A 115,343-nucleotide genomic window follows, 5' to 3' on the forward strand; every position below is an offset into this window, starting at 1 on the left:
ATACATATTAGATCGTTTTTTTTCTTTTTTTGACTCGATAAGGATTTGTTAAGAATATCAATCCTAGTTCATGATGATCACCTTCATACAATGCACTTCGAACAAAGCGGATTTCACCTGCATCGTCCAATAATTCCAATTTAAATGAAGCGCCACTTTCTTGAAGTGCCTGGTAGAATCCTTCCACACTGTTTATTCTTTGACCGTTTACTTTTACCACTGTTTCACCTACTACTATTTCCAGGCGGTCAGCCGGAGTACCTGGTATTATTCCCAGTACTTTTAATCCTTTATCCATCTGATGAAAGAAAGCATTTGATTGTCGATCGTTCATACGATGTTTATAATTAATATACTCTCTGCCTAATATAGCTATGATAACAGCTGCAAGGGACAATCCTTGGATAAAAATACTGCCAACAGCTATTAAAATAACGATTGCCCCCAAAAGAATCGTTGATTTCGCTAGTCTGCCTGCAGCCTGTCCAGGAAGGCTACCTCTAACTATATGGTCAAAACAAATCAAAAAGGGGATAAGTATTAGACTATAGGTCTCTCCTCCAAGAGAAAAGTATGGCCAAAATGCTGCCATCGGAGTAATTAAACCAGTTGGAACCAACGTGAAGAATGGTATTAAACTCATTTTCTTTAAATGGTGCTGTCCAACCCATACTCCACGAGATCCAAGAACAAGCTCAGGATAGGTTTCATTACGTCTGACCCTGCTTAGTATAATACCTTCCACAATCAGTAATATTCCCATAATTACTACCAAACCTGTAAAATTAGTTTGCGAAAAGAGGTCTGCATCTACATAATTTTGATTCTTTAACACAGAAGGTAAGAATAATAATAATATGTAAGTAATTCCTACAGTGTAACTAGCGGATAGCATAGTAAATTTTAATGTACTTAAACTTAAAATGATCATAACAATACTTAAAAGAAGTAAAGTTTCATAAGAAAACACAATTCCTGTTCCCAACGTAAAAAGAGAAATGCATATTCCGCTGATAATGGCTAATATCCACGTATTTTTCCATTCTGAAAAAACATCGAATACTTTACTTCCAAAATTCATTCTTTCTTTTTTAATCCTTCTATTTCCGACTATTAATATTAATAAAATAGACCAGTATAGAAGTGGATTAAGAAAAAGCTTTCCAATTCCTTTTGCGAGTTCAATTAACCATACTTCTAACAAAGTAATCACCTTCCAGAAAAGCTACTTTTCTCTATACTTATATTCGATATTTGTCGAATCTATTCCTGCTTAAGAGGTCAAAAATTATCTAACTTGGTAAAAAAACCGCGAGTTGTACTCGCGGGTTAATTATTTATATAATTCTTCTAAAGCCTTTTCCAGCTGTTTGTCATCTTCACCACTACGGATCTTTTCAACAATTTGAGTCTCCATTAAACCCGCAGTTTGTTCATCCACTTCACCTGTTATCTCCATGTCATTGGTTTTCTGGAAATCTTTTACAGCCTCTTCAGTTTCTTTATCGAAGTATCCGTCCTCTCGTCCCAGATCATAACCTAAGCCAATTAGCATCAATTGAACGTTCTTAATATTATCATCTGACTGATCGTAAACCAGCGGTTCTTCAATTTGTACTGGATTTGAGTAATAATAATCAGCCTGTGCAATCTCTATAGTCGGTTCTACACCTACTTCATTTACCCATTCTCCGTTTGGAGAAAGCCATTTGTAAAATGTTAATTTAATGGTACTTCCATCTCCTAACGGTACAGCTTGCTGTACTGTACCTTTTCCATAGCTGGTCTGACCGACTATGTCATAGTCCATTTCCTTCATAGCTACAGCAAGTATTTCTGAAGCAGAGGCACTTCCTTCGTCAATTAACACACTTATGGGATATTCCTTTGTTTCATCCAATTGTGAATAATATGGTGTTTTTTCGCCATTTTGGTCCTCTATTTGAATATAGGGTGTGTCGCTGGGAAGAAATAATTTCAACATATCTTCAACAACATTCAGCAGACCACCGGGATTTCCTCGAACATCAATTACAAGTCCTTCAATTCCCTCTTCTTCAAGCATCTCCAACTGCTCTTCAAACTCTTCGCCGGTGTGCTCTGAAAAATTCGTTACTTCCAGGATACCTGTTTTCTTTCCATCAATTGTCTCTACTTTATTATATACCGTTTCAACCGGGATTGTATCACGAATAATCGAAACATCAAATGGTTCTGATACACCTGGGCGTTGAATTTGCAATATAACCTCAGACCCTTTTTCCCCTCTAATTTTAGCAACGGCTTCGTTAAGGTCCAACCCTTCCAAATTCTCTTCGTCTACACGTAATACTTGGTCATTTGGTCTTAATCCTGCTTTTTCAGCAGGTGAATCTTTTATCGGTGAAACTATAGTTACTGTACCATTTACCATACTTACTTCCGCACCAATACCTTCAAATGAAGACTCAATCTGCTCATTGAATTGCTCCATCATCTCGATATCCATATATGTACTGTAAGGGTCTCCGAGAGTTGCCAGCATACCTTGAATGGCACCCTCAATTAATTGCTGATCTTCCACGTCTTCTAAATAGTGCTGCTGGATTAAATTAAAAGCCTGTGCAACCTTTTTCATATTCTCAGGTGGAACTACCTCTGTTTCTTCATCCCCTGTTTCTACTGATTCCTCACTGTTTATCCACTGCTCATCATTAGATTCGTTAGGCTGTGCCATCTGTACACCCACATAAGCACCAGTAAACCCTAATATAAGAGCCGCAAGCAGCAGAAATGTGATTTGCAATTTATTTAAATTCATCTTTTCACCCCAACAATTATGATTCATCATTCCTATGTAATATACAAAAGCATACCATTATCTCATTATAAAGACTATGGTTTTATCTTTTTATTTATGTGGATATTTTATTATAGTGAAAAAAGACATCACTCCAAATGGGTGATGCCTTTTTCATTTAGTCTGAAGGCAACTAGCTATTTATCGTAAGTAATTAAGAGGGTTTACAGAGCTGCTGGATCCCTTCCATGGCCCATTATGGACTTCAAAGTGTAAATGCGGCCCTGTAGAAGCCCCTGTATTCCCTGTTGCACCAATTGTTTGTCCTTGACTAACAGCCTGTCCAGGAGATACAGACATCCTGCTTAGATGTGCATAAAGTGTAGTATACGTTTTGCCATTGATATTATGGGAAATTAAGATCGTATTTCCATATCCACCCATCCATCCTGCGCTGACAACTACTCCTGTTCCTGCGGCTTTAAGTGTTGTGCCGACTCCAGCAGCAATGTCGATACCGGCATGAAGTTTCTGTCCTCCATGAATTGGATGTATTCTGTTTCCATAGCTGGATGACATACCACCCGCAGCCGGCCAAATAAATATTCCACTTCCACCTGTGCTTGGACTTGGGCTAGAGCTTGTACTCTGTGCTGTTTTTTGCTTTTCTGCTTTCTTTCGCTCTGCTTCTTTTCTGGCTTCTTCTTCACGTGCCAATTGCTCTAATTGACCTTTTTCAGATTGTGCCAGTTGCTTAGCTTTTTCAATAGCAGAAGTTTGTGCTGCCAGAATTGCTTGTTCTTCCTCTAACGAGACTTTATATTCCTCTAAATGATTGTGCTCTTCTTCTAATTCTGCCATTAGTGTTTCCTTCTGAGCCAGTTGTTTATCCAGATCACCTTTCAATGCCACTAATTCTTCCTTTTGTCCTTCTAATGCTACCTTTTTATCTTCTACTTCATCTTTTTTCGTTTCCACTTCTAACTTACTTTCTTCTAATGCAAGTTTATCTGCAGTATGTGCTTCCATAATATTTTTATCTTGATCCATAATTGTATTCACTGCTGAAGACCTGCTTATAAAATCACCAAAGTTTTGGGAGCCTAGTATTACTTCTATATACTTCATATTTCCGCCGCTTTTTTGAATTGCCCTCAAGCGCTCTTTCAACATTTCTTCACGTTTTTCAATACGTTCATGTAATACAATGATTTCTTCTCTTAACTCTTCTATTCTATTATTTAAATCTTCAATTTCCTGATTGGTTGTCGTAATTTCTTCTTCTTTTGCATTAATCTTGCTTTTTGTATCGTTTAACTTTTCATCAATAGTATTAATTTCTTGTTCTACTGTGCTTTGTTCATTAAGATTTTCATTAATCTTACCTTCAGTGTTCTTTTTATCACCATCTATATTACCTTGTTGCTTTTTGAGATCACCTTGCTCTTTTTCCAATTCATTAATTTTCTTATTTAACCCATCTATTGATTCTGCAGATATGCTTTTACTACTTGTCAAACTGGAAGTTAAAACCAGAATGGCCATTATCACGACTAAAGATACTTTCCTCAACTTTTTCGTTCCCCTTTCAATCTGTAAAAAATATTATCTACGTCTTTATCTATTTTCAAAATCAGACTACACTGCATAGTTCTCACAGCCTATATCTCGGACAATCTGGAATACTCGAATAGTGACTATACTTTAAGGAATTTGCGGACGCTCATCACACTTCCCCATATACCTATAAAGGCTCCGATTGAGAAAATAATAAGAGAGAGTTGCCATGCGAACGGATGAAATGGCAGCAGTTCAACAAAGCTGTACGTAATTCTATCGCCAACATTATTATATAAGTAGTAGTATCCTGCGAGAATAACTGTAATTGGAATAATAGATCCTAAAATTCCAAGCAGCATCCCTTCAATGAAGAATGGTCCTCTGATAAAGCCGTTAGTTGCCCCTACTAATTTCATGATGCCTATTTCTCTGCTGCGAGCCATGATAGTAATTTTAATTGTGTTAGAAATAAGAAATATTGCCGTGAAAACTAGTCCGATAATTAATGCGAGTCCAATATTTCTTGCATATTTATTAAATTCGAATAGTCGCTCGACGACACCCTGTCCATAATTGACTTCCTGAACCCCATTAATAGTTTCAATTTCACTAGAAACTTCCATCGTGTCTTCCGGGTTCTCTGTTCTGACGATAAAAACATGGTTTAGTGGATTATCCTGCTCAAATAACTGCCATGACTGACCTTCTTCACCCATACTATCAATCAACTTGCTTAGTTCATCATCTTTAGAGGAAAACACCACGGATTCCACACCATTAATTTGCTCTATTTCACTACCTAAAGAGGTAATCTCGTCTTCATTTAGTGTAATGTCAAGCAATGTATTAATTTCTACATCATCTTCAATATTTGTTGCCATTTGATTTAAATTGAGCATTAATGTCAGAAAAGCACCAACTAAAATCAATGTGGTCGTCACTGCACCTACCGAAGCTACCGTCATCCATCCGTTACGGAAGATATTTTTAAACCCTTCTCGAAAATGGCGTAGTATCGTTCTAAATCTCATAGCCGTATTCACCTCGGTGCTCATCTCTTACAATTAAACCATCTTCGACTGCAATAACTCGTTTCTTGATAGTATTGACAATTTCTTTACCATGAGTTGCCATAATAATTGTTGTACCTCTTGCATTGATCTCTTCGAATGTTTTCATAATGCCCCACGATGTATCTGGATCTAAGTTTCCTGTGGGCTCGTCAGCAATTACTATTTTCGGATGATTAACAATTGCACGAGCTATCGAAACACGTTGCTGCTCACCACCTGATAGTTCATCAGGAATAAAGCGGGCCTTGTTTTTTAGTCCAACGAGCTCCAGTACATCCATTACTCTTTTTCGAATATTGCGTGGTGATTCTTCAATAACTTCTAAGGCAAATGCAATATTTTCATAGACTGATAGTTTTGGCAATAACTTAAAATCCTGAAAAATAACTCCAATTTCTCTTCTAAGAAAAGGCACTTTTTTTTCTTTAATCGTGCTCATATCAATTTCATTGACAATAATTGTTCCAGCAGTAGGTTTTACTTCTCTATACATCAGTTTAATAAATGTAGACTTACCTGCTCCGCTGGGCCCAACAATGTAAACAAATTCACCCTGTTTTATATCTACATTAACCCCGTTTAGAGCGGTTACTCCATTGGGATATGTTTTATGTATATCTTTCATTAATATCATATATAAATCACCTTTATAGTTTGAGTTATCATACTTTTTGTTCTGTTTTCTATGTGTTACGAGGCTTATTTCTAATCAATCAACTGCCTATTGCTGTTTTTAAAAAGACTAAACTGAAAACCAGCCACACTTTCATTGCCTAATTAATCTGTGTTAAGCAATTCTTATACATTATAACATCTTTCGGCATCAATTTTAGACATAAAATTATTACATTTGTATTTCAAAGGACCTATATTTTGAAATATAAAGTCTGTTTTAGGGGAGAAGAGCTTATTTTTGCCATAAAATGAAAGTTATGATGGCGTATCCTGTTCTATCAGAAGTTTTAGTCATCAGGGACTTAAATTCTGGGGAAAACATGAATAGGACTGAATGATTTTCTATTAAATGAGAGATTTAGGCAACAAAAAAAAGTTTGATTTACTGATATCAATAAATCAAACTTTTAAGCATACATCTCTTTTACTATTCCTTTTCAGCTAACCAATTTGCCAGTAAGTCCACATCGTCTCCACTAGCCATACCAGCTGGCATGCTTCCTTGTCCATTTTCAATAATAGCAGCAATATCATCAGCAGAATGATCAGAACCTACATTTTGCAGCCCTGGACCTGATGCTCCGGATAAATCTGCACCATGACAAGATGCACAATTGCTTTGGTAAACTTCTTCTGCAGCAGCAACATCTACCGTGCCACCTTCAGTTGATTCTTCTGTTCCTGTGTCCCCATTGTCTGCTGGCTCTTCTGAAGCGTCGTCAGCTCCACCGCCACATGCACCAAGTACTAGCGCAGTTCCAATGAGAAGTGCAAATAACCATTTCTTCATAGATTAAATCCCCCTAACAAATATTGTAGTGTAAAGGCTATCATTGGCTATTATACCCTTTTCTACAAGATTTAAAACCCTTTCAAGATTTGTGTATTGTTTGAATTCAGTTAAAAACCCTTACACATCAAGAGTTTTGGTAATTTGTGTCAAGTTTATGAAAGTATGTTTGCTCTTGATTAACCTCTAGTAATTGATTTGAGATCTTAGGTATGCGTCGATAAATGGATCGATATCTCCATCCATAACACCTTGCGTATTACCAATTTCCACGTGTGTACGGTGATCCTTCACCATGGAGTAAGGATGAAATACATACGATCGAATTTGACTTCCCCAACCAATCTCCTTTTGTTCTCCCCTAATATCGTCAAGCTCCATTTGTTGTCGCTCAATCTCCAATTGATACAATTTAGATTTGAGCATCTTCATAGCTGCTTCCCTATTTTTTATTTGCGATCGTTCATTTTGACATGTAACAATAACATTAGTGGGAATATGTGTAATACGTACAGCTGAGTCGGTTGTATTAACATGCTGTCCGCCTGCCCCACTGGCGCGATACGTATCTATTTTTACATCTTCTGACTTCACTTCAATATCTACGTCACCGTCTATTTCCGGCATAATATCACAAGAGGCGAAAGAAGTATGACGACGGCCGGATGAATCAAAAGGAGAAATACGTACCAATCTGTGAACACCTTTTTCTGCTTTTAATTTTCCGTATGCATTATGGCCCTTAATCAGTAATGTCACACTTTTAACACCAGCTTCATCACCTGGCAGATAATTAAGTGTTTCGACCTTAAAGTCATTACTATCAGCCCATCGCTGATACATACGTAGTAGCATGCTTGCCCAGTCCTGTGACTCTGTGCCTCCGGCTCCCGGATGGAGTTCTAAAATAGCATTATTTGCATCGTAAGGTTCACTTAACAGCATTTTAAGCTCAAAGTCATTAACCTCTTTTCTAATTGAACTAATCTCTTCGTTGAGATCATCAAATAGCTCTTGATCGTTTTCTTCTTTTACGAGCTCATAGGAAACCTCTATATTATCCAATCGTTCTTCCAGCTCTTCAAAGTTGTCCACGTACTCTTTCAATACATTTACCTCTGAAATTGTTTTTTGTGCACTATCCTGATTATCCCAAAATTCGGGTGAGGACATAATCATTTCTAATTCTTTTATTCTCTGTCTCTTCGTATCCAGGTCAAAGAGACCCCCTAAAGTCAATAATACGTGAAGCCATTTTGTCTAATTCATTTCTGATTTCTGCTAATTCCATCTAAATCACCTCTGATTAATTTTTTATTCTTTTTACAATGAAAACACTCCCTTTACTGGGGAGTGTGCTCCATTATTATTTCCCGTGGCAATTTTTATATTTTTTACCGCTGCCGCATGGGCATGGATCATTTCGCCCAACATCCTGTGTTTTAATATACGGTTTACGGCTCTTCTTTTTCTGATCCTGTCCACCAGCAACTGCTTGTGTGTTCTTCACAACTTCCTGCCGTTGTAAGTTATCTCGTATTTGTGCTTTCATTATATACTTCGTAACCTCTTCTTCAATGTTTTCAATCATTACTTCAAACATTGCAAAACCTTCCATTTGGTACTCACGCAATGGATCATTCTGTCCGTATGCTCGTAAATGTATACCTTGACGCAGCTGGTCCATTTGATCAATGTGATCCATCCATTTTGTATCTACCGTACGTAATAAAATAACCTTTTCGAACTCACGCATTTGATCGGGTGATAACTCGGATTCTTTTTCGTCGTAGCGAGAACGTACTTTCTGCATTATTACTTCTGTAATTTCTTCAGGCTCTTTTCCTTTAATCGTATCGATGCTAATATCGTCTTTTTCTAATAAATTCCCATGTACGTATTCCATGATCGTTTTATAATCCCAATTATCTTCGTCATCATCCTGTGTATGGGTGACAATCACACGATTCAGCGTAGATAAAATCATTTTTTCTATGATTTCCCGGAGGTTTTCGTTTGCTTCAATAACATCAAAACGCTGTTTATAGATAATTTCCCGTTGCTCACGAAGCACATCATCATAGGATAATACTTGTTTACGTGCATCAAAGTTGTTGCCTTCCACTCGTTTTTGAGCAGACTCTACAGCACGGGATACCATCTTGCTTTCAATTGGCTGGTCGTCATCCATACCTAGACGCTCCATCATAGATCTAAGGTTATCAGAACCGAAGCGTCGCATCAGTTCATCCTCCATAGACAGATAAAATTGTGACATACCAGGATCTCCCTGACGACCTGAACGGCCTCGGAGCTGATTATCTATACGACGAGCTTCGTGACGCTCCGTGCCAATCACAGCTAATCCTCCTAATTCCTTCACACCTTCACCTAGTTTAATATCTGTTCCTCGTCCTGCCATGTTGGTTGCGATCGTCACGGCACCTTTTTGGCCTGCGTTCTCGATAATTTCTGCTTCCCTGAAGTGGTTTTTAGCATTCAGTACATTATGTTTTACGCCAGCTTTCTTCAATAACTGAGAAATCAATTCTGATGACTCTACAGCTACTGTCCCTACGAGCACAGGCTGACCTGCTTTATACCTCTCTTTAATTCCCTCAACAACGGCATTAAATTTACCTTCCATCGATTTGTATATCTGATCTGCTCGATCATCACGGACGATTTGCCTGTTTGTTGGGATGGCTACAACATCCATGTTATATATATTTCTGAATTCCTCTTCCTCTGTTTTTGCTGTACCAGTCATACCTGACAATTTATTGTACATACGGAAGAAGTTCTGAAAAGTAATGGAAGCAAGCGTCATGCTTTCATTTTGAATCTGCAGTCCTTCTTTTGCTTCAATTGCCTGATGCAGTCCATCGCTATATCGACGGCCTTTCATTAAGCGCCCAGTAAATTGGTCAACAATAACTACTTCTTCATCCTGTACTACGTAATCTGTATCTCGATGCATAGAAGCATGTGCTTTTAAAGCCTGATTAATATGATGAGTTAACGAAACATTACTCAAATCATACAGGTTTTCAATAGAAAAATAACGCTCCGCTTTATTAATGCCTTCTTCTGTAAGTTGTACACCCTTTGTCTTTTCGTCATACGTATAGTCTTTTTCATGAGTTAGTCCACCTACAAAACCATTGGCTTGTTGATACAAAGCCGCAGATTTTTGAGCAGAACCTGAAATAATTAACGGTGTTCTAGCTTCATCAATTAATATGGAGTCAACTTCATCAATGATGGCAAAGTTTAACGGGCGTTGCACCATTTGCTCTTTATACAAAACCATGTTATCCCGCAGATAATCAAAGCCGAACTCATTATTCGTACCATAAGTAATATCACTATAGTAGGCTTCTCTTTTTTCTTCTTTCGACAAACCATTTCCGTTCAGACCAACTGTTAAGCCAAGGAATCCATATAGTTCTCCCATTTCTCTGGCATCACGGTCAGCTAAGTATTCGTTCACTGTAATGATGTGCACACCTTTTCCAGATATAGCATTCAAATAAGCTGGCATTGTGGAAGCCAGCGTTTTACCTTCCCCTGTCTTCATTTCAGAAATGTTGCCTTCATGAAGAGATATAGCTCCAATTAACTGTGTCTTAAAGGGACGCATATTTAGTACTCGTTTTGAAGCTTCTCGAACTACAGCATATGCTTCCACCAGGATACTATCCAAGCTTTCCCCATTTGAATAGCGCCCCTTAAATTCTTCTGTTTTTTGTTGAAGTTCCTCATCTGACAACTTCTCTATTTCTGGCTCTAATGCTTCTATCTGATCTACTCTATTTTGTATCCGATTAAGTTGTTTTTGATTTCCATCACCAAATATTTTTCTTAATATTCCAGCCATCTTGAACGCTCCTCAATATATAATTCTATATCATTTTTTTAATATAAATACTTACTTTAATCCACTATTAATAATAACACTAGATAATCAAGTATGACAACTGCTTCGAACAAAAGATCCGCTTCATGCTATGTAGTTATGCCAAGCAAAAAGAGCAGTCCGGGGATGAACTACTCTTTGTTTTGAGGAATTTGAGGATACTGTGCGAAAAGTAACAGGACTCTTCATGCGAAGAATGTATTATGTAAGGGAATACTTCTTGTTCTCTTTCTTGTCTGTAGTTAAATCAGTAATTCTTCGGTTTGTAGCAGCTATTATTTCAACCAGTTGCGTGATTGTCTCTTCATGTTGCTGAACTTTACTTACCAATTTATTAAATGTCAACTGCTCCTTCTCATTCACCATCCCACCTCCTAGTTCTATTGACTTAGTTATATCACATACATAGTTCAAAAGGCTAATTACCGTTTTTCAATTTTGGGTTGTTGTTCGACAGTTATTTTATGTAAAACCTTAAATTCCGACAAGATTTTTGAAACAATCAGACAATTTCCATCAATCTTAATGTCTAAAATTAAAATTTGGTGTTTTTCTCTACAAAATTCGACACACCTCTTCCAATATCGTTTAACGTCTTACACAGCAAGGGGTTAACCCTGAATAAAAACCAAAAAGACGACCCCGATTTGGGATCGTCCTGTCATTTTATTCAATTTTAGTTCTTACAGGTTAGGTTCAATTAATCCATATTTTCCGTCATTACGACGATACACCACATTTGTCTCACTTGTTACGGCGTTGGTGAACACATAAAATGCATGCCCTAACATATCCATTTGTAATACTGCTTCTTCTGAGTCCATTGGTTTTAAATTAAAACGCTTTGTTCTAACAATTTCAATCTCTTCTGAATCTTCTTGCAGAGCAATGTTATTTGCTTCTCTTTCCAACTCTGCAAAAATATGTTTTGGAGAACCTTCTTGTCGGAACTTGCGATTTACTTTTGTTTTGTATTTTCGGATTTGTCTCTCCAGTTTGTCGACGACTAAGTCGATGGCAGCGTATAAATCAACATGCTGTACCTCTCCACGTAACAATAAATTTGTCATTGGAATAGTTACTTCAATTCTCTGCTCATCATTATAGACACTTAAATTAACATGTACATCAGATGCTGGTGGGGTATCAAAATATCTTTCTAGTTTACTAATCTTCTTCTCCACATACTCCCGTATTGCTCCAGTCACCTCAAGATTTTCACCACGAATGTTAAATTTCATTTAAAGTGTCCTCCTTTCATCCTTATGTATTTATTATACTACGTTTCCCTCACGAATTCCTGCTTAAACCACTTAATATTAAAATATTTGAGTAAAACAAAGATAGATTCCTTTCATAGACACGTTATTATAGATTTTTAAAAAATTCTCTTTTCATAATTTTTAATGTTTATAATCCCGCAGTTGATATAAACTGCGACGTAGCCGCTGGGTTGCTTTCGCTGCTGACCGTTGCTTTCCGCGGGCACGGCTTCAGCCTCGGGCTAACAGGATGTTAGTCATGAAGGCGTTGCGACAGGACGTCGCGTTTTTAGCCTTCCATCCCACAAACCCACTCTGCGGGGTCTTCAGACACGTGCTATTCCCGCAGGAGTCAACGGTCCTCCGCTCCAAACAATCAACGTAATTGTGAAGTCAGCGGCAAAGAAAACACTGCAAAGTGAACGAAGTGAAGCTGAGCAGATGTTGCACTTATACCCGGAGTGGTGAAAGCGAAGTGTATTTCCGTAGCGGAGTTACGTCAATAACAACTTACGTCGTCCTATATAGATTATGTTTCATAAAACAACATTTCTTTTCGGTGGGGTCAACCAAAGGTGCAGTTCCAACTATTTTCGGTGTGACGAGTAAGGGGGTCTCATCGTTTAGAAAACAAAAAGCTCCTGCAAATTCAGGAGCTTTCCAATTATTTTTTACTATCCATAAACATGCCATCCAAAGATTGAATTTTCTCATACGGATTCGAATAGGTTCGATTTGATTTCTTCTGTTTTTTCATTTGCTTCATTTCTGATTTTAATTCATTAAATAATAACTGCATTTTATCTTGTATTTCTTCATTGATTAATACTAATTCCCTACCAGTCTGCTTTTCTTCCATCGTATATGGTGCTGCTAGTTCCTGCAGATGACTTCCTCTTTGCTCAACTAGCAGATTAACTTTTTCTATGATAGATTCACGGTTTTTTGATGTGGTTTCCTGTTCCAATACTTCTTTTAACTCTATAGTGATACGATGAAGGTCTCTTAATCTGTTCATTATACACGTTCGCCTTGCGCGAATTGTTTTTTCCTTGTTTTTAAAATCACTTGTTTCCAAGTATCTCTAAAGTCTGTAGCAAATCCTAATACTTCTTCAAGAATAGCAACGTCGTTTTTTACATTACCTTCTTTGAGTTGATAATGCATATAGTCATATAATGGAAGTAGTTGTCCGGAAATCTCAACTTCCTGGTCTAACGTTAACATTAATTCCTGTATAATGTTTTGTGCTTTTTGAATATTGGTATTTTTTGCTTCGTGATTACTTTCGTTCATATCTTTGATCGCTTGTTTAATAAATTTAATACAGCCATTATATAACATTAGCGTCAGCTCTCCACCTGAAGCAGTATTAACGGAGTTATTTTGGTATGTTTGATATTGCTTATTAAGTGACAATTTATTCACTCCTTAAAAAGTTGTTCTCTATTACATGCTGCCGAACTGGGACATCAATTGAGAGGATTGCTGATTCATACGGGAAATTGCTTTTTCCATAGCGGTAAATTGACTCCAATAACGGTTTTCTACTTGTACCAAACGATCTTCAAATGAAGATATACGACTATTAATATCCTTCATACGCTTACCTAGCGTATAGTTTTCGAGGGTGTCTGTTCCATTACCAGCACGACTCTTAATTTGCTTCATCGTCGATTCAATAGAATCTTCTACCCGATTAACAAGACCACGCTCTGCTCCAGTTCCACTATTGGAGAATAGCTTTTGAACATCCGCCGGGTTCTCCTGAAGAGCAGTTCTTAATTTACCTTCATCAACGATCAGTTTGCCGCCGTCCATGTAATTAGGGGACGTTTTAATTCCAAGTTGGGTTAAAGAAGTGAATTCTCCCCCTGTTTCTACAGAGGAGTACCAGCTTTGTCGCATGGAAAATAATCCATTTGAAATCGACGATTCTCCACGGAGGATACCACTCATCGCTCGTTCTTCCCAAAGTTCGATTTCATCCTCGGACATTCCTTTTTTTTGTTCCTCTGTTAAAGGTGGGTAATCCCGAAACCTTTCCTCACGTTGGGAACCATTCAGAGTTTCAACTACTTCATTGTATTTATCTATGAATTTCATGATAGAGTCAAAAGATTCATCTATGTTGTTTACGACGGTTAATGAAGCACTTCCGACATCCTTAAATTGAAAACTCACTCCATTCAGCTGATAGGAATTTGATTTCGATGTTAATGATAAATGATCGTTGTATGTGAAGCTCGCATTCTCTCCACCTTTTTCTCCGGCCATATCGAGTTTTAGATCGGTTGAGAAAAAGACGTTATCTGCCCCAAATTCAATCTCGTTCCCGGCTTCATTGTAATTACCTGTTCTTGTTGTTTCCATAATCACTTTATCCGATTGTGAATCATAAAAAGCACGAACATTATTATCGGCATCCGTAATTCTTTTTAATACTTGATTTAGAGTATCTTCTGCTTTTACCTCAAAGGTGTGCTCAATAGCCTCACCTTTTTCATTATAGGTTGAAAAATGGAAAGTACCGGCTCTTTCTGCACCCAACGCTTCAGTCGCAACCAATTCTATTTTGTCTGCACTCATATTCATAGCAGAAGATGCTAACTTGTCTACTTTAATATTATAAGTGCCATTAGCAGTATTTGTTGAAGCAGTCGCCGTAACAGCACCTTCATTAGAGGAACTAACCGACTTCGAGTTATAGGTTCTGCTCATTTTCATATCGAGCATCATGTTATCCAATTCAAGCAAAGACTTATTAATATCCCGAAAGGCATCGCGCTGCCAGGTTAATTTTGTTTGATCTTGTTTCATTCGGTCTAACGGCATGCGCTCTGCTTCCATCAGTTTTTTAACAAGCTGCTCAGTATCCATTCCTGTTGCCAGACCACCAATTCGCATTATATGTCACTCCTTCTAAATTTTCTTATCGATGATTATTCCCATTAATTCTGCCATATCGGCATACATGTCCAACATTTTCTTCGGAGGTATTTCTTTAATTATTTCATCAGTTAACGGATTAACTACTGTCACATAATATTCATTCAGTTTATCGTGAAATTGAAATTTCAGATTTGTTCGTAATGGCTCAATAAACTCATTTAATTTAGATACAACAGTTTCCACTTGATCTTTGTTGATTACCTTACCTTTATGTAACGCGATCTCCTTTTCAATACTGCTTTGTACAGTGGATCTTTCCGTTGCTGTTGTTGTGATTTGCTTGTTGTTTTCACCATTAAGCAGAGGCTGTGATCCATTCATCACCTTTTCTAATCGCATACCATATGCAACTCCCCGACTACTTTATTTATTATTTATATCGACCTCTATTCAATTAATATAAAGGTTTTTATAAAATAATACTTACTTGTAGTTATCTTCGTTTTTATTATTTAATAATTGAAGAATATCTAAGGGAATATTTGCGGCTTCGTTATTTTGCTCCTGAATATCTATATATATTTCTTTACGGTATATATCTATTGATTTAGGTGCATCAATTCCAAGTTTAATCTGGTCGCCTTCAATACCCAATACTTTTATTTCTATGTCTTCACCTATTTGAATTGCTTCATTCAGTTTTCTCGTTAAAACGAGCATACTTATTCCCCTTTCACTTTCAAGGAACTATTATCAGGAGCGATGGAAGCTTTCGTTGGATAGTCATCTGCATTTATAATAAATTGCTTTCCTTGTTTGGTTGTCGAGTTTAGGATGACGGGTGCTTTTAAATTCAATGTACTTTTGTTAAACGGATTTCTTAACGTTACAATTGTTAAAACCACAACATCCTCTTCATTTTTAATTTGCAGAGCCTCTAGTAAACTGGAATCAAGATCAAATGCATAATCACGATAAATATGATAAGGATTTGTAACAATAAAAGCTGTATTTACTGAATTTGTAGACTGTAATACTTGGAATATCCGGGTCTCTGGCAAGTCCAGTAAAACAAATTCTGTTTCTTCTATAAAACCTGGAAGACCTGCAGGAAATTGAATGGCTTTCGACTTATCTATCTCTACTTCCCCTAAATACTTTGTTTGCAAGTGCATCGTTCTACCTCATCCTTCCTAACTGTAAAGATTAATAAAATCAATATCTAAATTATGATGCTGCTTCATGCTTATTTCTAGCTGGGACCGTTCGTAAGTATGTTCAGGTTTGTTTACTGTCGATTCAATAATTGGCTTATTTGTTTGTACTTCTATTTTTACTTCTGAAGGCTGATAAGAAGTTTTTACAGCAAACTGTGATGGAATAAATTTAATACCTAACGCTTTCATAGGTGTATGACCATTTGTAACAGCTTGATTTACAAGGGGATTTCCTTCGTTCTCGATTCTCATCATTTCTGTTCCCTGCTGTGCTCTCCGACCCATTCCTTCTTGTGCAGCACTCCGTCCTTCTTGAGCAAACCGGTCATTTCGTTTAAAGATATGCATTAGATTCATATCTTCCCATGCCTGTGTTTGATCTATTTGTAATTTTGAAGAACTAGTAGTTATGGAAAGCTCAGCTTTTGGCTGCTGGATGGTCATATCAGCTTTAGGCTGACGAATTTCCTGTTTCCCTGCCGATTGCTGGATTTGGATTTCTGCCCGTTGTGATTCCAGCCGAATTTGTGGTAAACGCATAAACAAACACCTTCTCTTTCTAATGTAATAAAACCCTGAATCCTTAAAACATGGCTCAGGGTTCTTAATACACTATTAACGTAGAAAATCTATTAGTGAGGGCTGAATTATTCTTGAGCCGGCTGATAACGCAGCACGGTGCAAACTTTCCTGTGTGATTAATTCTGTAATTGCCTTGGCGTAATCAATGTCTTCGTTATCAGACATCATTTTTGTAGCAATAACCTCTTGCTCACCTAAACGATTCACAACAAGGTCCAGTCGATTCATTCGAGCTCCCAGGTCAGCTCTAGCATTAACGATACCATTTATATTTTCGTCAAAGTCGCCAATACTGCCTTGGATGCCTTCTTGATTATCTTGACCTAGATGTTCAATGAAATCATCAATTTTATCAAATAGATCACTGTTAAAAACGGTACTTGCATCAACATTTGCCTGTAATTTAGTTCCATTGGATACTTCGATAACTACTGAATCAGAATTAATATTAATAATACCATCCTCATCGATCGGTGGATTACTCGTATTTGTTCCATTGAATATATATTTTCCATTAACATTTGTATTAGCAATGTCTTTCAAGTGTTCCTTCAGCTGTTCTACTTCTTTCATTATGTTCTTTCTTTCTTCCTCGCCATACGTATCATTACTTGCCTGTACTGCCAACTCACGAAGCTTCTGCATCGTCTGTGTTGCCTTATCAAGTGATGCATCTGAATTATCCATCCAATTATGAACTTCACCTGTGTTGCGTTTGTACTGTTCAATTTCAATTACCTGACTGCGGTAATTCATACCTTTCATGGCTACTACCGGATCATCGGAAGGACGGTTTATTTTTTTCCCAGTATTCAACTGATCCATAACCATAGCCATTTTCGAATTACTGTTTGTTAAATTTCTCAACATATTATTCGATAACATTCCTTGCGTAACTCGCATGTTAATGACCTACCTTCCTACTAACCCCATATTATTAATAATTCGATCAAGCATTTCATCCATAGTCGTCATACTTCTGGCTGCTGCATTGTATGCATGCTGAAATTTGATCATATTGGACATCTCTTCATCCAACGATACAGAACTTACAGACATACGCTGGTCCTCCACTTGTCCACGGAGTACTGCTGTATTGTTTGACATACGGTTAGCTTGTTGTGCATCTACACCTAAGGTACCAATAAGGGATTCCAGATATCCCTTTACTGACTTACCACCCAGACCATCCAGACCTTTATTAAAAATTTCGGCTAATTCTGATGCTTTCCCACCATTACCTGCATTGTCGTCATTACTTGCTCTAATATCCTCTGGATCGCTTAAGATTACATTAATCGCTCCAGCTGCTCCATTTTCCTCGGTAATCTCATTAAAAAATTGGGGATCACCATGGACATCGTTAAACTCTTTTGCAAATTCGAATGCCATCGTATTTAAATTCTTAATCATGTCCGGGTACATGCCTGCAGGCTGATCGCCTTCTGTTCCAATAGAACCAAATGATTCAATCAAGCCTTTTAAAGAACCATTTGCATCCAGTATGGATGCATCTGGATCTTCTCCTATCGTAATTGATGAAACACCTTCATTCTCACCTTCACCTGAATATCCAATAGTTATATGATTATATTCTCCATTTTCCCCATCAACTAATTTACCCAAGACATTCCCGTTACTATCCACCACTTCTATTGTTTTTAGGCCATCAGCAGTTTTTGGTGAGCTTTCCCCACTACTATCCCTGGTTACTTTTATATCAACGATATTTGATAGCTCATCAATTAACCGGTCACGCTCATCGTATAGATCATTGGCCTGATAACCATGCGGCTCTATTTGTTTTATCTGTTCATTAATGCCATGGATTTGTTCTATTAAAGAATTCGCGTCTTTAACAGTTGTATCGATTTCTGACTTCAGGTCTCTACGGATATTGTTCAACGATTTAGATAGATAATTAAATGTATCTGCTACTGCATGTCCTCTTTGCAATACAACTGATTTTGCCCCGGAATTCTCAGGGTTGACAGAAAGATCCTGCAGCGATTGCCAAAACTGATCCATTGTTTTAGATAAGCCGCTTTCAGATGGCTCATTCATTACATTCTCCAAGCGACTCAGCGTTTTCGCTTTTGTTTCCCAATAGCCTGATTTACTATTTTCACCGCGAAATTGTATGTCTAAAAACTGATTTCGAATTCGCTCTATCGAGCCGGCCTTGACTCCAGTCCCAATTTGACCAGGCATTTCAGGCCGATTTCGTGAACCAGTCGGGTATGGATTCATCGTTTCAAAATTCACCCGCTGTCTAGTATATCCCTCTGTATTGGCATTTGATATATTATGTCCGGTTGTATATAAACCTGATTGTTGTGCCGAAAGGGCTTGCCTTGCCATTTCTAAACCATGAAATGTGCTCATGTCTTAACTCCTTTATAAACTGGAATAATTGCGGCTATGCTTTTGAGTCAAATACAGATCTTTTTACCTCAGTTGATTCATCACTCTTACTTCCGTAATTCATGCTATGAATCGAAGGGTTCAACATATCAATTGAAAGCTGCACAAACTGCATTGATTGATTGATTAGCGCTTGGTTCAGTTGTTCCTGCTGTTTTAGCTCTGTTATTACTTCAGTTAGCTTAGTTGTTGTTTTTTCCAGTTCTGTTTTATCACTTTCATCCCGTAAGAATTCCAGCATTTTAGTTACTGTAGTATCATCAGCTGGCAGTTGATTGATTGCAAACCAATTTATCACTTCTTTATTTCGCTTCTCTTCGGCTTGTTCAGTTAATCGGATTAACTTCCGCTCTTTTACAAGTAATGATTGTAATTTCTCAATAGAACCTTCTTTCATGATTTCAGTTTTTTCCTGTGAAAATTCTAAAAGATTTGTATGAAGGTTCACTAATTTTTCAAGTGACTGAATTATTGACTGTGCGGACAAAGTGAGTCCTCCTTTTATACTTGGCCGTTGATGTACAAAGGCGTAACCATTAATTTATTATTTCTTCCAGAATTCAATCATCTTTTCTGCTGTTTTTTCAGGGTTTACTTTATAATTACCCGAATCTACAGCATTCTTGATTTCCTGTATATATTCCGCCCGCTTAGCCGATGGATTATCTTTCCCTTGCAAGTGCTTAGCCTGACTGGAAATTTCTATTTGATCTGTTTTATTAACTTCCTTTTTATGGTCCACTTGCTTCTGAACTTGATTTTTGTATGGGTTAAAATTTGTTTGATTCGGACCGTGTATTTTCATCGTCATCTCACCTCTTTTTGGAATATCTACATCTTTCTTCATCTGTAGCCGCGAGTAAAACGTTATTATAATAACGTTTTACCTTATTTGTTCACTTGTTATTTATATCGGCACTTTACTTGAGAAAGTAAAGAGTTAATTTAATGTAATTCTAATCAAACGTATAATAAATACGGGATTCCTTTTCGTTCTTCTTCTTAATTTCGTCTACCCGCTCTTCGTTTTTTTCATGGAGCTCCATTTCATTTTTCAGTTCTTGTGCACAGCTGCTGCATAACATTCCTGTCACTATATTCTTATCGCATCTCTCGCATGGGTAGGCAAGTTTAGGAAATTGCGAAGTAAGCAGTCTTTTGTCTTTTATGAATTTACTAATTAGTTTTTCTGAAACACCAGTACCCTCAGCAACTTCTATCATAGTAGCTTCTCTATTTTTTTGTTCATGTAAAAAGCGGTAGACCAGATCAAATGCTTTTTCCTCTTCTTTATAACAGCTCTGACATATCTCTCGCAATCCCTTAACAAAAACAGTATCACACCGAGCGCAATTTGCTAATTCAGCCATGGTGCTTCCCCTCATTTCTATAATAATAGCACAACAAAATCTAACCTCGAACTAAAGTATACGTATAAACTTCGGGGCTGCCCTGATCTTTTAAAAGTGTTGCAGCGTGACGTAATGTTGTGCCTGTTGTATATATATCATCGACTAAAATGGTTGTTTTGTTAATACTTTCATTCAATATAAATGGATTCTTTGTATGAATTCGTTCATTTCGTGTTTTTTTAGATTGCTTTTCTCCATGAATGCGTCTCAATATGTCTTTATTTTCTAAAGGCAAAAAATCTGCTAATACCCGGGCCTGATTAAAGCCGCGTTCCAATATTCTTTCTTCACTTAGTGGAATAGGCACTATTACAGCTTCTTTCTTTAAAAACGAGAAGGTTTCTTTAAATGATTGAATGAATTGGTTTTTAAACACGTGACATAGATGGTAGTCCCCACGATATTTCCATTTTGCCATCATATCCTGCATAAATGTATTATAAACAAAAACAGAATGATTGAATATAATTGTGTCTCTCGAGGTATTTTCGTTCCACCAAATACAATCCGAGCATACCGGGGCATCTGAGTGACGACTACAATGTTCACACCGCTTTCCTTTAATCATTTCCAGTTCAGCCTCGCATTGTTTACATAAGCTCTTTGGCTTAGGCGGCATAACCAGGTTGGCCCAACTGATTTCTACAATTATTGGGTCATTACACCATAAGCAGTGCATTCAATTAATCCCTCCTCTTTTGTTCATCGATACGATAGATCCTACAGCTTGTACCATCGCTTCTGTTTTCCCATCATGAAAAAATATCACCTCGCCTGTTGGGTCATCCGTACTTCTCCCAGCTCTTCCAGAAATCTGAACTAGTGCTGCTTCATCAAATACCACATGACCTGCATTGAAAATAGAAACATCAACGGATGGAAAGGTTACTCCCCTTTCTAAAATAGTTGTCGTTATTAAAACAAAAATCTCCTTTTTCCTAAATAGTTGTACTTTTTCCTCTCGATCTGGATCAGAGGCATGGACAGCAATCAAACTATTTGTTGATTCAAGTATTCCTTCTTTTAGTAAGAGGTTTGCTAGATTTTCTTTCATTTTCTCTGCCAATTGAATGGTAGGCACAAAAATTAATAGTTGGCGTGTTGGGTTCTTTCTATTTTTCACCCATTTCACAAAGGAAGATGGAGGCATATATTTCTGTAGATCCTTTTTTAGTGAAAAGACCATCTTCATTTTTGGAACGGGTAAAGGATGACCGTGAAATCGAACCGGGACAAATATATGTGGGAGTTTTTTTCGAGCAATTTGTATTTGGTGATTTTTCCGAGGGGTTGCTGTTAAATAAATGGTAGTACTCGGTGATGCCTTTGCTCGATTAGCAGCAAACGGTAAAGAGGCATCTGCATGAAAAGGAAATGCATCAATTTCATCAATAATTAATACATCAAAGGCCGCTTTATAGCGTAGCAGTTGGTGTGTTGTAGCTAGAATAAGTTGAGCTGTACCATCCTTTTCTTCACTTCCACCATACAATCCTTGCACATCCACTTCTGCAAACGCTTGTTGAATTCGCGGTAAGAGTTCCCGTACAACATCTGCCCTTGGTGTAGCCAGACATATACGTTTTCCAAGTCGAAGTGCTTCTGTTACTCCTGGAAAAAGCATCTCCGTTTTCCCAGCGCCGCAAACTGCCCAAACAAGAAGCTCGCTCTCTTGATTTCGAACAGCTGCTTGGATACGGTCAGCAGCCTGCTGCTGAACAGTTGTTAGTTCACCATGCCAGGAACATGGGTTGTCGTGTACCGTCCAATCAGGTTTTTTCCCAGCCCAATAGTAAAGAGGTTCACATTCCATAATCCGGCCCATAGAGATACATTTTCGGCAGTAGACATGTGTATTTCTGCAAGTTTGGCAAGGTATAGGTGCAAATAGGGAACGCTGACTATTTCCACAGCGTTGGCATTGATAGGATACGCTTTTTCTTATGATAGATTGGATAGGGCTGAAGCAACCGGTAGAAAGGAGATTCTGAAATGTGGATTCATCAAGAGGTATTTCATTTCTCAATAGCAATTTCCCGGAGAATCGGGGGGACCATTCGTTTAACAGTGGAACTGGTGGGGGTTGATTATTCATTATCATTTATTCACTCACTTTCACCAATCAAAATAAATACAGGAAGAACTACCGGTTAACTGGGTGTCCGATAGTTCCAATTCCAAATTAACTCAGCTACTTGGTATACCATGAAACACCAACAGCCCCTTCACCCAGGTGGGTACCAATAACAGGACCGAAATAGCTTATCACTGCATCCATGGCAGGGTATTTTTTCAGAAATTCATCCCGCAACATGACGGCAGCCTGCTCATCATTCCCATGTATGAAAACAACTTTGAGGTTCTCTCCCTTGCTTGCATCTTCCTCAAGCATACCAATAATACGATTAATTGCTTTTTTTCTAGTACGTATCTTTTCAAAAGGTACAATAACCTTATTTGAAAAGTGAAGGACCGGTTTCACCTGTAATAAACTTCCTACAAGGGCTTGTGCACCATTAAGGCGTCCACCTCTTTGGAGATTAGTTAAGTCATCTACCATGAAATACGCTCGTAAGCTTTGTTTCATTTCATCCAGACGCTTGATGATTTCCTCGGGTGTTTTATTTTCCTTTGCCATCTTTGCTGCTTCTAAAGCGTAAAAACCCTGGGGCATGGCACTGATTTCAGAATCATATGCATACACTTCTAATCCTTCAACCATTTCTCCAGCACTTACAACTGCTTGATAAGTACCACTGATTCCACTCGACAGATGAACCGAAATAACAGCATCATAGTTCTCGGCAAGCTCTTCCAGCTTGGTTGTGACCTGACCGATTGATGGTTGTGATGTCTTAGGTAAATTTTTTGACTCTTTGACCTTTTGATAAAACGCTTCTGTCGTAATGTCCACTTCTTCTTCATATGTTTCATCATCAAACACGACACTAAGCGGCACCATATGAATACCATGTTCAATTCTTATTTCAGCAGGGATATAAGCCGTGCTATCTGTCATTACAACAACTTTCATGTAAACTTCTCCTCTACTACTCAGATAACTACTGTGCTTTTATGTAAATTCGTTATTATTGTAGGTATACACAGTTATATTCTACATGATTCTTTTCCAGATTGCATTAATAATTTAATCGCAGTAATACAAAATACCCTGACACTCAAAGTGCAGGGTATTAACAACTCATATTAGTTAATAGGGATGGAAGAACATTTTATAAAACTTCTACCCAGCCTTTTTTAATTGCTGAGACAACTGCTTGCGTGCGGTCATTTACATTCATCTTCTGTAGGATATTACTAACATGGTTTTTTACTGTTTTTTCACTAATATATAATGTTTCTGCAACGGCGCGGTTGCTCTTCCCATCGGCTAACAGTTGTAAAACCTGACACTCCCGTTTAGTTAGAAGATGAAGGGGTTTACGGTATTCTATACCACTATCTGCTATCCCAGAAATATTTTCTTTCGCCAGGCGACGATATTCCTGCACCAGATTATGGGTTACTCTTGGGTGTAGGTATGACCCTCCATCACTCACTACTTTAATAGCTTCTATGAGTGAATCAGAATCCATTTCCTTTAACAGATACCCTTGTGCCCCTGTCTTCAGGGCATGGGTTACATAACTCTCATCATCATGGATTGATAGAATAATAACACTAGTATTCGGAAAATACCTAACAAGGTCAGCAGTTGCCTGGACGCCATTCATGGTTGGCATATTAATATCCATTAAAACGACATCGGGTTTATTCTCTTTTACAAGTTTTGCAGCTACCGCTCCATCATCCCCTTCAGCGACGACATCAAATGCTGGTTCGAACTCCAGAATTCGTTTAACCCCTTCACGAAATAACTTATGATCATCAATTAATACAATCTTGATTTGTTTTTCCTTATTCATTTTTTGTTCCTCCTGCATATAATTCTATTATTTTCCCTATTACAATGATAGATGACCGTTTCTTTTTTTATCGGTTACTTTTGCATGAAGTTCAATTTATGTAAGGACATGTGGAACCTTTATAAATATTGAGGTCCCCTTACCTACTGTTGACTCGATGCTCAGCTTACCATCAAGCATCTCAACCCGTTCACGCATTCCAATTAAGCCAAACGACTTATCTCTCTTTGTTGTTGTATCAAAGCCTTTTCCATTATCTTTAATCAACATGGTCAAATTACTTTTACAGATCTCAAGCTTAACTTGGATTAAAGATGCGTCTGCATGCTTAATCGCGTTTTGTAATGATTCCTGAACTAACCGGAAAAAGGCAACTTCATATTTCTGATTTAATCGAACCTCTTCTCCGATTGATGAGAATTCAATTGCAGTATTATTGTAGTCTGCAATCGTTGCAACATATTTTTTCAGTGTTGGTATTAAACCTAAGTCATCTAATGCCATTGGTCTTAAATCATATATTATTCGACGTACTTCATATAAGGAAGAGCGAATCATCTTACGCACATTTCTAATCTCAAGCAATGCTTGTTCTACATTATTTTGGCGGAAGGTTCTGTCCACAAGTTCAGAGCGCAAAAGGATATTTGCAAGCATTTGAGCTGGACCATCGTGAATTTCCCTTGATATTTTTCTGCGTTCTTCTTCCTGTGCTTCAATGATTTTTAAACCAAATTCCTGTTTTTCTTTTGCTTCTTCAATCATTTCGTTCACCTGTCGAAAGTCATCGTGTAAGTAATTGAGGACTACAGAGATTTTCCCGGCTAAACCTTCAGCGCGATCAATCGTTTGACTCAGCGTAACCAACCTTCTTTCTAAGTCATCCCGCTTTTCACGCAATCCTTTTTCCTCTTGACGCAACATAGCCAGATTTGTTTGCATTGCATGGGTATTCTCATATACTTCCCGAATCTCTGTTTCAGTATAGCGATCAAAGAATTTACTTACTTCTGCTAGTCGTTGTCTGGAAAACCTGACTTTTTGTTCTAGCTGGTCGCCATCTTCAATATGCTGAATGACTTTTTCTTTTGTCTCTTTGAGATCTCGTACAAGGTGTTCATGTTCCTTCCGAGCCTCTTCGCTGATGTTAAATATTTCGTCTTTACTGTTTTCAACTACCTCAACCATTTCTTTAATCACATGATCAAGTGCAGTTTCAGTTATCTTTTGGGCCATAGTTTCCCACCAACCTATGATATAATTATACGTATAAACTGTTAAATTTCACAGGGTCTTTTTAATTAGTTACAGGAAATTTTATCCTGAAATCTATTATCGAGGTTGAAAAAGCTATTCTATCAAGGATCCCCTATATACTATAATGTTCTTTTGGGAGGTTAATTGCAAGATGTTAGCAACTTATTTTACCGTAAAAAAGGAAGGTTCAGATCAAATCATCATACAAAAGTCACGGTTTATCGGTTACATACGGCGTGTTGAAAGTGAAGAAGCTGCCCAGCATTTTATTCAGGAAATTAAAAAAAGACATCATGACGCGAACCATAATTGCTCCGCATATATTATTGGTGAAAATGATCAAATACAAAAAGCAAACGACGATGGAGAACCAAGTGGTACTGCCGGCGTACCAATGCTGGAAGTCTTAAAGAAACAAGGATTAAAAGATACCGCGGTCGTTGTTACGCGTTATTTCGGTGGGATTAAACTTGGGGCTGGTGGTTTAATACGGGCATACGGCAGTACAACATCACAAGCCATCCAAACAACCGGCATTGTAAAAAGACAACTTATGCAGGGTTTCTCTATTACGATTGACTATACACTGCTCGGTAAACTGGAGAATGTCCTGCGTAATTCCGAATATATATTGGATTCTATTAATTATTTGGATAATGTGGAATTAATAGTTTTTGTTAAAACGGGAGATGAAAATGCTTTTAAGGATTGGATAGTAGACCTGACCAGTGATCAGGCTGAAATAACGGAGAAAGATACTGCTTATATAGAGATTGATGTCAATAATACGTCTGAGGCGTAACAAAAAAACCATCATGCCAGGCATGATGGTTTTTTATTGCTGTGCCAGTAGTAAAGGGCATTCGCTCCCTTTACACCTTTGACAGTGCGGCTTCATCAGCCAGTATGGTTACACGATTGTGTTCCTGTAAAATAGAGGCAGGGAAGTCTTCGGAAACCTTTCCCTGTAGTAATCTGGCGACCGCTTCTGATTTGCTCTCACCAGATACGAGTAAAAGAATTTCTTTACTTTCCATGATGGTATCGATTCCCATTGTAATAGCTTTTGTTGGTACCTCATCAATAGAATTAAAAAAGCGTGCATTAGCTTGTCTTGTCGTTTCATCCAAATTTACAACATGTGTTCTACTGGTAAAAGCTGTTCCTGGTTCATTGAAACCGATATGGCCATTCACACCAAGTCCTAATAGCTGAACATCAACATGCTTTGCATCTCGGATCAGTTTTTCATAATCCTGACATTCTATTTCCAGATCTGTTGTAACTCCACCTGGTAAATGAGCATGTTCTTTTGAAATATCAATGTGTTTAAATAGCTTTTCATTCATGTAATACGCATAGCTGTTTGGATCGTCCTTTTCCAAGCCAACATATTCATCCAGGTTGAATGTTACTACATCTTTAAACGATAGTTCATTACGCTTATACTTTTCAATTAAGCATTGATATAATCCCTCTGGAGTAGACCCAGTGGCCAAACCAATGACTGGCTGTTCCCGTTCTTGTATCTTGTCCTTTAAAAGCTGACAAGCCTTCTCACTCATTTGTTGATAATCTTTCACCTTAATAATTTCCATCTGTTTACTCCCTTTCAAAAGCCATTACACCACGGCAAATTGTATATTGAATAGTTAATTGATCATTTACTAATAGAAGATCGGCATCTTTTGCTACCGATATACTTCCTTTTGTCGAGAAAATCCCCAGCTGCTTCGCTGGATTAATAGAGGCCATTTCAATAATATCCTCTATAGACACTCCTTTTAGCTGAAGCATTTGCTGTGCTGCTTCATGCATTTTTAATATACTCCCGGCTAAAGTACCATCTTCCAGTACTACCCTGTCTTCCGTTACAGTGACCGGCTGTCCACCTAGTTCATAATCCCCGGATTTCAGACATTTCGCGCGCATGGCGTCAGTAATTAATAATAAACGTTCCTTTCCCATGTTCGTATAAATTAACTGCAGCATTTCAGGTGTAACATGAATTCCGTCCGCAATCAGTTCAGCGCGAAGTTCCTGTAAGTGAAAGGCAGCTCCAACTACCCCTATGTCCCTATGGTGGATCCCTGTCATGGCATTACATATATGGGTTACTTGCCGAACACCGTGTGCCACTGCTTTTTTCATACCGGCAAAATCCGTATTCGTGTGGCCTGCCGAAACATTTACACCATTTTTATACAGATGTCTAATAAACACCCCTTCCGGATCATGCTCTGGGGCCATTGTTATTGTTTTTATTTTATTATTAGACACTTTCTGCCATTCTTCAAACTGCTCAATAGATGGTTCCATTATGTAGCTCACTGGCTGCGCTCCAGCCTTGCTCTTTTCTATAAAAGGCCCCTCCAGATGTACACCAAGCACTTCAGCATAACCAGCCTTGTTTTCATACGCTGCTACGTTCTCCAACGCATGATTAATTGCCTCCGTTGATTGTGTAATCGTAGTCGCCAGAAAGCTCGTAGTTCCCTCTTCAGGCAGGACAGAAGCCATGGTATCTAATGCAGCTTCAGTTGAATCCATTACATCAGCACCATTCGCACCATGGATATGACCATCAATGAAGCCTGGAATTAAATTCAGCGATTTACCATTAATCACGTGAACATTCTGTGGTAAATTGGATGTTTCTTTCGTATGAATCTCTGCTATTTTACCATCCATTAATAAAACAGACCCATTTTCAATAACATTTTCTTCCGTAAAAATAGTTACGTTTTTTATATAAATTGGGATAACCTTTTGCAAAAGCACTCAATCCTTTCAACAAAAACTGGCTCCAATCAAAAGTAGCATAGAGTATAGAACTTGTCTATTTAGAAAGAGGCTGGGATATAGCTAAATGGGAAGAATGAGAATCGGAACTTAGCGTAGGCAAAATACGCAGACTCCTGTGGGAACAGCACGAGCTGAAGATCCACTGTGTGAAGTGCTCTTCTTCACACAGTTAGCTGAAGTCGTGCCCACTAAAAAGCGAAGTATTTTGCCGAAGCGGTACATTTGCTCAGGCGTTAATGTTCGGATTTTCCTGCATAATTCCTCTTTTGCCCCAACCTCCCACTGTTTTACTTTATTACAATAATATTTGTTGCTCCAGCATCAACATTTCCTAAGTGAGTTAATAGAAGTCTTTTATCTTCCTCTAAATTCGTAAATACAACCGGTGAAATTGCTGAAGAAGCATTTTCTTTGATATAAGCTAAGTCCACCTCTGCAATAACATCTCCTTTATTTACGGTATCTCCTTCTTTAACATGGATATCAAACCCTTGTCCATTAAGCTTTACTGTTTCCAAACCAATATGAATCAGTATTTCATGTCCAGTCAAAGAACGGATCCCTATCGCGTGTTTAGTAGGGAATACATTCAAGATCTCTCCATCTACTGGTGAAATAAATGTTCCGTTTGCAGGTTCAACTGCAAAGCCATCCCCCATCATTTTTTGTGAAAATACTTGGTCTGGTACCTCTGTAATAGACAAAAGTCTTCCTTGTACAGGCATCAGGAAATTATCAGAAGTTAAACCAGCTGCCCGCTCCTCTTGACTAGTCTCAGACGTATCCTGTACTGGTTTTTGTATATTGTTGTTATCCATACGCTTTTTTATGGCAGTAGCCAAAAATTCCACTGTCGTTCCAACAATAACCTGCAGATTCCTTTTGTTAACTTTCATTACCCCATGTGCTCCTTGACGCTTTAGAGATTTTTCATCAATTTTATCCATATCATTTATTTGCAGGCGCAAACGCGTAGCACAATAGTCAAGGGATTTAATATTCTCCGGCCCTCCAAGCGCGTTTAAATAATGATATGCTTTCCCATCATAATCTTTCGCACCTTTACCACTAGTAGGTGTACCGGTTTGATCCGTTTCCTCTACAAAATCTTCATCCTCATCTTCACGACCAGGAGTTTTCAAGTTTAGTTTTCGAATGAGAAAAGTGAAGACTACAAAATAGATTAAAGCAAACACTAATCCTTGCAGTAATAGTAATAGTGGTCGTTGAGCAATTCCATAATTAAGAAAGAAATCAATAGCACCCGCCGAAAATCCAAATCCGTGGCGTATGTCAAGCCAATATGCCGTCACCATAGATAACCCAGTCAGTAAAGCATGTACACCATACAATATAGGCGATAAGAACATGAACGAATACTCGATCGGTTCTGTAATACCTGTCAAAAATGCCGTAAATGCAATACTTGCCAAAAATCCTCCAACTGCTGCTTTACGGTGTTTCTTAGCTGTCACATACATTGCCAGACAGGCTGCCGGCAACCCAAACATCATGATAGGGAAGTAACCTGCCATGAAAAAACCTGCTGATGGATCACCTTTAAGGAATCGGTTAATTTCTCCTCTCCACGTATTACCTGCAGCATCAACAAAGGTACCGAAGTCAAACCAGATTAATGTATTTATAACGTGATGCAATCCAATTGGAATTAGAAGCCGGTTAAAGAATCCATATGCCCCCACACCAACAGCACCGCCTGTAATAAACCAATCCCCTAACGCATTAATCCCATTCTGTACAGGACCCCAGAAAAGTCCAATAATTCCAGCTGCCACTACCATTGTGACAGATGTAACAATTGGCACAAAACGTTTTCCACCAAAAAACGCTAAAAACTCAGGGAGTTGAATATCATGGAATCTGTTATATAAGTGCCCTGCGGCTAAACCAGCTATTATTCCCGCAAATACACCCATGTCCAGGTTTTCATTAATCGCTCGATAGCCACCCTCGAGCACAAGATAACCAACAGCACCAGCTAATGCTGCTGCCCCATTTCCATCTCTTGAAAACCCAATTGCAATACCAATTGCAAAAATAAGACCCAGATTATCTAAAATACCACTACCTGCTGCTGAAACAAATGGGAGATCAAAAACATCATCCGCTCCAAGACGTAAAAGTAATGCAGCCGCTGGCAGCATCGCTATTGGCAGCATTAAGGACTTTCCAAGCCGTTGTAAATAGCCTAACAAATCGTCCACTCCTTTCTTCTTTATCAAAACACTTACTTTATATTTCCCCAAAAACACAAAAAACCACACTTCTTGCTTAAGAAATGCGGTTTTCTCTTCTATTGTCTTATGATTGGGATTGTGTTGTTTTATTGACAATTACACTGCCGTGAGTTAACTCGTTGATCAACGTTTTAATTAATTCTTCGGAGGATTGAATCTTATGACTTTCTGTTTCATCAATAATTTTCTTCAGCATATACTTATATTTTTCTTGCTCACCCATCAATTCCCCGTCCTTTTAAAGTGTTATTTACAATAAGCCTATAGATAAATAGTACTATATCATATTACTTTATAAAGTGTTGTCGAAGTTTGTCGTTTTAAGAATTTTTAATAGCAAATCATCTCTTCATCTACATTATACGTAGCAACTATAAATTTCCTGTCGTTTTTAGAGCAGATTTTTTTCTGAAATATCGAATAACCAAAATAAGAATAACAGCAATCAAAGCACCAAAACTATCCAAAATCACATCTCCAGCATATGGTGTTCGATTCGGTGTGAAGCCTTGGTGAACTTCATCTAAAATAGCATATGCGACTGTTAGTAAAAAGGAAATTATAACAGCAGTTGTGACCTTAATTTCTGTTGATTTCATAAAAGCTACATAAAATAAAGATGTCAACAGGAAAAATACGGCAACATGAGCACCCTTTCGCATGAAAAATTCAATAAATCCATCAACTCCGTGTGTGTTTATACTTACAACAGAATTGTGATAAGTAAACGAAATCCAACCTAAAAAAGGTTCAAGAAAAGACAGATCAACTGTGTTCGATAATAAAGGCTTTATATCCTGATTTTCATAGGGCTGATGAGAGGAGTAGAAGATCACTCCCATCCACCCCAAAGGCAACAGCCAATATAAGTATTTACGCATGAATAAATTCCTCAACTTTCTGCGTGCCTTTCCACACATCAATTCCTTCCAATTAACCGAAGAAGAACAGTTTTGACACCTACCTATAAACGAACAGAAGTTTAATTTTGTTGCAAGTATTCTGCGGTCAAACGATAAAATAAAAAACCGCAAGCATGCTGCTCCACGGTTAGTAGAAAACTATTTGTCTTGCTTAATACGCCATTTATTAAATTCCAGGTATTCTTTAAATTGTTCCTTGGACACTCCTGAATCCATAGCTTCCTGGACAATTTTAAGCCATTCGTTATCAAGATCTTCCACTTCGTTCAATCTTTCTTCTCTTATCAGTTCATTTACAGAGACATTGAGCACTTTACTGATCTTTTCAATAAATTGGATCGATGGGTTTGTTTGGAGGTTTCGCTCGATTGAGCTTAAATACGATTTAGCTACTCCTGCTCTTTCAGCTAGTTCCGAAATAGAAATCTTTTTATCTTTACGTAATTTTTTTATTTTTTCACCGATCAAGCCCTCACCTTCTTTCAATGGAAATTATACCACAAAGTAGATAAGGAGTTCTATATATAGCACATAAATATTAAACCATTAAGCTGATTGTCCCGCTTCCAAGAGATATAACCGGATTTCTTCAACAGTTAATCCCAAATGCTTCGCTTCTTTTAGCAGGTTAATCCATTCGTAATCGAGTGCGGTTTGCTCAACTGTATTCTCCATTGTCCGTCCCCCATATTATCTCCAGACAATCCAGCCATCTTGGCATAATGCTTTAGACCTGTGATTTTGCGCCCTCATTTTTCAAAGAGTTTGCCTTTTACTGAGAAAATTTTTATTTTATAAGACTATCATACTACAAGTAAGTAGTACTTAGTGTAGATACTTTTGTCAAAATACAACTAGTTTTGTTAGTTTTATAGGCGCTTCTAATAAATTAAACGTCGATTTAAAATAGGTATTTAGAATCAAGTTATTTTAGGTGAATTACCCAGCCCCAACCACGATATTAAATAAGCCGTTTCTTTGACTATTATGGTAACTTTTTTAATTGTTCAAATTTTAAACAATTGTATTCTTCTTAGTAAAGGACAAAAAATCTACCCATCACACCAGAGAAATCAACCGTTTTATAAGCCCTGAGATAAAAACAGCTTTAACTATAATTGAAAGTTCTGTATACTTTAGTAAAAGGTACATTAGAAAACTTGGCATTCGCCAAGCCTTTGGGCGATGCCTTAGTTGCACTTATGCAGAAAGAAATATGGTTATACTTTCTTTACTGCTAAAATAAGGAGTTATTCCTATGAAAAAATTATCAGTACTATTGATAGTTGCTGGTTTTATCTTTCTCGGCTTTGGTGGCTACCAGTGGTTCAAAACGGAAAGTGCCCAAAATAAAAGTCTTGCTGAAGCACATGCGCTGTTAGATCAAGGTACTAAACATAGTGACAACGCAGGTAATGCTGCGAAACCAGAAGATTTTTCCCCTTCAACTGGTGACACAGCGGGCATTTTATTTATTCCAAAGCTTGAGGCTCAGCTTCCAATAATAGAAGGGACCCATGAAGACGAACTCGAAAAAGGAGTAGGTCATTATAAAGGAACTGCCTATCCACAGCAAAATGACCAAATCGTCTTGTCGGGACATCGGGACACCGTATTCCGGCAGATGGGTGAACTGGAAATTGGAGATATCTTAACAATTCAACTACCTTACGGGAATTTTTCCTATGAGATCGTTGCTACTGATATTGTAGACGCAGAAGATCGAACAATCATAGTACCGACCGCCCCGGATGAGGTGCTGACACTTACAACATGCTACCCCTTTTCATTTATTGGGAGCGCCCCGGATCGTTATATTATCACCGCCCTACCTGTAGACAATAATAAATAAGTACTAAACTAAAAATTTAATAGACTAAATTCCCTATGTTAGATATAATTTATGCAAGATTTGATAATTTTTTGCGAACTTCGCTATTTTGATAAAGCGGTTAGTTAGCACAGAGGAGAATATGTGTGAGTTCAAGAATAGAAAAAAGATATAATAAGAAGAGACGTAAATGGCCCTTTTGGGTCGGTGGAATACTAGTAGCATTTATTTTAATTGGCGGCGGCTTCCTTCTGTATGTGTGGGATAAAGTTGGAGATACAGTTGAGACAATGCATAATCCGTTGGCAAGAGACAATGATCCAAATCGTGAGAAAGAACTCCAATCCATTTTCAAAGATAATAATTCCGTTAATGTTCTCTTATTGGGTGTTGATGAACGTGAAGGTGACAAAGGGCGTTCGGATACAATGGTTCTTATGTCATTAAATCCCAAAACAGAATCCATGGCAATGCTCAGCATCCCAAGAGATACGTATGTAAATATTCCTGGTCGCGGAATGGATAAAATTAACCATGCCTACGCATTTGGTGATGTAGATTTGTCTGTACAAACAGTTGAAGAAGCTTTCGACCTGCCGGTTCATTATTATGCCAGCGTTAATATGGATGGCTTTAAACTTGGCATTGATGCTTTAGGCGGTGTCACGATCACGAACGATCAGAATTTCTCACAGGGGGGTACCTCTTTCACTGAAGGACAGATTACACTAAACGGAGAACAGGCATTAGATTATATTCGTATGCGGAAGAATGATCCGCGTGGCGACTTAGGGCGTAATGAACGACAGCGTAAAGTAATTACTGCAGCCGCTAAAGAAGCTGCCAGTTTCTCAAGTATTACAAAGATTGGTAATATTTTAGATATACTGGGTGGCAACGTAAAAACCGATTTAGATATGAATAAGTTACAATCCTTATTCAGCGGCTATCGAAACACGCAAAAAAATGTGGAGACAATAGAAATAGCAGGAAGCGGACAAACCATAGGTGGCATTTGGTATTATGTAGTACCAGAGTCAGAATTCAATCGAATTAACACCGAAATTAACAGCCATATGGATGCGAAGCAATAAATAATAAGCAACTAAAATGCTTGACGAAAAGTCACCTGAATGAAATCCGTCAGGGTGACTTTTCCTTATATATACACATTTCTATATTTCAAAAGTGGTATAATAGCATAAAGGCTTTACGACTTTAGGGGGGATCATATGAAGAAATTCACACTACTATTTTCTATATTCTTTATTGCTTTTCTCGTTGCTTGCTCTGAGGATGAAGTGACACCTAATGAGCGCTTTGATACCTACATAAAGCAATGGAATGATTACGAGTTTGAAAAAATGCACGCGATGTTCAGTACCGAAGCTAAAGAGACTTATCCAGCAGAAGAATCTGTGGATCGCTATGCTAAGATTTATGAGGACCTTACCATATCCGACTTGGAGGTTTCATTTAAACCACTGAAAGAAGAACAATTGGAAAGTGCGATGAAAGAAGGAACAGCTATTTTCCCCTTCTCTGTACAAATGGAAAGTATTGCTGGCCCAATAAATTTTGAATATGAAGCTACTTTAGTTAAACAAGGCGAAGAAGATGATGAAAACTGGTTTGTTCAATGGGATCCAGGATTTATTTTCCCACAAATAAAAGACGGCGGTGAAATCAATTTACGAACAGAACCACCAATACGAGGCGAAATTCAAGATAGAAACCAGATGCCTTTAGCTATGAATGCTACAGTATATGAAGTAGGAATCGTACCAGAAAAACTTGGAGACAATCCAGAGGCTAGTAAAGATAAAATTGCGGGACTTATCGGAATGTCCAAAGAAAACATAGATTCAGCTTTAAATGCAGGCTGGGTTGAACCCCATTTATTCGTCCGATTAAAGACCATTCATAATGAGGATCTGCAATCTCAATTAATTCAAGTTGACGGAGTAATGATAGATGAAGTTACAGGTCGCGTCTATCCTTCAGGCGAGGCCGCTGCACATCTGGTTGGAAATATAGGCCAAATCACTGCTGAAGAAATTGAAGAATCCGAACCTGGAATATATGGTCCGAACGATATGATAGGAAAACGTGGATTAGAAAAATGGTATGAAGAGCGGCTGAAAGGCGAAAAAGGAACTAGGATTATTGTTTCCAAAGATGGTGAAGAAGACGTTATTCTGGCAGAAAAAGAAGTGAAAAATGGCGAGAATGTAACATTAACCATTGATATAATTGTTCAGGAGCGAGTATATGAATCATTCGGGGAGGATGCTGGTACAGCAGCAGCAATTGATCCTAAATCCGGAGAAACGCTTGCACTAGTAAGCAGTCCAGCATTTGATCCAAATGAAATATTACATGGTACAACCCAAAACTTATGGGAAGAACTTCAAAACGATGAAAATGAACCGATGCTCAACCGTTTTTCAGCTACATTTGCTCCTGGTTCTGTATTAAAACCTGTAACAGCGGCTATCGGTCTCCAAAATGGTACCATCGATGCCGATGAAGGTATAGAGATACAGGGAAAGACCTGGAGTAATGGTGAAGGCTGGGGAGACTACGAAGTACGCCGCGTATCGGAATCCAGTGGACCTGTAGACCTGTCTAACGCATTGATTCGTTCCGATAATATATACTTTGCAATGAAGGCTGTTGAAATGGGTAATGAGGCCTTTGTCAGTGGGTTGGAAAATTTTGGATTCGGAGAAGATATGCCATTTGAATATCCTATTAGTACATCTACTGTTTCATCAAGTGGTACTATCGATGATGAAGTTTCTCTAGCAAATGCAAGTTACGGTCAAGGCGAATTAGAAATAAGTGCTTTACACCTGGCATTAACCTATACCGCTTTCTTAAATGACGGAAATATGATACAACCAACGTTACTTACAAGTGAGGAAACTGGCCAGATATGGAAAGAAGAATTAATTTCTGCTGACCAAGCACATACAATACTAGACGATTTGCGAAGCGTGGTCACAGAAGGTACTGCCAGTATAGCTAATATCGATGACCTTTCCATTTCAGGAAAAACTGGAACAGCAGAGTTAAAGCTGACTAGTGATGATGATTCTGGTAAAGAAAACGGCTGGTTCGTCGGATATCCTACTGACGATCAAGATATTCTGGTTGCCATGATGGTAGAAGACACTAAAGATCGGGGCGGCAGCAGCTATACTGTAGAGAAAGTTATAGAAATATTAAAGAATTTTAAATAACCTTCGACGAAGGTACTATTGAAAAATCTACTCAAGACGTATTTGAGTAGATTTTTTTATAATAATTTTAACAAAGTATAAAAAGCCGCTTCATCTCTGTTATCCAATGCTCTATCAATCATTCTTTTAATATTCAGGTGTTCCAGTTCATCTACAATACATTTAATTTCCGGTGCAGTATACTCCATTGTATTTTGATAGTAATAATCTTTGGCTATCAAGTACAGCTGATTCAGAAAATCAGACATCGATATTAACTCAGTCATTGTTATATATATAATTTCATCGTCTTTTTGAAATGCGAATTTAGCATTTAGGTTTTCTATCTTTTTGGATGTGCGGTTAAGCTTAATGACCTTGTCCTCAATAGGTAAAAACTGATACTCATCACCTTCAATTAATATAGTAAAGTACGGAGGGGAGACACTTAAGTAAATATAATCAATATCAACTTTAATACGATAGGCTTTTAGCGTTTTAACTGTTAACACATCGATATCCTCCTCTATCTCTCTTGTTCTATTAAAAGAACGATTTAGTTTATTATAAGTTATAAAGAGTAAATTCTCAATTGTTTTTTCTTTAAAAAGAACAGAAGGAGAAACAAAAGCATTCCTGACCTAGTAATCCGGAATGCTCCTTTACTTTATAAAAATTCCGTCAGCAAATAAAAAGTTTCTTTATCTTTATCATCTAATGCTTTATCTATTAATCTTCTGAGGTTTTGATTTTCCAGTTGATCAATCAGGACAGAAAGCTCATTATTTTTATCATCCTTACTGAGAACTACATCGAATTGATAATAGGATTCAACAATAGAGTTTAATTGATATAAAAAGTCGGGAATGGATATTAGTTCAGCCATTGTTACGTAAATTACATCCTTTCCTTTTTGAAAGGCAAACTTAGCATCGATGTTTACTACTTTTTGAGATTTTCGGTTTATACGAATCTCTTTCGCTTCAACTGGTATAAACTGATATACTTTATTATTAATTAATACTGAGAAATATTGATACGCAAGAACAATACGCACGTGGTTTTCTTCGGCTTTAATATAATACGGTTTCAGCATTTTTACTGTTACCATCCTATCCACCTCCCTAATCATTCTCTAAATTTTCAGTTAATTAATTTTACACGACTTTCACATAAATTACAAGTGCTTTTTAATAAGAAAACAAATTTTTACTGTTCAGACAGGAAACTTTTAATTATAAAATCTACTATATCCGCTGTCTCTTCCTTATTAATTGTGTAAGTTAATTCTATTGTTTCTAAATGCTCACCTGCTGTTTTAAGGTTCTCCAAACCCTTTCTCATGTAAGATTTATAGTTATTATTCAACTCACTGATTTCTTTATTATATTTTTCATCAGTACCTGGTGTAACAGTTTCTTCGTATAAATCAATTATTATATCCTCTGCTCTTTCAGGGTAAAATTCATGAGGATCAGTACTGTCAAATATACAGAAATCCAGCTCAGGAACTAATACCATATCAATGCTATTCGGATCGAAACTGCAATAGTACAAATCCACGTCAAAGCCAAGATATTCACAAGCATCCTTTATTTTTTTCATAAATGTTGATTTTCCAGTCCCTGCACGACCTTTAATGAAATAAGCCTTGGAGGTACTTTTAATCAACTGTGGTACAACATTAACAATACCTCTAGCTGTGTTTGTACCAAACATCCTATGCCGTACATGGCTTTTCCTGTCTTTCTTTTGTACACTATGAAGTAATTCTTCTATAAATTCAGCGGTAATCCGGTCTGCTTTTTGAAAATCCATTTCTTTAATATAAATCGATTCCAAATTGTCATGAATCTTTAACCCGGACTTAAAGTTATTGTATGCAGCTTCTGTAAACTCAACAACATCTTCTCTCACTTTATTTCTATTTTTGTTATCAGGTGATCTTTCTTTAATAAAAAGACTTAAATCAAGTTCAAGTGCTCCATAAAGTTCAGGCAAATCGATTTCGTCTGTAATTATAGCTATTGATTTACTTCGAATGATTACACCATCTAAATACTTATCATCCAATGCACTAAGGAGTATTTCTATCGTATAATCAGATTCACAGGTTTTTATAATTTCTTTTAAAATAGTTGTCTTGATAGTATGTGATGGATGATTTAATACAATTATTTGATGAATTCCTTCTAAATTGGTCGGCAGTAAATTTATAAATCCCTCTGCAGTATTTCCCGTTACATAATAATACTTTTTACTAGGCAAGGAGCCACATCCTTTGTAAGTTTAGTCTTCATTAATTTATGTATAATGCAACATTGAGGTGAATTATACCTCTAAAACTCACGTGATATAGGAAATGTCCCTTTACTGAAACATGCCTTAATACAGAAAATTCTATGGAGGGAGCAAATGACTGATAAACTCCCATATAAACATTATTTTACGCATTTGCTAAGACAATAAAAACGTCAAATCTTCTATACAAAAAGATTTGACGTTTTTATTATAACTAAGCTCCAGTTAACTCTGCTCTTTCATTCTCTGTAAACACCCTTGACCTTGTTAAAAACCGTTTTCCTTCTGGGCCTTCCAGTGAAAACATGCCACCGCGCCCATCTACCGCATCAATAATAAGCTGCGTGTGTTTCCAATATTCATATTGATCCTTTGCTATAAAAAAAGGGGTATCTCCAATTTCACCAAGTAATACATCCGATTCACCCGTGCGAAATTCATCCCGGGGATAACACATTGGTGAACTTCCATCACAGCATCCGCCTGATTGATGGAACATTAATTCTCCATGGGTTTCTTTTAATGTTTCAAGAAGGATCAAGGCCTCATCTGTAGCAATTACACGTTCAACCATTTTCAACACCCTTTCCAAACGTTTCAAACCACATTATTCGAAGAAAGGAACGGAAAATATTGCATCAAGCTCCTTTCTCCAAAATGTATCAGTTTAGAATAATCCAGCTGCCCCCTCACTATAGCTGATCAGCAGATTTTTAGTTTGCTGATAGTGATCAAGCATCATTAAATGATTTTCTCTGCCAATACCTGATTTTTTATAGCCGCCGAATGCCGCATGAGCAGGATACTGGTGGTAACAATTAGTCCATACACGACCTGCCTGAATTCCACGGCCAAAACGGTAGGCGGTATTAATATTACGTGTCCAAATACCTGCTCCCAGCCCATATAGCGTGTCATTTGCAATTTCCATTGCTTCTTTATTATCCTTAAATGTCGTTACGGAAAGTACTGGTCCAAATATCTCTTCCTGGAAAATGCGCATCTTATTATTACCCTTAAAAATTGTGGGTTCTACATAATAGCCGCTTTCCAGATCATCCTCCAGCCTATTAACGTTTCCACCGACAAGTACTTCTGCGCCTTCTTGTTTACCTATATCCAAATAAGACTTAATCTTCTCCAATTGTTCCTGTGAGGCCTGCGCACCCATCATTGTTTCCGTATCAAGCGGATGTCCTATTTTGATTTGGTAGACACGTTCAATTGCCCGCTCCATAAATTTATCATAAATGGATTCATGGACAAGGGCACGTGATGGACAAGTGCAGACCTCTCCTTGATTTAATGCAAACATGACAAGACCCTCAATCGCTTTATCCAAAAACCCATCATCTGCATCCATTACATCTTCAAAAAATATATTGGGAGATTTACCTCCAAGCTCCAGTGTAACTGGTATAATATTTTCAGAAGCGTACTGCATAATCAAACGCCCTGTAGTAGTTTCACCAGTGAACGCCACTTTAGAAATGCCGCTGTTAGAAGCGAGCGGTTTTCCTGCTTCTACTCCGAACCCATTTATAACATTGAGTACACCTGGTGGTAATAAATCCTGAATTATTTCAATTAATACATGAATAGAAGCCGGTGTCTGCTCTGCTGGTTTTAAAACAACACAATTTCCAGCAGCCAAGGCAGGTGCTAATTTCCATGTAGCCATAAGTATTGGGAAATTCCAAGGAATTATTTGACCAACTACTCCCAGTGGTTCATGGAAGTGATAAGCCACCGTATCATTATCAATCTGGCTTATTCCACCTTCTTGTGCACGTATCGCACCCGCAAAATAACGATAATGATCTGCTGCTAGCGGTAAATCTGCAGCCAAAGTTTCCCTCACAGCTTTGCCATTATCCCATGTTTCTGCTACTGCGAGCATTTCTAAATTTTCTTCTATTCTATCAGCAATTTTGTTTAATATTTTTGCTCGTTCTGTTACGGATGTTTTTCCCCACGCATCCTTTGCATCATTTGCAGCTTGGACTGCTGCTTCTACATCTTCCTTAGTCGATCTGGCAATCTCACAGAACACTTTTCCAGTAACAGGACTTACATTCTCAAAATACTTTCCGTTCGCAGGTGGCCGGTACTCTCCACCAATAAAATTGTCGTATCTTTCTTTGAATGTTACAAGTGAACCTTCCGTATTTGGGTTTGCATATCTCATGAAATTCCTCCTTTTTATTGTAAACGCTTACAATTATACCAGGAAAAAGCTTCTCCTTATATTAAAAGTATAACAATATATTCAGATTCATTCCAATAATACAATTATTTATGTTGAAATTAAATAATCGTTCAAACACGTTTCCTCACTTCCACTTATCTTTCAACTAAAGAAAAAACCCTGTTTAAATTAAACAGGGCAACAAGAGTTGAAGCGATTATTTTAAAGCAAAAGACGCTGGATATCCAACGCCATAGTAAAAATATATTTTTTATCAATAATTTCAAACCAGATTACTGCTTCAACTCTATTTTGGAGATACAGTTAAGAATTATTTTACTTCTGGAAGTACACGCACTTCCTGATTCATCGAAGATTTACATAGTGGACATTCAGGCACCTCTGCAAAACTGTAGGATTCTCTCATCCAACCTTGGCAGTCATCACTAGTACATGACCACACATTTGTTTCCACCTCTGGAACTGGCTCTTTTGGGCCGCGAGAAAATGACATAATAGCATCCCCTTTCATCATACTCTTCTCATTATACTCCTTTCCAGTCAACAAAGAAAGGGCATTAACTAATCATTTCTTGCTATCGCAGTATTTACTACTTGTTCAAAAACCTGCATTGCTTTCGTATGAAACTCCTGATTGTTTTTTATAATTGAAAATTTACGCTGCACAGGTGTGTCTTTTACAAGCAGTTTACTTATTGTGTTCAATTTTAATTCCTTTTTTATCGTCAAATCTGACAACAGACTAATTCCAAGTCCCGCTTCAACAGCTTCTTTAATAATCTGTGTACTACCGAATGTCAGTACACGAAGTGGCTGAATAGAATGCTTTTGGAAAAAGTCTTCCACCATTTTTCGAGTACCGGAACCTTCTTCCCGTATAATCCAGGTTTGCTTCTCCAGCTCCTTTGGTAAAACGATCGATTGCTTTATCAAGGATTGCCCTTCGCCAGCAATTATATACATATCATCTGTAGCAAAATGTTGTGTTAAAATACTTCGGTGGTTAAAGTCCCCTTCTACCAACCCAATATCTATTTGGTGATTTAATAACTTCTGTGCAATTTCTGTGGTATTGCCGATTGTCACATCGGGGACTATTTTTAAATAGCGCTTACGCAGCACACCCAGTAGGCCAGGGAGAAAATACTCCCCAATTGTATAGCTCGCCCCAATCTTTAATTCTCCACTTGGATCATTCTTTAAATCAGAAACCAAAATTTGCATACGCTCATAATTTCTAAGGATTTCCTTCGCATATTGATAGACAATCTGACCAGCTTTATTCACTTGAACAGATTTATTATTCCTTTCCAGCAATTTTACTTCAAATTCCCTTTCCAATGCAGCGATATATTGACTCACTGCAGGCTGTGACATATGCAATGCTTCCGCCGCCCGCGAAAAATTTTTATAGTCTGCTACGGTTACAAAAACAACTAAATGCTGATCCATCATGCACCTCCTTTTCAATTATAAGTATAACTTATCATAAACATAATAATAATTTATTTTTCTTATAATAAAAAGACCTTTATACTTGTTACGTTACCAAACATTGGATTATGAGAAAGAGAGGATTTATTCACTATGCCAGCTAGTAAAAATATAGAATGGAAAAAAGTGATACTAGGAATTGGTTTTACTTTTTTATTTGCAATAGTAGGCTATCTGCTAGCTTATATACCTGGAATTAATCGTGTTGGACCTCTTGCAGCTGCTATTATTCTTGCAATTATCTATAGACAAATTTTCGGTTACCCTGAATTTTTGCGAACAGGAATTCAATTTTCATCTAAACATTTGTTGCGGTTAGCAATTATTTTATATGGCTTGAAGCTAAATATAAGCATTATCTTCGAAGATGGCCTTGGCCTCTTAGCAAAAGGTGCTGCAGCAATCCTATTTTCTGTTCTGCTAACTGTCTATCTGGCAAAAAAATTCAAAGCTAATCAGCAGCTTGCCCTTCTACTTGGAGTTGGTACTGGGGTGTGCGGAGCAGCTGCAATTGCTGCTGTATCTCCAATTATAAAGGCGAAGGAGGAAGATACCGCCATTGGAGTTGGTATTATTGCCTTAGTTGGTACGGTCTTTTCTATTATTCATGCTATTTTACAACCATTTTTGCCACTAACGGATCTACAGTATGGAGTGTGGTCTGGGCTGAGTTTACATGAGCTTGCACATGTAGCCTTAGCTGCCGAACCAGCAGGAGAGGATGCCTTGGCTATTGCTTTATTAGCGAAACTGGGACGAGTATTCCTGTTGGTGCCTCTGTGCTTTGTACTGATCTTTTGGATGAAATACCGGAAATCGACTGATGAGAATGGTCAGGCAAAAGTTACCTTCCCATGGTTCTTACTCGGATTTATCGGAATGAGTATAATTGGCAGCTATGTATTGGGCAGTATAATCCCATTCTCTGAAGCTGCAATGGGTGCTACAGGCTATATTACGACCTTTATTCTTACTTCTGCAATGGTTGGTCTAGGATTGAATGTTAGTCTGAAGGATGTAAAAAATAAAGCATTGGCTCCGCTCCTAGCCATGGTAATCACTTCCATATTACTTTCTGTTCTCATGTACTGGATTGTAATAATGTAGTGGGAATCGGGCTCTACCTGGATCCAAACAAAAACGAAGGATCAACTCGACTTTAAAAGGCTGTTCCTTCGTTTTTAAAATTAAAATACAAACTGTTCAATTGCTTTGGCAACACCATCATTATTATTCGTATCGGTAATATGGTCAGCTACATTTTTAATTGCTTCCTGAGCGTTCCCCATCGCAACACCAACGCCTGCTTCCTGGATCATTTTAATATCATTCAAGCTATCACCGACAGCCATTACTTCATTCATGGTGATGCCAATTTCCTGACAGACTTTCTTTAGTGCACTTGCTTTACTTACCCCTTCCGGATTGGCCTCAATATTTGTCGGTAATGAATTGGTAAGCTCCAGCCCTTTTATATAAGAAAGCTCTTCCACCATCTTATCAAGCTTTGCTTGGTCAAGAGAATCACAGCCGAATTTCAGCCATTTATGCTCATAAAAGTTATTCGGACGCTCACCGCGATATACCCCGTCTGTAGATATCATCCACATGTTAACGCCTATGCCTTCTCCTATGTTCCACATCTTTTCAACTTTCTCTGCACCAAGTAAATGCTGCTCTAATAGTTCTTTTTCTACAGTCCACACTTCACCGCCATTGGCAGTAACTAGATAGGAAGTGAGCTTTAACAGCTCCGCATACGGATAACAGGAATCAAGCCAGCGCCCCGTACTAAGCACCACATGTACATCGTTTTCGAGCGCCTTTGCAATTACCTCCTGTGTATGATTAGACACCTCATGATCATCATTCAATAATGTTCCATCCATATCTAAGGCTATCAACTTAATTTCATGCATTTTATCAATCATTAAACCGCACCTCCACTTAGTCATTATCAAGTTTGTTGCTCTATTTTCAGCTTGTTATTATACACCCTAGTTGTTGCCTTCCTTTAATCCATTTTATCAGAGGCTGACCAAGAACGATAAGGAAACCATTGATCGCTCAGAATGTGCAGTACTGCTCCAGTGGGATAGCAATATCCTGTGTATGTAAAGCGATCGTTGATTGTAACTCACTATAGGCCAGCTAGGTATTAAGAATCGACTGCATAACTAGTTATTTTGAACAAGTAGTATACGTGTGATTTGTAAGCTGGGTACCATCCATTTCCTTTAGTTTATAGAGATTCAATCACAATTTTAATCGATTTAAGTAAATCATCCTGTGACCAGCTGGGCATACTTTTTTCAATTGCAAGTTCATGAGAGGCTGGTATATGAATGAATCCTGCCTGGCGATCCAAGTTGTTTTCTTTAAAATAATGCAAAGCATGGTACATCACGTTATTACATAGATATGCACCAGCTGTATTCGATATTTTGGCCGGGAATTTGAATTCTTGTAAGTTTTTAACGATTTCACTGATTGGCAGTGTGGAAAAATAACCATCCGGTCCGTCAGCAAATATTCTTTCTCCATAAGGTTTATAGCCACGATTATCTAGTGGACCGTCATTACAATTAATAGCAATTCGTTCTGGGGTTAGTAAGCTTCTACCAGCAGCTAAGCCAAGAGATATTACTGCATCAGGATCGTATTTTTTTATTAATTCGATAAGCTCCGGTCCAGACTTACTGAAATCTACAGATAAAATTTCACCCGTAATAGTATAATTATTTATTGTTTCACCATGTAGCGAATTTGCTATTTCGGTCGTTGGGTTAATTGGGTAATCTAAAAAAGTTTCAAAACCAGTTACTAATATTTTTTTCAATACAAGCACCTCATTATCAAATGTAATTTCTAAAGACGGCTAATTTATATAAAACTGTTCCATTTCAATAGCACATTTTGTGCTTCTTCTATTGAAATGGGGCAAAACCTGATCTTACCATTTGGTACAAGATGGGTAACTTTAGGTATATCACTGGAAATCACAGTACCATTATGCAGATAAGCTGCTGACGTCTGACGGTCTGCCATTGAGATTATTGTAAATTCCACAATCAATCCTTCTGAAAAACCTATTATTAGAATGATAGCACATTTTCAGTTGCTACATCTATAATCCTATCCCCGAGGTACTCTTGGAGAATATTAAATACCCTTTATGAAAACGTATTCTATTTACTTGCTGAATTTTCCATAGATTATTATAATTAATTTTAATCTAAGAATTGGAGGAGATACTATATGATTTCAGCAACGTGGAACTGGCTGTGGGATAAGCATGACCAGGTCAAGGATTTATTCACATTTTTTGTGAGGCCAAATTCTTCAAAGATGGTAACAGATCAAGAAACCAGTCGGTCACAAACAAGCAATGGGGATGATAATGGCGGCAACAATAGAAGCTATAAGCCTGCCCAGCTTACTGGACTGATTTTAGGTCCTTTCTTATTTTTGCTGACACTTCTATTTTTCTCACCTGAAGGGTTATCCAATGAGGGTCTGGCAATTCTGGCAAGTACGATTTGGATTGCCGTTTGGTGGATGACCGAAGCAATTCCAATTCCAGCAACTTCTTTATTACCGATTATTCTTTTTCCTTTAACTGGCGGTTTGGAAATCGGTTCTACCACCTCAGCATATGGAAGCGATACTATTTTTTTATTTATGGGGGGATTCATGATTGCATTAGCTATGGAAAGGTGGAATTTGCATAAGCGGATTGCATTGACTATTATATCTGTTATTGGTACGAATACAGATCGAATTATCCTCGGCTTTATGGTTGCAACAGGGTTTTTATCCATGTGGATATCCAATACAGCAACCGCTATGATGATGGTTCCAATTGGATTAGCAATTATTTATCAAATATCGGACGCACTAAAAGATGATCCAAGCATAGATACATCAAAAGAAAACTTTGGCTTTGGTAAAGCACTGATGTTGAGTATTGCATATTCCGCTTCTATTGGGGGCATTGCAACACTAATTGGTACACCACCTAATACATTGCTAGCTGGCGCGATTAAAGAAACATATGGTATTGAACTGTCCTTTGCAAACTGGATGTTATTCGGAGTCCCACTTGCCTGGATTTTTATTTTCATTGCGTGGTTTTATCTTGTACGGATTGCTTATCCACAAAAGCTGAAGCAATTACCAGGTGGACAGGCTGTTATAAGAGAAGAAAAGAAAAAGCTGGGTGTTGCTTCTTTTGAAGAAAAAGCAGTTTTTATTGTATTCATACTGGCAGCTTTTGCATGGATTACTCGTACATTTGTGTTAAATGAGATAAATGAAAACATTAATGATGCGATTATCGCAATGACGGCTGCACTTATTTTATTCATTATTCCAACAAAAAATCGCAAGGGACATTTATTAAACTGGGAGACAGCTGTTAAATTACCTTGGGGTATTCTACTCCTCTTTGGTGGTGGTCTTGCGATTGCTGCAGGATTCACTTCCTCTGGTCTTTCTGAATGGGTTGGCGGTCAATTAACAGCATTACAAGGTGTAAACATTTTTATTGTACTCCTGGTTGTAGCTACATTGGTCATTTTCTTAACGGAAATCACGTCAAATACAGCTACCGCCTCGATGATGTTCCCTATAATGGCATCTCTTTCAGTAGCCTTAGGTGTTCATCCATATAGTGTGATGGTGATTGCCGCTGTTGCTGCTTCCTCTGCGTTTATGCTGCCTGTGGCGACACCTCCGAATGCTGTTGTGTTTGGATCTGGCTACTTGCGGATACCAGATATGGCCAAAGCAGGTTTTACACTAAATATCATTGCAATTCTCTTAGTCTCTCTGGCTGTTTACTTTTTACTTCCACTGGTCTGGGGAATAAATTTATCGGACGTTCCTGCTTTTACTGAATAGATTGATAGAAAAGGGAAAACAAGCGCTCCAGCTAGTTTTCCCTTTTTATAATTGCTGTTTTTTGACACATAATCTATAAAAGACGAAGTAACTGCAATGTTGATTTTCGCTCCGGGCAGTCGCTTTCACCACTCCGGGTACAAGTGCAACATCTGCTCAGCTTCATTTCATTCGCTTTGCAGTGTTTTCTTTGCCACAGCACGGCTTCAGCCTCGGGCTAACAGGATGTTAGTCATGAAGGCGTTGCGACAGGACGTCGCGTTTTTAGCCTTCCATCCCCACAAACCACCGCTGTGGGGTCTTCAGACACGTGCTGTTCTGAGCAGGAGTCGACTGCCCTCCGCTCCAATCAACAATCACAAAAAGCGAGAATTTATGAATTAAAGTAATAGATAAATATATAACAGAGCACAACACTAGCGGAGGAAAAACACGAAGACTCCTCGAAAATGTAAAACGCATTTTCTTGGTGCGATGTATCGCTGCCGCAGCTTTCCTTGTCCTGCGGGAGGAAAGGCATAGGTGAGCCTCCTTGTGCTGTCGCACTGCTGAGTCTCACCAGCCGCCCGCGGAAAGCGAAGTGTGTTTTCCGCAGTGGAATGAGAAAGCCACACTCAATAACAGCAGAATTCAAATTTTCATTACGTCGTCTTTTATATAAACTATGATAATTAATAGCAGCAATCACTTACAAAAAGAGCCTTAATAATTATGATTTTTTTCTGCTGAAATCCTTAAAAGGAAAGTTTACTATAATTATAAGTATTCCTACGATTAAAAGAACATAATGAATGAAAGACGTATTGTCCTCAAAAATAAAATAGGCTCCAATTGCTGTTAAAATCCAGCCTAGCGCCTCGGTAAACATCCGTTTTACCCTACTTTTCATACCATCACCAACTTCTGTCTTTTTTTCTCCCAGAGTACCGAAAAGCTATTTTCACAACAAGTATATAAGCGATTGGTATTATCCCAATTAAACCAATAAGCCCGATCCAACCTGCATATTCCCATAATGGCCCCAGGGAAGAACTTCCAAGTGCAACTCCGATATAATAGGCAACGAGATATAAACTCGCCGCACTGCCTTTATGATGAGTAGCCTGTACACTCACGGAAGTTGCAGTCAGAGAATGCGCTGTAAAAAAACCTAAGCAGGTGACACATAACCCAATTATTACTAAAATCAGTGATGAGCTTAGCGTCATAAAAATACCAGCTGTTAAAACAAGAATGCCAGCCAGCCGTATTTTCCTCATTCCGTAGACCCCTGCAAGCCAGCCTGCTACCGGAGCCCCAACTACCCCTAATCCATAAGCAAAAAATGTGTAGGATATGGTATGGAGTGATAAGAAAAAGGGTTTTTCCTGTAAATAAAATGGCAAATATGTCCACAATCCACTGAATGAAAATTGTAAAACAATTCCAAGACCGAACACGATGCGTAATGCAGGATTTTTTAAATGAAAGATAAAGCCTTCCATATCCTTTAAAAATGGAAGATTATCAGCTTGAAAAAAGCGTGATTTCGGGAGCATGACAGATACTGCAATTAAAATCAGTACCCCTACAATTGCCAGGGTATAAAACGCTATTTGCCAGGAGTAATGATCCGTTATATAACCAGTAATAACTCGTCCTGCCATTCCACCAAGAGCATTACTTGATATATAAAGTGCTGTTGCAACTCCAATACTTCTGCGGTCTATCTCTTCACTTATATATGCCAGAGATGCTGCCGGCAGCCCCGCAAGCGCAAAACCTTGAATGAAACGCAGTACGATTAGAATAAAAAATGAATCCATTAACGGAATTAATAGAAACGGGATAATAGAACCAATTAATGACAGTTTAATAAACAGCGTACGACCCATACGATCAGATAGAAAGCCAAGTATAATTAAACCTGCAATCAGCCCTACAATAGTCAGCGACAATGCTAGACTCGACTCAGAAGCAGAAACACCAAATTCAGTAACAAATACTGGCAGTAACGGTTGTACCGAATACATGCAAGCGAAAATAAAAAAAGATGCCAATGCTAAACTTATTGTAATCTTCCAGAAATAGAAATCCCGTATACCATATGTTTGAGATTGATGTTGCATAAAGTCACTCCATCACTACTTGCTAACTAAAGTATAAGTAATTTTCAATGCAATAACAATTAATCGAGCACATACCTGTCTCTTCCAGCGCTCATACCAAACAGCGTAACCAAAATTGCAACGCCCATCATTGTTAAAAGCGGTACTGTCCAGATATGCGTCAAATCGTATAAATAACCAATAAATATAGGGCCGGTGGCAGCTAAAATATAACCAAGCGACTGTGCCATTCCAGACAGTTCACCTGCTTGTCTTGCATTTCTTGCTCGCAGTCCTAAGAAGGTCAACGCGAGAGCGAATGTTCCACTTAACGTAATCCCTATTAATATCGTACTAAAAACCATTACAGTAAAGGATTTACCTAAAAGTAATCCTGCATAACCGCTTATAGAAAGAAAACCCAACACGAGTACTAATGCCCGTTGAGATTTATACTTTCCAGCAATCATAGGGACAAGAAAACTGGCCGGCAATCCAATAAACTGCATAAAGGACAGCATCCAACCGGCCGTAGCCATACTAACACCATAATCATGCAAAATCTCCGGCAACCATGAGATTGTTACATAAAATAGAAAGGATTGTAACCCCATAAATGCTGCAACCTGCCAAGCAAGCCGGGAGCTCCACATGCGATTATCATTCGGTGCTATATATTTCACTTCTGTACCGCGATCTGCCTTTTCTCTTTTAACAAGATAAATCCAAATACCAATACCTATTACTGCTGGAAAAGCCCATATAAGCAATGCGACCTGCCACCCCAGCCCAGCTTCGTTGGCCACAGGGATACTCAACCCGGAAGCAGTCGCTGCAAATATTCCCATTGCAGTGGAATAGACACTTGTCATAAGGGCTACTTTGGCTGGAAACTTCTCTTTTATAACGCCAGGTAATAGTACATTACAAATAGCAATTCCCAGACCAATGAACAACGTCCCTGCAAAGAGCAGAACCATTAATGAAATGGAACGGACAGTAATACCAATAAATAGAAGAATTAATCCAATAAGCATAATTCGTTCATTTGTAAACCTGTTTCCAAGCTTCGGAACAAGCGGTGACATAATTGCAAATGCTACTAATGGAAGGCTGGTTAAAATGCCAACACTCCAATTGGATAGCCCTATATCATCACGAATGATACCAATAAGCGGGCCTACAGAAGTAATAGCAGGCCTTAAATTAAACGCAACAAAAATTATACCTGCAATTAATAAAAAACGGTATATTTTATTTGATTGTTCACTCGTACTCCCTATACCCACAATTGATACCACCTTCCCTGAAATCCTAATTCTAAATATAGCATAGTCCTTATCGTATAGGAAAAATTTTAACAGCAAGTGGGGTGGCAAGGCTTTCCGTGAAATTCTTGAAATCTCCTCTTCCTTTACATCAAATAATTGTTAGCCTACCGACAATAGAAAAGGGTAATAAATTCCTCACATAATTAGATTGCTTGGAAAAGTGATAGCTTCGAAACAACACAGGCAACAAAAGAAAAAGCTGTAACATAAAACATAACTACAAAAAAGGGAAGAAAAAACGCTCTTCAACGCCAAATTCTCTCCCCTTTTTTATCATTAATTATTATAGTTGGAATGCTATTTTTTATACGAGTACTCAGTTCAGTGATGAACAGCATCAGGAAGTGATAAAGTGTCCGTGTCTATTGTGGAGCAAAGCCCCTCCAAGGAGCAACTGAATCAATGAGCTTCTGATTTAAAGAACTATACAACAGCAATGCAAAAAAATGTCTGTAATTTAAAGTGGAGAACAAATCGGAGAAATTACATTAATATTACTATTTTGAGGGACTCCTTATTGAACAGAACGTCCCTCACTCTAATTTCACTGTGAGTTATTGCCCAGGAAATATGCACCGTTAATTCAGTTATTAAGAGACCTCTTTCTTGTTCACTATATCTTTCACTTCAACTGGTTCCTGATCTGAATCAGTTAGTACTTTTTCATTAAGCCAATTAAGCTGGTTCACTGTCATTTTCGACTGAGTGGTGCCTGTTAGTTGGGGTTTTTCCAGTACATCTTCTCCATTAAATAAATGAAATAAACTCATAGCATAGCTTCCTTGTGATTTATAGTAAGACAACCCATATTTCATTTCCTCTTCAATGACAGTTAATAGCAAAGAATTTATAACCACAAGCTTCCCCTGCTCTATATTAGTATAATTTAGTTTTTTCAACACCAGCAGCCCCTCTATATTTTTATTTTGTTTACTTTTAATATTCAATCTTCTTTATTTGTAAAAATTCTCCTTTCTTTACCTAAATTCAGTAAAATTATTGCGACTATACTACTATTATCTCATATTCGTCAAGTTCTGCAGCCTTTAACTGTTTGTCGAAATATGATTTAGGATTACTAATTAACATCATATATTATGTCGAACGATATGTAATTATGTCGTAATGTAACGGATAAAATATCATTATTTACATTTAAATACATAAATACAATTAAATACCCAATTTATGTACATTCTGTGAATCTTTTGTAATTATAGTTATAATTAACTACTTTCTCCGATTTATTATATGCAGGGACGATAAAATATCCCTATAAAATAAATCAATGTGTGGTATACTGTGGATAGAAATATGTATATAGTAAACAGACCACAGCTACTACTGTGGTCCGAAGATAAGCGGTTCCCCTAGTGGACGGCTTCCGTTACAGTAGACCTCTTCCACATTAATTAAGGGTTAATAGGGAGGTCTATTTTTTATTGGTCATTCTAATGACAAGTGTTAGAAGCGCAATCAGAAAGCTTCCAAACGAAAACATAATCACAAACACTTCAAAAATGCTCAGTGGCATCACCCCTTTTTTTCAGCAGAGTTAGCCGGCCAGTCCCTACAGGAACATTATCTAACGGTAGTATATCATATTTTTAACTCAAATAAACATAAAAACAGAACGTTTGTTTGCATTTATGGTTATAGTACAAACTTATGCTGAACCTTTTGTAGGATTTTTCCTATAAAAGGTCATCAAGCACCCACTGCAATACTTTAGTAATTTGGCTCAAGCGAGCGGTATTTCTGATACGGATTGAATTTCCTTTCTCCTTCTACTATAACTGAATAACAGGCTGTCAGGATAAATCCCGACAGCCTGTTTAATTACAAAGTAGTTTTTACATCTCTATGGTTAGTTACCTGTTTGCATAGTTGAATTCATTTCTTTTTCACCTGCATCGTGATTAAAGAATTTTTGAATGACCCAAATCATTGCAATTAATAATAGTCCTACAATGCTGCTTGTTAAGTGAGGTATTATTAGCATCAGTCCAGCTCCTAATAATATTATGCGCTCCCATAGATAAGATTTTCTAACTAAGAATCCTATCATCGAGCTACTTACAGCACTCATACCCACTATCGCTGTTGATAAAGCGATAATAAGTTTTACTGGCGTTACATCCACTAAAACAAGTATAGGATTATAGATGAATATATATGGTATTATAAACGCTGCAATTGCCAGTTTGACCGCATTTACACCCGTTTTAAACGGATTTGCCCTGGCTATTCCAGCTCCAGCATAGGCTGCTAAACAAACTGGCGGGGTAATGTCAGCAACAATTCCAAAATAAAAAACAAACATATGTGCAGCGATTGGTGCAACACCAAACTCATTAATCAGTGCAGGTGCAGCTACTGTTGCAGTAACCACATAGTTCGCCGTTGTTGGCAGCCCCATTCCAAGAATGATACAGGCGATCATTGTAAAGAATAGTGCCAGGAACAAATGACCACTGGATAGCGCAATTATTCCTGAAGCAAACTTAGCCCCGAGCCCTGTAATACTTACAACACCAGCGATAATACCAGCTGTAGCAACCGCCGCAATAACTGGCAAAGCCACTCGTGCACCTTGTTCCAGTACATTTATAATCTCCCTGAAGTTCATCCTGGTTTCTTTACGAACGAAACTAACAAGAAACGCCGCCGCAATACCCATTAATGCTGCCCGTTGAGGAGTGAAGCCTACCATAATTGTTCCTACAATTACAAATAACGGGAGCAGCATGTAGCCGTATCGTGTCATTAATTTTTTGAAACTGGGAAGATCAGCTTTTGGTAACCCAAATATTCCAAGCTTCTTTGCTTCAAAATGCGTCCCAATAAATATCCCCGTAAAGTATAGGGAGGCTGGAACAATAGCAGCCAGCATAACCGTAGCATACGAGACACCGAGGTATTCCATCATGATAAATGCTGCTGCCCCCATAAGAGGTGGCATAATCTGGCCACCAGTAGAAGCGGATGCTTCTGTAGCAGCAGCAAATTCAGGTTTAAATCCCGCCTTTTTCATCATTGGAATGGTGAATGACCCAGACGCAACTGTATTACCAACCGAGCTTCCTGACACCATGCCCTGCAAGGCACTAGCAGAAACAGCTGCCTTTGCTGTCCCACCAGTAAATCGGCCAGTTAGAGAGAATGCTAAATCATTGAAGAACTTACCAATCTTTGTATGTACAAGAATAACACCAAAAAACAAGAAAAGAAAAATGAATTTCGCCGATATCTGGATTGGCGTTCCAAATACCCCGCTTTCCCTGTACCATAGGTTAGTAGCAATACGATCAATACTGAACCCTGGATGTGATAATATTTGTGTTGGAATGTGATTCCCAAAAATAGCATATAAAATTGTAACACTTGCTACGATAATAATTGGTACCCCGACTGTACGTCGGGTTGCTTCGAGGAGCAATAAGATTCCAAGTACAGAAACGATAATATCAAATGTTCCATATCCAGAAACCCGGCTTTGTAGAATCGAATCAAAAAATATTATTTTATGGTAAGTTACATACATGGCAGTGAATGCTAAAACAACATCATACCATGGTACGCTTTTTTGTTTCTTTTGCAATCCCTTTTTGGCGGGGAAAAGAAGAAATATAATTCCTAGAGCTGTTCCTAAATGAACCGCGCCTTGTTGTTGTGATGGTAATGTACTAAAATAACCTGTGTAAATATGAAACAACGTTAAAGAAACACCAAGAAACGTAACGATCCAAGCCCATTTCCCAATTTTAACTCGATAATTGCTCTCTTTATCATACTTCTCAAGAATTTCCTTCGTCTCCTGATCAATCTTCTCATTTTCTATCATCTAACCACATCCCTCTAGATATAGGTAGAAAGAAAGAGATCTCAGTTTAATGAAGATCTCTCCCCTTTTTTTCATTTAAATTATTTAACATCATCCAAGCTTTCTATGCCAGTGTTTTCACGTGTGACAATTTGAATGACTTCTGGATAAATATGTCCGATAAACGCTGCATTTGGAACTTCATTACCATCAAACTCTCCAGCTCCGTTTATCGCATCTAATGCTGGTACGTGGACCGACATACCAAGATCCATGTTACCATCTCGAATGCTTGCCAGATTTTCAATTGAGGCTCCTGTTTCTGTATTTGTTACATTAATTCCATCAATATTGCTGTTCCACAGGTTTGCCATCTCGCCTCCAAGTGGGTAATATGTACCACCCTGGCTTCCTGTTCCTAAAATAAACTCACTCTTACTTTCAGTAACGTTAAGTTCTGCTACTGGATTATCCACTGTTAAACCTTGTTCTTCATAATAACGCTTTGCACCAGGATGAATTGGTAAACCTTCTGCACCCAGCAGTGCATTTTCCAATGTCATATGCGCAGACTGGGCATGCGTATTTTCTTCCGCATTCTCCACCATGCTCTTAGCAAGCTCATAACCAAGCTCGTCATCAATTGTATCTGTACTTCCCATTAAAATTGCGTATGCGGTAACTGTTTCTATATCTGATTCCAGAAAATCGTACGTATCCTGTGGAATAGTATAACGTTGATAACCACTATTTTCTTCGATATAATCAATCGCATCATCGGATAGTTCCAGCATCTTTACATCACCAGCTGAGGCCTGTAAACTCTCGATACTACCTGCCGGTAAGCCTAGAATGCCGATGGAAATATCAATATTACCATCCTGTACGCCATCTGCTGCGTCACCAAAGCCCTCCTGATAAGCACTATAATCATCATCGCCAATGCCGTGAGCAGCCAAAATCAGTTTTGAAACAGAATTCGTTTCACTTGCAGGTGGTCCAATAGCGATGCTTTTCCCTCCGCCACCACAAGCCGACAGCAACAATACCATACTCAACATCAACATCATCAATCCGACTAGTTTCTTTTTTTTCATTTCTCTACCCCTTTTTTAAATATATTTTTTCGCTTCCTCTTTTGTGAGCGCTTTCACAAAATGCGTATAAGAATTATATGTATTGTAGTCATTGCAGAATGGGAAGCTTAGTCTAATTATACTAATTTTCCGAGAATTTTCAATAGTTATTTTACTACTCCCGTTTATTTTATAATTGATAATTTAGTTATATAGACCAAAAAACGGATACCTGCAGAGTTTCCGCCGTATCCGTTCATATCAAACTTTTATTCAACATCATTATTTTTACCAGAAGGATTCCCATAAAAATAATTACTTGCATTAACGGGTTTCCACTGATCATTTGGTGTATAAAAACGTAGCAGATCTCCAAATAAGACTTCATCTGAAAGCTCCAGCTCATGAAAAACTTCTTCTTTCTGCTGCAGCATTTCTTCGGTTGGTTCCGTGATCTCCATTCCTGTGTCATTATCATAGAATACGTCGTTAACTAAGCTATAACTTTCTGTGATAAAGTTTCCGTTTCTAAATGGTACCACATCTTTATGATCCTCTGAGAACATGTCGGTACCGAACTGAATATAATCCTGTGCATTAATACCTAAGATATGCAGTAATGTCGGCATTACATCAACCATACCACTGTACTCGTGATTCGTACCTTGCCCTTCGACTCCAGGTATACGGATGAAAAATGGCACACGTTGCATTTCCGCATTTTTAAATGGGGTAATTTCTTCACCCATAATTTCACCCATTGCACGATTATGATTATCTGAAATACCATAATGGTCTCCGTAGATCATAATGATTGAGTCTTCATACAAGCCTGATTCCTTCAGATCATGAAAAAACTGTTCTAATGACTCATCTAGATAGCGTGCAGTCTGGAAATAACGGTCAACCGATCCGTCACCAGTTTCTGCGGGTGCAATGGTCGCGTCCTCTTCACTTATTAAATAGGGATGATGATGGGTTAATGTCATCATATGCGCATAAAATGGCTGTTCCATTTTTTCTAAATAAGGCATCGATTCCTCAAAAAACGGCTTGTCCTTCAGACCATAGTTAATCACATTTTCTTCACTCATATCATAGTAATCCGCATGATAGAACTCATCGATACCCAGATGTTTATAAACCTCATCACGATTCCAGAATGATTTGCCATCCCCATGGAACACAGCACTCGTATAATCCTGCTGTTGCGCCATAATGGCAGGCAGTGACTGGAACACATTATTCCCTTTCGTTACAAAAGCAGCCCCTTGCGGAAGCCCGTAGAGCGATGTATCCATAATCAGTTCAGCATCCGCTGTCTTCCCTTGCTCCGTCTGATGGAAAAAGTTATCAAAATACGTAAAATCCTCACTCTCATCACCAACCAATGAATTTAGAAATGGTGTAACTTCTTCTCCATGCAGTTCGTAATCAATCAGGAACGACTGAAAGGATTCCAGATGTATTTTAATTACATTTTTACCTTCTCCTTTTCCGAATAAATCCGGATTAGGCTCTGCATATTTATATTTAGTATAATTCTCTACCACTGTTATATCATCACTGTCAGCCAGCACTCTTCTTGTTGATGTTTTTGCACTCTGAATTGCATCATGAATCATAAAGTTATAGGTACCCAGATATTTAACCACATAGTTACGATCAAAGGTACGTTCCAGCAACTGTGGGCGATCTGTTTCTGCAAGCCCCAGATTAATACAAAACGCAATAACCCCTGCAGTCAGTACTGCTATAGGTTTACGAAGCTGCATCCGCTCTATTGACCAATTCATTTTGTATTTAATAAATAATACAATTAATAGAATTAAATCAAGGGCATATAACATGTCATGCGTTTTCGTTAAATCTGCAATACTACCACCAATGCTACCAAAGTTACTCGTTTGCATCAGGGTGGGGAGTGTAATAAAGTCACTATTAAATCGGTAAAATACAACGTTAGCATACAAGATAAAGGTCAGTACTGCACTATTGATAATTATCCATATGCCCGCTCTTTTCCCTTTAGCGAACAATGCCAGTCCAATTAGAATCAGGCCAGAACTAAGAGGGTTAAAGAATAATAGAAATTCTTGTATTCCATTACTAACACCTAGGTTAAATTCTACTTTATAAATACTATACGTTTTTATCCAAAACAGAATTACTGCCAGCGCGAAGAATCCCATCTTCGTAGATAAAATTTTCTTCACTTTTCTCACCTCATGTTTTATATCTTGTTGTCCAATTTTAACAATAATGTTTCATTATACTCCAGTAATTATAGATTGGTCAATTTATTTTACAAACAGCAGTTTTAAAAGTAAATAATTTTACCTTTTTTCTATTTTGTCAGCCTGTCTCAAAAAAGAAACGCTACAGTTAGCAACGGGGGTTCCTTTCCTATCACATATGGATATGCACCATAAAATGCAGCTGAATTTGTATAGCTAATTGAACTATATTTTAGGGCTATTGTAATTAAAAGCAAAAAATCCCAATTCAGCAAACTGAGATTTTTCTTATGTTTACGTTCCATTGCTTGTTAAACTGAAGTACCCTATGGTTTAAGATAAATTCATTAATTTTAACCTTTCAGTTTTTCAGGTAAAACTTTAAAGTTATTGGTTTCTAATTATCTAAAATCCCCCCATCTGGGAAGATTAAATCTCTAACTCTCCTGTTAAATGATTTAATTGCCCTGTCTTAGTTATTCGAAATTTGCCAAGTAGTGATTAAGCGGCTTCGGTTTTCCCAAAAAAAATCCCTGGCCAAAAGGTACACCTAATCCCTTCGCAGTTAATAGATCCGCCTCACTCTCAAACCCTTCGACAATAAAAATGGTGTCCTTACCTAACAGCTGTAGTATCATCGTAATAATACTTTGTTTCTTTGGTGATTTGGTCAGGTCCTTAGCAAAAATACGATCTAATTTGGCAATATTCGGTTCTAACTGTACAATCGATTGTACAGTTGATTCTCCTTTACCAATATCATCAAGGGCAACTAAAAAACCTAATCTTTTTATCGCAGAAATACCTGTCTTAAGCGCTTGCATATCTGTCCCTTTTTCGGATTCATTTATTTCGAATACAATCGATTCAGGTCTTAGACTCATTACGTTTGCCAGTCTCTGCATTCTTTCATAAAAATCTGGATTTATTAATGTAGAAGGGAAAACATTGATGAAAATATACAGTCCGCTTAATAGAGATGAATTTTTATTAAAATTCTCACAGGCACTAAGAATAGATCTCATATCTAATTCAAATAACTGATTCTTTTCTTTTGCATAATTAAACAAGATCTCCGGATTCTGTATTTCTTGTGAACGAAGGAGAACTTCATACCCATAAATATTATTTTTTGACAAATCAAAAATGGGCTGTATTACATGATGAAAATCGAGTTCATGAATATATATATCTTGTTCTGTTCCCATTTTCCACCTCCAGCCTATGTGTGTATTTCAGCATGTGGTTGTTAAACCTGTAGTAGTTAAAGCTTAAACTCACGTACTAATCCATTTAACTCTTCTGCCAGTTCAGCAAGCTGTTCTGAACTTCCTGCAACTTCTTCCATTGAGCTGCTTGTCAGCTTCACCTACGATTTCGTGTCCTAATTTTGTAAGAATATCTTTTAACTACATTCTCATAAATGCTGCATCATCTGTGATAAGTATTTTTGCCATGCCAGGTTATCCTCCTGTGTTCTATTCTTTTACTACTTCCTTAACTTCAATTGCTTCATTGAAGTTTAATACTTGTTCTAAATCCAGCAAAATCAATAGTCCATCCTCTAACTTGGCCACTCCCTTTAGAAAAGCATCTTCAATGGATTTCAGCATTTTTGGTGGCTCCTCAATTACAGATGGGTCAATATCTTTTACTTCTGTTGCGGAATCAACGATTAGCCCAACCTGTACACCATCTATAGCTACAATTAAAATCCGGTTATCATCGCTTGGTTCCGTTTCAGCAATTTGCAGACGTCCCTTCAGATCGATCACTGGTGTCGTTTCACCATGAAGGTTAATAACACCTTTTATAAAATCAGATGTCCTTGGTACCTTGGTGATCTTCTGTATCCGTTCAATGGAACGTACTTGTGCTACTTCGACGCCATATGCTTGATCTTTTAACTGAAAAACAATAACTTTTATTAGCTCGTTCACAGAAAATCCCCCTTGGGTTATTTAATTAATGCATTTGGATCGATAATTAAGGAAACAGTTCCATCACCTAAAATAGTAGCACCTGAAATTGCAAACACATCCTGCAGGTAATTTCCCAGTGACTTTAATACAACTTCTTTCTGACCAATAAAGGAATCTACGATAAGCCCTGTCAGCTTTTCACCTTTTTTAACAATAACAATCGCATGATAATCTTCTTCTCTCGTTTCACGGCCGGGAACACTAAACACTTCCTCTAAGGAGACAAGCGGCACGATACTTCCCCTGAAATCCATTACCTTTTGACCATGTGCGTACATAATTTTTTCTTCTTCCAGTAAAACTGTTTCTATAATAGAAGAAAGTGGAACAGCATATATTTCTTTTCGAACATTTACAAGCAATGTCGATAAAATGGAAAGGGTTAAAGGCAATTGTATGGAGAACTTACTCCCCTTCCCTTTCACAGATTCAATCGTTATTTGGCCACCCAGTGATTCAATCTTATTTTTCACCACATCAAGTCCTACTCCCCGACCGGAAATATCAGATAGTACTTCTGCGGTACTAAAGCCGGAGGATAAAATAAGCTGAAATGCTTCTTCATCTGTTAGGTGTTTTGCATCCGCAGAATTCAGGAGCCCATTTTCCATTGCTTTTGCTTCCACCTTATCGCGGTTTATTCCTGCTCCATCGTCTTCTATCTCAATAAACACATGATTACCACTATGATAGGCTCTTAGCGTCAGCTTTCCCTCTTCAGGTTTCCCAGATTGAGTGCGTTCTGCTGGCAGTTCTATTCCATGATCTAAGGAGTTTCGGATTAAATGAACGAGTGGGTCCCCTATTTCATCAATAACAGTTCGGTCCAACTCTGTTTCTGCACCAATGATCTCAAGCTTTATTTTTTTATCCAGGTCTTTAGCCAAACCTCTTACCATTCTTGGGAAACGGTTAAACACCTGTTCTACAGGAACCATTCTCATCGTTAAAATTAAACTTTGCATGTCTTCGGAAACTCTGGACATGTGTTCGACGGTTTCCACCAACTCCTGATTATCTGTTCGTTTTGCAATGTCTTCCAATCTGCTTCGGTCAATAACTACTTCTTCAAACAGGTTCATTAAGTCATCAATTCGCTCCAGGTTTACCCGGATCGTTTTGGAGGAACCCTGTTTTCCTTGAACGCCATTAGACTCTATTGAAGTTTCCTCTTTAGAGACCGCTGCCTCCTCAACCGCTTGTGGTTCACGCTTTGTTTGGTCATTCATTACTGAAGTCAGACTGGCTGCGTCTACCTTTTTAACTTCAGATATATTTGTAATTAGTGCTTCTAGTGTTTGGGCTGATTCTTTTGAAAGAACAACAAACGAGAAGGCTCCTTCGAAAATGCCTTCTTCCAGTTCTTCCACCTCAGGGAATGTTTTTATAATTTCCCCTTTACTTTCAAGGGCTTCGACGACCATATAGGCACGGGCAGCTTTCAAGATGCAATCCTCTGTTAATTCTACTGTCAGGTGATAAGAATGAAACCCTTGTTCTTCAGCCTGGGAGATAACAGTCAATTGGTACTCATCCAACGCTATAGGAGCAACACCCTTTTTTTCTGTTGGTGTCACCACAGTTTCACTTGTAGAGACAGATCCCTTTTCGATCTGTTCCAATCGATGAATTAATTCTGATACATCCTTCTTTCCATCCTTGCCTTCACTGATTTCATTCACCATTTCTTCCATATATTCAATCGCTAAAAATACAATATCGATTAACTCGGTTGAAACTGCCAATTCATTATTACGTATTTTGTCCAGGACATTTTCCATTTGATGTGTCAGAGAAGCGATATCTTCAAATCCCATCGTTGCGGCCATCCCTTTAAGTGTATGTGCCGATCGGAATATTTCATTTACAATTGCTAGTTCACCCGGCTGTTTCTCCAGTTTAAGAAGATGATCGTTTACAGCCTGTAAATGCTCCCTGCTTTCATCCAAAAACACGTCAATATATTGATTCATTTCCATTCAATTCTTCCTCTCCGACCTAAATCAATCCTATACTTTCAAACACACATTCGTATGTATTGCCTGCCCATACCCTAACAACATAGTGCACCCCCTATAATGGCAGGGGAGGCCTCACCAACTCTTTATTTTCTCGGGCTTAATCATCCTTCTCGCCATCTACATTAATTTCGTAATTAGGCAGGATGAGCACTTCCACTCTTCTGTTCTTTGCTCGATTTTCTTCCGTTGTGTTCGGTACAATAGGGTGATTTTCTCCATATCCTTTTGCACTGAAACGGTCTGCAACCAGTTTTTCATTTTCTAAAATCAGATGCATAAAGTTCACTGCCCGAATGACACTCAACTCCCAGTTGGAAGCAAAATCTGCATTACTCATTGGCCGGTCATCCGCGTGTCCGCTGATCACAATTTGATGTGGCGGGTCAGTATACAGGAAATTAGAAACTTCCTTAGCGATTTTCTGTCCCTCGCTTTTTACTTCGGCACTACCAGAATCAAATGTTATATCATTAACAATTGTTATTAATAGCCCTTCATCCAATAATTCTGTTCCTAATACATCCGTCAATTCATTCGTTGCAATATAGTTATTTATTCTGTCCCGCAGCTCCTGAAGGTGGAGTAATTCCCGTGCTTCATTCTCTTCTTTTTCTTTTTCTACTTCCGTTTCTTCATCTTTTTCTTCCTCTTCTTCTGTATCCTGATTGGTACTTTCCGGAATTTCAATAGGATCGCTGCTTTCATCTAATATACTTGATCCTGAACCAAATTCACTTTGAAAAATAAGGGATAGCTCCTTATACTTCTGTGCGTCCAAATCACTCATTGCGAATAACACAATAAACAAAGCCAGTAACAGAGTTAGTAAGTCTGCATAAGGAATCAACCAGGACTCATCAATGTGACTATCATCCTGCTTTCTTTTACGACGCATCCCGATCCTCCTTCATCTCGTTTAACTCTTTTGTCGTCAGGTAAGAGCCTAATTTATCCCGAACGACCATCGCAGAGTCACCAGTTGTAATGGACAGAACCCCTTCAATCATAATTTCTTTAATTTGTATTTCTTTCTTTGATTTCTGCCTCAACTTGTTAGCGAACGGATGCCATAACATATACCCAGAGAAGATACCTAATAACGTAGCAATAAACGCAGCCGATATCGCAGACCCTAAGATTGCCATGTCCTCCATATTTCCGAGTGCGGCGATCAGCCCAATAACAGCTCCCAGAACACCCAGTGTTGGTGCATAGGTTCCTGCTTGGGTAAATACGGCTGCACCTTCCTGATGACGTCTATCCATTGCGTCCACTTTTTCCAGCATGACCTCTCGTATGAACTCAGGTGTTTGCCCATCAATCGTCAGCTGTAATCCTGATTCTAAGAACGGGTCCTCAATCTCATTCATCTGTTTTTCCAATGAAAGAATCCCCTCTTTACGTGTCTGCTCTGCCAGCTGTGTAAAAAGATCAATCAAATCCTTAATTGCTGTATACTTTTTTTCTGTAAAAATAATTTTGAATAGCGCTGGTATTTTCTTAATTGTACTAATAGGAAATGCGATTAAAACGGAAGCAATCGTTCCCAGGAAAATAATTAATATCGCACCGGGATTAACTATTGCGACCATTTCCACACCCTTCAAAGTCATTCCGACCCCTATAGCAACCAAGCCTAATATAATACCAATATACGATGTCTTGTCCATCTTGCAACCCCCATAATTAAATGATTAATCCTACTAAAAAAGACTATTTCAACTTAGAAACAGCCAAAAAGATTCTTATATAAAAATCTACAGTGGTAACCAAGGCGATCCTAGTCAGACGACCGTAGACCCTTCGTTTTGCGTCCCACCCTTTCAGATGGTTTGCCTTTTTCTATTTGGATTAAGTTAAAAAGAAATAGATATAAACTACTACTCTATTTATCGGTTATTTTTTAGATTTATGAAGGACTAATTCAAAAAAATTTAATCGAAACTTTGGCTAAAATGTGTAAATTTTATTCCAATACTTAATTTTGTATTATTTATTCTATGTTTTTAAAAATACAGTCAAAGAGGAGCGTAATTTATAACACAGAAACTGAAGTCCATTCACTGTTACAATCCTATGTACTCTTTCTGTAACCGGTAATAAACGATAATTTAACAATAGGATTAATAATACGGAAAGATTCAAATTTAACAATACAGCAACTAAAAATAAACGGTCACCACAACGTGATCGTTTTTGGTTAACTAAAAATAGGATAAATGAACTATTCGACACTTCACTTTTTTACAACTCTGACGATAATATAAATAGAGTGATAGTTTGTAATTTTAAGTAAATGATTTAAGTCAACTATATAAGGAAAGAAGGGTATTAATGAAAAGTAAAATGTCTACTTCCACCAACAAATCACAAGCTCCACGGCGGTCAAGCAAACTGCAAAATCAAATTCTCATTCCTTTTCTGACATTGATCATCATTGCGGGTGCCATTATTGCTATTACCAATTACACCATCAGTAAGAGCACACTTATCAATGAAAAGGCAAATAGCATCGAGATGCAGATGGAGAGTTTAAATAATACATTCGATACTTTTTTTACGAATAAAGCAAATGTACTAAATCGTTTCTCACAAAGTGACATTATTTTAGATTTTGATAGAGATGAAGACTATAACGAACTGATGGACTACTTCGGTGCTACAGTCAATGCAGATGAGGACATTATCAATGTTTATACAGTTGACAGTACAGACGGGCATACAACCATCTACCCTGATGCAGATTTAGGCGATTTTGACGGGACTACCAGGGGTTGGTACACAGAAGCGATAGAAGCTGACGGCGGAGTAGTCTGGACAGAACCATATGTAGATATTGCAACAGGAAACATGGTAATTACAGCAACACAGGCTATTTACTCTGCGAATGGCACGCTAATTGGAGCGAATGGTGCCGATATTCTCGTTGATACATTATTGGACATTACGAATAAAATGAGTTCGAGTGAAACAGGCTATACGATGATTATCAGTCCAGACGGGAATTATGTTTCCCATCCTGATGAAGAGCTGCTCGGTGAAAGTGCAGTAGAGGAAGTTTTTTATGAAAAGGTTCAGTCAAGTGGAGAAAACGGTGTAATTGAATACACAGAGTCTGACGAGAAGAAAATACTTGGCTACGCTACAAATGGGATTACCGGTTGGGTACTGGCTGAGACTGTATATGAAAGCGAGTTTCAAAGTATTGCTACACAAACCCTCTTGCCCATCTTAGTAACACTTGGAATAATTATCGTTCTGGCTGTTATTATTGCGTTTTTTATCACAAGAAGAATTACTAAGCCAATTAAAGTACTGCAGGACACGATGCAGGAAGTTGAGAACGGCAATCTATTAGCGATGGCCAATATCAACTCGACAAACGAGATTGGACAGCTGTCCAGCAGCTTTGACAAAATGCTCCAGCAAATCCAGCAGATGATGGTAAAAATAAAAGGCGTTTCGTTCCATGTTTCAGAAGCATCCCAGACACTAGTTGCCAGTGCAGAAGAGAATACTGCATCATCCAATGAAGTAGCAACTACCATGGAGCAAATAGCTAGTGGTGCAGGCGATCAATCCGAATTGATGGAGAAAAATGCTGTAGCAGTCGAACATTTATCAACCTATATTAGGCAGGTAGAAGACTATAATACGAGAATTTTTGAAGAATCAAAGGTAATGAATGAGTTTTCGGAAAAAGGGACAGAGACAGTAATAGGTCTTCGAAAACAGTCCGAGGACACTGGCGAAATGACAAGTCGAGTTGTAGAAGCTATCCAATCCCTGGACGATAAATCAACAAACATAAATGAAATCGTAACGAAAATTGCCGATATTGCGAGCCAAACCAATCTGCTGGCATTAAATGCAGCCATCGAAGCGGCACGAGCCGGAGAAAATGGACGAGGTTTCGCCGTAGTAGCTGATGAGGTCAGAAAGCTTGCTGAGCAATCGGAAAATGCGTTGGGTGACATCTCTGTGTTAATAGAAGAAATGCAGAAAGATACAAAGCAATCCGTAACATTGATTGGCCAAACCAATGATGTCATGCAAACACAATCAAAATCAGTCAACGAAACGGAAGCGGCATTTGCAAGTATTCAAACCGCCATCCAAACAAATAATCAATTAATCAATGAAGTTATGGATGTAATGAAAACCATGGTAAACCAAGAGCAAATCATCTCAACAAATATACAGAATATAGCAGCAGTCAGTGAAGAAACAGCAGCTGGAACTGAAGAAGTAGCTGCATCGATTGAACAGCAGACAGCTTCAATGGAGCAGCTGAATCATCTGGCTGGAGAATTGGAGAGTTACTCAAGAGAAATGCAGGAAGAGGTTGGGAAGTTTAGGATAGAGGAATAGGTGTAAGAAGGGGATGGCCTTTATTGGGGCTGTTTCTTTTTTGTTTAGAGCTTATATTTGAAGTGAATTGTTTTAGACTGTAGTTTGCTTATGAGGTGAAATTTCAATAGTGGTCTTACTGCCAGTTTACGGCCATAAGAATGTACATGTACTACTTCTGTCATGTTTCTTACCAGCGAATGCCACAAGATTTACCACTTGCTGCCACCGCATTTACCAATGGGGCAGCGTTAAGGATTTTGAAAGATAAAAAAGCCTAATTACTCAGTATCTATAGTGAGAAATTAGGCTTTTGATGCTCAACAAAAGCCCTATTGTGGAAGATCATTCTTCTATTGAACAGTATTGTACTGTGCAGTAAATTACTATTTCAGTTATTCTTCTTAAGCATAAGTACTCGTTAATTTAATTGCAGCATTTAATGTTTCTTAAATGATAGGAGGTTAACTAGTTAACTTTATTTATTTTCCTGTCTTAGTTCCTTCATTGTAGCTAATACAACTTCCAAATCAACATCAAGAATATGGTAAGGATAATCAACCTTAATTTCTCCTTTTTTAATGCGGATTTGAAATTAGGAGTTGTACCAAATTGAACAAAAACAGTACAGGTCCGATATATGTTATCAGGATCCGATTATGCCAAAAAAGAGCGGGTTGGTTTCCCATATTCCATTTAACACAGTTAATTTTGAATAGTATTAAAATGCAAAACTATCGTTTCCTCTTCTTTTGAAAATATACCTTACTCTTTGGCATATTTCGGTATGGTTCTGCTCTACCAGGTTGACCTTCTTTTATGGCACAATTGAAGCAGATATGAGTTCTTTTATCAAACTCACTAACATAACGCAATAGCTCTTCTGAATTGACCAACTTCTTACATTTTGGGCACTTTTCCAATGAACATCACTCCTCCTTTAACTCAATGTTTCCTTGATCATCAAAAAAGATATTATATAAATTCAATACTTTCACCCTGTAGAAAATAGTAGCCACTCATTTATTGAAGAAGAAAAAACTCTGCAATTTCAAAGAAAGTACCTTAACTATTCGAACTATAGTTAAATTACCCTAGACCAAATAACTCTGAAACACTTATCTTTTTTAAGTCATTTAAAGTAACAGAACGTCCTGCATGACGTGGATCTCCATGCTCGGTAAAAGTGCTAATAGCATTCTTAATATCAAAAACATATAATTCTTCTTTGTGTAAAATAGAAAGTAAATCAACAATACGAAGGACTTCTTTGTAATAAAACAGGCTGGGAATGGTCTTTACTTCTGGTTTCCCCCAACCTAATACTATTAGTCTCTTATCCTTCATGGTTACTGCCAGCTTAGCTTCATTTAACTTTTGAACTCTATCTAAGACATTTGCTTCGTGTAAAGCCCTAATTTGTGTTTTAGCCGAGATGGTATTACTGGCATAAACAGATAAGACATTACAAATGGTAATTTCTTTAATACGGTGTCCATCTATCTGATAGTCATAAAAAAAATCAATTAGTTTATTAACAGTGCCATCTGATATATCTAAGTTGGCTTTAGAAGGATTCATTAATACAATCCCTACAGACAAACCGTCTATTCGGTTCAAGAATGGAACAGTTAAAGAATATCGGACATCTATATATCCTATAAAGGTTTCCTCATCAATTGCAATTATAGGTTGATCAACTTTTGTTAAGTCATACACTTTTGCCACTTTCCCCACTCCTGCTTCGTTAGTTTAAAAGAATATCTTTAAATTGAAATCATACCAGTTTTATTTACCAGAATTATGTAAATATCCACTTGAAATAAACAGGTAACTAACAAAGCATGAAAAACATACAAAATCTGAGAACCAAGTAATGATTTTCAATCCAAAATTCACTATTGCATAGTTTTTAGTCTACTGTGTAATAAGAGAGTTGTTCGGTTGAAGAAGCATGGGATCACGCTTCCTTCGTTTAGCAAAACGAAAGAAGCAAGAGGTCCGTCCCCTTTCTTTCTCGAACGCAATTTTATGGATTTAGTGTTAAGATCTCATTTGTGGAAATAGCAAGATCACCCCAATCGTCTCTTATTTTATTTTTATAAGCTTGATATACATCATAGATAAACTTTTGATCTTCAGAAAAATTTTTTACATTCTTCAGTATGTCATCAACTTCCTCTTCAGTCGTTAAAAAGTTTAGGCTTTCTGCTTTAATGTAATAAGTTATTTTAGTACCAACAGAAATTCCAGTAATATCATAAAGCAATTTAAATATATTATTATCATCTATATTCTTTCGGATAAAATCTTTAACCTTTCCTTTCTCATCAATAACATGATATAAGCCCCAAATATTTCGATGGCTATAATATTTTTCGTCAAATATATTTATTGAATCATCTATTATTTCATTTGCCATAGATTGATGTATTTCTTCCATCATTTCCATTCTTCCTTCGATATTTTTTCCTTCTCTATCATGGTTAAACCAGTATAATATACCTCCGACATTCGATATTATGTTATATTTCTTTCTAATAATGATTAAAAATTCTTCATAACTCTTATCATCAATCCTTTGTAATAACTCCCAAAGGATTATTTCCCCTCTACTTTGAGTACTTAATGAAAAGAAGCCAGGAGAATCATCAAATTTATCAATATTATTAAATAATATTAAAGCTAAATCAAATGCCGAATTACTATCGAGACTATCCGTGTACAATTGCAGTCTCTCAAGTAACTCTTTTTGATAAGAAAAGTGCATAGGCTCAATGAGTGAATTAAATGCTTTTAATTTTTCTGAAAATTCATAACTCTCATAAAGTGTACTTATTATTTTTTCAACCATCTCTCCAATAGCAACAAATTCATTAGAACTGTACGTAAAATATAAATCGAAATATTTCCCACTACAAACTCTTCTATTTTTTCCAATATCTTTATACTGATGATCATCATTAACAATAATTCCGTCATATTCTAGAGATTGATTATCACAATATTTCTTTACGTAAGGAAAAATTTCTTTTAAAATTTCCTTATATTGCTCATTAACTTCCCCTTCAAATAATTTATCAAAAAACTCTTTCCCTTTACTATTAATCTCTTTATTATTAAATATTGTTGAATAAGTACCTTTGTCAAAGCGTTTATCATGGGAAATAAAGAAGATTCTATTTTGATTTATTTTTTCATATAAAGCAGGGTTATTTAGATGAATATACTCAATTGCCATTAAGTCACGTTTATCAAGATATTTCAAGTAAGTAATTGGTCTATTTAATATAGAGTTAATGAACCTTTTAAAATCCCTCATATCTGTTGTTTGATTACAAATGCTATTTACAACACTTTTGTAATTATTAATTTCTTCATTATTAGCTCCATATCCGCTAAGCAAATTTATAAAACTTTTCGCTAATACGTTATTAAAAATTTCCCTATCCAATTTAGGGACTCTTATTTGCATTTGAATAACCTTTTTAAGGTAACTAAAGTCAATATCGTGATTTTTTTCAAATACTTCTTTAACCCTCTCACTATCGAAAGAGAGAACATATATTACTCTCTCAAAATTAAAAACTGTGGCTACAAGTTTAAATAATAATAAAATATTCTTACTTTCAGCTCTGTCTATATTATCAATAAAAAAGACAAATTTTTTTCCTGAATGATTTAAATAATCATTTATTTTATTCTTTATTACTTCATTTGAATCTTTTTGTTTAAAAAAACTTTTAATTATATTCGCTTTTCCATTACCAAAAATATTGGTTGAAAATGTTTGTGCCATCTGGTTTGTTGAAATTAAGCTATAATTTAATCCAGACTTTCTTATAATTTCATCAAACAACCCTAATAGAAGACTTTCTTGATTGGAAAAAGCCCATGGGTCAAAATCAATTAATACTATCTCTTCATCGTATTGATTTAAGAGTTTCTTGGTATTATTTATAATAGTAGTTTTTCCGCTTCCCCATTCCCCTTCTAGGCTAATGACAAATCCTTCATTTGGGTTAGATTGCTTAATGGTGTTATACAATAAACTAATGACACTATGTCTTTCAAATAAATCATAATCCACATCTTTTTCATTAACAACAATCGTTTCACCATCTTTGATCTTAAAATCTCCATTATAAATATTTTTCAAATCTATAAAGTTTGATTCATATTCAGTAGCTTTTTTATAGGAAAGATTCATTTTATTTATTCTAAAGATTAGAATAACTGACATTGTTACTAATAAGATAATTAAAATTAGTAATTTATAGGAATTATAAATTGGGAATATAGTAAATAGGCATAAATATAAGGATGCTGAAATAAATACTGTAATAGCAAATACATCTAATAAATTTATAGTTTCTATTTTAATAACCTCATAAATATTAAACTCAAGAACAGTTAAAATTAGGAAGATTATAATTGCGCTAGTGACAATTAAAACTATCATCACATCATATGATAGCAAAAGCTTTGAAAATAAATTTAATACATCAATTAAAAGGAAAACAGATGTTACTATTACAGAGAGTTTTAGAATCTGGGCAGTTGAATAATATCTAATGACTTGGGCTAAATAAAATTTTAATGATTTCAATACTATTCACTCCTATCTGTTGAAAGTACTTCTTTAAATCCATTAAATCCTTCAAAGAAATGGATGAATTAAATAGTTAGCCATATTCACTAATTCAAGTTTGTTTGTCATATTAAAATAAAATATTATAATATCTACCAGACTTAGTTTTCGCTACTAACCAATGACTAATTAAAACCTAATCTAACCCTTTCAAAGCCTTTTCTTCATCAGAAGAATACCAAACAATCACCCATGAACCATCTTTTGAACATGGGTTAAAATCAAGTGTATTAATATCAGTATGTTTAACTAATGGAGTGATACCTTGTTTGATTCCATTAAGAATTAATTCTTGCATCTCATTTGAAAGTTCGCCTTGTCCAAACGTCACAAATTTACCTATATTATCTTTTTTCTTTAAATGTGGGATTTTTAGTAGTGTTAATACCATAATAACACCATCCACCAGCCCTATAACTTACTAATTCACTTTTCATTTATCTTCCTCCTCACCAACTTCATACTTCGACATAATAATCCAAAAACCCTCCAAAACCAATAAAAAGATATCCAAAAGTTCTTTCGGATACCTCTTTCTTAAATCATACAACCTTTTTTTGTTCGGATTATTCCACAATAGCTGATTGTGGAATATCATTTTCTATTGAATAGTAGCGTTGTATTGACTATTAAATCCACTCTGTAAATCGTATTTGTTTTGTTCGTTAATTAAATTTCTCCACTTCCACCATAATTGCGGAATGATCTGTAACACATTTACTTCTTAGGGTATCATCAATAACTATATCTATTAATTCGCTATATAGTGATGGTGTCATTATGGCATAATCAATTCGTCTTCCAGTATTAGCAGTCGGCCTATCCATTGAATTATTCTTTTCTACCCAAGCATCTACTGCCCCAAGTGATAGAAGTTTTATAAATTTCTCTTTTTGCGTTGTGCCCAAGTCATAAACATTCATATCGCCTATTATTAGTAATTTATCTTCTTTTTTACTTTTATAGCGTTCAATCATATTATCCCAAAAATTTTTGTCTCCTAACGGAATATGGACACCAATAAATATTCTATCACCAACTTTAACTTCAACATTTCTCATTTTTCCAGAAAAATTATAAGGCAAAATTTCATAATCAACCCTTATGAACATTACTGTGATGCTTTTATTTCCTTTTTTGAAGTCATCCTCACAATAGGTATTTGGATATACAATTTTATAACGAAACTTCTTCAGTTCTTTGATAAAATTCTTACCTGCAACCGAATTAATATCAAATTCTTGAAAAAAAATAATATCAATGTTTTTATTTTTCACATACTCCATTAATTTTGATATATTCTTATCTGAATCTATCTCGTTTCTCCATATATTAACTGCATTATTCCATGCATTCCAATCAATTTTCTCAAAACTATTATTATAATCATTTGGTAACGGTTTAGGAGTTAACCCACCAAAGTTATTAATGTTTAAACTAAGAATTTTCATTTTTTATATCCTCTCTTGTATTTAGTGGGTTTATACTTGTAATTATTGATTTAACATCCTTACAAATTCCTATTTATCTATGATATCAAAAATACCTTTATTTCGTATTAAGAGTCTACTACGTAATTGATAAGACTTACTCCACAATCGCCCGTATATAGGGGTATGCCCACGCCTGAGCACAGGCCTGGTTTTAGTCAGCTTACCTTATCAGTAGCTTTACCGATGTTGAGTTATCGCAAGGGCGCTAGGCAATGGGCATTGGAGCCGGACGAGGCTGTTTAAGCGTAAGAATTAATTGCCGCCAAAAATTCTATACTCCTATTTCTCAAAAACGGGACAGAAGAGCCATACCTCTATCTCTGTCCCCTGGACTCATTCTACTAATCTACAGCGATTGATAAACGCTTTACTTTCAATGATGGTGATCCTATATTTCCAACTGCGCTCATTGGTGCAAATTCAAGGTCTGATCCTACTTGCTCAATGTCGTGTAATATTTCAAAAAAGTTCCCTGCAATTGTCATTTGGTTGGTTGGTCCAACAATCTTTCCCGCTTTTACATAATATCCATTTGCTGCTAATGAAAAATCGCCAGAAATTACATTTGCTCCGGAGTGCAGTCCTGCTAAGTTTGTAATAATGATGCCTTCTTCCAGATCCTCATATAAATCTTCATATGCCTCTTCCCCTGGTTGGATAAAGAGATTCGACGGACTAATTCCGATTGTATCTTTATAGGAAGGTTTATGACCATGACCTGTTGAGGCGACACCATCCTTTTTAGCTGTTTTTAAATTATGAAAGTAGGATTCCAGCTTCCCATTCTCTACTACTGTTAGCTGTTTAGTTGCTACACCTTCTGAATCAAACGTTCCACTATGAATACTATTGGATAAAAACGGATCATCTGTAAGCGTAACGTGAGATGATGCGATATCTTCATTGAGTTTCCCTTTTAATAACGATTGATCCTTTTGAACTGCTTCAGCAGAAAGTGAAGGGACAAATGTTGCTAGAAGAGACGCTGCCGCACTATTTTTGAAAATAATTGAGTACTTTTTGTTTGGATACGTTTTTCCACCTAGATAACTTAATGCTTTTTCAACAGCTTCTGCTGCGATTTTATTTGGATCAAGAGATTTAAAGTCCTGCGTTCTCGTTACATGAAAGTCAGATTTAAGCTCCTCTTCCTCTTTCACCACAACTGAAAAAATGACGACAAGTATATTGTTTCGATCACTTAAAGACAGTCCTTTACTATTAAATAACGCTTTTTCCACTGTTGCATCTTGCAGTGTTGCATAATCAGTCTGAACAACCCTGGAATCATAAGCGTATATTTTCTTCTCGACTTCTTTCATAAATGCGATCTTATCTACTGTTGTTACTTCAGAAAGGGATGAAGAATAAAAGTCCATTTCCCGATAGGATGTGTCTCCAGCATATATTTCCTCTGGTTCATCCTCTATTAATGCTGCATTTTCTTTTACACTATCAAGTAAAAAACGTACAGAATCTTCGTCTAGCTTTTCCGTATAGGCATAGCCCATTTTTCCGTCATAAAGGCCTCGAAGTGATACCCCATTGACAGTTGATGATTCAAATCCGTCTATCTCACCTTTAAAAATGTCACAGGAAAAGCTCTCCTGTTTTTCATAATAAAGCTCCAAATCTGTAAAACCTAATTTTTCTCCTTCTGCAAAAAGCTGGTTGCGAAATGTTGTTAGTTCCATTTAGTTCTCCTCCCTTCCACCGACAGTAATTTCACTAACACGAAGCATTGGCTGACCAACGTTAACAGGAATACTACCACTAGAAGCGCCACACATTCCTGCACCATGTCCAAGGTTATCTCCAACCATATCAATTTTCTGGATCGTTTTAGCACCATTTCCTATTAAAGTTGCACCACGTAACGGTTTATCAATCTTCCCGTCTTTTACTAAATAAGCTTCATTAATGGCAAAGTTATAATCTCCGGTAGCTGGACTTACAGATCCGCCACCCATATATTTTGCATATATTCCGAATTCTGTGTTTGCAATAATTTCCTCTGATGTGGATTTTCCTGGAGCTATATAGGTGTTGGTCATTCGTGAGGTCGGAGCGAACTTGTAGGATTCTCTTCTCCCAGAACCAGTCGATTCCTCTTCCATTCTTCTGCCATTAAACTTATCAATCAAGTAACCTTTTAAAATACCATTTTCAATTAAAATATTTTCGCGCGCCTTTTCTCCTTCATCATCGATGTTAATGGATCCCCATTCATTTGTTAGTGTGCCATCATCAATATATGTAACGAGATCAGAAGCTACTTTCTCACCTTTTTTATTAGCAAATACAGAATTACCTTTAGCAACGGCTGCTGCTTCTAAGCCATGACCACAAGCTTCATGGAATATCACCCCACCAAACTCATTATCAATAATGACCGGGAACTTACCGCTGGGAGCAGGGTCTGCATGGAGCATAGTAACGGCAACACGAGCTGCTTCCTTCGCATAATGATTCAGGTCCAATCCTTCGATAAATTCAAATCCCTGAAGTGCACCTGGTCCATAGAACCCAGTTTGCATATCACTTCCATTGGATGCAATGGCTGCTATAGCTAATCGACTTCTCACTCTTTTATCCTCTACATAGGTACCTTCCGAATTAGCAATTAATACATGCTGCTCTTCATCCAATAAATTTATCATTGCCTGTGAAATGGCTGGATCATAATTCCTAACTATTTCATTTGTTTTGCGGAGCACATTTAATTTCCGTATTTTCTCCACACTATTAGGCAATTGCAGAATGGGATGTGCTGTTTCTACTATCTTTTTATCCATTGGTAAAATGATGTTACGCTCACCTTGTTCCCCTTGAATTGCTTGAGCTGCTGTTTTGGCTGCTTTTAAAAGACCTTCTTTCGAAAAATCATTTGTATAAGCATAAACACTTTGCAACCCTTTAAAAATACGAATACCTACACCAAAATCCCTGCCTGATATATTCTTTTCCAAACGATTACTTTGAAATGTCATATGGTTTGTAAATCGGTCATCCACGAACACTTCAGAAAAATCCCCACCTGTTGTCAGTGCAGCAGATAATACATCTTCAATGAGTGACTTATTTAGCATATTACGCCTCCTGTTTTCTATTAATTTAAAAAACACAATATATGTATTATAACGGAAAATGGATTAAATTGGAATGTTGAATTGTGCGAAAGGGATTAGGGGGGGGGAGACAGAGGGACAGGTTAAGACCAGTGAAAAAGCACCCCTGTTAGCAACTTAAGAAAGATGTCACAATCACAGTGGTGTAGTGAAAACGTAAAGCAAGATGAATAAAATGTATTGTATTTTCATGATAATACAGTGTTCATATACTTGAAAACTATTACAGAAATAAGGTATACTTACATTAAGAAATCGGTATAATAAAAATGACCGAGTGTATCAGCACCCGGTCATGACAACTACAAACCGCAAGAAGAGCGGTGACCAACTTTTGCAAAACAAAAGAAGTAACAGCCTTTATCCATTGGTCTGGGAAGGGCGGTTACTTCTTGTTTTTATTGGTGACAACTAAAGCAATTATCGCTATAATCGCTGCTAACGATGTTGCGAGGAAAATGCCAAAGTTAATTGGTGTGCCAACTAGTTCCACATATGTCACCATTAATACCACCTCCCTTCTAAAGGGAAATGGCCAACCGCCCATCCTACTTATGTAGCTGCTGATTTAATTTTACCATTATTTATTGGCTAATTCTATAAGAATAATTCTTGAATTTCTAATTAACCAGATAGGCTTCTAACTCTTTTTCCAGCCCCACTTTCCATCTAATCAATCCTGGTATCAGGGTATGCTGTAACACCTCTTGCACCTTACTATAGTTCTTTACTTCGTATGAACGTACAACCAGTTCTACAGCACTTTTAACTATTATTGTTAATTGTTCAATACTAGTCGATAAAATTTCTTCAGGTAATCCATTTAACGTACTTTCAATAGCCGAAAGAGCCTGAACGACATCTCCAAATAAAAGAAATGTCTCCTCATACTTCCCTTCATTTAGTAACAACTGCGTATGCTTCAGACCTTCAGGTGTTGTATCTAGTAATTCTGTTAATTGTTTCATAACATCTATGTATTTCTCCATTTTGATTCCTCGCTTGTATACTATTTTGGTTTCTTCTGCGCCGTGTCTTTCGATCAGAGTATGAACTATATTTTAACCCTTTGTCTCGAAATTGTCATACGACAAATACAGGAATTTCCAAACACTACTCAACTTCATTGCACTTTAGCGCACTACCGTGGTGGGGGTCTTACACCAAATTCTAGGGCTTGATAATAATATCGTCATTTGCTATCTTATTGATTATTTCATCTGTGTTTTTCAAATCCATCGGTTTGACACCAACAAATTTATAGTCTATTAACGTTTTATAGAATGTAATTTTTCTATCTGCACGTTCTGTATAGTTAGGAAAGCGACTACTTCCATATAAACCAAAATACTCCACAATCACCTTTTTTCCATTTAGCTGAATGACCCAATCAGGAATATATGCTTCGTTAATTGGTTTATTTACAAATCGTTTTCCTTCTCGCAAGATTACAGCTTGTGTTAAGTTGCGCACAAGAAAGTTATGTAGCCATAATTCCTCTTTAGAATCACATGCCTGACCATCATCTCCAATAAGCAAATTAAAATCACTTGCTTTCAATTTATGTTCTGGAAATGCTTCTATGATCCATAAATGACTTTTGCTTTCATAGTGTCTGTCTAGCACGCTAACAAACCTGGGGAAGTGTTGACAAAAATAAGCTCTACTAAGAGTAGGCAATGACTGCTTTTCAATATTATTCTTTTTGCAAAATAAGCGAAGAGCTTTAATTCGGTTTTCTTTATGGTACCAATATCGATTGGGCACTCTCTTAAACTCTGTAATATCAAATTCATTTGGGAAGCACGTCTGAATAATATTGATTGGAGATCCAGCGTATTTATCAAGTAAACCACTTAAACCATTTTCTATCAGTAATTGTTTTGTAATATGTCGGGGTATTTGAGTATAGGGGATAGCATTTTTTTTAATCAGCTTTAATATCGTATTCCGAGCAATATGTATATCATGCCAATATCCCTGAGTTTTGGGAAAGTCTTCTTGATTAAAATCATGTGGAAATAAAGTCATAATAAATTTTGATGGTGAATTATTACATTTGCTCATCGCCCCACTAAAACGATACTTAAGAAGCATTTCTTGATTAACCTTTTCAGGAACTTCATAAAAAGATATTTTTTCCTTTTGAAGCATCTCCAAGAAATGGGTTCTTAGCATTATTAAGTCCTTGGACCACCTCTGAGGGACCTTCTTAAATTGAAATGGTTTGTAGCGGTTAGGGTAGATGCTATTCATTAGCTGATACGGAGAGTCATTATGGCGTTTCAACGGATTGGAAAATCCCCATTCTACCAGTTTATCATAGGAGACGACATTCGGAATTTCATTCAAAGATAATTTATTTTGCTTTAGAATAACTTCCAGGCGTTTTTTAATGTTTTCCTTGGAAGCCCAATAATCCTCCGAGACTCTGGGGAAGTCGAATTCATCATAAGTCCCAGGATAAACAAAATTAAGTAACTTCTTAATGGACTTAAAACGATTTAATACGCCCCAAAGCTTTTGTTCTTTTATAAATAAGCGGTTGATACGTGGTATTTCCTCTCTACTCAATCCCATTTTCATTTCCAAAACATATCGACTGATAATAATCACGTTCTTGTCATTTTGCCATGTTCCTTTAGGTAGACCTTTCCTTGCACCAGTAAATAAATCATCATAAACCGCAATAATTGGTTCGTTTAGTAATCTTCTATGGCTCATAGACCTATAATTATTCAAAAATAGCACCCCTATCTATTATAACACAAAACAAAACGTATGTTCCATTTTTATATACTGGGGCGATTGATTAAATAAATTCAATGCTTTTTTTACTAGTGGCTAGATTAGCAATTAAAGTTTTCCCTGAATTTCAGAAAATATATTTCTTCATCCTTTTTACACTTTTTAAGAGAATTGAAAAATATAGTCATTTAAGGATTTGCTGTTGAACTAAGTAAATGGGTACTCATTAAATGTTAAACTGATTGATTCTATTTCGTAATTTTGGGATAACAAATAAATTCTAGAAACTCAACGCTTTTAATATTCCATTTATTACCTAAGAAAAAGAACCCTAGCAAAGCTAGAGTCCCTTTCATAAAATCTAATATTAACGAAGTAGTTGTAATACTCCTTGTGGTTGTTGGTTGGCTTGCTTTGCCGCTGTGTCTTTCGATCACAGAATAGACTATATCTTCACCCTTTGTTTCAATTTTGTCATTCGACAAATATCGGGAAGTGACAGGCACTTCCAAAGGGGCTGGGCACTTCGAATGATAATAAACTATCACCCTACGAATCTCATTGCCGTGGTTTTCACGTTAGGCAGTGCATTCTAGTCGTTGAACCTTCACCAGGTTTTCACCGTAGGCGCTTGGCTGCTGATTATCCATTGTGTTATCGCTTCATTTTTCAAACCGTCACGTTTACCGTTTCCAGTTGCGTTGTGGCATGTAGCGCTTTAGGAAGTTCCAGCAATTCACCCAGTCATACTCTAATCCGTTACCAGATTAGACGCCCTTCCATTATTACCTAAGTAGTTGTAAAACTCCTTGAGGCATTTGTTGGGATTGAGCTAACATTGCTTGTGATGCTTGAGTAAGAATATTATTCTTTGTGAACTCCATCATTTCTTTCGCCATCGTGCGAACATTTGCTTTAACAAATGACTAGACTATATCTTCACCCTCTAGCATTCTAGTAGGGGCCGGGCACTTCGGATTCAGAAGTTAATGAGACTTCTTTCACCTACGAATTTCATCACCATAGCTTGTGCTTTAGGTGGTTTATTCTAGTCGTTGAACCTTCGCCAGGCTTTCGCCACAGGCGCTTGGCTGCTGATTGCCCAATCTCTCTTCTTCTTAATCCTTCACGCTTGCTGTTTCCAGCTACGTTGTGGAGAAGAAAGCTCTCAGGGGTTTCCAGCAATTCACCCGGTCGTGCTCGCTAACCGTTACCAGTTAGGACGACTGTGCCTTACACTGCGATTTACGCAGCTTCAGCATAATCTACGTCACGGATACGTGATTCTGCAGCTGTTAGGTTCTCAGAAGATGCTCCTAGGTTATTAATTGTGTGTTCTAGACGGTTTTGAATTGCACCTAACTTGGAACGCTCTGTTGAAACAGTTTCAATAGCAGTGTCAATTAATGCAATATTCCCATCAAAGCTATCCGCAGTTTCTACATTAAGTGTACCTACACCCAATGTGTCTGCTGTCATATCACCAATAGTAACTGTTAATTGCTGCTCTGCATTTGCTCCAATTTGAAATACTCCTGTAAAGGTACCATCTAATAGAGCTTTTTTGTTAAATTCAGTACGATCCGCAATTCCTTTACTATCGGCCGTACCACCTAACTCTTCAATCAATGAATCAAGTTCTGCTTGAATCGCTGCTAAATCTTCTGATTCTTGTGTCCCTGTGTTACCCGCTTGTACAGTTAACTCACGCATTCTCTGCAATATTGAATGCGTTTCATTCAATGCACCTTCTGCAGTTTGGATTAGAGAAATCAAATTTGTTATCGCAGTGGCTGTTTATCCGCTGCTTCTTTATGTTTCCATAAAGTTCAGATCATATCTTCATCCCTTTAGGATGCCCCGCGCTCGTGGGTGGGTTATTGGTATGGTTCCTCACCACCTGATCGTTACACCTTCCTAACTACTTCTTACCAATTCATTAGGCTTGGCTCGGTATTGCCCACCATCCACACTGCAAGTTTGGTTTGGGGTTCCACCGAATTCACGGAGTTATCATCTAAGCATTGCTGCTTAGAGCGGCATTTCCAGTCTACCGTCTTGAGCGTTTTTAGACGCCATTTCCAACCCGCGAATTTGTCCACGCATTTTTTCAGAGATTGCTAGACCTGCAGCATCGTCTCCTGCTTTGTTGATTTGAAGACCTGAAGAAAGCTTTTCCAAAGATCCTTGTACTGCGTTGTTGTTTGCACCCATTTGACGGTGCGTGTTTAGTGCTGAAATATTGTGATTAATAATCATGTTTTCCTTACCTCCATGTAAGTGTATTTTTTTACGAGTCACATCCTTGTGTCTCGCTTTTATAACAACTCTATTTTAGAGTTACTACCAAAATTGTACTGCTTTGGAGTGTTCACTCATTATTTGAGGTCTACTCCATTTCTTTACTAATGTTAGGCCATAACATTCATCATGATGATGTATTACTTATATCGGCAGGTTTCGAGAATGTTTAAATGTTTTTTGAAAAACTTTTTATTATTTCTTTTTCCGGTTGAACAAGCATATAGTTAATTATATTTTGATTTAACTGAATAGATTGATACCATTAGCAAGAAAGTGCTCTATAAAATTAAAAAGGAGGATTTACATGCAAGCAATAACATCGTTTTTTGATCGTATGGTTCAACGTTATTTACCAGATGCATTTCTATTTGCTATTATTTTAACCTTAGTCGTGTTTGTATTAGGAATTCTATTCACTGGAAGCTCTCCTGTCGAAATGGTTGGGTACTGGGGTGATGGGTTCTGGGATCTGCTGGCCTTTGCTATGCAAATGTCGCTTATCGTAGTTACGGGATACATACTGGCAAGTACGCCAATTGTCAAAAATGCTTTAGGTAAAATTAGTACATTCGCTAACACGCCAAGCCAGGCTATCCTGTTAGTTACAGTTGTTGCTTCCATCGCTTGTCTGATCAATTATGGATTCGGACTCGTTGTCGGCGCACTCTTTGCTATTCACGTAGCGAAACGCGTTCCATCTGTTGATTATCGTGTTTTGATGGCAAGTGCTTACAGTGGTTTCTTATTATGGCATGGTGGGCTATCCGCTTCCATTCCATTGCTTATAGCCACACCGGGACATTTTTTAGAAGACACAATGGGGCTTGTTCCTGTTACCGAAACATTGTTTAGCAGCTTCAATCTATTTATTGTGTTCTTTCTATTATTTACACTACCGTTTGTAAACAGATTCTTAATGAAGTCAAAGGATCCATTACAAAATACAGATGCTTCCTTATGGAGACCGGAAGCTTCAGAGGACGATACTGCTGATAATCAACCGATAGCAAAAGCAGACAGAACACCTGCAGAACATTTAGAAAACAGCATGATCATCTCACTTGTCATCGGGTTAATGGGACTCGCGTTTATCATTTACTTCTTTGTTGATAATGGATTTAATTTGAATATTAACATTGTAAACTTTATTATGCTTTTCCTGGGTATCATTTTCCATAGAACACCGAGACGCTTTTTAAACAGCGTAACGAATGCGGTCAAAAATGTTGGTGGAATCATTGTCCAGTTCCCATTCTATGCTGGTATTATGGGGATGATGGTTGCATCTGGACTATCTCAACAGATGTCCTTATGGTTCGTTGACCTGTCAACTGAATTTACGTTTCCATTATTCGCCTTCCTGAGCGCAGGTGTCGTAAACTTCTTCGTTCCTTCTGGTGGAGGCCAGTGGGCTGTTCAAGGTCCGATTATGATTCCGGCAGCAATGGAACTCGGAGTTGATACTGCAAAAGCAGCTGTAGCCGTTGCATGGGGTGATGCATGGACGAACATGATCCAGCCCTTCTGGGCGTTACCATTACTCGCAATCGCAGGCCTGAAAGTTCGAGATATTATGGGCTTCTGCGTATTGATTCTGATCTACAGCTTTATTCCAATATCTATTGGACTGTTATTCTTTTAAACTATTTAAAAATCCTCGATCACATCCGATCGAGGATTTTTTAATAATGCGTATTCAGAAACGATTTTATTTCTCTATTAATCTCTTCCAGCATTTCTTCTGAAGGAAAATGTCCCATATCATACGAATGATAGCTGACAAGATTAGGTATAATCTGCCGGGCTTTATTAATAACTTGTTTCTCTGGAAAGAATATATCTTTCTCTCCCATGATGACCATGGTAGGTGCTTTGTAATTAATAAGCTCCTTTCGTTCTGTTAACTTCGGCATATTCTGCTCCAGTTTCACGTATTTAAAAACTTCACCGATTATCTGCTTATTTCGTTCATTCATACTGCCTGCTGACATCACATCCGCTATTTTATTAAGGCTTGCTTGCGATCCAGTTCTATTAAAAGCCATTAAAGGAAGCAAAATTTTTCTAATCATATCGAATTTAGAGCCTAACTTAATCCCTGCAGGAGCAACTAGAATGGAACAATCAATTCTTTCGGGGAGATATGTTGCAAGCCTTAAAATAATGCCTGCACCGTAAGATGGACCGATAAATGCACTCTTCTCCACTTTAAAATGATCCATTACATCTGAAAGCCAGTTCGCAAAACTATTGTCCTTAGCTGAAATTCTTACTTCTTCACTGAAACCAGGATGCCCAATTGTATCTGGTGCATAGACTCGATAATCCTGTAATAGATTCTTAAACCACGATAATGTCACAGGATTAACGGAATTTCCACCTTGTAAAATAAATAATGGCTTCCCATCCTTTGGTCCCGTAACCAGTGTATGTGTTTTACCATATCGTGTCTCCACATATTCTCGCTCAAAAACAACATCGAATGTTTTTAGGTAACTTTCATAGGAATCCTGAATCTTCTTCTTTCCTGCTTCACTTTTATAGATAGTTTTAGGTTTCAATGGATATCCCTACCCCTCTTTAATTATCAATCCCAATCCCTTAGCAAATCCAATCGCCTGTTCTGCCGAAACAGTACACCCTTCCAGCTGTTCAAAAGAAATAACTAATTGCTCAAATGTGCAGCTGCTTAAATCGATACCGTTTAAGCTCGTACCTGCTACATTAGCCTGATCCAGATTACACCTGTCAAATTGAACATTTTTAAAGATTGATTCATAAAAATCAGCTTTGATCATAGAACACTCTCGAAAGGCTACTTGTTTGGAGTTGGTGAAACCGAAAGTCGCCATATCTGCTAGACAGGAATCAAACACAATATTTCGTAAGGTAGCCCCGGACAGATTCCCACCAGTGAACTTGGACTGCTTCAATTCTACGCGATGGATAATTCCATCACTAAAATCAACATTGGCCATATTGCACTTTTCAAAGACAACATCTGTTATTTCAACATTGCTGAACGTGACATTCACAAACGTCACATTTTTGAAAATAAGCTTATCCAAGCACAGTTTATCAATTGTTAGATTACTAAGCTCGCAATCTTCAACAATCCCCATACTGATATAAGCCTCTTCCAGCATGGCATCAGTGATCTCCAGAATCGGCATTTTTTCCATAATTCTTGGTGAATCAATCTTTACCTTTTTAGTCATGACTATGTATTCCTCTCTTCTTTGTTATCTGTGCGATAAGTATCCCTGCTATTATCATCCCGGATCCTACCGCTACACCTGCTGACATTTTTTCATTCAGTAGTAAGCTGCTGAACACCAGGCCGAACATGGGTACTAGCAATGTGGAAATGGTTGCTGTTACCATGTCTATTAAACTAAGAATGAGAAACCAAACGGTAAAGCAAAGAGCAGAGGCCAGAACTCCTGTGAATAAAATATAATATATACTATGTACGTTTAAGACGATTGGCTGGTTCCATTCCATAACTAATGCAGCAATAATGATGCCGATGGTGCCGAAGAGCATTTGATATGCTGAAGCCTGGATTTTTGCCAGTTGCTGTAGGTTGATCCGATAATAGACATTCGAAATTGCCCATGATATGGCTGCAATGATAATAAGAAGCTCACCAAAAATCACTTCGATATTTTGCCCAACCCATATATCCCAGCCTAATATTGTTAAAAGTCCGAGCATACCGATCATTAATCCCGTGAATTTGGGGGGTGTTATTTTTTCTCCGAGAAATTTCAATGCCAGAATACTGCTCCACATTGGCATAGAATATAAAAGCACAGATGACTTTCCGGCATCTACAAAACGAAGTCCATACATGACCAGAAGAAAAACGACGGATGTTTGCAAGATGCCAACAATAACGATTGGTTTCCAGTATCGTCTTGGCGGCAAACCCAGTTTCATCAGCCACATGACTAGAAGCAACGTTAACGAGCCGACACCAAACCGAAATGCCGAGAAAGTAAATGGCCCCATATAATCCAGCGATGCTTTCATTAGTACCCAGGCATAGCCCCAGAGTAAAGTGATCGCTAAGATAAGAAGCCAAAGGAGGATTTTATTTTTTTGGAGGCTATTAAGGAAGGTATTGGAAAAGTTAGTCATTGATTCCACCTCTTTCATTAGTAATTATCATTACATGATAGCAGGTAGAGATAAAATAGCAAAAAAAATAAGCCTGCACATGCACGCTTTAATTTATGCGTTGCGCTATTAACTTTTTTGTTCCCTTAGCCAAATTGCCTTCTATTACCATTGCTAACTTTTTATCTAAAATCCTGACGTTTTGTTGCAGTCCATGGATATGTAATTCAACATTATCTGCTTCGGTCTCCAGATTGGAATATAGTTCATCAATTTGATGGCTGCTCGTCTGTAAATCTTTTAGTTCTTCAAGCAATAGTGTGATAGCTTGCAACAGATCTTCCATCATTTCTTTGGTCAATCTGTTTCCCCCCTAGTCTTTTGTATTTTCTGTATTTTAATCGTATCATTCACTAAAAAACACGACAAGTGTATATAGAAGGATTTTCGTTTTTGAGGTAGGTATAATTAACTGTAAAAATCTAGGATTTATAAAAGGCAAAAAAAAATAGAAATCAGGACTTTATATAAAAAATCCTAATCTCTATCTAATTATCATTTACCTATCTCTTACCTCCATCAGCCGACTGAGGTTATCGGCCGACTCTGAAATCGTTGTCGCTGATTGTTCGATTTCATGAATGGCTTGCCCGAATACTTCCAGATCATCTTGAATATTTTCATTGCTTGACTTTGCTTTTTCCATGCTTTCATCAATTTTCCCAAACGCATTTTCGGTATTTCTCATTTGCTCTTTCACATCTGACAGAAAGCCCTGCACTTCTTTAATAGATGATGAACTGTTGAATATTTGTTCATTTGTCTGGCTTACCAACCCGGTAACATTCGTTACGGAACTTCCCGTTTGTTCTGCAAGCTTCCTCACTTCTTCCGCTACCACTGCGAATCCACGTCCATGTTCTCCGGCTCGTGCCGCTTCAATGGAGGCATTTAATGCCAGCAGGTTGGTTTGATCTGCAATCGATTTTACGATTTCTATAATTTCTTTTATTTGCGTGGACATTATTTCGAGACTTTCCATATCTTTATTTACTTTAATTGTACTTACTTCCATATTTTCAATGGAATTACCCATCTCGCCCAGCCGCTCTCTCCCTTGGATTGCTGCTCCTTTTGCTTCTTCCGCAAGCTCAGTGCCAACTTTTGAATTGGAGGTAATAGTATCTACCTGTGCTGTCATTTCTTCAATAGAAGCATTTGTTTCTTCAGCTAGTGCAGCCAACTCAACTGATGTTCGCTCCAGTGATTCCAGCATAACCGTTTTTGTTTGTGCTTCCTGTTCCTTGATGCGCAGAACTTCTTCATCATAAGCTTCCAATACAACCTGCTGTTCTAAATTTAGTAATTTATTAACTACTCTAATTGCCAGTGTACGGTCTCCTGCACTCTGAAAGTTCTTCTGAATCACGTCCATTAAGCCATCGAATAATTTTTGAAAAGATGCTATGTACCACTTCTGTGTCAGGCCAATTCTCACATGGATATGTGCGATCGTTTTTCTTCTCTGAATAAATTCTTCGTTCATCTCTCCGGAAAACATTTCAACAACATGCCTGCTTAATGTTTTCTTAAGCCTGTCAATTGAGCTGTTGTCTTCAATGATTTTAATTAGTTTCGGGTTGTGCTCCAGATTCTTATAAAACCCCTCAATAATTGCCGTATGATCTTCCACCACAAATTGTTTGAGTGCTTGCGCCACAGCAAAATCCATTTCTGTAAAATCAAGCATGTTTAATTGTTTTTCTAAATCACTGCCAGGTTCTACATTAACAAGTGGTTTCATTTGTTTACACATTTCAATTAAAATTTCATTTTTCGTCTCAGTCTTTTTTCTCTTTAGTCTCAGTGCCATATGGTTCCATACTCTCCTCTTAAAACAGATATACTATAATATCGACTGATTATCAGAAATTGTGTAGTTCTAAACTCACTTTCGCAGAGTAAAATCGAAACATAAGCCTCATGTCAAAACAGTCGTATTGCACACATACCTGATCGGACGGTTTTGACCCGCCCAAAGGGGTGATCGCTGAATGAACCGGGCTAAACGCGGGATTAAGCTGATGAAACGCTGAATAAAGTGGGCTGAACGCGGGATTAACCAAGCCGAACGCTGAATAAAGTGGTACGATCGCTGAATGAAGGCAGGCAGCAGTCATGGCAAATAGGTTAAATCGCGTGCAGACAGGGACGAGTAGCCGATTAAATAAAAAATGACATGAAAAAACCGCTTCCCAATCAGGAAGCGGCTCACTCTATATATATTCTCTATTTCCCCTGTTCGTTTAAAATATTTCCTGCAAGTGCATAAAGCACGACATAGCTTACGAAATGGGATGAGTTATCATTTACATCCTGTTGTGGATATACTTCTACAAAATCCATGCCGCGAATTCCCAGTTTGGCAAATTCATGTACCAGCTCCAATAATTCAAATGAAGTTAAGCCGTTTCCATCAACAGGTCCGCCTGGATTAAAAGCAAAATCCAGAACATCACTGCAAATACTTAAATAAACTGCCTCTGTGCCTTCACTCGCAATATCATATGCTTTTTTAGCAAGCTCAGCTAAATCCGGTGCTTTACGAACTTCTCGTACAGAAATGGTTGTTGCCCCAACCTCTTTTGCATACTGTCCTGTTTCCGGTGCATTCCGTGGACCATGAATTCCCATATGAACAATACTTTCATTACGAACACTTTCACTTTCGTAAATACGGTGGAATGGCGTGCTGCGTGCATATAAATCGCCTTCGTAATCTTTATAGTTATCATAATGGGCATCAAGGTGAATGATTCCGACCTTACCGTCCACTTCCTCACTCAACGCTTTTACAATCGGATAAGTAATTCCATGGTCACCACCAAGCGCGACTGGAAATTTATCCGTCTTCCAAACCGAGCTGGCAAAATTTTCGATGCGTTTCATCGTCTCAATAGTATCTGCTGGTACGACATCCACATCACCTAAATCGCCAATTTTGTAATGGCTGAATACATCGATATTGTCGAGTTCTGGTAAATAACCAGAGTAACGGGCAGAGTTTATCCGAATAACCTTTGGTCCTAATTCACAGCCCGTATAATCTCCCCATGTTACTGCACCTTCCCAAGGAACTCCATAAATTAGTACATCACTTTCATCAGTAGTTACATCTTTAATGCTGACTTTTTTTCCGCCTAAAAAACAAGGTGTATTGCCATAGATTTTTTCTTGACTCATGCTGTATCACTCCTAAATTGCTATTATTTTACCCCAGCAACCTTATCGTATTCCGCTTTAATTTCATCGGATACGCCTTGGCCTACTAGACTAAATACTACGATTGCTATGCTGGATAACAGAAATCCTGGTACCATTTCATAAAGTGCTGATCCAGTTAGTGGCCATAAGAAAATCGTAATACCACCTACAAGTATACCAGCAACAACACCATTACGTGATGTCTTACGCCAGAATAAGGAGAACAAGATGGCCGGTCCGAATGTCGCACCAAATCCAGCCCATGCATAGGATACCAGATCAAGTACAGAACTGCTTTCGTTCCAAGCAATCATCAACGCAATAATTGCAATGACTAATACGGAAATACGTCCTACCCAAACGAGCTCTTTATCTTTTGCTTGTTTACGGAAATACCTTCTGTAGAAATCCTCTGATAATGCACTGGAAGATACGAGTAATTGAGAATCAACGGTACTCATAATCGCTGCTAAAACTGCTGCAAGCAGGAACCCAGCAACCCATGGATTATAAATAACCTGTACGAGTTGGATAAAGACTTGCTCAGGATCTCCTAGTGGCTGATCAAAGGTAATAATCCCTAACATACCTACAATTAATGCACCGTAAAGTGGTATTACAAGTCCCAGACTTACACTAATCCAACGTGCTTTACGAACTTCTTTATGGGAACGAATTGCCATGAAACGTGCCAGAATGTGAGGCTGACCAAAATAACCAAGCCCCCACGCTAGTGCAGAAATTATACCTACTATACCAATGGCTCCGGCAGATTCCCAAAGTATACCTTCACCTTCATTATAAGCAGTATCTGCAAAACCATCTATTAAGCTTGTGTTGATGGATCCGAGCTGATTAAACAATTCCCCAAATCCACCAATTTGAACCAAACCATAAATTGCAGTGAATAATAATGCTGCAGACATAAGCGCCCCTTGAATCATGTCCGTGTAACTTACTGCTAAAAATCCACCTAAGAATGTATATGCAACAATTATAATTGCTCCAATAGTTAAAGCAAAATGATAATCAACATCAAATGTACCTTGGAATAACTTAGCTCCGGCAACAAGACCTGAAGCAGTATAGAATAAGAAAAACGCTAAAATGAAAAGTGCTGAAATAACGCGTAATAAATGCGAGGTATCACGATACCTGTTCTCGAAGAACTGAGGTAATGTTATGGAGTCGTTCGAATACTCCGTGTAGATACGTAAGCGTTTTGCAACATATTGCCAGTTGATCATTGCCCCTATTGCCAAACCAACTGCAATCCACAGACTCCATGTGCCTAAACCCGCTGCATAAGCAGCACCTGGCAGCCCTATTAAGAGCCATCCACTAAAGTCACTGGCAGAAGCAGAGAAAGCTGTTACCCAACTGTTTAGTTTTCGCCCACCGAGAACATAGTCAGACAACGTATGTGTCATTCGATAGGTAATTATCCCAATCGTTATCATTACTGCTAAGTATCCTATAAACGTAATTAAAGTAGGGTTCATTACTCCTCATTCCTCCCTTCCGTGAAAAAGGTAATCGTCGCCCACACTACTAACAATGGCATGGGAACTGCGAACCAAAATAACGTCCAACCGCTAATTGCATATTCCATGTAAACTCCTCCTATTTTTTAGTAAGACTCTAATTTAAAGCCCCCCTTGTTACCTTTTACCTAATTATATTACCACAATATCCTGAACATTTCACCTAATCAAAATCTGCCATTTATACGGACAGCCATATTAATGAAGGTATGAGTTTATAGTGACTGAAAATATTCACAGGGGCCTCGGTTGGTATTGTACCCGTTGCCACACGTTTTAATGCTGGTGTCACGTGATTTGAGCTGGGTGTCGCGTGTTTTTTAATAAAAGCCGCGCGAATTTTCCGTCTATGGCAAATGACCCAATCTATTTGGCTCATGAATTTACAAGTGTTCTTCTATTTTTGAACCATTGATTGCATATACAAAACATTCAGAATTCCTTATCATTATAGTAATGTAAGCCCTTTCAAAGATTGATAGTCTTTTAAAAAAACTTTGCATAGGAGGAGGAAATGAATGCGCCGAAATTTATCGATTGTTTCATTATCAATGGTTTTAACATCGTCCATGCTTTTCACTTCAGTGGTTCCAGTAACAGCTGATCAAGGAAGTACTCAAAACCCAACGATTGAAAAGCAGGATAACAAGAAGGCACAGAAGCAGCCTCATCCCCAATTTTCATGGAGTAACCCAGGGCCGACATCACCTGTTTTACACGCGGGTTCAATCAAGGGGGCAGGTATGATGGAGAATCCCCTGTTGGAAATTGACTCGATCATGGAAACACATATTAATGAAGGAACGATGCCAGGAGCAGTTACTTTTGTTGCCAGGCGGGGACATATTGTCCAGCACGAAGCCTATGGGCATGCATTACTCTATGCAGATGATGCTGGCAGTGAAGTGGACGAGCCACTTCTTATGAACAGGGATACCATTTTCGACCTTGCTTCCATTAGTAAGCTATTCACTACAACAGCAGCCATGATAATGTATGAAGAAGGTCATTTTGAGCTGGATGATCCTGTTGCAGAGCATATTCCAGCATTTGCTGAAAATGGGAAGGAAAATGTAACGATCAGACAGCTGATGACACACACTTCCGGTTTTGCAGCATGGATACCTCTTTACACAGTTGGAGAAAACCGTGAAGACAGAATAGACCATGTTTTAAACTATCCGCTTGCTAATCCGCCTGGAACCACGTATACCTATAGTGATTTGAATATGATTACATTAGCCACTTTAATCGAACAACTATCAGGACAGATGCTTGATGAATTTGTTCAGGAAAACATTACCCAGCCATTAAAAATGTCAGATACGATGTATAATCCGCCTGAAGAATTGAAGCCACGGATTGCAGCAACGGAATACCAGCCAGCAATCAACAGAGGTCTTGTATGGGGAGATGTGCACGATGAAAACGCATGGTCACTGGATGGTGTTGCAGGACATGCTGGTGTTTTTTCAACTGCACATGATTTAGGAAAGCTTGCACATATGTTTGTTAATGAAGGTCGTTATGGAAACGAGCAAATTCTTCAGCCAGAAACAGTAGAACTGCTGATGGAAAATCAAATTCCAGAATTCCCTGGCAATGAACATGGATTAGGATTTGAGCTTTCGCAAAGCTGGTATATGGATGGATTATCAGAAGCATCGACTATTGGACATACTGGTTATACAGGAACGTCACTCGTAATTAACCAGAACAATGATACGATTGCAATTTTATTAACGAACCGTGTTCACCCAACCCGGTCTACGGTTTCTACAAATCCAGCAAGACGCCAGCTTGCCAGACAGGTTGCTGATGCTATACCTGTAGCTATGCCGAATAAAAATGATGCATGGTTCGCAGGGTATGGAGATCAATTGGATCGCACGTTAACAGCCGAAGTAGATGTAACGAATGAAGCCATGCTTTCTTTTGACACTTGGTACAGAACAGAACAAGGTTATGATTTTGGTGTTGTCGAAGTTTCAGCTGATGGTGAACACTGGAGTACTGTCCTAGACCCTTATACAGGGAGCAGTGTGGACTGGCAATCAGATGAAGCATTAATACCTGCTGGAACCACACATGTCCGTTTCCGTTACGATACAGATAGTTATAATAATGGCAGAGGTTGGTATGTAACGAATATCCAACTGCATTCGGTATATGGTGAGGAGCTGGGACTTAATCTAAACAGTGATGATTGGACGCAGCGTAACTATTAAGATTCAAGGAGGAGAAGCATGAAATTTTCTATCAAGATTCCCTTTATTCTAACAGCTATTTTTGCCCTGCTGGTGAGCCCTTTTTCGGGTAACACCATCTATGCGGAAGAACAGGACAACATAGATGATCTTATTATTTTTCAAAACATACCACAGGCAGCACCGGTTATTGAAAACAATCAAATTGACTTGCGTGTGTTACGCATTTATGAAGATGGCCATTTTAAAGAAACTGCCGATAACCTTAGCTGGAATTCACGGAACGAAAATGTAGCAACCGTGGATGATAGTGGACTGGTAACACTAACTGGACAAAATGGCCGATCTATTATCACCGTAACAGATGGTAATTCAAGTGACCGGATTGCCGTTCACACAAAGTCATCCGGAACACAGGTTATTCAACAAAATGGGGATCAATACAATATAATTGATCAAGCGATTGCCGGCATGACAATCAATGAAAAAATAGGACAAATGCTAATGCCCGACTTCAGAAATTGGGACGGAGAGAATGTTACGGAAATGCTCCCGGAAATCGAACAGTTAATTGAAGAATACCATCTTGGCGGCGTTATTTTATTCCGTGAGAATGTAGTGACTACAGAACAAACCGCACGACTAGTCGCTGCATATCAAGAAGTTGCCGAAAAATATGGCTTGCTCATGACCATTGACCAGGAGGGCGGAATCGTTACTCGCCTGCAGTCAGGTACAGATATGCCTGGTAATATGGCGCTTGGTGCCGCTCGTTCAACAGAAACGGCAGAAAATGTAGGTGAAGTAATTGGCGAAGAACTAAACGCACTGGGAATTAACATGAACCTGGCACCTGTGTTAGATGTAAATAATAATCCTGATAATCCGGTAATCGGAGTTCGTTCATTCGGTGAGGACCCTGAATTAGTTGCCGATCTGGGAATTGCCTATACACAAGGTTTACAAAGTACAGGTGTAGCAGCCACTGCAAAACACTTTCCTGGACATGGGGATACAGCAGTTGATTCACACCTTGGCTTACCAGAAGTCCCACATGATAAAGAACGTTTATTGGAAGTGGAGTTATATCCATTTCAACAAGCAATGGAAGCTGGCATTGATGCGATCATGACTGCGCATGTGACTTTTCCAAAGATTGATGATACAAAAGTAATTTCGAAAAAAGATGGAACGGAAATTTCTTTACCAGCAACCCTTTCACATAAAGTTTTAACTGAGTTAATGCGTGAAGAAATGGGCTTTGATGGTGTCATTATTACTGATGCATTGAATATGAACGCAATTACTGATCATTTTGGCTCGGTCGATGCAGTTATTCGTTCGGTTAATGCCGGAACGGATATCATTCTCATGCCGGTAGGACTGGAAGAGGTCGCAGATGGCTTGCTGGAAGCAGTTGAAACAGGAGAGATCACAGAAGAACGCATCGAAGCATCTGTAGAACGTATTTTAACTTTGAAAATGGAACGTGGAATTATAAAATCTGAGAATCCACTGCCCGTAAATGAAATTGTTGATAATGCGGAACAGGTAGTTGGTTCCGATGCACATAAACAAGTGGAACAGGAGGCAGCAAATCAGTCGATCACTCTCGTTAAAAATGACAATGCGCTACCACTTAACTTTTCAAATGAAGAAAAAATAGTAGTTATTGGAAATACGTATATCAACAGCTTGTATGAAGCTGTGAGTTCATACCATGAAAACACAGATCTCGTGGTAGCCTCTGGTCCATTAAGTGATGACCAACTGGCTCAATTGCAGGATGCAAGTAGTGTAATTGTAGGATCGTATACATTCAATGTAAATGGTCGTGATCCGGGAAGTGCGCAGATGCAGCTGGTAAATCAGCTTATCGAAAATGTTGATGCACCTGTTGTCGGAGTTGGTATCCGCAACCCTTATGACGTAATGGCCTTCCCTGAGATTGATGCCTATTTAGCACAATACGGATTTAGAGAGGCAAGCTTTAACGCCACAGCAGCAACTCTATTTGGTGAAAATAACCCAACTGGTTTATTGCCTGTAACAATTCCAGATCAAGATGGCAATACATTGTTTGAGTATGGCTTTGGTTTAAACTACTAAAAAGGAGCGATTGACGAATATGAAGAAATCTATTATTACTTTTTTGACGATTGTATTAGTATTAAGTTCCTTAACTGCAGTATTCGCAGATAGGGGCAACGGAAATGGAAAAGAGAAAGTAAGTCCAAATGAACTTAAATTAGGCGTTGAAGTATTGCTGGACGAACAAAAAGACTTAATTGAAGGGAAGCGTGTTGGTTTAATTACCAACCCAACTGGTGTAGATCAGGAGTTAAACAGCATTGTCGATCGACTGCACAATGACCCGGATGTTGATTTAACAGCACTTTACGGCCCGGAGCATGGTGTTCGTGGGGACGCTCAAGCTGGAGAATATGTGGAATATTATATTGATGAAACAACAGGATTGCCTGTATACAGTCTGTATGGCCAAACGAGGAAGCCTACTCCGGAAATGCTGGAGGATGTAGATGTATTACTATTTGATATCCAGGATGTAGGTACACGCTTCTATACGTATATTTATACAATGGCTTATGCTATGGAAGCAGCTCAGGAAAATGATATCGAAATTATTGTACTAGACCGCCCTAACCCGCTTGGTGGACATAAAGTAGAAGGTCCAGTTCTGGATCCTGATTATGCTTCATTCGTTGGGAACTACCCTATTCCCTTGCGTCATGGGATGACAGTTGGGGAATTAGCAAAGTTATTTAATAATGAATTTGATATCGGTGCCGATTTAACGGTAGTAGAAATGAATGGCTGGAAGCGCAATATGTATTATGATGATACAGACTTAGAATTCGTTCTACCATCACCAAACATGCCAACACTTGATACCGCTCTCGTTTATCCTGGAGCAGCATTAATTGAAGGCACAAACTTATCAGAAGGCCGCGGCACTTCAAAACCATTCGAATTGCTGGGTGCGCCATTTGTTAACAGTACAGAACTTGCAGCAGCTTTAAATGAAATTGATCTGCCCGGTGTTATTTTCCGTGCAGCATCATTTACACCTTCTTTTTCCAAACATGCTGGAACACTTAGTAATGGTGTACAGATTCACGTAACGAATAAGAAGTCTTACAAACCAGTTGAAACAGGACTGCATATTGTAAAAACATTGCATGATATGTACCCAGAAGACTTTGAGTTTCGCGCAGAGAACAGCGCAGGAGTATCCTTCTTCGACAATCTAATCGGTAATGGATGGATCCGTGAAGCAATTGAAAACGGGGAAGCTGTTGAAGATATGGAAAAGCAATGGAAAGATGGATTGAAAGATTTCCAGAAAGTGCGTAAGGATTATTTGGTATATTAAGTCGTTTGGATAGATTGCTATTTTCATCTCATAAAGCTGATGAGCGACCGAAAAAGATAATAAAGCAAGAGATGGTGCTCTCATAAAGCTGATGAGTGCCCTAATAAGATAATTAAGCAAGAGATGGTGCTCTCATAGAGTCGATGAGCGCCCTAATAAGATAATTAAGCAAGAGATGGTGCTCTCATAGAGCCGATGAGTGCACGAATAAGATAAAAATAAAAGAGAAAGGGCACTCTTAAAGCTGATGAGTGCCCCACAGTGAGCATGAACTTGTGAACGTGAACGTGGATACTGAAGCGTTGCACACCAGTAATAATATTAGCTTATCAAATGCAATATTCTTTTAGTAAACAACTTTTATTTTAAAAATCGATTTATAATACCTTGATTAAAGAGTCATAAATGTAACTATACTAAGTATTTTAGATTCACCCGGTAGAAGATTTACTAACCTCTTCAAGGGCCGTTGATAGAATGAATTTGGTGCAATAAACAGAAGAAGTAACCGTCTTATCCATTAAAATTGAGGGCGGTTACTTTTTTTCACTTTTAAGGATTAAATTATAAGGAAAACTTAGTGTCAAAGTAGATATTAAAGATAAAGTGAAACTTCAATCAGTGGGGACTTCCCTTCATCCATCACTGATTTTTAGTTGAAACGAATCGGATATCTACCGGCAGTTGAGCCACCAAGCTTAATGCTTCATATATCTTCACTCTACAAGCTCCCTTCTCTTAAAGGAAATGATCAACCGCCCACATGTTATTTAATTACTATTTTATTTTTATTATTTTATAGGACTGTTTTCTAAAAGATTGCTGCTATTTGCATCATAATTAGGTAACGAACCCTTATTTATCAGTGTCTATAAGTGCAACATAATTCGTTACTGACATAACTAACCGCTAAGGAAAAACATTTCGCTGGTATTGTGCTATGTTATAACTTTATCTATTGCTTTATTAAATAATTTTTCTCTTTTTATGATTGTTGATCGGAGCGGTATGCAGTCGACTCCAGCGGGAACAGCACGTGTCTGAATACCCCGCAGCGATAGTTTTCCTTAAAGTAGGGCTGAAGCCATAACAGCGGAAAGCGACTGCCCATAGCGGAAATCAACCCTACTAACGTCGCGGTTTATAATCAAATACTGTGAGAAAAAGCAACAAATTATGTGAAAGAGCTTTTTATAAAGAAAAATTGTAGTAAACTACGAACAAATATTCCTACCTAATTATGATAAACATCAAAACAACTTCATTTGTTGCGTACTTTCATTTTCAGGAGAGTCTGATCCTTCCATTATATAACCTAATGCTTTGTATCCTTTCTTTCTTTTTTCATACATATTGCGGAATACTTCTTCTCTATGATCCACATAATCATATACTTTCACCACATTCTTATCATCATGCAGCCTATGTAGTCTCCCTACATATTGTTGTAGTGTACCTTTCCAGGATATTGGCATAGCCAAAAACATTGTGTCCATTACTGCGTTATCAAAACCTTCTCCAATATATTTACCTGTAGCAATAACTAACCTTTCTTTCTCATCCGATATAGATTCTAATTGTTCTAATTTATTCTGAATATCTTTTTTGTTCATTCCACCTGTTAGAACAATAATATTTTTAGCAAAGCCTTTAAACATCAATTCGAACTCTCTTACATGTTCGATTCTCTCCGTTAATATTATCGGACTTGCCCCATTTTCTAATTCCTTCAATACATCATTAAAGATCATTTCATTTCTTGAATTACTTTTTACCAGTTCTCTATAAAGCGTTTGAATGTTTTTTTCTTCCCTGTTTAGTTTACTTTTAAATGGTGTATTTCTAGGTATCAGGACATGATTAAATGGTCTAACCCTAGCTTGGTTCTTAGCGGTTACTTTATAACGTATTGGCCCACATTGCATCGCCATTATTGGTTGTAAGCCATCTTTTCTAGTTGGGGTTGCTGTTAAACCATGAACATATCTCGCTTCTGCCTTTTTCAACACACTTTCGAAACTAAATGCCGAAATATGATGACATTCATCTACAATAATTTGTCCATATTCTAAAATGTAATCTTTGACTTTCCCTTTGTAATTAAGTGTTTGAATTGTAGCAATATCCATGGCCCCATTTGCTGAATTCTTACCTCCGCCAATTTGGCCTATTTTACTCGTATCTATATTAAGAAATGTCGATAAACGTTCCTTCCATTGATCCATTAACTGCTTCCGATGAACAATCACTAAGGTATTTACTTTTCTGTTAGATATAAGTGATGCAGCTACCACGGTCTTTCCAAATCCTGTAGTTGCTGATAAAATGCCGTTTTGATAGTTAAGCATGTTTTGTACAGCATCTTCTTGCTGTCCAGTCAACTGTCCATGAAATTCTGCTGCGAATGGTTTTCCTGAATTCATTTCATCTTTTATAATAAGTTCTATATTCTTTGCTTTCAAAAGTTTTCTTAGATCTTCCAGACACCCCCTGGGTAGGATTAAATAATCTTGCTGGTTGTCTGTGCAATCAATCATTCTCGGGATCTTGTAAGTTGATAATCTGTTTGCTTGAGCTTTAAAATACTCCGGATTATTAAACGTCGCCAACCTAACCATTTCATTAATAAATTTAGAGGGGAGACCATCTTTAGGAATATATATTCCATTTTTTAAAATAATTGTTAGTTTTATTGGTAACTTGTCTTTACTCGAGGTACTTTCATTAACTACAAAAGTTGATTGTTCAATTTGATGATTCTTCTTAACAATGCTCTCTATTTCTTTTCTATCCATTTTTCTTATTTTGGCCAGATACGACCATTGATCAGGATATGCATTAAAATTTTCATCAACAAAAACACTATTACCACTTTTTCGTGGAAAATGCTGTAGTGGAAGGGCAATTAAATTACCAAACCCTCCTTGTGGTAATGTATCCTGATTCGGGAACATACGGTCATATGAATCTATACCCAGCTGATATCTTTTTTCAAGTGTCCGTGTTAAAAGGACATTTCCAAGCCTTCGTGCTAGATTTGCCGGAATCGAGTTCTCAAAAAAGATCCAAATATGACACCCATTCCCTGAACGAGATATTTCAATGCTTACTGGTACCTTATGCGATTTACACACCTCTATAAAAGCACTTGCATCCATCTTCCAATTATTTTTATCAAAATCAACTGCTAAAAACCAGCAAGTTTCATCCTTAAGCATTGGGTAAACTCCAATTATCCTCTTTCCAATAAGATGGTCATATATCACCTGATCTGTTATAGGTAGCAGGTTTTGCCGTTGACGGTCTCGAGCTGGGGAATACCCCTTTTTCCCATTATCGTATTCCCAACGTACTGCAAAAACATCTTCTCTTCCTTTGAATAAGTTTCTAAATAGCTTTATTCTGTCTTTTATTTTCTTTTCTTTAGAATATAATTGGCTATTTTGTGACTGGTTTTGATTTAGTTCAATAGGGATGTTATGAAGCTTCAACAACTTTTTCAATTGATTGTTTTCCTTTTTCAATTGTTCACATTCTTCCAAAGCTTTCTGAAGTTGATAATTATGATTTTTCATAGTAACCCTCATTTTTAAAAGTTATATTTCCATTATACATAATCTCTAAAAATAGTACTTTCCATACATATTGATCATAAGAAGAAAAACGTTTATGATAGTGTTTAGGAGGTTCCTTTATGGCGAAGCATAAAAAAAAGAAATCGAACATACCTAGACATAAACGTCTTAAACGCACTGGAAGACTTCAGGCTGCACAACATTGGATCCCAAAATACAATGGAGAAAACCTTGTAAATGGCTATAGCAAGCACTTTAATGTAAATAAGCTTTGTGCTGTTAAAGAATTAGAAATGATTGGTTATACTTATGAGAAAGCATATATACAAAAATTGAAAGACTCTGAGATACAAAAGCAACAAGAGTCAGAAAAACGTAATGCCGCTAAAAAGAAAAAAAGAAAACAACCTGAAGAAGACTTTTGGGATGAAGAGTGTGATGAAACGTATGCATTTATTGCAGGATATACGTCCGGAGGAGCCCCCTATGGAATAACATGGGAAGAGTGGGAAGAGGAAGTAAATACTCAGAGTCCTAATAAAACGTAGCAATGACGATAAGGACTCATTTTAATAACGAGTAAAATAACCGACCAAAAGCGAGTGTCCATTTAACAGCTTACTATAACCTCCTGTCAATTGAAGCAGCGGCTCTTTCCTCTCCTCCACCACTTCCTTGTTAGCCAACAAGTCCACCCCTCAAACTGATTATTCATTCAATAAAATAGTCTATAAGTATTCTCCAATTAATTTCTGTTCCAACCGACACTCTTCACATCTTTTCGGATCTGAAAAACCTTTTTGTTTGTAGATTTTCTGCTCCCCTACTGTAAAAGTAAACCGATTACCACACTCCCAGCATTTGATAAACAGATCCTGTGGAGCAGATCCCTTCAATGCTTCCTGAAGTGACGCATTTCTTTTCAGAGCACCATTAAGGTCAATGGGTTCATCCGAATCCAATGCATTGATTGTTTCTTTAATCTCAGCTTGTACTTTCTTATATTCTATTTTATTCCATGCTTCTAAATAAGGAATATACCTCTTATCTCCTGTTTCTCTAACCTTTCTAATAAATAAAAGTATCATTTTCCGGTCCCGATCTTTTAAATAGTTCATATCTGGTATTGGTCTACCTTCTTTTTGCCATCTGCTCCATTCAGCTAAAAATTCGTCTGCACGAAAGTCCCTTTCAATCTCCCAGCCACGATCCGTAAAAACAATCATTGGCAGTTTGCCAGAGTATTGAATATCGAGAAAATCATAATCTATCATCCAGTCTATCTTTTCCATTATCTTTTCTAATTTCTCCGATTTGTAATAACCATAGACCGGGCAGGCATCTAACTCTAAAGCCAATACCTTTTTCTCACGTGAACCCTTTAGAATTTTGGCAAGAAGTGTTCGTCCGCCCTCTGCAATGATTTCATCTGCTGCCCTCAAAATCGCTGAAATATCATTTTTAGATAGATATTCCGTATTTGATCCCATTTTCCAACTGTCCCTTCCTGAATTTTATCATTTAGTTTTTCTATTAATTAACTTAATATAGGAATTTTATTCACTATAAACAAAATCCCTTCATAATTATATCCAATAAAATATACCACCTCTGACATAACTTTGACCACTGGATGATCAAAGCTAAACCCATAGTTTTTGAAATCAAAATGTAATACTTGTAGTACAAATTTGATTGATTTTCAATAAGAGCAGTCCTTCCACATAGGGCCATTAAAAGTACGTACTGTATAAGGATGTAATATTTTGAAATTTGTGTTAAAATTACAACTATATTAATGAAAGGTGTGATTCGTAATGAAAAACATTTTAACTTTTGACCGAAAAAATCTTTTATTGGAGTTCATTACGAGTAATTCATAAAAGAAGTTTTTCTTTGAATGCTCGTAAATTTCAAAGATATTGGAGGAGCATTCATGTTAAGTAATCAAGGGTTTAATTTGTGGGCTGATAACTATGATAAAACAGTTCAACTCAGTGAGGAAAATAACCTGTATCCTTTTGCTGGGTATAAGAAAATACTAAACGTTATTTTTAATGAAGCAATGCAAAAGGTGGATTCTGAAATCTTAGATATTGGTTTTGGAACAGGTGTATTAACAAGTAAACTATATACAAATGGACACCAAATTGATGGTGTAGACTTCTCATCAAAAATGATTTCCATTGCACAATCTATAATGCCAAATGCTTATTTGATTGAATGGGATTTTTCAATGGGCTTACCTCCTGAGATACTTGGTAAGAAATATGATTCCATTATAAGCACCTATGCATTACACCACTTAACAGACAAAGAGAAAATAGTATTTATAACTAACTTAATACCTTTGCTCAAAAAAGACGGTAAAATTTTCATTGGTGACATTTCTTTTGAAACACGAGAACAACTTAATAAATGTCGTCAGGATAGTATTGAATATTGGGATGATGATGAGTTTTATTTCGTTTATGATGAAATTAATTCTTCACTAGAGAATGAGTGTGAATTTTATCCGATTTCTCGTTGCGGTGGCGTATTCATTATTTCAGAGTAAAACATGAATTATGGGAGTGGAAAGCTAACCTTTGCCACTCTCATGTGTTTAACTGTAATTCAACTAAAGGCGTTATTGTTGAATAGCTAAAGTCTAATTTCTTCCAGAATCATTAAAGATTTAGACCGCAATTCCTTGACATTAATCCACCGGTAAATTTGGTGGCAACAAATGGCAAACTATGTGACAATCGCTAGTAAAAACTTGTCATGGTACACTTCTATGGCCCTAAACAAAGATGCTTGATCCTATGAGAAACGCAAATTAGTATTTACAGCTTGTTTTAATATTACCCTCATAAGTCCAAAACAGTAATTCAACTACACAAACAGTTTTTCAATATCCACTTCAAATCCTGCCAATACTTTTGATTTCACAGTTCCTTGGTATCTCGCCACATCTTTTTGTTGGTAAGTTCCTTCTTCATCCAATAAATAGAGTTGAACGGTATTTAATAAGGGATTAACGATCCAATATTCTTTAACACTGTATTCCATGTATAGATTCAGCTTTGTTACTAAATCATGAGATTGATTTGATGGACTAATAATTTCAATAATAATTGTTGGAGCACCAGTATACTTATTGCTGCCCAATCCTTCTTTATCACAAATAACAGATAGATCAGGGATAACGACTTTTTTATCTTCAACACCCTTTTTACTTAATTCAACGTCGAATGGTGCATGAAAAACTTCGCATGCTTTACCTTCTAATAAGTTAAATAATGCAGCATGTAAACGTCCGGAAATTCGCTGGTGTATGGTAGATAGTGATGGTGATATCTAAACAATCCCATCAATAAACTCCATTAATTGATTGGTACCTTCTCTTAATTTGTAAAATTCATCTAGTGTTCCTTCCATTTTTTTAGGTAGGTTCATATAGGAAGTCTCCTTTCATCTTAGAAAACTTGGCAATCCCCAAGCTTTTGGGCGATGCCTTAGTTGTACTTATGCAGATAGGAAAGTTTTAACTTTTCCAACTGCCAATAAATTCTTTTCACTTAATTCTATTCTACGTTATTTGGTTAATTCTTTTTAACCAATTAATTTGAAAAACATTCTACTATTAATTATAGTTACCATTTGAACAATATTTCAACCTTCAAATCGGGTTTTAAGTAACAAAAATACGGCAACCAGAAAACCCTGATTGCCGCTTCTACACTATACTACAAAACTATCCTTTTATGGCCCCTTCTGTCATACCCTTTGCAATACGTTGTTGGAAGATCGCGTACAGGATGATTACAGGTATAATTGCAATAACCAGACTGGCAAACAACGTTCCCCAGGCATTCGTATATTGGGCCTCACTACTAATATAATCAATCGCTAAAGCTAATGTATAATTTTCACTGCTCTGTAAGAAAATCAGTGCCATGAAGTACTCATTCCAAAACTGGATGGCATTCATAATTGTTACTGTAATGATTCCCGACATACTTAAAGGTGTGATAATTTTCCATAAGACGCCATAGGGCGAAAGTCCATCAATGGCTGCGGATTCTTCCAATGATTTAGGAATCGTGCTCATAAAGCTGGTTAGTACGAAAATCGTAAATGGTAGCTGGCTTATTGCGTATACGATTGCCAGACCAAAGATATTATCCAGTAAGCCCAAATCCATTAATAGGAAGAACAACGGAATCCAACCTAATACCATCGGAATCATCATTGCAGAAACATAAACTGTAAATAGAATATGACTCCCTTTGAATTTCAGTCGTTCAATTGCATATGCAGTTGGTATCGCCAGAAATAATGTTAGTAAAGATCCAACTACGGTTACTATTAAACTATTAAAAACACTTGTATCTATATTATAATTTGACCACGCATTGGCAAAGTTTTGAAAACTGAATGATTCTGGAAAACCCCACGGATTCCTATATATCTCTGCATTCGATTTAAACGAACCAAGAAACATCCAGAAAATGGGATATAATACTGCTATTGTCCATAAAATGAGTGGAATTCGTATTCCTGTTTTCCCCAAGATCTGACCTACACTACGCTTCACTTTCTGTTCCTCCTTTTTTCATTACTACCATTTTAGTTTCTATCATGCTTTTTAATATTCAACTTTATCTCTTCGCATAAAGAATTGTAAAATTAATACGGTAATTAATGAAAGGACTAGAATCATTACACCGATAGTTGCTCCGTAACCAAAGTTATATCGCACGAATGCTTGCTGATAAAGATAGGAACCCATTACATGTGTTGAGTTATTAGGTCCGCCACCAGTCATAACTTGAACGATAATGAAGGAACCATTTAATGTAGTAATAACAATATAAAGAACAGAAATTTTAATTTGTGGCCATACTAGTGGTAAAGTCACCTTCCAAAATTGCTGCCATTCATTCGCACCATCTATTTCAGCTGCTTCATAATAGCTTTTCGAAACATTCGCTATACCACCCATTAGCATAAGCATAAAGAGACCTATACCAGCCCAGATCGATGGTAAAACCAGACTTGGCAAAGCCCATGTCTCACTGCCTAGCCATGGTCTAGTCCAACTTTCCAAACCAATAGCTTCCAAACCGGAATTAACAAGGCCCATGCTTGGGTTATAAATGAAAGACCAGAGGATCCCAATAACTACAACGGACATAATATTAGGGAAGAAAAACACAATTCGATAAAATGGTGCCTCTTTGATTTTCAATTGTGTTAGGGCAACAGCAAAAAACATAGCTAAAATCATAATACCAATTACCTTCGTTGCCACCAGGAAATAATCATGGATAATTGTATTGGGGATAATTGCATCATTTATTAATTTTATGTAATTGTCAAATCCAATAAACTCTTTATTTTGAGAAGCGCCAGACCAATCAAAAAATGAATAGTACAAGCCACTAAATAATGGATATAGGGTAAATATAGCAAACATGATAAATGTCGGAATTAAACAAAAAGCGAGAAATGTATACTTTTGTTTTTTTGACTGTACCATCCAATCACTCTTTCTATTAAAATAATGCATGGAACATAAAGGCGAATAACGCACCTTTATGTTCCATACTTAAACAGTTAGCTAAAATTAGTTACGGTAGTCTGCAGCAGCTTTTTCAGCTGCTTCTACAAATTCTTCTGCAGTCATGTTACCTAGCATTAAGGACATTAGCGCATCGCCAATTGGCCCTTCAAGATCAGAACTCATTGGATGTGGCTTTTCATAAATGGAAACCTGATCCGGGTCATTAATCATCGCATTAGCTTCGATTAAGTATCCAGGTACGTTCTCATTTTCAGATAGGTCCACTCCATCGACGTTCATAATCGCACCAGTATGCTCAGAGAAAGATTTTGCATATTCTCTAGTGAACGCAAATTCTATGAAAGCTTTCGCTGCGTCTGGATTTGAAGCATTCTCAGCAATTGCTAATGGACGTAAATCAGGAACGATTGCATAATTTTCACCAGGATCCTGCATTGGTGAAGGGATGAAGCCATAGTCAAAGTCTTCTGGTGTATCATTCGCCATTTCATTTGGCAACCAGAATCCAACTGGGATAAACGCATTATCATGCAGTAAGAAGTTCATTTGAGATTGAGTATGGTTCAATGCACCTAATCCTGAATCAAACATACCTTCCTGTTGCATTCTTTCTACTTTCTTCATCGTATCTAGTACTACATCCTGCGTCCAAGCGCCTTCTGCACCAGTAATTAAATCCGCTAGTAATTCATCTCCACCAGCTGCACCAAATGCAGGGTAAAGTGCTCCACGAAGGAAGTAATATGGATGTTGTCCACTTGTTACATAAGGATCAATTCCCATGTCTGCTTTGATTTCTTCCATTGAGCTCATTAAACTCTCAAAGTCAGTTGGCACTTCATATCCATTTTCATCAAATAAGGCTTTGTCATACCAAGTTCCCCATGTATCAAAAACGAGAGGTAGTGATAAAATTTCTCCATCAAACTTACCTGGCTGCACAATGAAACTATCAACTAGTTTATCTCCGCCTTCAAGCTCAATTCCCTCTACCCATTCCGTTAGGTTCATCAATTGGCCATCTTCTGCCATCTGCGTTTCACTTGAACCTGCTCCATCAATGTACACGAGATCAGGTGGATCATTCGCTACCCAACGTGAACGCATTTCGTCGTTGATATTCGGTCCAGCTTGTTCAATAACAGTGACATCAGGGTACTCTGCCTGGAAATCAGCTATTACTTCTTTCCACCAAGAATCTCCATATCCTCCTACAAAATACTGAATTTCTAGCTCGCCTGAAATTTCTCCGTCTTCACCATTTGATGCTTCGTCTGATGAACCGTTTGAGTCATCTGATCCATTATCTGAATCGTCATCATCTGATGAACAAGCAACAACGAATGCCAGCATAAACGCAGCGATTAGCAATAACATAAATCGGCCGTTAAATAATTTCTTCAACTTATTTTCCCCCTTGTTTTTAAATTAATATATGAAACGCATCAATAGCTATGAAACTATCAATGGGGTTTCTGAAATTAAAACGCTATGAAAAATAGTCAATTGCTTCTCTCACATAACCATCACTATGCTCGATCGCTTTTTTTGCATCCTGAACAGATACTCCTGCCTCGATCATAACAATTGCAGGTTTTACTTCATTATTTGTTTCGTTAAGTACTTCTTCAGCTTTTTCATAAGAGACATTCGTAATTTCCATGATGTTACGCTTTGCCCGTTCCCGGAGTTTATAGTTGCTTGCGTGCACATCAACCATGAGGTTCTGGTGAACTTTGCCCAGCTTTATCATCGTAGTTGTACTAATCATGTTCAATATCATTTTATGTGCCGTTGCTGATTTCATTCTCGTTGATCCTGTTAATACTTCCGGGCCAACCACAACTTCAATGTCACAATCAGCATAGCTGCTAATTAATGAATCCTTATTACATGACAGTGATACTGTATATGCTCCAATTTCACGTGCATATTTCAGTGCGCCTATTGGGTAAGGGGTTCTGCCACTTGCTGTTATTCCAATAACAACATCATACTTCGTGAAGCTTTTTCCTTTTAGATCTGCCAGGCCCTGTTCCTCACTATCTTCAGATCCTTCCACAGCATTGAAAAAAGCGCCATTTCCTCCCGCCATAACAGTTTGAACCATTTCTGGAGGAGTCATGAAGGTTGGAGGGCATTCTGATGCATCAATGACACCTAATCTTCCACTAGTTCCTGCACCTACATAGAATAATCGTCCGCCACCTCCCAGAGCTTTATAAATATGCTCTACCGCAATATCGATTTTAGGGATCACTGCATTAACCGCATTTGCAACTTTCTTATCTTCATCATTAATCGTTTTTAAAATCTCCAATGTAGACATTCGATCCAGATTCATACTATTTTGATTTCTCTGTTCAGTAGTTAAGTTTGATAATTCCATTTGGACGATGTTCTCCTTATCTGAATGAATAGTTATTTTTACTATACTAGATTACACACAATTATAAAGCGCTTTCATTCCTCGTGCAAACAGTACCGTAGAATTGATTTTATTATAGACCGATTGAACTATTTTGTCAATAAAACTTAAAAAACCAGTAATATTATTTCAGTTTGTCCCTTACTATTTTATGGGGCTACCTTTATGAATTTAATTTTTATTTCCTCTTAAAAAAGATACAGCTTCTCTCGTTTCATCTAAATGCTTGATTGTTTCATCATATTCCTCTGATGCCAGACACATTAATAAGATATCGATAAGGTGCAGCTGTGCTATACGTGATGAAGTTGCCCCACTTCTGAATGTTGCTTCTTTAGCTGCAGATGTATGTAATTGAATATCAGAAAAATTACTTACGAGTGAATTGCCATACTTCGTAATACTAATTGTTTTTACCTTTTTATGTTTAGCAAGCTCCATTAATTTTGCGACTTCCTGCGTATTTCCTGAAAAAGAAATACCTACAACTACATCCTCAGGGCCTTTATTAGCAATTGAAGTTGCTGCCATATGTACATCGGAAAACGAGTGCGCATTTTTATTAATTCGCAGAAGTTTTTGCTCTGCATCTACTGCCGCTATATAGGAAGCTCCAACACCAATAAAAATAACCGACTTCGCGTTTGATAGAGCGGATACTGCTTTTTTTATATTCTTTTCGCTCATGATATCTACTGTTTCTCTTAATGTCTGTATTGTATTTGAAGTTACCTTATCAATAATAGCCTTATAGCTTTCATTCGGTTCTATATCCCGATATTCGGTTATATCGTCTGCTTGAAGATCCCCAGCAACACGTATTTTGAGCTCCTGAAAACCGCTGAATCCCAGTGATTTGCATAATCGGATAACCGCAGCACTACTTGTTTGGCTCTTTTCGCCTAACTTTAAGGCGGTTAATAATATTGATTCCTCTGGATTGTTTAATATATAATTTGCTATTTTCCTCTCAGAGGGAGGTAAATTGTTTATCATCTCTTTTAAAATAACCAGACCGCCTTTTACTCGAGCCATTTTTTCACCTTCTGCCTTTTTATACTTTTTTATTTTATAATATCATATATATGACTGTTTATACACGTGAAGGAAATGCCCTTTAAATTACTCTATTAGGTCATTTCCTTCACGATTACCTTGTTAATGAATTAAATCTACAACAATTCGTGACGAAAAATCGGGAGTCCCATACTCTACATTGTCTTCTGTTAAATTAAATGCAGCAATAAACATAGAATCCTCAATGTAATAATCAATACTCGAAAGTACAGGACTATTATCTATAACGATATTTCCTCCTTCTTCATTGAGATTGCCACCAATTTCTCCATAAGGAATTGTTAAAATTAATTGATTATTTGTTTCTTCAATCTCGTAATTTTTAAAAGTTTTATTTAAATCAAATACTATTCTTGAATACGTAGAATGGACACCATAACGAATTCCTTCTACAGAGGTGGCAGAAACCTCCACATCACGTTTTGCGGTTAGACTGTTATAGTTGGCAACTACTTCTCCTATCCCATCGTTAGTAGCATGAAATATACCATTTTCTACATACCCTATATCGTTGGAAACTTCCCATTCAATTGCATCAGGATCAATATTCAACGATTCACCATTTTCATCGAAGCCTTTAACAGATAGTTCTTGTTGCTCTCCTGGTGATGCAGTTAAGTCCAATGGTAAAATACCCAATGACCCTTTTTCTTTGTATGGTTCGGAGTCACTAGGATATGGATTATACAATAAATAGTTATTTCTTACTTCATTAACCCATATATTGAGGTCATTTTCCCACGAAGCCATAATGTCTTCAACAGGCTCACCGTCCATGATCATCGCTGGTACATCTGGGTCCCCTATAAGATTTGCATAGCTGGAGGTCATTTCAAATTCACTTGGATTTTGATCACGCATTGCATCTACTAGATTCAGTCCCAACTCTACTAAATCAATTGAACTAGGATCATCAATATGAACCTGTACCCCACCAACGCGATTGCCGGTGTATTTACCGAACATTGGAGTATAGTATGCAGCCCTGAATGTAACTCCGTCTATCTCACGATTATTCATTTCTTCAGCCAGATCTTCTCCATCAATCCAAGGAGCTCCAACTAATTCAAATGGTCTTGTAGTTCCTAGTCCTGTAGATAGCGTAGTATCATCTAATAATTCTGTTCCTGCATATAAGTAAGCCGTTTCTTGTGTTGGTATATTAGGTGATGTCATCACCCATGGAAGGCCTGTGTCTTCAAAATGCATTGTACGCTTCCATCCACTCATTTCTGCTATTTTAAGATCGACACCCATACTATACTCATGGTTCCACATTATTGCTAACTCTCCAACAGTCATTCCATGTCTGACAGGCAATAAAAATCTCCCCATAAAACTTACAGTCTCTGGAGAACGAAGTGGCCCTTCTACACGAGTACCACCAATAGGATTTGGCCTGTCCAGTACAATGATTTCCTTATCAAACTCAGCTGCAGCCTCCATTGCAAATCCCAATGTATAAATGTAAGTATACACATTCGAACCTATATCTTGTATGTCGAATAGTAATACATCAACATCCTCTAACATATCCTCAGTTGGCTTCCATGTAGGACCATATAAACTATATACTGGCAATCCAGTTCTTTCATCAATATAGGATTCGACATATTCACCAGCTTCCTGGTTCCCACGAATTCCATGCTCTGGTCCAAATAATGCCGTAAGATCAACGCTTGGATGATCGTACAACAGATCAACATCACTAACTAAGTTGCTATCAACTCCTGTTGGATTGGTAATTAACCCTACCTTTTTACCATCTACCCAATCTAAATGATCCTCCAAAAACACTTCAATACCTGGCACTACCTTTTCTTTCTTACCCTTACCTTGATTACCTTCTGCATTAGAATTTGTTAACGAAGAAGTCATTACCAGCATTAAAACTAAAACAGTCATAAAAATTTTATTAAATTTCACAAAAACACTCCTTGTTTAGTTTGTTTAAGTTTGTTTACTTAATACATCTTTAATAGCTTTGCTTTGGTAGCCAATAGATTTCAATGCCAAAGCAATCGATCCATAAGCTGGAGGCAAAGTCGGAAGTATTAGTTGCACACCTGAAATCTCTTTTTCTATTTTCTGTTTAAGTTTTATATGCATTATTCTATTATTAAAGATGCCACCAATTAATACAAAAGGAACGATTAAGGTATTCTGTTGATCAAATGCTTTGTTAAATACTACTTTCCCATTATTGGTAATTATATTGGTGACCTCGTCGATGATTCTAGTTGCCATGTAGTCTCCTTTGCTTACTGCTTCAAAAACTACCGGTGCAAAACTAGCTATCTTTGCTTTTTCATTCCCACTACTATAGATGTGTTTGATTAATCCAGGTGTTTCAACTTCTTCAAGCTTGTTTAATAATAAATACGTCATTTCCGTTTTAGGTCCCAATCCATCATACTCGTTAAAAATGGCTTCTAAGGCTCTATATCCAAGATAGTAACCACTCCCTGGGTCAGCATTAATTAAGTGCCCCCAGCCTCCTACTCGCTGTGTCTGTTTTCCATCAAACGCAAGACAAATCGCGCCTGTTCCTCCAATTGTGACAATCCCTGAACCTCCATAAGTACCTGAATACAAGGCTATTATTGCATCACTTTCAAAGGCAAAACTTTTCACTTTTTTTTTCAGGTTATGGCGATTAAATTCTGCAGTCCATTTCTTTTTAGATTCTTCCCTTCCTAAACCGGCAAGCCCAATCCCGATATGAATATCTTCTCCATTTGTAAATGACATTAACTGATTAATTAAACTTGTTACTATCAAAGTTGATTGTTCAAAACCTATACTATGTGGATTGGAACCTTCTCCTTTAATACGAGATATCTCCCCCCTTCCAAAATGAAATAATATAGCTTCTGTTTTTGTTCCACCACCATCGATTCCTATAATATACAGTGTTCCCACCCCGATCTTTAACTTGTGGAATTATTTTGTAGTGTTTGATAGTATTGTAAAAAGGCCAGCTCAGGATTATCACTTGCTAAAAATGACATGTGGGCACAGCTGTTAAAACCCCATGTATAAAAATAGTTAATTCCATACTGCAATCCTACCTCTACAGCTTCCTTAACCTTGTATTCTTCTTCTGCTTCTATACGGAAGTTTTGAATGTACAATTGGACTTCTTTTCCTACCTTATCACCTATCTTGACAGCTTGTTCCACATAATATTCAACATACTCTTTGCTAGAATAGTTGGATCCTACCCAATAGGGATCTGTAGCAAAAATATCAATACTTTCCAAGGATGCTACTGCCTCCCATTCATTAGGAACTTCAAAATTAATTCTGTTTGGGAAAAAACAAATAATATTTTTAATACCTTTTTTCTTACTATAGCTGGATACTTCCTGAATGAAATCTACCATACTTCTCTTTCGAAAAGATTGAATTCTATCAGACCAGAGTAGAGGCATTTCTTCTTCATATATTTCTTGATATCGTTGGCAACATTTTTCACACCTACATGACCATTCTCCTTCTTTTAACGCGTACCACCCGCCACCTCCCGCCCAATGTGGTTCATCCCATAAAATATAGTCTGTCCCCATATCTGAAACAGCACTTATCCATACTTTCATGTAGTGAATAAATTCAAGGTTATTAAAGCAGGCGTTTGGTAATTTCCTTCCATCTTGCGTAACCTGACACGCTTCAGGATATAGTATAGGAAATTCAGAAAATGCTTCACCTCCAAAGACTAACCCATAAGACCATGGACTTACAGTCACTGTAAATCCTTTCTCCTTTGACTTCTTAATAAAATCTTTCATTGTTCCTTTGTAAAATTTCATATCATTTTCAGAAACCGTATGCAGTATATCAGTAAATCCCTTTTCCTTTAATTCATCCAAGTCTCTTTCAAAATGACTCAACATACGATTTCCAAAGTAGCTTGTCCCCATCCTCATTCATAACACCTACCCTTTCAATGCGCCAGCAGTGAGTCCTTTTATAAAATGCTTTGAAGCTACAAGATAAAACAACAATGGTGGTAAAATGGCAATTGTCAATGCTGCAAAAGCTGTTGGCCAATCTGACTGATACTGTCCAAAAAATACGGATATCCCCAATGGTAATGGTTTCAATTCATCACTGCTTATAAAAATAAGAGGAAAAAAGAATTCATTCCATACCGGTATAAAATTATAAATTGCTACTGTCGCCAGTGCCGGACGGATTAAGGGTACCCATATTGAAAATAAAATCCTTGAATCACTAGCTCCATCAATACGGGCAGACTCCTCCATTTCCCGTGGAAGTTCCGCCATAAATCCAGTAACTATAAAAACAGAAATAGGAATTGTCATGGCTATGTATATCAATATTAATGCCCAAAGTGTATCAAACAAATTTAATCCATTAATAATTTGATACATATTAACTGTAGCTAGCCTTGCAGGAAGCATAGCACCAATAATGAAGTAAAAATAAATGTATCTATTTCCAAAGAACTTATAACGAGATAGTGCATAACTTGCCATTACTGTAACTAATAATAATACAAATAGGGAAACAGCTGTAATAAAAATACTATTACGAAAGTACGTGAAAAAATCACCTAATTCAAACACATTCTTATAGCTTTCAAAATTTATCTTTTCTGGAAAACCAAATGGATTAACTAGAACTTCCATATTGGTTTTAATTGATGTCATAATCATGACAAACAATGGATAAAGGATAATAAGGGAAGCAATAATAAGAACTAAATATACAAATATATTTACTAATCTACTTTTCCAATTTTTTCTCAACTTATTTCGCCTCCCCTTTCGCCCTAATGTGATTTAAATAGAATAATAAGGCAACAGCTGTTGCTATAAACAGGAAGGTCATTGTTGCAATTGCTGCCCCTAGACCCATTTGAGGCATCTGTCCTCCACTACCACCAAAAGCAGTTCGATAGAAAAATGTACCCAATACGTCTGCCCCATAATTGGGACCACCAGTAGTACCAACCATTGCATATACAAGATCGAATTGATTGAATACTCCCATATAAGTCATGATAGTTACAATACCTATTATAGGAATTAGTGGTGGAATAATGATATGCCTAAATATATTCCAAGAATTAGCTCCATCAATACGAGCGGCTTCAAATCGTTCTTCTGGTATCGATTGTATACCTGCCACAAACAACATAACCATTAAACCGGTATAATGCCATGCATTTACAATAGTAATAACAGGAAGTACTAGTGCTTCTGAACCTAGCCATGCATGTGCCAATGAGTCTAAACCAACTTTTTCTAAAAATTGATTCAAGACACCAATGTTCGGGTTAAGAATAAGCCTCCAAACAAATCCAATCATTAAGATAGATAACGTAACAGGAATAAATATTATTGTTCGAAATAGCGCTGTCAACTTAAGACCCCTAGTTAGTGCAAGTGCTAATAACAATGCTGTAACATTTTGGAATAACATGGTATAACCAAAGAATTCAAATGTATTTCCTACAGCATTAAAAAAACGTTCACTATATAGAGGATCAAATAATAGTTTTTTAAAATTATCAAGGCCAACAAAAACCATTTCACCAATACCTGCGTATTCATAAAATGAAACTCTCATAGATAATATAAGTGGAATTAACATAAATCCTGAGTATATTACAAATGCCGGAAGAATAAATAATAATATTCCCTTTTTAAATTTCACCACGGTTCACACCTTTTCAAAAGACACCTAGGACGCTCAATTGCGCCCTAGGTACCGATTTATTTAAATGGCTCGTACCAAGATTCCAGTCCATTTTGCATATTTTCTGCTGCTTCTTCTGGACTAAGTTCTCCAGCTAGTAATGCTGTGATGTTTTCTATCTGTAATGTACCTAGCGTTGGATCTCCCCCATTAAATACCTCGAAGGCTAAGCCAGTGGCATAGTTTTCGCCATCTTCCCCACCAACCTCTAACCACTTTCTATTTACTTCACTTTCAATTTGATCAATAGAAACATCCGCTGCTGGAAATTGGCCTGGAAGTAGATTAGCAATCATACTTTGAGCATCATTGGACATTAGCCAATCCAAAAATATCTTAGCTTCTTCTTTATGTTCGGAATTTGAATTGATACCAAGTCCTGCACCACCATTAAAGCCAACCCAGCGTTTATCTCCCTTATTTACTACAGGGGAAGCAAACATATCAAGGTCAAAATTTAATTCGTCTGCATCAATATCCGTAAGAGCCCAGGAACCTGTTACCCATATAGCTGCATTTTCTGCCATAAACTGCTGTAATGAATCCACATAACCAATACCTTCAAAGTTATTTGGCATATAATCAGGCCAATTTGTCAATCCATCCAGAAAAGATACGTATTCTGGATCTGTTAATTTATTATCTCCATCGATCATACCTTGTCGCCATTCCTCTCCATCTACAAAGCTTGGATAGAAACCGCTTGCAACTATTTCATCAACAACCCATCCATCGGCAGTACCCAATGCTAATGGGGTTACATCTGTAGCTTTAATTTGTTCCATTAGTGTGAAAAAGTCATCCCAGGTTTCTGGCTCTTCCCATCCATTTTCTTCAAACATTGTTTTGTTATATAGGAATCCATATGAAACATAGTTAAATGGTACTGCATAGACTTCTCCATCTTCAGACGTATAAATATCCTTTTGGATATCAGCTACATTTTCCATCGAAGCTATATCACCTTCAGAGATTGTTTCTAAATGACCTGCGTCAAAGATGTTTTTCCCTAAAGCGAAAGGTCGAACAAAAAATATATCTGCTCCAGTTTCTGTACTAAGTTGCGTATTAAGTGCAGAATCATACTCAGGTGCAGTAGTTGGATCGAAATTCACGTTAATTGTAGGATGTTCTTCTTTAAATGCAGAGATAATCTCATTAAATTCCTCTGTATCCCCACTACGCCAGCTGAAAATATCTAAAGTTACATCCTCATCATTAGTATCTTCACCTTCACCATTTGCATTTTCGTCATTACTACATGCGGCTATTACTAAAATCGCCATTAAACTTACCAATAGTCCTATTAAACTTTTACTTCTCTTACTCATAATGAACACCCCTTTGGATTATTTTACTACCTAAAATTTTAAATTGACTTCTAGTTTACGAACTATATCCCCTCCTTTAATTCGAATTTATGTAAATAGGGACGATTTACTAGTAACATTTCCTCGAAAATACGCATTGCTACATCGGCAGAGGAA

At 37.4% G+C, this 115,343-nt stretch carries 102 protein-coding genes, 2 pseudogenes and 2 riboswitches (1 of these 106 running past the window's edge); of the genes and pseudogenes, 14 read left to right on the plus strand and 90 right to left on the minus strand.

What is annotated here, in order from left to right; all coding sequences use genetic code 11:
• Positions 1–7 precede the first annotated feature (7 nt).
• From QGM71_RS04915 to QGM71_RS05030, 24 genes are all read right to left on the minus strand, one after another.
• Positions 8–1,204, minus strand: a complete 1,197-nt coding sequence (locus tag QGM71_RS04915) for a PDZ domain-containing protein (RefSeq protein WP_327606415.1) — start codon at positions 1,202–1,204, stop codon at positions 8–10.
• Positions 1,205–1,333: 129 nt separating this feature from the next.
• The gene (locus QGM71_RS04920) at positions 1,334–2,800 is read right to left on the minus strand and encodes a S41 family peptidase (protein WP_327606416.1); all 1,467 of its coding nucleotides are present in this window, start codon (positions 2,798–2,800) and stop codon (positions 1,334–1,336) included.
• Positions 2,801–2,980: 180 nt separating this feature from the next.
• Entirely contained in the window at positions 2,981–4,351 is a 1,371-nt protein-coding gene (locus tag QGM71_RS04925) for a murein hydrolase activator EnvC family protein (protein WP_327606417.1), read from the minus strand.
• Positions 4,352–4,476: 125 nt separating this feature from the next.
• The gene (ftsX, locus tag QGM71_RS04930; protein ID WP_327606418.1) at positions 4,477–5,370 is read right to left on the minus strand and encodes a permease-like cell division protein FtsX; all 894 of its coding nucleotides are present in this window, start codon (positions 5,368–5,370) and stop codon (positions 4,477–4,479) included.
• Positions 5,360–6,046 (minus strand): cell division ATP-binding protein FtsE, encoded by a 687-nt coding sequence (gene ftsE, locus QGM71_RS04935; protein WP_327606419.1) that lies wholly within the window; start codon positions 6,044–6,046, stop codon positions 5,360–5,362. The genes ftsX and ftsE overlap by 11 nt, the downstream gene beginning before the upstream one ends.
• Positions 6,047–6,514: 468 nt before the next feature.
• Positions 6,515–6,877: a cytochrome c551 gene (gene cccB, locus QGM71_RS04940; protein ID WP_327606420.1), complete on the minus strand. Its 363-nt coding sequence runs from the start codon at positions 6,875–6,877 to the stop codon at positions 6,515–6,517.
• 186 nt (positions 6,878–7,063) lie between these two features.
• Positions 7,064–8,168, minus strand: a protein-coding gene (gene prfB / locus QGM71_RS04945) for a peptide chain release factor 2 (protein WP_327606421.1) whose coding sequence is annotated in 2 segments (ribosomal slippage) — positions 7,064–8,095 and positions 8,097–8,168 — 1,104 coding nt in all. Because the reading frame shifts where the segments join, the coding sequence is not laid out codon by codon here.
• Between the two features lie 75 nt (positions 8,169–8,243).
• Positions 8,244–10,757 (minus strand): preprotein translocase subunit SecA, encoded by a 2,514-nt coding sequence (gene secA / locus QGM71_RS04950; protein WP_327606422.1) that lies wholly within the window; start codon positions 10,755–10,757, stop codon positions 8,244–8,246.
• A gap of 240 nt (positions 10,758–10,997) precedes the next feature.
• Positions 10,998–11,159 (minus strand): hypothetical protein, encoded by a 162-nt coding sequence (locus QGM71_RS04955; RefSeq protein ID WP_327606423.1) that lies wholly within the window; start codon positions 11,157–11,159, stop codon positions 10,998–11,000.
• A 320-nt stretch (positions 11,160–11,479) separates the two neighbouring features.
• Positions 11,480–12,037 carry a ribosome hibernation-promoting factor, HPF/YfiA family gene (gene hpf, locus QGM71_RS04960; RefSeq protein WP_327606424.1) on the minus strand — a complete coding sequence of 186 codons (558 nt, stop codon included), beginning with the start codon at positions 12,035–12,037 and terminating at the stop codon, positions 11,480–11,482.
• 685 nt (positions 12,038–12,722) lie between these two features.
• Positions 12,723–13,076, minus strand: a complete 354-nt coding sequence (locus QGM71_RS04965; protein ID WP_327606425.1) for a flagellar protein FliT — start codon at positions 13,074–13,076, stop codon at positions 12,723–12,725.
• Positions 13,076–13,477: a flagellar export chaperone FliS gene (gene fliS, locus QGM71_RS04970; protein WP_327606426.1), complete on the minus strand. Its 402-nt coding sequence runs from the start codon at positions 13,475–13,477 to the stop codon at positions 13,076–13,078. Before fliS ends, QGM71_RS04965 begins: the two co-directional genes overlap by 1 nt.
• A gap of 30 nt (positions 13,478–13,507) precedes the next feature.
• The gene (locus tag QGM71_RS04975; RefSeq protein ID WP_327606427.1) at positions 13,508–14,965 is read right to left on the minus strand and encodes a flagellar hook-associated protein 2; all 1,458 of its coding nucleotides are present in this window, start codon (positions 14,963–14,965) and stop codon (positions 13,508–13,510) included.
• A 15-nt stretch (positions 14,966–14,980) separates the two neighbouring features.
• Positions 14,981–15,349, minus strand: a complete 369-nt coding sequence (gene flaG / locus QGM71_RS04980) for a flagellar protein FlaG (RefSeq protein WP_327606428.1) — start codon at positions 15,347–15,349, stop codon at positions 14,981–14,983.
• 84 nt (positions 15,350–15,433) lie between these two features.
• Complete coding sequence (csrA, locus tag QGM71_RS04985; RefSeq protein ID WP_327606429.1) at positions 15,434–15,670, minus strand: carbon storage regulator CsrA; 237 nt, start codon at positions 15,668–15,670, stop codon at positions 15,434–15,436.
• A 2-nt stretch (positions 15,671–15,672) separates the two neighbouring features.
• On the minus strand, positions 15,673–16,125 hold the full coding sequence (fliW, locus tag QGM71_RS04990) for a flagellar assembly protein FliW (RefSeq protein WP_327606430.1): 453 nt from the start codon (positions 16,123–16,125) through the stop codon (positions 15,673–15,675).
• A gap of 18 nt (positions 16,126–16,143) precedes the next feature.
• A complete protein-coding gene (locus tag QGM71_RS04995; RefSeq protein ID WP_327606431.1) occupies positions 16,144–16,707 on the minus strand; it encodes a DUF6470 family protein in 564 nt (187 codons plus the stop codon).
• Between the two features lie 75 nt (positions 16,708–16,782).
• Positions 16,783–17,652: a flagellar hook-associated protein FlgL gene (gene flgL / locus QGM71_RS05000; RefSeq protein ID WP_327606432.1), complete on the minus strand. Its 870-nt coding sequence runs from the start codon at positions 17,650–17,652 to the stop codon at positions 16,783–16,785.
• Positions 17,653–17,661: 9 nt separating this feature from the next.
• Positions 17,662–19,134, minus strand: coding sequence for a flagellar hook-associated protein FlgK (gene flgK / locus QGM71_RS05005; RefSeq protein WP_327606433.1), 1,473 nt, complete (start codon positions 19,132–19,134; stop codon positions 17,662–17,664).
• Between the two features lie 34 nt (positions 19,135–19,168).
• Complete coding sequence (locus QGM71_RS05010; RefSeq protein WP_327606434.1) at positions 19,169–19,660, minus strand: flagellar protein FlgN; 492 nt, start codon at positions 19,658–19,660, stop codon at positions 19,169–19,171.
• A 57-nt stretch (positions 19,661–19,717) separates the two neighbouring features.
• Positions 19,718–20,020 (minus strand): flagellar biosynthesis anti-sigma factor FlgM, encoded by a 303-nt coding sequence (flgM, locus tag QGM71_RS05015; protein ID WP_327606435.1) that lies wholly within the window; start codon positions 20,018–20,020, stop codon positions 19,718–19,720.
• Between the two features lie 109 nt (positions 20,021–20,129).
• Positions 20,130–20,543, minus strand: a complete 414-nt coding sequence (locus QGM71_RS05020; protein WP_327606436.1) for a TIGR03826 family flagellar region protein — start codon at positions 20,541–20,543, stop codon at positions 20,130–20,132.
• Positions 20,544–20,583: 40 nt separating this feature from the next.
• On the minus strand, positions 20,584–21,264 hold the full coding sequence (locus QGM71_RS05025) for a ComF family protein (protein ID WP_327606437.1): 681 nt from the start codon (positions 21,262–21,264) through the stop codon (positions 20,584–20,586).
• Positions 21,265–22,398: a DEAD/DEAH box helicase gene (locus QGM71_RS05030; protein ID WP_327606438.1), complete on the minus strand. Its 1,134-nt coding sequence runs from the start codon at positions 22,396–22,398 to the stop codon at positions 21,265–21,267. It abuts the gene before it with no gap.
• A gap of 179 nt (positions 22,399–22,577) precedes the next feature.
• Here QGM71_RS05030 and QGM71_RS05035 point away from each other — a divergent pair, with 179 nt between their 5' ends.
• Positions 22,578–22,739, plus strand: a complete 162-nt coding sequence (locus QGM71_RS05035; RefSeq protein WP_327606439.1) for a hypothetical protein — start codon at positions 22,578–22,580, stop codon at positions 22,737–22,739.
• A 37-nt stretch (positions 22,740–22,776) separates the two neighbouring features.
• Here QGM71_RS05035 and QGM71_RS05040 read toward each other — a convergent pair whose 3' ends face one another.
• The 3 genes from QGM71_RS05040 to QGM71_RS05050 all read right to left on the minus strand — a co-directional run bounded on the left by QGM71_RS05040 (position 22,777) and on the right by QGM71_RS05050 (position 25,747).
• Complete coding sequence (locus QGM71_RS05040; RefSeq protein ID WP_327606440.1) at positions 22,777–23,619, minus strand: DegV family protein; 843 nt, start codon at positions 23,617–23,619, stop codon at positions 22,777–22,779.
• A 199-nt stretch (positions 23,620–23,818) separates the two neighbouring features.
• Positions 23,819–24,511 (minus strand): response regulator transcription factor, encoded by a 693-nt coding sequence (locus tag QGM71_RS05045; protein ID WP_327606441.1) that lies wholly within the window; start codon positions 24,509–24,511, stop codon positions 23,819–23,821.
• Positions 24,512–24,607: 96 nt separating this feature from the next.
• Positions 24,608–25,747, minus strand: a complete 1,140-nt coding sequence (locus tag QGM71_RS05050) for a sensor histidine kinase (RefSeq protein WP_327606442.1) — start codon at positions 25,745–25,747, stop codon at positions 24,608–24,610.
• Positions 25,748–25,919: 172 nt separating this feature from the next.
• Here QGM71_RS05050 and QGM71_RS05055 point away from each other — a divergent pair, with 172 nt between their 5' ends.
• A complete protein-coding gene (locus QGM71_RS05055; RefSeq protein WP_327606443.1) occupies positions 25,920–26,570 on the plus strand; it encodes a YigZ family protein in 651 nt (216 codons plus the stop codon).
• A 70-nt stretch (positions 26,571–26,640) separates the two neighbouring features.
• Here QGM71_RS05055 and nagB read toward each other — a convergent pair whose 3' ends face one another.
• The 7 genes from nagB to QGM71_RS05090 form a co-directional block, all read right to left on the minus strand.
• Complete coding sequence (gene nagB / locus QGM71_RS05060; RefSeq protein ID WP_327606444.1) at positions 26,641–27,366, minus strand: glucosamine-6-phosphate deaminase; 726 nt, start codon at positions 27,364–27,366, stop codon at positions 26,641–26,643.
• A 4-nt stretch (positions 27,367–27,370) separates the two neighbouring features.
• Entirely contained in the window at positions 27,371–28,543 is a 1,173-nt protein-coding gene (gene nagA, locus QGM71_RS05065; RefSeq protein ID WP_327606445.1) for an N-acetylglucosamine-6-phosphate deacetylase, read from the minus strand.
• A 317-nt stretch (positions 28,544–28,860) separates the two neighbouring features.
• Entirely contained in the window at positions 28,861–30,789 is a 1,929-nt protein-coding gene (gene nagE / locus QGM71_RS05070; protein ID WP_327606446.1) for an N-acetylglucosamine-specific PTS transporter subunit IIBC, read from the minus strand.
• A gap of 106 nt (positions 30,790–30,895) precedes the next feature.
• Positions 30,896–31,054 carry a hypothetical protein gene (locus QGM71_RS05075; protein WP_327606447.1) on the minus strand — a complete coding sequence of 53 codons (159 nt, stop codon included), beginning with the start codon at positions 31,052–31,054 and terminating at the stop codon, positions 30,896–30,898.
• 148 nt (positions 31,055–31,202) lie between these two features.
• Positions 31,203–31,712, minus strand: a complete 510-nt coding sequence (locus QGM71_RS05080; protein WP_327606448.1) for a VanZ family protein — start codon at positions 31,710–31,712, stop codon at positions 31,203–31,205.
• Positions 31,713–31,892: 180 nt separating this feature from the next.
• On the minus strand, positions 31,893–32,222 hold the full coding sequence (locus QGM71_RS05085; RefSeq protein WP_327606449.1) for a helix-turn-helix domain-containing protein: 330 nt from the start codon (positions 32,220–32,222) through the stop codon (positions 31,893–31,895).
• Between the two features lie 78 nt (positions 32,223–32,300).
• Positions 32,301–32,429 carry an anti-repressor SinI family protein gene (locus QGM71_RS05090; protein WP_327606450.1) on the minus strand — a complete coding sequence of 43 codons (129 nt, stop codon included), beginning with the start codon at positions 32,427–32,429 and terminating at the stop codon, positions 32,301–32,303.
• A gap of 21 nt (positions 32,430–32,450) precedes the next feature.
• Positions 32,451–32,534: riboswitch (cyclic di-GMP riboswitch) on the minus strand.
• A 478-nt stretch (positions 32,535–33,012) separates the two neighbouring features.
• On the opposite strand from QGM71_RS05090, the gene QGM71_RS05095 reads away from it, so the two are divergent.
• The 3 genes from QGM71_RS05095 to QGM71_RS05105 all read left to right on the plus strand — a co-directional run bounded on the left by QGM71_RS05095 (position 33,013) and on the right by QGM71_RS05105 (position 36,830).
• Complete coding sequence (locus QGM71_RS05095; RefSeq protein ID WP_327606451.1) at positions 33,013–33,606, plus strand: class D sortase; 594 nt, start codon at positions 33,013–33,015, stop codon at positions 33,604–33,606.
• A 125-nt stretch (positions 33,607–33,731) separates the two neighbouring features.
• Positions 33,732–34,679 carry an LCP family glycopolymer transferase gene (locus QGM71_RS05100; RefSeq protein ID WP_327606452.1) on the plus strand — a complete coding sequence of 316 codons (948 nt, stop codon included), beginning with the start codon at positions 33,732–33,734 and terminating at the stop codon, positions 34,677–34,679.
• A 138-nt stretch (positions 34,680–34,817) separates the two neighbouring features.
• A complete protein-coding gene (locus QGM71_RS05105) occupies positions 34,818–36,830 on the plus strand; it encodes a penicillin-binding transpeptidase domain-containing protein (protein ID WP_327606453.1) in 2,013 nt (670 codons plus the stop codon).
• A 56-nt stretch (positions 36,831–36,886) separates the two neighbouring features.
• Here the strand turns inward: QGM71_RS05105 and QGM71_RS05110 are convergent, their stop codons facing one another.
• The 7 genes from QGM71_RS05110 to QGM71_RS05140 all read right to left on the minus strand — a co-directional run bounded on the left by QGM71_RS05110 (position 36,887) and on the right by QGM71_RS05140 (position 42,771).
• Complete coding sequence (locus QGM71_RS05110) at positions 36,887–37,321, minus strand: IDEAL domain-containing protein (RefSeq protein WP_327606454.1); 435 nt, start codon at positions 37,319–37,321, stop codon at positions 36,887–36,889.
• Between the two features lie 155 nt (positions 37,322–37,476).
• Entirely contained in the window at positions 37,477–37,920 is a 444-nt protein-coding gene (locus tag QGM71_RS05115) for an IDEAL domain-containing protein (protein WP_327606455.1), read from the minus strand.
• Positions 37,921–38,018: 98 nt separating this feature from the next.
• Positions 38,019–39,077 carry a hypothetical protein gene (locus QGM71_RS05120; protein WP_327606456.1) on the minus strand — a complete coding sequence of 353 codons (1,059 nt, stop codon included), beginning with the start codon at positions 39,075–39,077 and terminating at the stop codon, positions 38,019–38,021.
• A gap of 247 nt (positions 39,078–39,324) precedes the next feature.
• Entirely contained in the window at positions 39,325–39,684 is a 360-nt protein-coding gene (locus QGM71_RS05125; protein WP_327606457.1) for a DUF779 domain-containing protein, read from the minus strand.
• A 93-nt stretch (positions 39,685–39,777) separates the two neighbouring features.
• Positions 39,778–41,298 carry an acetaldehyde dehydrogenase ExaC gene (exaC, locus tag QGM71_RS05130; protein ID WP_327606458.1) on the minus strand — a complete coding sequence of 507 codons (1,521 nt, stop codon included), beginning with the start codon at positions 41,296–41,298 and terminating at the stop codon, positions 39,778–39,780.
• Positions 41,299–41,629: 331 nt separating this feature from the next.
• Positions 41,630–41,812, minus strand: coding sequence for a cold-shock protein (locus QGM71_RS05135; protein ID WP_327606459.1), 183 nt, complete (start codon positions 41,810–41,812; stop codon positions 41,630–41,632).
• A gap of 68 nt (positions 41,813–41,880) precedes the next feature.
• The gene (locus tag QGM71_RS05140; protein WP_327606460.1) at positions 41,881–42,771 is read right to left on the minus strand and encodes a LysR family transcriptional regulator; all 891 of its coding nucleotides are present in this window, start codon (positions 42,769–42,771) and stop codon (positions 41,881–41,883) included.
• A gap of 135 nt (positions 42,772–42,906) precedes the next feature.
• Here QGM71_RS05140 and QGM71_RS05145 point away from each other — a divergent pair, with 135 nt between their 5' ends.
• Positions 42,907–43,920 (plus strand): YeiH family protein, encoded by a 1,014-nt coding sequence (locus QGM71_RS05145; RefSeq protein ID WP_327606461.1) that lies wholly within the window; start codon positions 42,907–42,909, stop codon positions 43,918–43,920.
• An 80-nt stretch (positions 43,921–44,000) separates the two neighbouring features.
• Here the strand turns inward: QGM71_RS05145 and QGM71_RS05150 are convergent, their stop codons facing one another.
• The 3 genes from QGM71_RS05150 to QGM71_RS05160 all read right to left on the minus strand — a co-directional run bounded on the left by QGM71_RS05150 (position 44,001) and on the right by QGM71_RS05160 (position 45,882).
• Positions 44,001–44,744 carry a Cof-type HAD-IIB family hydrolase gene (locus QGM71_RS05150; protein WP_327606462.1) on the minus strand — a complete coding sequence of 248 codons (744 nt, stop codon included), beginning with the start codon at positions 44,742–44,744 and terminating at the stop codon, positions 44,001–44,003.
• A 311-nt stretch (positions 44,745–45,055) separates the two neighbouring features.
• Positions 45,056–45,652, minus strand: a complete 597-nt coding sequence (locus tag QGM71_RS05155; RefSeq protein ID WP_327606463.1) for a pyroglutamyl-peptidase I — start codon at positions 45,650–45,652, stop codon at positions 45,056–45,058.
• Between the two features lie 44 nt (positions 45,653–45,696).
• A complete protein-coding gene (locus tag QGM71_RS05160) occupies positions 45,697–45,882 on the minus strand; it encodes a hypothetical protein (RefSeq protein ID WP_327606464.1) in 186 nt (61 codons plus the stop codon).
• Positions 45,883–46,071: 189 nt separating this feature from the next.
• On the opposite strand from QGM71_RS05160, the gene QGM71_RS05165 reads away from it, so the two are divergent.
• Entirely contained in the window at positions 46,072–47,715 is a 1,644-nt protein-coding gene (locus QGM71_RS05165) for an SLC13 family permease (RefSeq protein WP_327606465.1), read from the plus strand.
• 709 nt (positions 47,716–48,424) lie between these two features.
• Here the strand turns inward: QGM71_RS05165 and QGM71_RS05170 are convergent.
• From QGM71_RS05170 to motA, 13 genes are all read right to left on the minus strand, one after another.
• Positions 48,425–48,604: a hypothetical protein gene (locus QGM71_RS05170; protein WP_327606466.1), complete on the minus strand. Its 180-nt coding sequence runs from the start codon at positions 48,602–48,604 to the stop codon at positions 48,425–48,427.
• Between the two features lie 4 nt (positions 48,605–48,608).
• Entirely contained in the window at positions 48,609–49,823 is a 1,215-nt protein-coding gene (locus QGM71_RS05175; RefSeq protein WP_327606467.1) for an MFS transporter, read from the minus strand.
• A gap of 59 nt (positions 49,824–49,882) precedes the next feature.
• Positions 49,883–51,091: a CynX/NimT family MFS transporter gene (locus tag QGM71_RS05180; protein WP_327606468.1), complete on the minus strand. Its 1,209-nt coding sequence runs from the start codon at positions 51,089–51,091 to the stop codon at positions 49,883–49,885.
• 632 nt (positions 51,092–51,723) lie between these two features.
• The gene (locus tag QGM71_RS05185) at positions 51,724–52,032 is read right to left on the minus strand and encodes a hypothetical protein (protein WP_327606469.1); all 309 of its coding nucleotides are present in this window, start codon (positions 52,030–52,032) and stop codon (positions 51,724–51,726) included.
• Positions 52,033–52,565: 533 nt separating this feature from the next.
• Positions 52,566–52,667, minus strand: coding sequence for a putative holin-like toxin (locus QGM71_RS05190; RefSeq protein WP_327606470.1), 102 nt, complete (start codon positions 52,665–52,667; stop codon positions 52,566–52,568).
• A 333-nt stretch (positions 52,668–53,000) separates the two neighbouring features.
• Complete coding sequence (locus QGM71_RS05195; RefSeq protein WP_327606471.1) at positions 53,001–54,977, minus strand: TRAP transporter permease; 1,977 nt, start codon at positions 54,975–54,977, stop codon at positions 53,001–53,003.
• 80 nt (positions 54,978–55,057) lie between these two features.
• Complete coding sequence (locus QGM71_RS05200) at positions 55,058–56,053, minus strand: TAXI family TRAP transporter solute-binding subunit (RefSeq protein ID WP_327606472.1); 996 nt, start codon at positions 56,051–56,053, stop codon at positions 55,058–55,060.
• Positions 56,054–56,301: 248 nt separating this feature from the next.
• Positions 56,302–58,269, minus strand: a complete 1,968-nt coding sequence (locus QGM71_RS05205; protein ID WP_327607040.1) for an LTA synthase family protein — start codon at positions 58,267–58,269, stop codon at positions 56,302–56,304.
• Positions 58,270–58,745: 476 nt separating this feature from the next.
• A complete protein-coding gene (locus QGM71_RS05210; protein ID WP_327606473.1) occupies positions 58,746–59,477 on the minus strand; it encodes an EAL domain-containing protein in 732 nt (243 codons plus the stop codon).
• A gap of 270 nt (positions 59,478–59,747) precedes the next feature.
• A complete protein-coding gene (locus QGM71_RS05215; RefSeq protein WP_327606474.1) occupies positions 59,748–60,209 on the minus strand; it encodes a chemotaxis protein CheW in 462 nt (153 codons plus the stop codon).
• A gap of 17 nt (positions 60,210–60,226) precedes the next feature.
• Positions 60,227–62,230 (minus strand): chemotaxis protein CheA, encoded by a 2,004-nt coding sequence (locus QGM71_RS05220; RefSeq protein ID WP_327606475.1) that lies wholly within the window; start codon positions 62,228–62,230, stop codon positions 60,227–60,229.
• 139 nt (positions 62,231–62,369) lie between these two features.
• Complete coding sequence (motB, locus tag QGM71_RS05225) at positions 62,370–63,167, minus strand: flagellar motor protein MotB (RefSeq protein ID WP_327606476.1); 798 nt, start codon at positions 63,165–63,167, stop codon at positions 62,370–62,372.
• Entirely contained in the window at positions 63,157–63,942 is a 786-nt protein-coding gene (motA, locus tag QGM71_RS05230) for a flagellar motor stator protein MotA (protein ID WP_327606477.1), read from the minus strand. The genes motB and motA overlap by 11 nt, the downstream gene beginning before the upstream one ends.
• 91 nt (positions 63,943–64,033) lie before the next feature.
• Positions 64,034–64,119, minus strand: a riboswitch (cyclic di-GMP riboswitch).
• Between the two features lie 487 nt (positions 64,120–64,606).
• Between motA and QGM71_RS05235 the strand changes: the two genes are divergently transcribed.
• Positions 64,607–66,643 (plus strand): methyl-accepting chemotaxis protein, encoded by a 2,037-nt coding sequence (locus tag QGM71_RS05235; protein ID WP_327606478.1) that lies wholly within the window; start codon positions 64,607–64,609, stop codon positions 66,641–66,643.
• 1,068 nt (positions 66,644–67,711) lie between these two features.
• Here QGM71_RS05235 and QGM71_RS05240 read toward each other — a convergent pair.
• From QGM71_RS05240 to QGM71_RS05290, 11 genes and pseudogenes are all read right to left on the minus strand, one after another.
• Positions 67,712–68,350, minus strand: a complete 639-nt coding sequence (locus QGM71_RS05240; protein WP_327606479.1) for a DUF1643 domain-containing protein — start codon at positions 68,348–68,350, stop codon at positions 67,712–67,714.
• 301 nt (positions 68,351–68,651) lie between these two features.
• The gene (locus tag QGM71_RS05245; RefSeq protein WP_327606480.1) at positions 68,652–71,231 is read right to left on the minus strand and encodes a P-loop NTPase fold protein; all 2,580 of its coding nucleotides are present in this window, start codon (positions 71,229–71,231) and stop codon (positions 68,652–68,654) included.
• A gap of 178 nt (positions 71,232–71,409) precedes the next feature.
• A complete protein-coding gene (locus QGM71_RS05250) occupies positions 71,410–71,664 on the minus strand; it encodes a hypothetical protein (RefSeq protein WP_327606481.1) in 255 nt (84 codons plus the stop codon).
• A 274-nt stretch (positions 71,665–71,938) separates the two neighbouring features.
• A complete protein-coding gene (locus tag QGM71_RS05255) occupies positions 71,939–72,724 on the minus strand; it encodes an endonuclease/exonuclease/phosphatase family protein (protein ID WP_327606482.1) in 786 nt (261 codons plus the stop codon).
• A 383-nt stretch (positions 72,725–73,107) separates the two neighbouring features.
• Complete coding sequence (locus QGM71_RS05260; protein WP_327606483.1) at positions 73,108–74,460, minus strand: TldD/PmbA family protein; 1,353 nt, start codon at positions 74,458–74,460, stop codon at positions 73,108–73,110.
• The gene (locus QGM71_RS05265; RefSeq protein ID WP_327606484.1) at positions 74,461–75,855 is read right to left on the minus strand and encodes a TldD/PmbA family protein; all 1,395 of its coding nucleotides are present in this window, start codon (positions 75,853–75,855) and stop codon (positions 74,461–74,463) included.
• Between the two features lie 659 nt (positions 75,856–76,514).
• Positions 76,515–76,883, minus strand: coding sequence for a hypothetical protein (locus QGM71_RS05270; RefSeq protein WP_327606485.1), 369 nt, complete (start codon positions 76,881–76,883; stop codon positions 76,515–76,517).
• 181 nt (positions 76,884–77,064) lie between these two features.
• Positions 77,065–78,636, minus strand: coding sequence for a hypothetical protein (locus QGM71_RS05275; protein WP_327606486.1), 1,572 nt, complete (start codon positions 78,634–78,636; stop codon positions 77,065–77,067).
• 791 nt (positions 78,637–79,427) lie between these two features.
• Positions 79,428–79,541, minus strand: coding sequence for a flagellin (locus tag QGM71_RS05280; RefSeq protein ID WP_407702993.1), 114 nt, complete (start codon positions 79,539–79,541; stop codon positions 79,428–79,430).
• 346 nt (positions 79,542–79,887) lie between these two features.
• Positions 79,888–80,415, minus strand: a pseudogene (locus tag QGM71_RS05285) (flagellin); the annotation flags it as partial.
• A gap of 279 nt (positions 80,416–80,694) precedes the next feature.
• Positions 80,695–80,901 (minus strand): annotated as a pseudogene (locus QGM71_RS05290) (flagellin N-terminal helical domain-containing protein); the annotation flags it as partial.
• Positions 80,902–81,250: 349 nt separating this feature from the next.
• On the opposite strand from QGM71_RS05290, the gene QGM71_RS05295 reads away from it, so the two are divergent.
• Positions 81,251–82,588 (plus strand): short-chain fatty acid transporter, encoded by a 1,338-nt coding sequence (locus QGM71_RS05295; RefSeq protein WP_327606487.1) that lies wholly within the window; start codon positions 81,251–81,253, stop codon positions 82,586–82,588.
• Between the two features lie 40 nt (positions 82,589–82,628).
• Here QGM71_RS05295 and QGM71_RS05300 read toward each other — a convergent pair whose 3' ends face one another.
• The 7 genes from QGM71_RS05300 to putP form a co-directional block, all read right to left on the minus strand.
• Complete coding sequence (locus QGM71_RS05300) at positions 82,629–83,507, minus strand: alpha/beta fold hydrolase (protein WP_327606488.1); 879 nt, start codon at positions 83,505–83,507, stop codon at positions 82,629–82,631.
• Positions 83,508–83,516: 9 nt separating this feature from the next.
• Entirely contained in the window at positions 83,517–84,164 is a 648-nt protein-coding gene (locus QGM71_RS05305) for a pentapeptide repeat-containing protein (protein WP_327606489.1), read from the minus strand.
• Complete coding sequence (locus tag QGM71_RS05310) at positions 84,157–85,089, minus strand: DMT family transporter (RefSeq protein ID WP_327606490.1); 933 nt, start codon at positions 85,087–85,089, stop codon at positions 84,157–84,159. The genes QGM71_RS05305 and QGM71_RS05310 overlap by 8 nt, the downstream gene beginning before the upstream one ends.
• An 88-nt stretch (positions 85,090–85,177) precedes the next feature.
• The gene (locus tag QGM71_RS05315) at positions 85,178–85,429 is read right to left on the minus strand and encodes a hypothetical protein (protein WP_327606491.1); all 252 of its coding nucleotides are present in this window, start codon (positions 85,427–85,429) and stop codon (positions 85,178–85,180) included.
• 198 nt (positions 85,430–85,627) lie between these two features.
• Positions 85,628–86,941 carry a globin-coupled sensor protein gene (locus tag QGM71_RS05320; RefSeq protein WP_327606492.1) on the minus strand — a complete coding sequence of 438 codons (1,314 nt, stop codon included), beginning with the start codon at positions 86,939–86,941 and terminating at the stop codon, positions 85,628–85,630.
• A 416-nt stretch (positions 86,942–87,357) separates the two neighbouring features.
• Positions 87,358–88,311: an agmatinase family protein gene (locus QGM71_RS05325; protein ID WP_327606493.1), complete on the minus strand. Its 954-nt coding sequence runs from the start codon at positions 88,309–88,311 to the stop codon at positions 87,358–87,360.
• A gap of 23 nt (positions 88,312–88,334) precedes the next feature.
• Complete coding sequence (gene putP, locus QGM71_RS05330) at positions 88,335–89,834, minus strand: sodium/proline symporter PutP (protein WP_327606494.1); 1,500 nt, start codon at positions 89,832–89,834, stop codon at positions 88,335–88,337.
• 560 nt (positions 89,835–90,394) lie between these two features.
• On the opposite strand from putP, the gene QGM71_RS05335 reads away from it, so the two are divergent.
• Genes QGM71_RS05335 through QGM71_RS05345 form a run of 3 tightly spaced genes read left to right on the plus strand, consistent with a single transcriptional unit; the run spans position 90,395 to position 95,477 of the window.
• Complete coding sequence (locus QGM71_RS05335; protein WP_327606495.1) at positions 90,395–92,104, plus strand: serine hydrolase; 1,710 nt, start codon at positions 90,395–90,397, stop codon at positions 92,102–92,104.
• An 18-nt stretch (positions 92,105–92,122) separates the two neighbouring features.
• Positions 92,123–94,192 (plus strand): beta-N-acetylhexosaminidase, encoded by a 2,070-nt coding sequence (gene nagZ / locus QGM71_RS05340; RefSeq protein ID WP_327606496.1) that lies wholly within the window; start codon positions 92,123–92,125, stop codon positions 94,190–94,192.
• Positions 94,193–94,211: 19 nt separating this feature from the next.
• The gene (locus QGM71_RS05345) at positions 94,212–95,477 is read left to right on the plus strand and encodes an exo-beta-N-acetylmuramidase NamZ family protein (protein WP_327606497.1); all 1,266 of its coding nucleotides are present in this window, start codon (positions 94,212–94,214) and stop codon (positions 95,475–95,477) included.
• A 1,250-nt stretch (positions 95,478–96,727) separates the two neighbouring features.
• On the opposite strand, the gene QGM71_RS05350 is transcribed toward QGM71_RS05345, so the two are convergent.
• Complete coding sequence (locus QGM71_RS05350) at positions 96,728–99,052, minus strand: TOTE conflict system archaeo-eukaryotic primase domain-containing protein (RefSeq protein ID WP_327606498.1); 2,325 nt, start codon at positions 99,050–99,052, stop codon at positions 96,728–96,730.
• 119 nt (positions 99,053–99,171) lie between these two features.
• Between QGM71_RS05350 and QGM71_RS05355 the strand changes: the two genes are divergently transcribed.
• Entirely contained in the window at positions 99,172–99,600 is a 429-nt protein-coding gene (locus tag QGM71_RS05355; protein ID WP_327606499.1) for a hypothetical protein, read from the plus strand.
• Between the two features lie 180 nt (positions 99,601–99,780).
• On the opposite strand, the gene QGM71_RS05360 is transcribed toward QGM71_RS05355, so the two are convergent.
• On the minus strand, positions 99,781–100,542 hold the full coding sequence (locus QGM71_RS05360; RefSeq protein WP_327606500.1) for an RQC-minor-1 family DNA-binding protein: 762 nt from the start codon (positions 100,540–100,542) through the stop codon (positions 99,781–99,783).
• Positions 100,543–100,988: 446 nt separating this feature from the next.
• Between QGM71_RS05360 and QGM71_RS05365 the strand changes: the two genes are divergently transcribed.
• Complete coding sequence (locus QGM71_RS05365) at positions 100,989–101,609, plus strand: class I SAM-dependent methyltransferase (protein WP_327606501.1); 621 nt, start codon at positions 100,989–100,991, stop codon at positions 101,607–101,609.
• A gap of 320 nt (positions 101,610–101,929) precedes the next feature.
• Here the strand turns inward: QGM71_RS05365 and QGM71_RS05370 are convergent, their stop codons facing one another.
• The 13 genes from QGM71_RS05370 to QGM71_RS05430 form a co-directional block, all read right to left on the minus strand.
• Positions 101,930–102,394, minus strand: a complete 465-nt coding sequence (locus tag QGM71_RS05370) for a Uma2 family endonuclease (protein ID WP_327607041.1) — start codon at positions 102,392–102,394, stop codon at positions 101,930–101,932.
• A gap of 397 nt (positions 102,395–102,791) precedes the next feature.
• On the minus strand, positions 102,792–103,634 hold the full coding sequence (locus QGM71_RS05375) for a carbohydrate ABC transporter permease (RefSeq protein WP_327606502.1): 843 nt from the start codon (positions 103,632–103,634) through the stop codon (positions 102,792–102,794).
• A 51-nt stretch (positions 103,635–103,685) separates the two neighbouring features.
• Complete coding sequence (locus QGM71_RS05380; RefSeq protein ID WP_327606503.1) at positions 103,686–104,579, minus strand: carbohydrate ABC transporter permease; 894 nt, start codon at positions 104,577–104,579, stop codon at positions 103,686–103,688.
• A gap of 87 nt (positions 104,580–104,666) precedes the next feature.
• Positions 104,667–106,028, minus strand: a complete 1,362-nt coding sequence (locus QGM71_RS05385) for an ABC transporter substrate-binding protein (RefSeq protein ID WP_327606504.1) — start codon at positions 106,026–106,028, stop codon at positions 104,667–104,669.
• Positions 106,029–106,113: 85 nt separating this feature from the next.
• Complete coding sequence (murQ, locus tag QGM71_RS05390) at positions 106,114–107,043, minus strand: N-acetylmuramic acid 6-phosphate etherase (protein WP_407703001.1); 930 nt, start codon at positions 107,041–107,043, stop codon at positions 106,114–106,116.
• 180 nt (positions 107,044–107,223) lie between these two features.
• Positions 107,224–108,087, minus strand: a complete 864-nt coding sequence (locus QGM71_RS05395) for a MurR/RpiR family transcriptional regulator (protein WP_327606505.1) — start codon at positions 108,085–108,087, stop codon at positions 107,224–107,226.
• A gap of 123 nt (positions 108,088–108,210) precedes the next feature.
• A complete protein-coding gene (locus QGM71_RS05400; protein WP_327606506.1) occupies positions 108,211–110,055 on the minus strand; it encodes an exo-beta-N-acetylmuramidase NamZ family protein in 1,845 nt (614 codons plus the stop codon).
• A 24-nt stretch (positions 110,056–110,079) separates the two neighbouring features.
• Complete coding sequence (locus QGM71_RS05405; RefSeq protein WP_327606507.1) at positions 110,080–111,051, minus strand: N-acetylglucosamine kinase; 972 nt, start codon at positions 111,049–111,051, stop codon at positions 110,080–110,082.
• Between the two features lie 8 nt (positions 111,052–111,059).
• Positions 111,060–112,052, minus strand: a complete 993-nt coding sequence (locus tag QGM71_RS05410; RefSeq protein WP_327606508.1) for a hypothetical protein — start codon at positions 112,050–112,052, stop codon at positions 111,060–111,062.
• A gap of 15 nt (positions 112,053–112,067) precedes the next feature.
• Positions 112,068–112,904: a carbohydrate ABC transporter permease gene (locus QGM71_RS05415; RefSeq protein ID WP_327606509.1), complete on the minus strand. Its 837-nt coding sequence runs from the start codon at positions 112,902–112,904 to the stop codon at positions 112,068–112,070.
• Position 112,905: 1 nt separating this feature from the next.
• Entirely contained in the window at positions 112,906–113,814 is a 909-nt protein-coding gene (locus QGM71_RS05420) for a carbohydrate ABC transporter permease (protein WP_327606510.1), read from the minus strand.
• 59 nt (positions 113,815–113,873) lie between these two features.
• The gene (locus tag QGM71_RS05425; protein ID WP_327606511.1) at positions 113,874–115,187 is read right to left on the minus strand and encodes an ABC transporter substrate-binding protein; all 1,314 of its coding nucleotides are present in this window, start codon (positions 115,185–115,187) and stop codon (positions 113,874–113,876) included.
• 62 nt (positions 115,188–115,249) lie between these two features.
• Positions 115,250–115,343, minus strand: the end of a protein-coding gene (locus tag QGM71_RS05430) for a 6-phospho-beta-glucosidase (RefSeq protein ID WP_327606512.1). 1,226 nt of this gene lie beyond the right edge of the window; only the last 94 of its 1,320 coding nucleotides appear in the window; the start codon falls outside the window, past its right edge; its stop codon occupies positions 115,250–115,252.

Source organism: Virgibacillus tibetensis (assembly GCF_036026595.1).
Classification (GTDB): domain Bacteria; phylum Bacillota; class Bacilli; order Bacillales; family Amphibacillaceae; genus Virgibacillus_P; species Virgibacillus_P tibetensis.

Bases quoted from the DNA above. Each gene is read 5' to 3' on its own strand.
- QGM71_RS04920 (WP_327606416.1), bottom strand. From the start codon at position 2,800: ATGAATTTAAATAAATTGCAAATCACATTTCTGCTGCTTGCGGCTCTT.
- ftsX (WP_327606418.1), bottom strand. From the start codon at position 5,370: ATGAGATTTAGAACGATACTACGCCATTTTCGAGAAGGGTTTAAAAAT.
- ftsE (WP_327606419.1), bottom strand. From the start codon at position 6,046: ATGATATTAATGAAAGATATACATAAAACATATCCCAATGGAGTAACC.
- cccB (WP_327606420.1), bottom strand. From the start codon at position 6,877: ATGAAGAAATGGTTATTTGCACTTCTCATTGGAACTGCGCTAGTACTT.
- secA (WP_327606422.1), bottom strand. From the start codon at position 10,757: ATGGCTGGAATATTAAGAAAAATATTTGGTGATGGAAATCAAAAACAA.
- hpf (WP_327606424.1), bottom strand. From the start codon at position 12,037: ATGAAATTTAACATTCGTGGTGAAAATCTTGAGGTGACTGGAGCAATA.
- QGM71_RS04965 (WP_327606425.1), bottom strand. From the start codon at position 13,076: ATGAACAGATTAAGAGACCTTCATCGTATCACTATAGAGTTAAAAGAA.
- QGM71_RS04975 (WP_327606427.1), bottom strand. From the start codon at position 14,965: ATGCGAATTGGTGGTCTGGCAACAGGAATGGATACTGAGCAGCTTGTT.
- flaG (WP_327606428.1), bottom strand. From the start codon at position 15,349: ATGCGATTAGAAAAGGTGATGAATGGATCACAGCCTCTGCTTAATGGT.
- csrA (WP_327606429.1), bottom strand. From the start codon at position 15,670: ATGCTCGTTTTAACGAGAAAACTGAATGAAGCAATTCAAATAGGTGAA.
- fliW (WP_327606430.1), bottom strand. From the start codon at position 16,125: ATGCACTTGCAAACAAAGTATTTAGGGGAAGTAGAGATAGATAAGTCG.
- QGM71_RS04995 (WP_327606431.1), bottom strand. From the start codon at position 16,707: ATGCGTTTACCACAAATTCGGCTGGAATCACAACGGGCAGAAATCCAA.
- flgL (WP_327606432.1), bottom strand. From the start codon at position 17,652: ATGCGAGTTACGCAAGGAATGTTATCGAATAATATGTTGAGAAATTTA.
- flgK (WP_327606433.1), bottom strand. From the start codon at position 19,134: ATGAGCACATTTCATGGTTTAGAAATGGCAAGGCAAGCCCTTTCGGCA.
- flgM (WP_327606435.1), bottom strand. From the start codon at position 20,020: ATGAAGAAAGATGTAGATATTCCAAAAAGAGGTGAGATGACGATGAAA.
- QGM71_RS05020 (WP_327606436.1), bottom strand. From the start codon at position 20,543: ATGGCTGAATTAGCAAATTGCGCTCGGTGTGATACTGTTTTTGTTAAG.
- QGM71_RS05025 (WP_327606437.1), bottom strand. From the start codon at position 21,264: ATGCACTGCTTATGGTGTAATGACCCAATAATTGTAGAAATCAGTTGG.
- QGM71_RS05030 (WP_327606438.1), bottom strand. From the start codon at position 22,398: ATGGAATGTGAACCTCTTTACTATTGGGCTGGGAAAAAACCTGATTGG.
- QGM71_RS05035 (WP_327606439.1), top strand. From the start codon at position 22,578: ATGTGGATTCATCAAGAGGTATTTCATTTCTCAATAGCAATTTCCCGG.
- QGM71_RS05040 (WP_327606440.1), bottom strand. From the start codon at position 23,619: ATGAAAGTTGTTGTAATGACAGATAGCACGGCTTATATCCCTGCTGAA.
- QGM71_RS05045 (WP_327606441.1), bottom strand. From the start codon at position 24,511: ATGAATAAGGAAAAACAAATCAAGATTGTATTAATTGATGATCATAAG.
- QGM71_RS05050 (WP_327606442.1), bottom strand. From the start codon at position 25,747: ATGGCCCAAAAGATAACTGAAACTGCACTTGATCATGTGATTAAAGAA.
- QGM71_RS05055 (WP_327606443.1), top strand. From the start codon at position 25,920: ATGTTAGCAACTTATTTTACCGTAAAAAAGGAAGGTTCAGATCAAATC.
- nagB (WP_327606444.1), bottom strand. From the start codon at position 27,366: ATGGAAATTATTAAGGTGAAAGATTATCAACAAATGAGTGAGAAGGCT.
- QGM71_RS05075 (WP_327606447.1), bottom strand. From the start codon at position 31,054: ATGGGTGAGCAAGAAAAATATAAGTATATGCTGAAGAAAATTATTGAT.
- QGM71_RS05080 (WP_327606448.1), bottom strand. From the start codon at position 31,712: ATGCGTAAATACTTATATTGGCTGTTGCCTTTGGGGTGGATGGGAGTG.
- QGM71_RS05090 (WP_327606450.1), bottom strand. From the start codon at position 32,429: ATGGAGAATACAGTTGAGCAAACCGCACTCGATTACGAATGGATTAAC.
- QGM71_RS05095 (WP_327606451.1), top strand. From the start codon at position 33,013: ATGAAAAAATTATCAGTACTATTGATAGTTGCTGGTTTTATCTTTCTC.
- QGM71_RS05105 (WP_327606453.1), top strand. From the start codon at position 34,818: ATGAAGAAATTCACACTACTATTTTCTATATTCTTTATTGCTTTTCTC.
- QGM71_RS05115 (WP_327606455.1), bottom strand. From the start codon at position 37,920: ATGGTAACAGTAAAAATGCTGAAACCGTATTATATTAAAGCCGAAGAA.
- QGM71_RS05125 (WP_327606457.1), bottom strand. From the start codon at position 39,684: ATGGTTGAACGTGTAATTGCTACAGATGAGGCCTTGATCCTTCTTGAA.
- exaC (WP_327606458.1), bottom strand. From the start codon at position 41,298: ATGAGATATGCAAACCCAAATACGGAAGGTTCACTTGTAACATTCAAA.
- QGM71_RS05135 (WP_327606459.1), bottom strand. From the start codon at position 41,812: ATGTCATTTTCTCGCGGCCCAAAAGAGCCAGTTCCAGAGGTGGAAACA.
- QGM71_RS05140 (WP_327606460.1), bottom strand. From the start codon at position 42,771: ATGGATCAGCATTTAGTTGTTTTTGTAACCGTAGCAGACTATAAAAAT.
- QGM71_RS05145 (WP_327606461.1), top strand. From the start codon at position 42,907: ATGCCAGCTAGTAAAAATATAGAATGGAAAAAAGTGATACTAGGAATT.
- QGM71_RS05150 (WP_327606462.1), bottom strand. From the start codon at position 44,744: ATGATTGATAAAATGCATGAAATTAAGTTGATAGCCTTAGATATGGAT.
- QGM71_RS05165 (WP_327606465.1), top strand. From the start codon at position 46,072: ATGATTTCAGCAACGTGGAACTGGCTGTGGGATAAGCATGACCAGGTC.
- QGM71_RS05170 (WP_327606466.1), bottom strand. From the start codon at position 48,604: ATGAAAAGTAGGGTAAAACGGATGTTTACCGAGGCGCTAGGCTGGATT.
- QGM71_RS05175 (WP_327606467.1), bottom strand. From the start codon at position 49,823: ATGCAACATCAATCTCAAACATATGGTATACGGGATTTCTATTTCTGG.
- QGM71_RS05190 (WP_327606470.1), bottom strand. From the start codon at position 52,667: ATGCCACTGAGCATTTTTGAAGTGTTTGTGATTATGTTTTCGTTTGGA.
- QGM71_RS05195 (WP_327606471.1), bottom strand. From the start codon at position 54,977: ATGATAGAAAATGAGAAGATTGATCAGGAGACGAAGGAAATTCTTGAG.
- QGM71_RS05200 (WP_327606472.1), bottom strand. From the start codon at position 56,053: ATGAAAAAAAAGAAACTAGTCGGATTGATGATGTTGATGTTGAGTATG.
- QGM71_RS05210 (WP_327606473.1), bottom strand. From the start codon at position 59,477: ATGGGAACAGAACAAGATATATATATTCATGAACTCGATTTTCATCAT.
- QGM71_RS05220 (WP_327606475.1), bottom strand. From the start codon at position 62,230: ATGGAAATGAATCAATATATTGACGTGTTTTTGGATGAAAGCAGGGAG.
- motB (WP_327606476.1), bottom strand. From the start codon at position 63,167: ATGCGTCGTAAAAGAAAGCAGGATGATAGTCACATTGATGAGTCCTGG.
- motA (WP_327606477.1), bottom strand. From the start codon at position 63,942: ATGGACAAGACATCGTATATTGGTATTATATTAGGCTTGGTTGCTATA.
- QGM71_RS05235 (WP_327606478.1), top strand. From the start codon at position 64,607: ATGAAAAGTAAAATGTCTACTTCCACCAACAAATCACAAGCTCCACGG.
- QGM71_RS05250 (WP_327606481.1), bottom strand. From the start codon at position 71,664: ATGGTATTAACACTACTAAAAATCCCACATTTAAAGAAAAAAGATAAT.
- QGM71_RS05255 (WP_327606482.1), bottom strand. From the start codon at position 72,724: ATGAAAATTCTTAGTTTAAACATTAATAACTTTGGTGGGTTAACTCCT.
- QGM71_RS05260 (WP_327606483.1), bottom strand. From the start codon at position 74,460: ATGGAACTAACAACATTTCGCAACCAGCTTTTTGCAGAAGGAGAAAAA.
- QGM71_RS05265 (WP_327606484.1), bottom strand. From the start codon at position 75,855: ATGCTAAATAAGTCACTCATTGAAGATGTATTATCTGCTGCACTGACA.
- QGM71_RS05270 (WP_327606485.1), bottom strand. From the start codon at position 76,883: ATGGAGAAATACATAGATGTTATGAAACAATTAACAGAATTACTAGAT.
- QGM71_RS05280 (WP_407702993.1), bottom strand. From the start codon at position 79,541: ATGGCGAAAGAAATGATGGAGTTCACAAAGAATAATATTCTTACTCAA.
- QGM71_RS05295 (WP_327606487.1), top strand. From the start codon at position 81,251: ATGCAAGCAATAACATCGTTTTTTGATCGTATGGTTCAACGTTATTTA.
- QGM71_RS05305 (WP_327606489.1), bottom strand. From the start codon at position 84,164: ATGACTAAAAAGGTAAAGATTGATTCACCAAGAATTATGGAAAAAATG.
- QGM71_RS05310 (WP_327606490.1), bottom strand. From the start codon at position 85,089: ATGACTAACTTTTCCAATACCTTCCTTAATAGCCTCCAAAAAAATAAA.
- QGM71_RS05320 (WP_327606492.1), bottom strand. From the start codon at position 86,941: ATGGCACTGAGACTAAAGAGAAAAAAGACTGAGACGAAAAATGAAATT.
- QGM71_RS05325 (WP_327606493.1), bottom strand. From the start codon at position 88,311: ATGAGTCAAGAAAAAATCTATGGCAATACACCTTGTTTTTTAGGCGGA.
- putP (WP_327606494.1), bottom strand. From the start codon at position 89,834: ATGAACCCTACTTTAATTACGTTTATAGGATACTTAGCAGTAATGATA.
- QGM71_RS05335 (WP_327606495.1), top strand. From the start codon at position 90,395: ATGCGCCGAAATTTATCGATTGTTTCATTATCAATGGTTTTAACATCG.
- nagZ (WP_327606496.1), top strand. From the start codon at position 92,123: ATGAAATTTTCTATCAAGATTCCCTTTATTCTAACAGCTATTTTTGCC.
- QGM71_RS05345 (WP_327606497.1), top strand. From the start codon at position 94,212: ATGAAGAAATCTATTATTACTTTTTTGACGATTGTATTAGTATTAAGT.
- QGM71_RS05350 (WP_327606498.1), bottom strand. From the start codon at position 99,052: ATGAAAAATCATAATTATCAACTTCAGAAAGCTTTGGAAGAATGTGAA.
- QGM71_RS05355 (WP_327606499.1), top strand. From the start codon at position 99,172: ATGGCGAAGCATAAAAAAAAGAAATCGAACATACCTAGACATAAACGT.
- QGM71_RS05360 (WP_327606500.1), bottom strand. From the start codon at position 100,542: ATGGGATCAAATACGGAATATCTATCTAAAAATGATATTTCAGCGATT.
- QGM71_RS05365 (WP_327606501.1), top strand. From the start codon at position 100,989: ATGTTAAGTAATCAAGGGTTTAATTTGTGGGCTGATAACTATGATAAA.
- QGM71_RS05380 (WP_327606503.1), bottom strand. From the start codon at position 104,579: ATGGTACAGTCAAAAAAACAAAAGTATACATTTCTCGCTTTTTGTTTA.
- QGM71_RS05395 (WP_327606505.1), bottom strand. From the start codon at position 108,087: ATGGCTCGAGTAAAAGGCGGTCTGGTTATTTTAAAAGAGATGATAAAC.
- QGM71_RS05410 (WP_327606508.1), bottom strand. From the start codon at position 112,052: ATGGGGACAAGCTACTTTGGAAATCGTATGTTGAGTCATTTTGAAAGA.
- QGM71_RS05425 (WP_327606511.1), bottom strand. From the start codon at position 115,187: ATGAGTAAGAGAAGTAAAAGTTTAATAGGACTATTGGTAAGTTTAATG.